Origin of the sequence: Pseudomonas sp. IT-P44 (genome assembly GCF_949768225.1) — a bacterium.
Lineage (GTDB): Bacteria > Pseudomonadota > Gammaproteobacteria > Pseudomonadales > Pseudomonadaceae > Aquipseudomonas > Aquipseudomonas migulae.
In genome coordinates, this window is sequence record NZ_CATKQM010000090.1 from 1 (window position 1) to 111,683 (window position 111,683).

Consider the following 111,683-nt stretch of genomic DNA (forward strand, 5'->3'; position numbering starts at 1 on the left):
GTAGGTGATGGCGCTGACCATCGGCAGGTGCTGGGGCGTGTGGCTCAGACGCAAATCCACGGCGCGCAACTGACCGGCCACGGTCTGGCTGAAGCGTTGTTCGTTGCCTTGGGCATCGGTTCGGGAGAGCAGGTCACCCGGTGGGTTGAAGCGTGAGTGCGTTAAAAAAGACTGCGCGATGTCATCGAGACGCCGCTGTTGCTCGAGTAGCGTACCGGTCAATCCGTAGTCGTTGAACAGCAGAACACCGGCAAGGTCTGTGTGGCTGATCAGTTGGCCGCACTGGTTGTGATCGGCGAAAGCCGGAGCGTTGGCCGCATAACTCAGATGCTCTGCGCAAGCCGCTTCGCCCTCCAACGCCTGCTCGAACAGCGCCGTCAATCGCAGCTGATTGTCGTAGTGCATCCAACGTTGCGAACCCCGGCCATCCCAGGATTGAACCGGTTGCCCCGCCTCGCCGAACAAACTCACGCGCAGTCCGGCATCGACACTGAGGGTGCACAAGGCCGTGCCGGAGAGCCCATGAGTCGTAACCAGATTGGCCGGCGCCGAGGCATCCTGAAACAGGCGCGGATCGCACTGCACAACTGCCCTTCCCGCTGGGTCATGGGTCGTGTAATCGCCCCGCGTCTCTGCCATATCGCCCGAATAGGCACGGTAATAATCCACCGAGCGAACGGCCAGACTGCGGGGATCGATGGCAGTCAGCTTTGGGGTATGGCGGTGCATGGCCGTTACTTGGGTATCCATGACAATTCATCTCGAAGAATGACGATCAGCTAATGCTTAAAACCCATACTTGGCTACTGTCAAAAGTTACAGCCGCGACTGTCGGCGCGATAAAAAGTCGATTTGCATTACAACAGATTCGCCTCCCCACATGCGTAATTTCACCTAAACCCCAGTTTACTCACCAATATATTTATGATCGAAATCTGTTTTATTCATTACCATTTTTTTGGGAACAGCAAATTGCGGCCTATAGAATGTATTAAGAACTTCACCCAGCTCACCCCCCTCCCTTAATGACATGACTTTCTCCTGAGTGGCAGGACTTAGCAGTCTCACGTCGCGAATGATTCTACGCCCCAGCAATTCGATGGCATGCTCCGGACTAGACATCATTTCGGTAGGATCTTTGGCCACCTCTTGTTTTTTAAGTATTTCAACGTCAGCTTCAGAGAAATAGTCCGGATAATGATTTGTCTGACGTGATTCATAACCATGAATGTCGTTCAACTGCACATGAGCATACTGAACGTAGTGTGATTTATTTGCGTCAACCAGCTTCATTTGATATCGATGCCCTCCAAATCTACTTTTAACCTTTGCATCAGGAGCAACATCAAGTGAAAAATATACAAAATCGACACCACCCACATCATCAATATCACTCGGCTTGCTGTTGCCCTGATTAAATTTAATTCCTTTTTTCTGCAAGCTTTTACGCGACCTTAATACAACATTCCCCTTCTTATCCTGAGGGATTTCGTTTCCCGTAAAGTGAACTATGCAGCTATCCTTACCTGCTTCCACAAAATTATTAAGGAATGCCCTCTCGCTAGGTTCCAAGGGAATGTTTCTAGCTTCTATCAAATTATCCGCACTGATTTTCTGCATCATTTCCAATCCCCCCAACTCACGGCCTCGTCTCTCCACCTTGCCCAGCCACGCCCCCCAAAACTCGCCTTGCTGCATATCCAAATAAGCCTGGTCCGCGCGACGTCGGGTTAGTCCGGAATGATCAATGAAGTTCAACGGATTGTTTCCGACAAAACAAAATTGATTAAGCCCATCGATAATTCCCGCCGGATCCGGACTCAACCACCGCTGCAACCACGCCACGTAATACCGCAACCCATAATAATAAAGCCCCGTCGCATCCCGCTCTTTCCCCGAATACCGAACCGTTTTACGACTCGCCTCAACCTCCCACCTCCCGGCAAACCAGGCGGTAGTCCCGAACGGGTGATAACGCTCCTGGCTGACCACTTCACCGTCACTGTCGAGTTCCAGGGTGCAGGACCCCAAATGATCATTCAGGCAAAACCGATATTGATCATTGGCGCTGTCCTTCGGCGGCGCCGTTTCCCAATGCAACACCCGCACGCTGCTGCGCCCGGCCTGGACGTTGATCACATGCAGCACTTCGCCGGTGCCGCTGTGGGTACGCATTTCCAGGTTTGGCAAATAACGCACTTCAACCAAAACCGTTCGAGCATTGGTCTGCGTCGAGCGAACTTTGCGCACGCGCATGCCGTCGGCTCCGTAGCTGTAACCCTCACTGTCGTTCTGGGCGCCGTTTCGTTTTACCAGTTGCACTTCGCACAACTGGTTACGCAGGTCCCAACTCAAGGTTTGTCCCGGTTGCAGCGTCAGCAGATTGCCGTTGGCGTCGAAGTCCCGGCGAAAATCCTCTTCGCCGGGTTCCACGTCCTCGACCACTGGCAGGCAACGGTTGCTGAAGGGCGCGGCGACCAAACTATGTCCATGGTCTTGCGGCCCCTCGTGGATAAGTTCCAACAGGTTGCCGCCCCGATCGTAGTAATAGCTCTGGCAGTAATTGCCCCGTGGCGCGGGATCGTCGAAGGCCGAAAACTGTGGGCCTCTGTTCGCGCCGCCGCCCTCCCAGCCCGTCGCACGGATCAACTGTTTGAGGCTGTCATAGACAAATCGGTAGACCGGGTCGATACGCTGGTTGGCGAAGTAGCGAATCGGTATGGCGGCGTCTTCAATGCGCAGCACGTTGCCCGTTGGGTTGTATTCATAATGGGAATCTTGCAGGACGTCGTTGCCGCGCCTGGCGTGCAAGCGAATCAGGCGAGCGTCTTCCGGGGCGTATTCGAGCGTGGTGATCACGCCGTTGCCCGCCACTTCCCGTTCGGTCTGGCCATGGGCGTTGTACTGGATGGTGCTGACCAGCGTTTTTGGCGTGGTGTCGCTGCGCAGTTGCAGGCGCACCTCGCGCAACTGGCCGGCGACGGTGTGGCTGAAAAGCTGACGGTTGCCTTGGGCGTCGGTCTGTTCAACAGCCTCGCCCAGTGGGTTGAAGCGTGAGCGAGTGGTCGCGCCAGATCCCGGTTCCAGCCAGGTATCGCGCTCGTCCACGGACTCGGGCCAATCGGGGGATGCCAACGCATGTAGAAAGCGTCGAGTCTGCTCAAGCAACCCGCCGGTCAATCCAAACGTCGGGAACAGCTGCGTGCCTGCCCGGTCGTCATGCCGGATCAATTGGCCGCACTGGTTGTGATCGACGGAAACGGGATCGTTCGCGGCATAAGTCAGACGCTCTGCGCAAACCGCTTCGCCCCCCGCGGTTTGCTCGAACAGCGCGGTCAGGCGCAGTTGATTGTCATAGTGCATCCAACGTTGCGAACCCCGGCCGTCCCAGGATTGAACCGGTTGATCTGCCTCGCCGAAAAGATTCACGCACAAGCCGGCATCGACACTGACGGTACTCAACGCAGTGTCGGACAGTGACAGGATGCTGCTGAGGTTGGCCGGTGCCGAAGCCTCTAACAACCGCGGATCCCATTGCGCAATCGCCCGCCCCGCCGGGTCATGAACCGTACGATGGACCCGAGCTTCGGCGACTTCACCCTGCGCGGCACGGTAATAATCCACCGAACGCACAGCCAGCCCCCGCGGTTCAACGACCGTCATGCTTGGGGTGTCGCGGTGCAGGAAAGCCAGCTGAGGCTGCATCAGGCGTCTTCATGTCGATTTGCACCAGCTAATGCTGAAAACCCATGCATGGCTACTGTCACAAATTACAGGCTCGACAAACGGTCGCCCTCACCACGCCCATCGCCAAGCACACCCGCCCTTAGGTAGGATGAGCCTCTCTCCTGCGAGGTTGTGCGACATGTTCATCGGCGTCCTGTTGGTCATCACCTGGCTGATCCTGTTGCTGCGCTACCCGTCCAAGGCCCTGCCCGTTTCAGTGGCGGCCGCCATCGGACTGGGGCTGGTGGCCACCTGGGTGGTCTGGCTGGACAATCGCGAGGTCAAGCAATTGGCGCGCCTTGAGTTGCGCATCACTTACGCGCCGGAGCACTGCCCGGCGGATCGCCCGTTGTTATTGAAGATGAACAACGGCAACGACGTGCCGCTGACCGAACTGCGCTGGCGCGTCGCTGCCTACGCGCCGGGCGATACGGTCAACCTCGCCGACAATCAATACGCCGCACCGCGTTATCGCGGCCCAGGCGAACTGCAGGCCGGGGCGAACTGGGAAGATTGCCTGCCCATGCCACCGCTGCGTCCCGGTTATCGCCCGCAAACCCTGGAGTTTCGTGCCGAGCGTTTGCAGGGTAGTTTCTCCGACTGACCCCCACTCTTCCCTTTGCACAAGGACCGCGCCATGCCCGTTGCGTTGATTACCGGTTGTTCCAGCGGCATTGGCCGCGCTCTGGCGGATGCCTTTAAAGGTGCCGGTTATAAAGTCTGGGCCAGCGCCCGCAAGGCTGAAGACGTTGCCGCGTTGACGGCGGCCGGTTTCACCGCCGTGCAACTGGACGTCAACGATGGCGTGGCACTTGAAGCGTTGGCCGGACAGATCAACCAGCAACATGGCGGCCTCGATGTGTTGATCAACAACGCCGGTTATGGCGCCATGGGGCCGCTGCTGGACGGCGGTGTGCCGGCCATGCAGCGGCAGTTCGAAACCAATGTGTTTGCGATTGTCGGTGTGACGCGCGCACTCTTCCCGGTGCTGCGCCGGGCCAAAGGGATAGTGGTGAATATCGGCAGCGTTTCCGGGGTTCTGGTCACGCCATTTGCCGGTGCTTACTGCGCCTCGAAAGCCGCAGTGCACGCCTTGAGCGATGCGTTGCGCATGGAGCTGGCGCCGTTCGGTGTGCGAGTGATGGAGGTGCAACCGGGCGCCATCGCGTCCAGTTTTGCCAAGAATGCCGGGGCCGAGGCGGAGCAGTTGATCAGCGAACAGTCACCGTGGTTTCCGCTGCGCGAAGGCATTCGTGCACGGGCCAAGGCGTCCCAGGACAACCCGACGCCGGCCAGTGAGTTTGCCGCCGGTTTGCTCAAGGCTGTGCAGCAGGACAAACCGCCGCGCCTGATTCGTTTGGGCAATGGCAGCCGGGCGTTGCCGTTGTTGGCGGGGCTGTTGCCCAAAGGGTTGCTGGAGTCGGGGTTGATGAAGCGGTTCGGGTTGAGTGGGCAGCTTTGAGACCGCGTTATCGTTCTTCGCGGGCGAGCCTCGCTCCTACAGGTTTTGCGCGAGCCTTGTAGGAGCGAGGCTTGCCCGCGAAAGCGTCAGATCAGACTCTGCAAAATTTTCAGGAAGTAACATGACCGACTACACCGAATACTTTGACGAAGTGATCCAGGCCCACGTCGCCATCGAGCAATGGCTGGCCGAAGAACGTAACGTCACCGAACTTGAACAATTGCTCGCCCGTTTTTCACCGCAGTTTTCCATGGTCTCGCCGTTGGGCCGCGTGCTGGATTTCGACGCGCTTGGCGAGTTGTTCCGGATGGCGGGCGGGAAGAAGCTCGGGTTCAGGATTGAGCTCAGCGAGTTGCGTGGCATTGCGCTGTCCGACAACGGTGCGACCGTGAGTTATCGCGAGCAGCAGACCGATGCGACCGGCCAGCAGACGGACCGGCGTTCGACGGTGGTGTTTGAGAAGCAGGCCGGTGGAAAGGTGGTTTGGCGGCATTTGCATGAGACGTTTTGCAAGGAGTGAGCTGTAAGACCGAGGCGCCTGAATCGCCAGCAAGCCGGCTCCTACAGGTTTGCGCCGAACACAAAAATGTGTGTACGACACCTATTTGTAGGAGCCGGCTTGCTGGCGATTCAGGCAACTCGGTCTAACTATTGGTTAACCACCACCGTGCACGTAATCCCCGCCGCCAACAACACCCCTTCCGGCACTTCATCAATGTGAATCCGCACCGGCACCCGCTGCGCCAGGCGCACCCAGTTGAAGGTCGGGTTCACGTCCGCAATCAGCTCGCGGCTTTCCGGGTTATCGCGGTCGTAGATCCCGCGAGAAATACTTTCCACATGCCCCTTGAGCACTTCGCCGCTCATCAGTTGCATGTCGGCCTTATCGCCCACCCGCACGTGCGGCAGTTTGGTTTCTTCGAAGAAGCCATAGACCCAGAACGAGTTCATATCGACCACGGCCATTTTCGCTTCGCCGATGCGTGCGTAGTCGCCGCGATGCACGTTGAGGTTGGTCACGTAACCGTCCACCGCCGCGCGCACTTCGGTGCGTTTGAGGTTCAGTTCGGCGGCTTCCAGTTGCGCTTGCGCGTGCTGGTAATCGGCGAGGGCCGAGTCTGCGATATTGCTGGCGTCGTCGCGGTTTTCCCTGGAGATCACCAAGGCATCCATGTCGGCGCGGCGATGGGCGTTGACCTTGCGCATCTCCCACGTCGACTTGCGTGAAGCCACCAGTGCCTGCGCCTGCTTGACCGCGATGCGGTAGTGCTCGGGGTCGATGCGCATCAGCAGATCGCCCTTCTTCACCTGTTGGTTGTCGCGCACCGGCACTTCCACCACTTCACCGGTGACGTCGGCGGCGACGTTGATGATGTCGGCGCGCACCCGGCCGTCGCGGGTCCACGGCGTGTTCATGTAATGCACCCACAGGGTTCGGCCAATCCATAGCGCGAGGGCCAGCACCAGCAGAGTGGCGAGCAGGCTGAAAAGCTTTTTCATCAGAGCCTTCTTCAGAGATAGAGAGTCAGTGGTAGACAGTCAGCGCCAAAGCACCAAACAGACAGGTAAACAAACTCAGGCGCAGCAACGCCGGGTGCCAGAAAAAACGGTACAGATCGAACCCGGACAGGAACCTGTCCAGCGCCCAGGCCAGCACCGCGGCGATGAAAAACATCAGCGTCATGGTCGGCATGTACACGCCGTGGAAGGCGATTTCACGAGGCATGTTCAAGTCCTTGGGGCGTGGTCATTGCGTAGGCGGCAAGCGGTGATTGCGGGTCGAGCAATGAGGTGCGGATGAAATGCAGGTAGCTCTTCACCCGGCGCAACGCCGAGGTGTCGAAGTGCGGCGCGAAGGGCTCGTCGGTGGCTTGCACACGGCTGATCGCATGGTCCACCGCGATCAGGCAGCGCTGTAGATTGCTCTGGCCCGGTTGCAGAAACAGCCGCACCAGCGAACGGCCCATCACGCGGATAGCCTGGCGCCACGGCTGCGATTCGGCGTACGCCGGGTGCACCGGCAGAATCGCCTGTTCCTTGCGCAACTCGATGATCGCGTGACCGACTTCCAGCACCACGAACATCCAGCGCAGCAAGTCCCGTTGCACCTGCGGCTGACCGGCGGCGAGGCCATAAGCCTGATGCAGCAAGTCCCGCGTGCGGCTTTCGAAACTCGACGCCAGGCCCTTCAGTTTGCCGCTGATCGCATACACCACTTGCCCGCGCAGATCCTGCTCCAACCGGCGCCATAACCAACGGCTGTTCGGCGGCAGGATGATCGCCCCCGCAGCGGCGCACACCAGCATGCCGAGCACCATGGCGATGTAGTCGTTGATGAAGGTGTAAGGGTTGTAGATGGTGAGGTTGTCCGGCACCGAACCGGTGCTGAAAAAGATCAGCAAACCGAGGCCGACACCGGCGTATTGCGGGCGCGAGGTCAGGAACGAACCGAGCACGATCACCGGCGCGAGCATCACGCACAGCAACGGAAAACCATCGATCCACGGGAAGATGAAAAACATCTCGACGAAGCCGATCAGCGCACCCAGGAATGTGCCGCAGGCCATCTGGAACGCCATGCGTTTCGGGTTCGGCGTGGCCGCCGAAAGGCCCACGGTGGCGGCGGCAATCAGGGTCATCATCGCCCCGCTCGGCCACGCGGTGGCGACCCAATAACTGCCCAACACCACGAGAATGAACGCCGCGCGAATCCCCGAAGCGGCGGACGCCATCCAGTTGGTTTGCGGGGTGAAAGGCTCGTCCCACTGCTCCCGTTCATGACTGTGATCAGCCAGGGACGCGTGGGTTTGTGCATAACCGTGCAGGTCGTCGACGAAGCGATAGAGCAACTCATACGCGGTATGAAAATCGAGTTGCTCGGCGTCGCTTGGCTCGCTCTCCTGAAACGTCGCGCGCAGGCTGCGTACACGCGCCGGCAGCGCTTCCTTGTAGGCGCTCAGCGCAATCACCAAGCGTGCGGCGTCAGGGCTGGTCAACGCGCGACCACTGAAACCGTCGAGCACTTCCGCGAGGTCCTGCAAGCCCGGCTTGATTGCCGCGACCACATGATCGGCGTCACTGCTGCGCAAGCGTTCGAGCAGTTGGTGCAGGGCATTGAACCGTGTGGTGATGCCCATGAACTCGCTGTTCAAGCGACTGAGTCGACCGTTGCGCCGACGCATGTGCGGGTCTTCGAACACGGTGACGCTGCGCAGCCCTTCCAGGCCGACCGCCTCGGCGATGAAGCGCACGTTGCTCGCTTCAAAAGCATCCCGTTTGCTGCGCCCGCGCAAGCCATCGGTGACGAACAAGGCGAACACACCAAAGCGTTGATACAAGGCGTTGCGCATCGCCGCGCTGGCGGTTTGCGGCAGGATCGCAGCGCTGACCAGCGTGGCGCAGAGAATCCCCAGCGAGATTTCCAGCACGCGCCAGACCGCCGCCATGAACGCGCCCTCCGGGTGCGCCAGGGCCGGTAAGCCGACCATCGCGGCGGTGTACCCGGCCAGCACAAATCCGTAGGCGCGGAAGTTGCGAGAACGCGCCGCACCGGCCGAGCAGATGCCGACCCAGATCGCCAGCGAACCGAGGAACAACTCGGTGTTCTGTGCGAACAAGGCAATCAGCGCGACCATCACCGCCGACCCGGTCAGCGTGCCAAGGAAGCGATAAAAACTCTTGGCGAACACCTGGCCGCTTTGCGGCTGCATGACGATGAACACGGTGATCATCGCCGTGCGCGGTTGCGGCAATTCCAGACGCATGGCCAGCCACAGGGTCAGGAACGCGGCGAACAACACCTTGAAAATGTAGACCCAGGTCACGCCGTCGCTGCGTGCCCAGTCGAAAAAACCCCGGCGCCATTCAAGGGAATACAGCCAGCGCAGCGGTGCGGGCAAGGGAGTCATGAAATCCTGCTTATTGGTCGAAGATTGTGCGGCGAAGACTCGGTCCCTGTGGGAGCGGGCTTGCTCGCGAATGCGGTGTGTCAGTCAATGCTGATGTCGCCTGACACACCGCTTTCGCGAGCAAGCCCGCTCCCACAGGGTTTTGTGTTCAACGCAATAGAACCGGGGTTTTCGGGGGTTGGGTTTTCTCAGCATTCGGCACGTCGTTACCCGCACCAAGCCCGCCTCCGAGCGCCGTCACCAACTCGGCGTGCGCACTGAGCCGCGCAGCCTGAACCTGTTGCTGAACCTGCTGCTGTTTGAACAGCAAGGTCTGGGCATTGAGCACGTTGAGGTAATCGGTGAGCCCGCGTTGATAAGCGATCATCGCGATGTCGTAAGTCTTCTGCGCGGTGGCCACGGATTCGGCGGCGAAGGTTTGCTGCTTGTCCATGGACTCGCGGCGGATCAACTGGTCGGAGATGTTTTTCAGCGCATTGACCAGCGTCTGGTTGTACTTGGCCACGGCGATGTCGTAACCGGCCGAGGCTTCCCCCAACTCGGCGCGCAATCGGCCACCGTCAAAGATCGGCAACGAGATCGCCGGGCCGACGCTGTAGTTGAGTTTCTTGCCGGTCAAGAACTCCAGCGCACCGCCGCCGGTGGCCATGTAGCCGAGGCTGCCGACCAGATCGACGTTGGGATAGAAACCCGCGTGAGCCACATCGATGCCCCGCGCCTGAGCCGCCACTTGCCAGCGGCTGGCGACCACATCGGGACGCTGGCCGAGCAATTGCGCCGGCAGCGACGATGGCAGTTTCAGCGCAGTGCCCAATGCCAGCGTGGGTCGCTGCAACTGCGCGCCGTCGCCCGGGCCTTTGCCTGCGAGTGCGGCAAGCTGATTGCGGCTGAGGGCGATTTCTTCGTCCAGCGCGTCGAGCTGGCGGTGGGTTTCCGGCAGCGGCGTTTCGGCCTGGCTGACTTCGAAGTGGGTGCCGATACCGCCGCTCAGGCGTTTCTGGGCGAGGTCGAGAATTTGCTGCTGTTGTTGCAGGGTCGCGGCGACGATGTCCCGTTGCGCGTAATGCAGCGACAGTTCGATGTAGGCGCGAACGATGTTGTTCTGCAGTTCGAGCTGGGCCAGACGCGCTTCGGCGGCGCTCATGTGCGCCATGTCGACGGCGCGCTCGGTGGCGTTGCTTTCACGGCCCCAGAGGTCGAGGGCGTAGCTGAAGCCCAGCGCGGCGTTGTTGTCCCACGTCGTCGCATTGGCCAGCTCGCCCGGCCCGTAGAACTGATCGGTGGGCCAGTTGTGGCGCTTGAGGGTGGACCCGCCATTGATCTGCAGCGACTCGGCAGACTCGGCGATGCCCGCCATGGATTTGGCCTGACGCACCCGCGCTGCCGCCATGGCCATGGTCGGGCTGCCTTGCAGCGCAAGGTCGATCCAGCGGTTCAGTTGCGGATCACCGTAGGCTTGCCACCATTGCGCGGTGGGCCAGTGAGCGTCCTGCGCGGCGCTCTGGATGGCGTCGTCGGTGGCCAGTGAATTGGCCTCCAGTGCCTTGCCCTGCGGGGCAATACCTGCGGTTCCGATGCAGCCGCTGATTGCCAGGGTTAAAGCCAAAACACTGAGCGACTGAAGCGCTCTGCTGATGCGACGCGGCACTGCGGCGATTTCCTGAGAAAGTGGACTGGATCCCGTAGGAGCGAAGCTTGCTCGCGAAGAACGATAACGCGGTCCATCTGTTAAACCGCGTTATCGTTCTTCGCGAGCAAGCTTCGCTCCTACAAGGAACGGCGCAATTCTAGGGGGCGGGTTTGATGGCGATAAGCTGGGATTCCTGTGAATCTTTGTTACCGTTAACGCGATAATCCCTTGGTCGGGGTCTCAGACTCTGAAACTTCGTGTCACAATTTGCCATCGCACCCGAGAGCACCCCATGGACACTTTGCAAAACATGCGCGCCTTCAGCTACGTGGCCGAGGCCGGCAGCTTCACCGCCGCCGCCGTGCAACTCGACACCACCACGGCCAACGTCTCGCGCGCGGTCTCCAACCTGGAAGCCCACCTGCAAACCCGCCTGCTCAACCGCACCACTCGTCGCATCGCCCTGACCGAGGCCGGCAAGCGCTATCTGTTGCGCTGCGAGCAGATCCTGGCGTACGTCGAAGAGGCCGAAGCCGAGGCCAGCGATGCCCACGCGCGCCCGGCCGGGCAACTCAAGGTGCACACCATGACCGGCATCGGTCAGCACTTCGTGATCGACGCCATTGCCCGCTATCGCAAGACCCATCCCGACGTGACCTTCGACCTGACCATGGCCAACCGCGTGCCGGACTTGCTCGACGAGGGCTACGACGTGTCCATCGTCCTTGCCAGCGAACTGCCGGACTCGGGCTTCGTCTCCCAGCGCCTGGGCATCACCTACAGCATCGTTTGCGCCTCCCCGGCCTACGTGAAAGCCAACGGCTGCGCACACAAGCCCAGCGACTTGCTGAACCATGCGTGCCTGCGCCTGGTGAGCCCGGTGATTCCGCTGGAGAAATGGAATTTCGACGGTCCGGAAGGCCAGGAAATGGTCACCATCAACAGCTCGCCGTTTCTGGTGAACTCCGCCGATGCGATGAAAACCGCGATCATCAGCGGCATGGGCGTCGGCGTGTTGCCGGTGTATGCGGCGATCGAAGGCTTGCGCAACGGCACGCTGGTGCGGGTGATGCCGAACTACCGCTCGCAGGAACTGAATCTGTATGCGATCTATCCGTCGCGGCAGTATCTGGATGCGAAGATCAAAACCTGGGTCGAGTATTTGCGCGGGTCGTTGCCGGAGATATTGGCAGCGCATCAGGCGGAACTGGCGGCGTATGAGTTGAGCGGGAGCCTGGGTGGGGCAAGATTGGCAAACTGATCCCCCTTGTGGGAGCGGGCTTGCTCGCGAAGGCGATGTGTCAGCCAACATCTGAGCTGAATGACACGCCGCCTTCGCGAGCAAGCCCGCTCCCACAAAGGGCGTGGTGTCCTAGGATGTTTCCGACGTGTTCTGTCGGTTGTCGGGTGGGAAGCGAGATGGGTAGGCTTTGGGCGTCGCTGACGAATCAGCGACCGGGCCTGGAAACCTGACGAATTAGAGCTAATCAGTACTCCCCATGACATACTGCGGCGCTTTTTTGCCTGCAGTTCTGCGTTATGGCGGCTGTGCGTGGGAGACCTTCGGGTCTGCCAAGGGTTTAGCTCCTTACCTTGCGTTTCCAGCCCACGCTCAGCTGCCACCCATTCGCCTGGAAACCGAGAAAGTGGCAGTTCCATAACATAAGGAGCTTGACCATGATCAAACCAACACCCAATCCGCCAGATGCGGAAATCACCGCCCCCCAAAACTCATTCACCCTGAAAGCCTTGATCCCGCCCCACACCCCCAGCCATCTATTCACCGTCGTCCCCGACATCAACACCGAAACCCTCTTGGTCCACGCCAGCGAATCCCTCGCCTCGGCCAGCGTCATGGCCAGCGACCTCGCCGGATTTCTGGACGGTCCCCACCGCAACACCCTGCTGGGCATTCAACAAGTCATCATGCTGGGCGAACTGGCCGTCAACCGCGCGCTGGATAACATCGACCCGCAGGATTAGGCACCCCCAATCTGTAGGAGCCGGCTTGCTGGCGATCCATACGACGCGGTGCATCAGACAGACCGAGGTGCCTGGATCGCCAGCAAGCCGGCTCCTACAAATTTGCGTACGAAGCACCTTTTGCGCATCACCCATCACCTGTAGGAGCCGGCTTGCTGGCGATCCATGCGACGCGGTGCATCAGGCAGACCGAGGTGCCTGGATCGCCAGCGAGCCGGCTCCTACAAATTCGTGTACGAAGTACCTTTTGCGCATCACCCATCCAACAGGGGGGAATGCGTGCATCCGAACCATCCGGGCACTCGCACAAAAGCGCGGAAGAATGTTAGCGTGCTTGGCATTCTCCATGCCCGACGAGCCCGCCTCCCATGAAAAAGACCGTCCTCGCTTTCAGCCGCGTCACTCCCGCCATGATCGAACGCCTCCAGCAGGATTTCGACGTCATCGTGCCTGACCCGAAAAAAGGCGACATCAACGCCCAATTCAACGAGGCCCTGCCCCATGCCCACGGTTTGATTGGCGTGGGTCGCAAGCTCGGTCGCGCACAACTGGAGAACGCGAGCAGCCTGGAGGTGGTGTCCAGCGTCTCGGTGGGCTACGACAACTACGACGTCGCGTACTTCAACGAACGCGGGATCATGCTGACCAACACGCCGGATGTGCTGACCGAAAGCACCGCCGACCTGGCCTTCTCTCTGATCATGAGCAGCGCCCGCCGCGTCGCCGAACTCGATGCCTGGACCAAGGCCGGTCAATGGCAAGCCACCGTCGGCGCCCCGCTGTTCGGCACCGATGTCTATGGCAAGACCCTGGGCATCGTCGGCATGGGTAACATCGGCGCCGCCATCGCCCGGCGCGGTCGGCTCGGTTTCAACATGCCGATTATCTACAGTGGCAACAGCCGCAAAACTGCACTTGAGCAAGAGCTCGGTGCGCAGTTCCGCAGCCTCGATGAGTTGCTGGCTGAAGCCGATTTCGTTTGCCTGGTGGTGCCGCTCAGCGAAAAGACCAAACACCTGATCAGCCGCCGTGAACTGGCGCTGATGAAGTCGGACGCGATTCTGATCAACATCGCCCGCGGCCCGGTGGTGGACGAGCCCGCGCTGATCGAAGCGCTGCAAAACAACCAGATCCGTGGCGCCGGGCTGGATGTCTACGAGAAAGAACCGCTGGCCGAATCGCCACTGTTCCAACTGAAAAACGCAGTGACTTTGCCACACATCGGCTCCGCCACCCATGAAACCCGTGAAGCGATGGCCAATCGCGCCTTGGCCAACCTGCGCAGCGCCTTATTGGGTGAACGACCGCAGGACCTGGTGAACCCGCAAGTCTGGAAAGGCTGAAAAAAACGGGCAGGCGATTAAAGCGCCTGCCCGTTTACAACTAAGTTTCACAAACCACAAAACAACCAATACACAATTTGCAATTTAGTCCACCCCTCAACAAATACACTTCGCTATAGACTCTCCTTACTTACCCGCCCTGACGGGAACCCGTTCTGGAGAACTATTACCTTGAACCACTTGACGACCGAGCAAACAATTAGAATCAGCAAAGCCACATTGATGCTATTTATAAGCTTCTTTGGTTTTTTAATGTTGTTTAGCAACTTCACCGACTACCCTTCCAACTACGAATACATCGCCCACATCCTCAGTATGGACACCACGCGCGAGGGCGAGAAGTACAGTTATCGCGCCATTACCTCCCCCATGGCCCATCACAGGGTTTACTGGCTGATCATTACACTTGAAGTCCTCTTCACCGCCTTTTGCATGATGGGCACTTACCAACTATTCAAGAATATAAACACCAGCGCCAAAAAGTTTCACGAGGCAAAGAAATATGCACTGGTTGGCTTACTGATTGCCGTATTTATCTACTACGTGTGTTTTCAGGTGGTGGGTGTCGAATGGTTCAATATGGATGAATCACAACAGTGGAACTATAAAGACTGGGCTCGACATATTGTTGATTTCATCATGCCGCTAATGATCTATGTGGCCATCCGGATCGAGCGCTGAGTGCACACGCACCCGATCCGCAACATCTTCAAGCCAGCTTGCCGCTCCCCTGCACCATCGGTGCCTTGGGTTTGCGGAACACCAGCACGTTGCCCAACATCACCAACACCAGGCCCATCAGCGCCGGCGCGGTCCATTGGTAGCCTTCGGCAAACGCCGAGACGTTGAGCGCCACCACCGGGAACAGCACCGTGCAATAGGCTGCGCGCTCCGGGCCCATGCGCCCGACCAGCGTCAGGTAGGCGGTGAAGCCGATCACCGAACCCGGAATGACCAGGTACAGCAGCGAGCCGATGTAACGCGCATTCCATTCCATCTCGAACGGAATGCCTTTGACCAGGCACCACACCGACAGCATCGCCGCGCCATAAGCCATGCCCCAGGCATTGGTTGTCAGCGGCTTGAGCCCGGCCTTCTGTTGCAGGCTAGACAGCATGTTGCCCGCCGAGAAGCACAGCGTGCCCAACAAGGCCAGGCCCAGGCCCAGCAAGGTTTCCGGGCTGGCCGTGTGGCCGGCCAGCTCCGGCCAGAACAGCAAACCCAGCCCGAACAAGCCGAGCGCGCCACCCAACAGGACATTGCGGGCGATTCTCTGGCCGAAGAACACCCGCGCATTCAGGGCATTCCACAACGTGGCAGTGGAAAACACCACGGCAACCAGGCCACTGGGGATCCATTGGCTGGCCGTCAGGAAGCACATGAAGTTGATGCAAAACAGGCACAGGCCCTGCGCCAGGCAGATCAGGTGTCCGCGACGGTTCATCACTTGCAGCTTGCGGCTGAGCAACAGCATCACGAACAGCACCAGCGCGGCGAGGCCGAAGCGGTAGACGATCGACACCGGAATGGCCACCACGCCCAGTTGCCATTTCAAGGCAATCCAGGTGGTGCCCCAGATCAGCACGGTCAGCAAATACAGCGAAAGGTTCATGGCGAAGGCTCCTCAATAGGTGCCCAGTGTCCTGCGCCAAACTTTTTCGCACTTGCATAAACTTGCGCTTTTGTCGGTGCAGAGGCTGGCAGGCCAACGTCTACGGAGTAGGATGCAAGGCGTTGGAGAGAACCGCTCATGCCCGCACTGGAATCACTGCAAGTCTTTCAAGCCCTCAACCGCTCGCCCAATGCTCGCCTCGAGCACAGCGCCGAGCTCGGTGACGGCATGGCTGCAGCCTTGTGGAGCAACCATCACGACGCCCAGGACTACGAAGCGCCGAGCCATCACACCTTGTCCTGTTACATCGCGGGCGGCACCGGCACTTTTCGCCGCGATCAGCCCGGCACCAAGGGCGGTCCGGACAAACTGTGCATTCTGCCGGCCGACCATCAGTCAGGCTGGGTGATCAATGGCGACATTCGCCTGGCCCATCTGTATTTCAGCCCGGAACAGTTCGCCCTCGGTTGCGTCACGCTGCTGGACCGCGAACCTCGCGAATTGCAGTTGCGCGAAGGGACTTTTCTCGACGACCCGCAGCAAGCCCGGCGCTTTCGCCAGATGCTCACGCTCAACTGGAATGAACCCGGCGAACGCCTGCTGACCAGCAGCCTGGCCCATGAAATGCTCAGCCACGTGTTGCTCGGCCAGGTCGGCATGCGCGACGGCTTGCGGCTCAAGGGCGGATTGGCGGCGCACCAGCGGCGGCAGCTGGTCGAGTTCATCGACAATCAGTTGGCCGAAGCCATCAGCCTCGGGCAGTTGGCGGGGTTGTGTGCGCTGTCGGAGTATCACTTTGCGCGGATGTTCCGGGAGAGCTTTGGCTTGCCGCCGCATCAGTATGTGTTGGCAAGGCGACTGAGCCGGGCGCGGGAGTTGTTGCGTTCGACATCGCAGCCGTTGGGGGAGATTGCATTGGCGTGCGGGTTTGCCAGTGCGAGTCATTTCACCAATCGGTTTCGGCAGGTTCTCGGTGGGACGCCTGGCGAGTATCGGCAGGCGTTTTTGCGCTGACCCGGAAGCCGCCTTCGCGGGCAAGCCTCGCTCCTACAAGAACGGCGCCGAACCTGTAGGAGCGAGGCTTGCCCGCGAAGAACGATAACGCGGTCTGTGATCAGAATTCCAAGGTGCTGGACAACGAAACCTGCCGCGAATCCCCCATCGACACAAAGAACCGGCTCGCCGCCGAGGTGTAGTAAGTGCGGTCAAACAGGTTTTTCACGTTGAGCTGGAACTTGACCTTCTGCCCCTCGACCTTGGTGTCGTAGGTGGCGAATGCATCGGCCACGGTGTAGCTCGGCAGATCAAAATCGTTCACCGCGTTACCCGCCCGCTCACCGACATACCGCGCGCCCGCGCCGACCCGCAATTGATCGCCACCAACAATGGTGCCGAAGTCATAGACCGCCGACAGCGAGCCGGTGTTCTTCGCCACGTTTTGCAGTTTTTTGCCTTTGTAGTCCGGGTCTTCGGTGACTTCGGCATCGGTGTAGGCATAGCTGCCGATCATGCTCCAGCGATCGCTGAGCTGACCGCTCAGGTCCACTTCCAGACCACGGGAACGCACTTCGCCGGCGGCGCTGTAAAGGGTCACCGGACCTTCGGCATTGGCCACCAGCACGTTGCGTTTCTTGATGTCGAACAGGGCAACGTTACCCGTCACACGCCCCGGAATATCCAGCTTCGCGCCGACTTCCCAGGACTTGGCTTCTTCCGGCGCGATGCTGCCGTCGAGCACGGTGCTGCTGCCGCTCAAAGGAGCGATGGTCGAGTTGGGCTTGAACGATTCGGTGTAGCTGCCGTAGAACGACAACGCGTCGGTGTACTTGTAGACAAGGCCGGCACGCGGCACCCATTTTTGCCCGTTGCTGTCGGTGTTGGCCTTGAACGGCACGCCTTTGCCGGCGTACTGGTCGTACTCCTGGAAACGGCCGCCGGCCACCAGAATCCACTGGTCAGTGAGGTGGATCGAGTCCTGCAGAAACAGCGAATCGCTGCGCAGCAGATCGGTCTGCGCGCTGTCCGCCGGGCTGACGGTGGTGCCGGCGACTTCACGGCCATAGACCGGGTTGAGGTAACTGAAGGTGGTCAGGCTTTTCTGGCGGATCAGGTCTTCGCGGTAGATCTTGCGGTACTCGTCATCGACGCCGAACACCAGGTCATGTTGCATGCCCAGCGCATTCACTTTGCCTTCGAGGCTGGCCGTGGTGAAGCGGTCGGTGCTGATCGCGTTTTGCGTGCCGTCCATGCTGCGGGTCAGCGTGCCTTTCTTGGTGTCGATGGCGGTAACGCGCACTTGGCTGGCGTCGTAGGTTTCACGGTTCCAGCTGTAGCCAAAGTGCGCTTTCCAGTTGTCGTTGAGTTCGTGGTCGGCCTCGAAGTGATAGAGGTCCGAGCGCCCTTCCATGTTGTTGAACGGCTCGTCCAGACGACGCTCGCGGGAGATGTCCAGCGGATGGTTGTCGCGTGGGTCGATCAGCGTGCCACGGTCGAACGGCGTCAGGAATTCACGGTGTTCGTAGGCGAACAACAGCTTGGTGCTTTCACCGAACCAAGCCAGGGACGGCGCCACCAGAGTTTCGCGGTGGGTGCCGAAGTTGCGCCAGTAATCTTCGTCTTCGTGGTCGAGCACCATGCGGTAGGCCAGCCCGGAATCACCGAGCGCGCCAGTGCTGTCGAAGCTGCCGCCGCTGCCGTTTTTGCCGTCGCCGTACGTCGAGCCACGCACGGTCAACGCGTTGTACTGTTCCAGTTCAGGTTTCTTGCTGACCATGTTGACCACGCCGCCCGGGTCCTGGATGCCGTAGAGCAATGAGGCCGGACCCTTGAGCACTTCGACCCGATCGACCGTGGCGTTGAGGCCACGGCCCTGCACCACCGGCATGCCGTCGCGCATGATCGAACCGTTGCGGTTGTCGCCAAAGCCGCGGGTCATCACCGAATCCTGGGTGCTGCCCAGCGTGTTGCCCTGGGTGATGCCGCTGACGTTGGCCAGCGCGTCGTCGAGGTTGCGCGGCGCCTGATCGCGAATGACCTGGGCCGGGATGACGTTGACGGTCTGGGGGATTTCCTGGAGCAAGGCCGAAGAGCGCATCACCGAACTGGTCGGCGGCGGCTGGTAGCTCATGGATTGATCCATCACCGAGGTGATGGTGGTGGCGCCGAGGTTCAAGGCGCCTTCGGTGGGCTGCGGTTCCAGCGCCATGGTGTGCGCATCGGTACGACGGAAGGTCAAACCCGAACCGCTGAGCAAACGCTGGATCGCCTGTTCGGCGCTCATCTGCCCGCTGACCGCTGGCGCGGTCATGCCGTATGGCGCTTCATCGGTGTAGACCACGCTGATGCCGGTGATCCGGCTGAAGTCGCTCAGGGCCTGGGGCAGCGGTTTGGCGGCCATCGCGAAGCTGAACTGCGTGCGCTGCTGCGTCGTGCCCGCTTCAGCGGCCAATGCCACGCTCAACGGCAGCAATGCCAATGCCGAAATGCCTGATGCCGAAACAACGAGCGCCGAAGCACCCAACCACTGTTTGACCGAACCCGATTTTGCCCTGGACTTCATTGCTCATGACCTGTGTAGAACCACTACGGATGCGAATGACTCGCAGTTTCAGTCACTACACGGATGGGGCTTGGGTTTACCTCACCATCATTTTGAAAATATTTTAATTTGAGTGATGGGGTGTTTGATTTGACGCCTTCGCGGGCAAGCCTCGCTCCTACAGGGATCGTGAAACCTGTAGGAGCCGGCTTGCCGGCGATGAGGCCGGACGCCTCAACGCAAAATAATCAAATGCCCCACAGCCTGCTGCTCAAACCCCATCACCCCCTGCAACGAACTCAACACCGCCTGCGGATCCTTGCTCGGGAAACTGCCACTGACCCGCCGCGCCGCCAGCTCATCGTTGAGCAGCACAATCCGCCCCGGGTAGTAACGCCGCAGATCCTGCACCACGTCGGCCAGTGGCGCCTTGTAGTAATTGAGCCAACCCTGACGCCACGCCAGCTGCGCTTCGCTGTCCACGGCATGCAGTTTTTCCGCCGTGCCTTCGCCGTAAGCCACTTGCTGGCCGGCGGTCAGAATCTGCTGCTCGGCATGCTTGTCCGCCGTCACGCCAACCCGGCCGGACAACACCGTCACTTGCGCGCCGTGAGGTTGCAAACGCACTTCAAACTGCGTCCCCAGCACCCGCGCCTGGCCCTTTTCAGCCTCAACCACAAACGGCTCGCCGGTGTGCGTCACGCTGAAAAAACCAGCGCCGCGACGCAACTGCACGTGACGCTCACCGCGACTGAAATCCACCGCGATGGCGCTGTCGGCATCCAGCGTGACCTGCGATTGATCCGCCAGCGTGACGGTGCGAACTTCCCCCGGCGCCGACACATAGTCAGCACCCAGATCATCCACCCAGCGCATCGGCTGCCAGCCTGAACCGAGGCTGACCATCAACAACAGGCACGCAGCCATTGCCAGCGCTCCGGACCAGCGCCGAACGCTGCTGCGCCGCGAGCGATTCATCGCGTTGAGGTAACCCTGCAAGGCAAACGCGTCTTCGTTGGCCAGCGTCCGCGCCGGGCCTTCGCTCAATTCCCACACCACTTGCGCCTGGGCATAGGCCTCGGCATGCGCGGGATCGGCCTGCAGCCAATGGCTGAAAGTAGCCTGATCACCGCTGCTCGGCTGGTCATGCAGCAGACTCAGCCAGGCGAAAGCGGCCTGTTCCTGAGCGGGCGTCGGGGTGACGCGTTCGATGTGATTCACGGTGCTTTCCCTGGCGTGCGCGGTTCGGGGTCCCGCAGGCTGGCCTTGCAGGCTTCGAGGGCGCGCATCATATGTTTTTCCACGGCGCTTTGGGACAAACCCATGGCCTTGGCGATCTCGGCGTATTTGCGGCCATGGATGCGATTGAGCAAAAAGATCTGCCGCGTGCGCTCGGGCAACGCACGCAACGCCGCTTCGACATGGCGCAAATCGTTGCCGGCCTCCAGCGCCGCTTGCGGCTCGCTGCCGTGGCTGTCCGGTTGATCCGGTTGCCAGCCTTCAGTGACCCGCACCCGCGTGCCTTCGCTGCGCAAGTGGTCGATGGCAATGTTGCCGGCGCAACGCAACAGGTAGGTGCTGAGCTCTTCGACCTGCACCAGCGGCCGGCGCCAGAAGCGCAAAAACAAATCCTGCACCAGGTCCGCCGCCGTTGCCCGACAGCCGACGCGACGGTTCACCAGCGCTTCCATCTGCGAACGCTGGGACAGGAACACTTGCAGGAAATGCGCACGTGCTCCGCGAGGTTCGTCGTCATGGGAATCCGGAGGGCTAGTCATCATCGGGTCAGTACTGCGCAAACGCGGCAACGGGGCTGACGAGCAGGCTCAAAGCAGCCATCGACAGCGCCAGGCGCGGGCGATACGGCATCAACAGCACCAGCAGCAACGCGCTGAGCATCAACACCGCACACCATTCCACCAGGCCAAGCCCCCAGCCGGTCGAAGACACCGCCGCCCACAGAGACAAGATCAGTAACAGCCAGCCACCCAGTTTCAACAACCGGCGACGATGGGCCGTCGGTTTACCGCCCAACAGCTCGGCGTGATGTCGGTCCATCGATAAACACAGTGCGGTGAAACCGCCGTAACAGAGCAACAGCGACAGCAACATTCAGTTCGCCTCTCGCTCAAGGGTAATCGGTTGTGCACGCTGCCGGATGACGATCCTGGCCTGTCCCGAACGCTGCATTTTCCACGCAGCCCAGGCGAAAAACACACCGCTGCCCAGGCACGTCAGATCGAAACCGGCCATCGCCCAATCGCCCTGCGCCAGCGTCACGCCCAAGTGATACGGCGTGGTCATGGCGTTCAGCAGCGGCATCGCGCCAAACAGCAATGCCACCAGTGCCAATTGCTCGATCCACGCCGGGCGGCCCCGGCGGACCATGGCATGCAGCACACTCAAACCCCAGACGATGAAGAAGCTGTTCACCTCCCAATCCGCACGTCCGGCCATGTCGACCGGCAACACCCGATTGGCCCAAAAGAACGCCGCCACCGCCACCATCAAACCGGACATGCTGGCAATGTTCAGCACTTCCACCAGTCGCAATTCGAACGGCATCACAGCGCTTTTCGCGTGTTTGAGCTGACGCTTGCCGAGCCAGATCACCAGCCCGGTGCCGATCATCGCCGTGCCGGCCAACCCGCAAATGAAGTACAACCAGCGCAGCACCGGGCCGGCGAAATGGCCCATGTGCAAACCATAGAAACTGCCGGCAATTGCCCTCGGCAGCGATTGCTCCGGGGTCGTGCCGAGCAGTTGCCCGGTCACGCCGTTGAAGGTCACCGCGCTGCCGAAGTCGTGAACTACACGGTCCGCGCCATCACGCACGAGCACCACCGAGGCATTCGCGTCGCCCGGATTGTTCACCGTCAGCCGCCCGACGCGCCCTCCCGACCACTGCTCGCGCGCCTTTTCCAGCAGCGGTGCCAGCGGCGCCAACTGCGCCGGTTTGTCCGCACGCTCCGGAGCCGTGGAAGCCGGGAACACCTCATCGTAAAACGCCCGCGCATCACCGTTGTACGCGGCAAGAATGCTCGCCGGCATCACCATCGACATGAAAATCACCAGGCTGCTGTAGGTGATCATCAGGTGAAACGGCAGCACCAGCACACCCACCGCATTGTGCCCGTCGAGCCAGGAACGCTGGCCCTTGCGCGGGCGGAAGGTGAAGAAGTCCTTGAAGATTTTCTTGTGGGTGATGATCCCGCTGATCAGCGCGACGAACATCACCATGGCGGCGATGGTCGACAACCAGCGGCCCCACGGATACGGCATTTGCAGCTGAAAGTGGAAACGGTAGAAAAACTCGCCGCCGGTGGTTGCCCGGCCCTGCACTTCGGCGCCGGTTTGCGGGTCGAGGAGTTTTTCTGTGAACTGGCCGCGTTCGCCACGTTTGGCCGGGGTCTGCTGCCAGCGCATCGACAGGCCGGGTTCGCGGGCATCGGGCAGGTCGATGAGCCAGCGCGAGGCTCCCGGGGCGTGTTGCTGAAGGTAGTTTTGCGCCACGGTCAGGCTGGCTTCGGAGGTCACCGAACGCGCAGGGATTTCCGGCTGCATCCAGTGGCTGATCTCGTCCTTGAAATACGCGAGTGTGCCGGTGAGAAAAATCGCAAACAGCAACCAGCCGAAGATCAACCCGGACCAGGTGTGCAACCAGGCCATGGCCTGACGAAAGCCCTCTTTCATGAGCGGCCCATCCAGTACGCGAGGCCCGAAATCGCCGCCAACACCAGGCTTGGCACGATCAACCCGAGCCAGGCCCGCCATGCGCTGCGGCAGGCGAAGCACCAGATCACTGCGCCGAGGTAGGCCAGAAACGAGGTCATCATCCCGGTCACCACGGCATCAGCGCGGGCCATGGGCACCCACAGCGTCAGGCTGACACTGGCCAGCGCCGCAACGATGTAGCCGCCCAGCACGGCGGCCAGCACCCGGGAAGTGACGGCCAATCGGTAGGACACGGGGATTACTTTCATGTTTCGACCTTGAAACCGGTGAGGCCAGGGGAAAATCACGAGGCCAGGGTCGCAATATTAATGATAAATATTCTCATACGCAAAAGAGATACGATCAGCGCCGATTGCCGGAGCGGGTTTGCGCCCCTACAATGCGAACAATTCTTGTTCTCTAACGCATTAAACCGCGCTCGGAGTTACCGTTGCAGTCAGCCCACACCGTCGAAGTCCTTTATCACGCCCATCACAACTGGCTCAACGGTTGGTTGCGGCGCAAGCTCGGCTGCCCGGACAGCGCGGCGGACCTGGCCCAGGACACGTTCATGCGGGTGCTGACCGCGCGAGACACGCCGCAGATCATCGAGCCGCGAGCGTTCCTTACCACCCTCGCCAAACGCGTGCTGTTCAATCATTACCGCCGTCAGGATCTGGAGCGCGCCTACCTCGACGCCCTGGCGCAGATGCCGGAAAGGTTCGCGCCGTCGGAAGAAGAACGGGCGATCATCCTGCAAACCCTGATGGAACTGGACCAGTTGCTCGACGGTTTGCCGCGCCTGGTCAAGCGCGCATTTCTGCTGGCCCAGGTCGATGGCCTGACGTACCCACAGATCGCCGCCGAGCTGGGGATTTCCATCGCCACGGTCAAGCGGCACCTGAATAAAGCGGCGATGCGCTGCTACTTCGCCCTATGAACGGCACCCCGGATTTTTCACCGCAAGTCGCCGAGCAGGCGGTGCAGTGGTTGATGAAAATGCAGCAAGGGCCGTTGAGCCCGCGCCAGCAAAACGCCTGGCAGCAATGGCTCGATGCGCACAGCGAGCATCAACGGGCGTGGGAGCATATTCAGCGGGTCAACCAGCGCCTGCGTGGTTTGTCTTCGCCGCTGGCGCATGCGGCCCTGAATGCACCGACGTCCAGCAGCCGGCGTCAGGCGCTGAAGTTGTTGCTGATTCTTGGTGCCGGTTCGGCCGCCACCTGGGGCATGCGCGAGCGCAACTTGCTGCCACCGTTGCTGGCTGACTACCGCAGCCCCATTGGCCAGCGGCGCAAGATCGCGCTCGCAGACGGCAGCCAATTGCAACTCAACACCGCGAGTTCGGCGGATGTGCAGGTCGAGGGTCAGCAACGGCTGATCCGTTTGCTTGAAGGCGAGATGCTGCTGACGACGTCCAATGCGTTTCAAGTGCGCACGGCGCAAGGCTTGTTGAAAACAGAAGGGGCGCGCCTGAACGTTCGGCAGTTTGCGGATCGCACTCAGGTCGCGGTGTTTGAAGGCCATGTCGAATTGACGCCAGATGGAGGTTCACCCTGGGTACTGCAAAGCGCCCGGCAGTTGAGTTTTGATGCTCGCGGAATCGGCAACCCTGTGCCTCTGGACGCCAACAGCGGCGCCTGGGCCGACGGCATGCTGGTGGCTGCGCACATGCGCCTCGGGGATTTCCTTGAGGAACTTGGCCGCTATCGTCGCGGGCAGTTGAACTGCGATGCGAAAGTTGCGGACTTGTTGATCTCCGGGACTTATCCACTGGACGACAGCGAGCGGATTCTGGATCTGCTGGAAATCAGCTTGCCGGTGAAGGTGAAGCGCTTTACGCGGTATTGGGTAACCGTCGAGGCGCGCGCCTGACTCTTGTAGGAGCCGGCTTGCTGCGGGCGGCGTTCCGACGATCGGCACGCCGCGGTCTGTCTGATACACCGCCTTCGCCGGCAAGCCTGGCTCCTACAGTTACGGTGTTTGTTCAGAAATTCTGTGGCAGCGGGGTTGCTTGCGAAAGCCCCAAAAAATATTCACACAACCGTGAGCCGTTTTTCAGATCTGGCGTGACAGAGAAGGAAAGCCACCTTGATTCCACCTTCTCAGGATCGTCCTCCATGCACCCCACCCGCCTTACCCCGCTGGCCCGCACCTTGCGCCAACTCTTGCTGGGCGCCAGCCTGAGCTTCGGCGCGCTGCCACTCGTCCACGCAGACGATGCCAAGCCGTACCACATCGCGCCATCGTCGCTGGAAAACGCCCTCAACCAGTTCGGCCGTGAAGCCGGCGTGTTGATTTCGTTTGGCTCGCAAGTCACCAGCGGTGTGCAGAGTCGTGGCCTGGAGGGCAACTACACCGCCGAACAGGGCTTGAACGCCTTGCTCGAAGGCACCGGCCTGCAGGCCCGCGCCGAAGGCAACAATGCGTTCAGCCTGCAACCGGTGGGCAATGCTGCGCTGGAGCTGGACACGTCCAAAGTGGTCGGCGACTGGCTCGGTGATGCGCAACAAATCAACGTCTTCGAACATCCCGGCGCGCGTGACGTGATCCGTCGCGAGGAATTCGAACGCCAGGGCGCAACCCAGGCCAGGGACGTGCTCAACCGCATCCCCGGCGTCAACGCGCCGGACAACAATGGCACCGGCAGCCATGACATGGCACTGAACTTCGGGATTCGTGGTCTCAATCCGCGCCTGGCGTCGCGCTCGACGGTGTTGATGGATGGCATCCCGGTGCCCTTCGCGCCTTACGGTCAGCCACAGTTGTCGTTCGCGCCGATCAGCATGGGCAACATGGACGCGGTCGACGTGGTGCGCGGCGGCGGCGCGGTGCGTTATGGCCCGCAAAACGTCGGCGGCGTGGTCAACTTCGTGACCCGCGCGATTCCCGACGAGCCCACGGTGAAAGGCGGTTTCCAGACCGAAACCAGCCCCTCCTCCAGCCACGACGGTTTCAAGACCACCGGCAACCTGCTGGCCGGCGGCACTGCCGACAATGGCCTGGGCGGCGCGTTGTTGTATTCCGGCACACGCGGTGGCGACTGGCGTGAACATAGCGACACCGAGATCGATGACCTGATTCTCAAAGGCAAATACCAGCTCGACGACGCCAACAGCTTCAATGCCATGGCCCAGTATTACGAAGGCAAGGCCGACATGCCCGGTGGCCTGAACGTTGCCGATTACGATGCCGATCCGTACCAGTCGACCCGCCCGAAAGATCAGTTCTGGGGCCGCCGGACAATGTTCAACTTCGGCTATCGCTATCAGGAAGATCGCCGCGAATTCACCGCCAACACCTTCTTCACCAAAACCCTGCGCAGCGGCTATCTGGATCAGGGCACGTTCCTGTCGCTGTCGCCACGCGAGTACTGGGTACGTGGCCTGGAAACCCGCTTCGCCCAAGGCTTTGATGTTGGCCCCACCAGCCATGAAGTCGGTGTCGGCTATCGCTACATCAACGAGGCCGGCCACGAACTGCGCTATCGCACGCCGATTGCCAGTAACGAGTATCCGACCACCAACAGCCGCAACGACCGCGATACGCGCGGCGGCACCGAGGCCAATGCGTTTTTCGTCGATGACCGGATCGACATCGGCAAATGGACAGTGACGCCGGGCATCCGCTACGAAATGATCGAATCGCAACAGACCAACAACCTGACGAACGAGAAATACAAGGGCGACTACAACACCGCCCTGCCGGCGCTGAACGTGCTCTATCACCTGACCGACAGCTGGAACCTCTACGCCAACACCGAAGGCTCGTTCGGCAGCGTGCAATACAGCCAGATGCCAAACCGCGTGACCAGCGGCGAAGTCAAACCGGAAAAAGCGCGCACCTGGGAACTGGGCACCCGCTACGACAACGGTGCGTTACGCGCGGAAATCGGCACGTTCCTGATCAACTTCGACAATCAGTACGAAAGTAATCAGACCAACGATTCGGTGATCGCTCGGGGCGAGACTCGCCATCAGGGCATCGAAACCAGCGTCAACTACGCACTCGATGATGTGAGCCCGGCACTGGCCGGTTTCGATGTCTACGCCACTTATGCCTATGTGGACGCGACCATCCGCGAAGACGGGCCGAACAAGGGCAATCGTGTGCCGTTCTCCTCGAAACACAAGGGCACCGTGGGCGTCGGTTACACCGAAGGCGCGTGGAAGTTGAACCTGGACAGCAGCTATCAGAGCGACCAGTTTGCCGACAACGCCAACACGTCGAAAGAAAGCGCCGACGGCAGCACGGGCACGATTCCTGGCTACATGCTGTTCAGCAGCCGCGCGGCGTATGACTTCGGGCCGAAGTTGTCGGATTTGAATGTGGCGGTGGGGGTGAAAAACATCTTCAACCACCAGTACTTCACACGCTCGTTCGATGACAACAACAAGGGCAAGTACGTCGGGGAACCGCGGACGGTGTATGTGCAGACGTCGGTGGCGTTCTGATCTGAAACTGAACAGCCTCGCTGCAATTCACCCCTGTAGGAGCGAGGCTTGCCCGCGAAGGCGATTTAACGAGCGACATATGCGCTGGACTTTCCGGGCCTCTTCGCGGGCAAGCCACGCTCCTACAAGGAACCGCGGCGCCGCGATAATCGGCACAAACAACAACGGGCCTGCAATGCAGGCCCGTTTTTCGTTGGGACGTTAAATCAGGCGTCAGCCGTTTTGTGCAGCCTGTTCATTCTCGAGAAACTCGTCTTCCAGCAGCGCATCGGCTGCACGTCTCTCGAACGGCACCACAGCGGCACGTGGTTTGCCCCGCAGTTTGCCAAACAGATGTTCCAGTGCATGTTCGAGTTTTTCAGCCGCACCGTCGATCGCCAGTTCCAGGTTTTCGGCTTTATGGGTGACAGAAATCGGTTGGTGGCCTTTTGGCCGCGCTTCCAGCTGGCAGCGCAAATCATGGGGACCGGGCTTGTCGCCGTTCTCGTCCCGCAGATGGACCTCGACGCGTGTCAGGTCCTCTTCATAACGTTCGAGCGTGCTCTCAATGGTAGTACGTACCCACTCCTCCAGTCGGATGCTGCTTTGAATATGGTTATCGCTGTTGACTTGGATTTGCATAGTTCATCCCTTATTTCAGCTAGCTCGCGAGAGGCCCCTCGGCTGGCCCTTGGGCGTCATCACCGTGACCTCTTGGTTACACAATCGGTCTGTACGCTGAACAATTCAACCCCTGAAAAAAGATAAATTTTCATACGCAAAAAAAGCCGGACAAGGAGCAAAAGCGCTGTTAAGGTCGGGAGTTGGGTCGCTTCACTTCTTTGTCATAATTACTCACATCTGCCGCTCCGCCAGCGGGTGCAGGCTGCGAAAAACTCCCGCCTCCTCTACCAGCCAGTCATGTACCGCGCGCACGCCCGGATGGCTCAGCGCCCCCGGCGCGTAAAGCAGCACATAACGTTTGTGATTGGGCACCGCCAACCCGAACGGCACAATCAACGTCCCGCGCTCCAGCTCATCGTTCAACAGCGTTCGCCGCGCAATCGCCACGCCCATGCCGGCAATCGCCGCTTCGATAGTCAGGTGATTGCGATTGAACGTGTGCCCGCGCCGCACGTCAGCGCCTTCGAAGCCGATGGCGTTGAGATAGAACTCCCACTCCGCGTACTCGTAACTGCCGCGCCAGGCCGTAATGTCGTGCAACAGCGGAAAGTGCGACAGGTCTGCCGGGCCATGCAAAGGCGGCCGTCCGCGCAACAGACTCGGCGCACAGACCGGGAAAATCTGTTCGTCGAGCAAGGTTGTGGATAACAAGCCAGGGTAGCTGCCGTCGTTCAGGTCGATGGCCAGGTCAAAGTCGCCCTCATGCAACGGCACGCTGCTGTCCTCGGCCACCAGGCGCAGCTGAATGTCCGGAAAACGCTGCTGCAAGCGCGGCAGACGCGGGGTCAGCCATTTGCTCAGGAACGATGGAATCGACCGTACCCGCAGAATTCCGCTGATCATTCCCGCGTCCAGTCGTCGCAATTCCGCGTCGATGCTGCCGTAAGCCTCGTTGACCGTAATGGCCAGTCGCTGGCCTTGCGCGCTCAACTCCACGCCCCGGGCACGCCGGTGGAACAGTCGAAACCCCAGCCGCTCTTCCAGTTGTCGGATCTGCTGACTGACCGCCCCCGGCGTGATGTGCAGTTCTTCGGCGCAGCGGGTGAATGACAAGTGCCGTGCGGCACAGGAAAACACGTGCAGCCAGACGTAAGTCTGGGCGTGCAATTGGCGACTCATTGTTTAGTCCTGCTAAAGGCTGTCTTAGGAAGTTTCGTTGGTCACGTAGGACCGAGGTAGGCAGTATCGCCGACATTGCGCTTGTCCTACAAAAATGGCAGCGATTTCTCTTCCATTGCTTGTATAGGCTTTAGCATGGCTATCAGTGTTTTTGATCTTTTCAAAGTCGGCATCGGTCCGTCCAGTTCTCACACCGTCGGCCCGATGCGCGCCGCCGCGACCTTTGCCCAGGCACTGATTGACCAGCATTTGCTGGACGCCGTACGCCGAGTGGAAATCCGCCTGTATGGCTCCCTTTCCGCCACCGGCGTCGGCCACGCCACCGACCGCGCCTGCGTCATGGGCCTGATGGGCGAATGGCCGGACAGCATCGACCCGACCTGCATCGACAGCCGCATCAAAACCCTGCTCGAGACCGGCGAACTGAATCTCGCCGGCAAAAAAACAATCGCCTTCAACTGGCAACATGATCTCCTGCTGCTCGACGAGAGCCTGCCCTACCACCCCAACGCCATGTCGCTGACAGCTTTCGGCGACACCGGTGAGCTGTCGGAGCAAACGTACTACTCGATCGGCGGCGGTTTCATCATTGAAGCGGCCGAAGCCGAGTCCGGCATCGCGCCGACCAGCGACGTGGTGCTGCCGTATGATTTTTCCAGCGCCGCCGAATTGCTCAAGCTCTGCAATCAGCATGGCCTGCGGGTTTCCGAGTTGATGATGGCCAACGAGCGGGCCTGGCGCAGCGAAGCCGAAATCCGTCAGGGCTTGCTGCACATCTGGTCGGTGATGCGCGAGTGCGTCGAGCAGGGTTTGCGCCACGAAGGCATCCTGCCCGGCGGTCTGAATGTTCCGCGCCGCGCAGCGAAATTGCACCGCAGCCTGCTGGAAATCGGCAAGCCGAATGTCATCACTTCGACACTGTCGGCGATGGAATGGGTGAACCTGTTTGCCCTCGCCGTGAACGAAGAAAACGCCGCCGGCGGACGGATGGTCACCGCGCCTACCAACGGCGCGGCCGGGATCATTCCCGCCGTCCTGCACTACTACATGAAATTCAACCCGGACGCGTCGGACGATGACGTCGTTGCGTTCTTTTTGGGCGCCGCGGCCGTAGGCATTCTCTGTAAGAAAAACGCCTCGATCTCCGGCGCCGAAGTCGGCTGTCAGGGCGAAGTCGGTTCGGCGTGCGCCATGGCCGCCGCCGGTCTGGCCGACGTACTGGGCGCCACGCCCGAGCAACTGGAAAACGCCGCCGAAATCGGCCTGGAACACAACCTGGGCCTGACCTGCGACCCGGTCGGCGGCCTGGTGCAAGTGCCGTGTATCGAGCGCAACGCCATCGCGGCCGTGAAGGCGATCAACGCCACGCAAATGGCCCTGCGCGGCGACGGCAAACACTTCATTTCCCTGGACCGGGTGATCCGCACCATGCGCGATACCGGCGCCGACATGCACGACAAATACAAAGAGACTTCACGGGGCGGCCTGGCTGTCAGCTGGGTGGAGTGCTGAGGAGCATTCCCGACCGTCCGCAACACGTGAGCCCGAGCAAGAATAATAACGAGGCCAATAACGATGACCGATGTACGTACACCTGCTGCCGATAATCCTGCTGTAGACCTGACACGCAATACAGAAACAGCCCACAAGGGCTGGAGCAAACACGACACCACCTGGATGCTGGGCCTCTACGGCACGGCGATTGGCGCCGGCACGCTGTTCCTGCCGATCAACGCTGGCGTGGGTGGCTTCTGGCCGCTGCTGATCCTGGCGGTGCTGGCGTTTCCGATGACCTTCTTTGCCCACCGCGGCCTGACTCGCTTCGTGCTGTCGGGACGCTCCGGGGACATCACCGAAGTGGTGGAAGAACACTTCGGCATCGGTGCCGGCAAGCTGATCACGCTGCTGTATTTTTTCGCGATCTTCCCGATTCTGCTGGTGTACAGCGTGGCGCTGACCAACACCCTCAGCAGTTTCATGGAGCACCAGTTGCACATCGCCCCGCCACCTCGGGCGGTGCTGTCGCTGGGGCTGATCCTTGGTCTGATGGCGATTGTGCGCTGCGGCCAGGGTGTCATCGTCAAATGCATGAGCGTGCTGGTTTACCCGTTCGTCGCGGCGTTGCTACTGCTCGGTATCAGTCTGATTCCGAACTGGAACGGCGCGTTCTTCGCCACTGCCGGTGACGGCATGCCGATGCCGCTGTTCTTCAAAACGCTGTGGCTGGCGATCCCGGTGATGGTGTTTTCGTTCAACCATTCGCCGATCATCTCCGCCTTCGCAGTCGATCAGAAGCAGCGGTACGGCGAGCAGGCCGAGCGCAAGAGCAGCGGCATCCTCGCCATTGCCCACGGGATGATGGTGGTGACCGTGATGTTCTTCTGTTTCAGCTGCGTGCTGGCCCTGTCCCCGGCTGATCTGGCGGCGGCGAAGGCACAGAACATCTCGATCCTGTCGTACCTGGCCAACCACTTCCAGACCCCGGTCATTGCCTACGCCGCGCCGCTGATTGCGCTGGTGGCGATCACCAAATCCTTCCTCGGCCATTACATCGGCGCCAGCGAAGGCTTTCAGGGCCTGATCGTGAAAAGCCTGCGTGGTCGTGGCCGGGTGATGTCGGCGAGCTGGCTGAACCGCATCACTGCACTGTTCATGATCCTCAGCTGCTGGGCCGTGGCCACTTTCAACCCGAGCATCCTTGGCATGATCGAAACCCTCGGCGGGCCGATCATTGCGTGCCTGTTGTTCCTGATGCCGATGTACGCCATCCGCCGCGTGCCGGCTTTGCGCCAGTATTCGGGCCAGGCGTCGAACGTGTTTGTGGTGTTGATCGGTCTGATTGCACTGTCTGCGATCATCTACTCATTCATGCCCTGAAACGGGCAAAGTTCTTGTAGGAGCGAGCCTGCTCGCGATGGTCTCGAGAGCGCCACGTTTACCCGGTAAACACGCGTTATCGTTGACGAACATCGCGAGCAAGCTCGCTCCTACATTGTTCGACAATCTTTCCGGCATGCCCCTTGCTATATCCCTGACGAGGCAAAAAGGATGTTTGAATACCTCCGCGAGCGACAGGCCGATGGTCCGGTGTTGCGAACCAACCCGATCATGGCCGGTCAACTACTGCACGTTCAATCAGGCGGTGACGCATCATGGACAACCCTTTTCAGCTCATCACCGATGCCTTTGCACCGGATTACCAGATCAACCTGAGCATTCAGGGGCTGGACGGCAGCATCATGCTGACCCTCTCCAACAGCGGCCGCGTCGTGGCCAAGCGAATGATCAGCGCCGAACAACGCAATGACCCCAAGCGCCTCAAACGCCTGGTGCAAAGTATTCAATTCGGCATCGCCATCGAGCAGGGTCACAGCGCAATGACCATCCTCGAAGCCATGACCGACAGCGACAATCGCACCCCGCCGCCGCCATCGACCAAAGCCCACCCACGCCCCGCCATGCGGTTTTAAATCTCGCCCTTCTCCACTTCGGGATGCTCACCGGAACCCGCACCGGTCTTGCGTTGCGGGTGTTCGATCTTCACCGAAGGGAATTGCGACGAGGCGTAACGCACCACCAGAATCGCAAACGCCAGCAGCAGAATCCCGCCGCACAGGTAAATGATGCCCAGGTCCGGCGGATTGTGGTGCGAGACGTTGGAGATCAACAACCGCGTCAGCGCGGTGATCGCCACGTAGATCAGGAAACGCACCGGCATGTGATTGGTCTTGAAGTAAATCCCGACCATTGCGCCCAGTTCGAGGTAGATGAACAGCAGCAAGATGTCGTCGATCTTGATGTGCCCCGCTTCGATCATCCCCAGAAACTCCATCACCGCCGCCCACGCGGTCACCGCACCGATGGCGAACAACGCCAGGTAGTGGAAGGTCTCGACGAACAGATTGCCCAGGGATTCGGCCAGTTGGTGCACGTTCTGCCGCAGGTTCTCGGCCCAGTTGATTTTCACGATGATTCTTCCTTAGCTCGGTTCGAGCGGATGATGCGGGTTGGACGTGACGGTTGTTCTGCATGCAGAAAAAAGGCCAGAGGTTGATGGTGAGATGGCGATAGGCTGCCAGTGGACACTTTTGTGGTGTCTGGACGGGCGCGTTCGCGGGCAAGCCTCGCTCCTACGTAGCGGTATTGCCCTGTAGGAGCGAGGCTTGCCCGCGAATGGAGCAACGCGGTCTACCTGACAAACGCTGATTTCGGTCTACATTAAAAAGCCACTACCCAAAGCGCAGGGATTCGCTTATCCTTTTCGCTGTATAAAAACACAGTGGTCGAAACAGACAACTATCGTGAAGGCATGTGAGGTGGTGAATGGCCGTCGAAGTGGTATACCGCAGCAGCCGAGATCTGGAGCGCTTGTTCATGGATAAAGCCGAAGCTGACCGTCATGACAAAATGCTCGAACTGGCCGAATTGCTGGCTGAAGTGTTGCAAAAAGCCGTTCCGTCCCTGACCGAGCAGCAAGTGGAAGAAGCCGGGATCTACATGGCGAAGAACCGCGATGTGTTCGCCAAGGCGTTCAAGAGTCAGCCGGACGCGTTGTCCGAGCTGTTGAGCGCGCCTGTTGAAGTCGCGGAACAGGTTGAAGTGACAGAAACAGCTGAGCCGACCAAGCCAGCCAAAGCCGCTAAAACGCCGAAGTAAGCAACACCCGAATTGAACAGGCCCTGAGTCGAATGACTCAGGGCCTTTTTCATGCCTGCGAAAAACGCGGCTCAAACCGTTCGCGGCGTTCGCTCGTCTGCAGCTGTCGAGCTTCCACGTACTGACGCACCCCATGGCGACTGCGGAGAAAGTCCCTGGATGACGTAGAGATACGTTTCTTGCGCAGCGTAGTCGAGCACGCTGATCAAACCGCCGACATAGCTACCGTTGTAAAGGAAACCATCAAAGTTATAGGTCACCGTGAAGGTGATCTGTGCCTCGGCACTTTTGCCCGAGGCCTCGATGATCGTGCCCGCCAACGTTGCTGGCGATACGGTGCTTCCCTCGTACGGGATCGGATCCTGGTAGAAATCCGGTAGCGCCAATGCGCCCGTCACCGAATCGGTGTCGAACGTCAACGTGCCGCTCTGCCAAACCTGCAACCCGTTCGGGTTGGCGCTCGCGTCAAACAGGCTGACGGAGAAGGTGTAAGAAGTGCTCATGATTTCACCCATGGCCGTTCAACGACGTTCAACAGGTAGACCTCTTCACTGTCAGGCGTCAGTGAAAACAGGTAGCCATTGTTGAGGAAGTCCTCGTGATCGCTGACATCGATGGGCCAACCGGGGTACTGATTACCGTCGGCGTCCAGCACCCACATGAACTTGACGTTGTAGTCTGTCGGGGTGGCCGATTTGTAGACACCGCCGGCGACCTGCGTCCCGTCGTCAAACCGCGCCCATGCCATGACGACCGGCGAGCCAACACTGATTTCGTCGGGCACCGGTGTATTGCCCTGCATGATCAGCGTCCACGCCTCTTTACCGCCTGCAGGAAGCGTCATTCGCGCAACGTATTGCGGCGTCGGCGATCCTGCTGCCTGTCCCGTAACGGCACCCTGACCAACGCCCGTGCCCTGCGCGACATTGAGGGTATAACCAAACGTGTTTTCACCGGGCTGCTGCACCGGGCCGGTGATGGTGCAGATCAGGCCATTTTGCTGGGCGACCTCCACGTAGGGGTCCCAGGAACCGGGCGTCGATCCCGAATTGATAACGCAGTTGATGGCCGGGTTTTCAGACTGGTAGAGGGTGAAGAAGACGTTGCCGTCGTTGTCCCATAAACCGGTGCTCACCGGACCTGCGGTGCCGGGGGTGAAAATAGTGATCTGCCCGCCGTAATTGGCGCCGTTATCGTCGCTGACAAACGACACGCCAATATCAAGGCTGGAGTTGATCGTGAAATTGCAGGTGAGAGAAGAACTGGAAGACATGATTCGCTCCTTGAAATCACGAAAAAGCAGTGCGCCAGTCATGATTGCCCCAGACGCTGGCAGGCCCTCATCAACCGGGCGGGTGGCGTTGCGCCATCCCGCTTGCAGCGTAGTCAGGTCTTTAGAATTTGCCAGCGAAGTGAAGGGCGCGGCGAGCCTTCACCGGTACAAGACTTTCTCCGCCAACTCGTCCGCCACTCGGGCGGGGGAACGTTTCTCAGCCTGGGCATGGGCGAACACTTCGGTCAGCCGTGAGCTGATTTTCGACAAGTGCGCGGTGATGGTCGTCAGCTCTTCGCCACGGTGTTTGAGCGACACGTAAATCAGCCCGCCGGCATTGATCACATAATCCGGCGCATAAAGAATGCCTCGCCGTTCCAGTTGATCCGCGACATCCAGATGAGTCAGTTGGTTATTCGCCGAACCGGCCACTGCCGAGCATCGCAGTTGCGTAACGGTGTTGCTGTTGAGCACGCCGCCGAGGCCGCACGGCGCGAGAATGTCGCAGGGCGTGCTGAGCAACGCCTCGTTGGCAATCGGGTGAGCGCCGAGTTGCTCCATCGCCAGTTGCACCTTGCCGTGATCGATGTCGCTGACCAGCAGTTCGGCACCGGCAGCGTGTAACTGCTCGGCCAAGGCATAACCGACATTGCCCAGGCCTTGAATGGCCACGCGCAGGCCTTCGAGGTTGTCGCTGCCCAGGCGGGCCATGGCGGTGGCACGAATGCCGGTGAATACGCCCATCGCCGCGTGAGGCGCCGGATCGCCCGCCGAAGTGGTGCTGGTGACGTGCTGGGTCTGTTGGGCGATGCAATCCATGTCCGCCACTGAGGTACCGCTGTCGATGGCCGTGATGTAGCGCCCGTCGAGCTGATTGATGCAGCGCCCGAACGCTTCGAACAGCGCGGCTCGGTTTTCCACATGGACCGGTCGAACAATCACCGCCACGCCGCCACCCTGAGCCAGGCCGGCCAGTGCCGCCTTGTAACTCATGCCTTGAGCCAGGCGAATGGCATCCTCGACCGCGGACTCGTCGCTTGGATAGGCAAGGTAGCGACACCCGCCCAGGGCAGGCCCCAGACGGCTGTTATGAATAGCAATGACCGCCTTCAACCCGGTAACCGAGTCGACGCTCAGATGCAGCGATTCAAGGCGAGTGCTTTGCATGAGAGCGAACATCGTAGGGGCTCCCGAATCACTTCTTGTAGTCGCCAGTATAGGCTTGCGCCCAAAATTTGCAGAAGCGCACCGGAATAAGCGGCGCCGCCATTCAGGCTTTCGGACATAACCTGCGCGGCACTGGACGAATGCCGCAGGGGAGGCTAAAACGAGGCATGTCCCGGAGATTTTGATGACGCCCCGCCAACGTTTTTTCGACTGCCTGCAACGATCACCGCCCGCGCTGTTCGAAGCGGCGCTGTGGATTGCCGTCGAGCACGATAAAGAGGTGGATCCGCAGGCGGTACTGGCAAATTTCAAGGAGCTGCAACAGCGCGTCAGTTACGGCTTGCCGATGTTGCCGGTGAGCGAGCTGGCCCAGCCGCTGTTGCGACGCCTGAATGATCTGGGATACGCCCAGGACGATTTCACGCCATTGCGACCGCAAGTGGCCTTGCTCGACAAAGTGCTGGAGCGCCGACGTGGCCAGCCATTGGCCCTGGGCCTGATTGCGCTGGAACTGGCCAGAGGCCTGGAAATCCCCCTGGTCGGGGTCAACTTCCCAGGGCATTTCCTGCTGCGGGTTCCGGGGGCCGATCACCTGCTGGACCCTTGCGGCGGTCGACGGTTGTACCCCAACGATTGCCGGGAACTGCTGCAACGCCAGTACGGCCCGAACATGAAACTCAGCGCCGAACATTTGCTGACGGCCGAGCCGGTGCAAATGCTCCAGCGGTTGTCACGCAACCTGCGCCAGTTGCACCTTTCCCACGATGACTACATTGGCGCGTTGATCGACGCCGAACGCGTACTGGAACTGGGCAACGCCAGCGCCTCCGATTACCTGGCCCGGGCCAGCCTTTACCAGCGGCTGGACTGCCCGAACGCCGAGCGTTTCGATCTGGAGCATGCGCTGCTGCTCAGCGACGACCCTATCCAGCGGATCCGCCTGACCGAACGACTCGGCCACCTGCCCCCCAACTCAATCGTCCACTGAACCTGCAGGCGCCGGCTTGCTGGCGATTCAGACGCCGCGGTCAGTCAGGAACACCGCGTTATCGTTCATCGCGAGCAAGCTTCGCTCCTACAGGGAATTGTGCGGTATTTGACCCTGTAGGAGCCGGCTTGCTGGCGATTCAGACGCCGCGGTCAGTCAGGAACACCGCGTTATCGTTCATCGCGAGCAAGCTTCGCTCCTACAGGGAATTGTGCGGTATTTGAACCTGTAGGAGCCGGCTTGCTGGCGATTCAGACGCCGCGGTCCGTCAGGAACACCGCGTTATCGTTCATCGCGAGTAAGCTTCGCTCCTACAGGGAATTGTGCGGTATTTGAACCTGTAGGAGCCGGCTTGCTGGCGATTGATACGCCGCGGTCCATCAGGAACAACGCGTTATCGTTCTTCGCGAGCAAGCTTCGCTCCTACAGGGAATTGTGCGGTATTTGAACCTGTAGGAGCCGGCTTGCTGGCGATTCAGACGCCGCGGTCCGTCAAGAACACCGCGTTATCGTTCTTCGCAAGCAAGCTTCGCTCCTACAGGGGGCGGTGTGATGTTTTCAAGGAGTGTCTGGCTGATTGGCCGGGTGCGCTTTCATGAACGCTGGATGCGTCGCCGCCAGCGTCGCCACTCGACGAATCCGTGGGTATGCCTCCAGCGAAATGTTGAAACGTTCAGCCGCGTACAGCTGCGGAATCAGGTACACATCCGCCAGCCCCGGCTCAGCGCCGAAGCAATAACCTTCATCACCAATCAACTGTTCCACCGTCGCCAGCCCTTGGCTGATCCAGTGCCCGATCCACTCGACCACCTGCGCTTCATCGTGGCCCAACTGCCGCAGCCTGTTGAGCACGCTGACGTTGTGCAGCGGATGCACGTCGCAGCCAATCACCGCCGCCACACCGCGCTCATGCGCGCGAGCGGCGAGGTCTTTGGACAGCAGCGGCACCTGTGGATAACGTTCCTCCAGGTACTCGATGATCGCCGGTGACTGAATCAGCAACTCGCCTTCGTCGGTGCGCAAGGCCGGCACCCGGCCTTGCGGATTGATCGCCAGGTACGGTGGCTGGCGATGCTCACCGCCCGGCGGCGCGATCAGGTTGATCGGCAACGCCTTGTAATCCAGGCCCTTCAACGCCAATGCGATACGCACCCGGTAAGACGAGGTCGAACGGTAGTAGGTATAGAGTTCCATGACCCGTTCCTCTTAACGCGCCGGCAGCACTTTGCCACGGCATTCGCCGAAACCGATGGAGGCAAAACCGTCGCGGCTGCAACGGGCACGCAGGATGATTTCGTCGCCGTCCTCAAGGAATTTACGCACTTCGCCGGAGGCCAGTTCGATCGGCTTTTTACCGCCCTCGGTGATTTCCAGCAGGCTGCCGAACTGACCGCTTTCCGGCCCCGACAAAGTGCCCGAGCCGAACAGATCGCCGGCCTGCAACTGGCAGCCGTTGACGCTGTGGTGCGCAACCATTTGCGCCACGGTCCAGTACATGTGTCGGGTGTTGCTCAGGGTCAGGCGATGGGCCGGCAGGTTCTGCTCGCGCATGCCTTCGGTCAGCAGCAGCACTTCCAGTTCGATGTCGAAGGCACCCGCGGCCTGGTCACGTTTGTCGAACAGGTAAGGCAGCGGCTGCGGATCGCCTTCCGGACGCGCCGGTTGCGCACGACGGAACGGCTCCAGCGCTTCGGCCGTCACCACCCATGGCGAGATGCTGGTAATGAAACTCTTCGACAGGAACGGCCCCAGAGGCTGGTATTCCCACGCCTGGATATCCCGCGCCGACCAGTCGTTGAGCAGGCAGAAACCGGCGATGTGATCGGCGGCGTCGCCGATGGCAATCGAGTCGCCCATGTCGTTGCCCTGGCCGATCCAGATGCCCAGTTCCAGTTCGTAATCCAGCCGTGCACACGGGCCGAAGGTCGGTTCGGTCTGACCGGCCGGCAGGGTCTGGCCTTTCGGACGGCGAACGTCGGTGCCGGACGGGCGAATGGTCGATGCGCGGCCGTGGTAACCGATCGGCACGTACTTGTAGTTCGGCAGCAGCGGGTTGTCGGGACGGAACAGTTTGCCGACGTTTTGCGCGTGCTCGATGCCGACGTAGAAGTCGGTGTAATCGTTGATTTTTGCTGGCAGGTGCATCTCGCAGTTCGCCGCCAGCGGCAGCAGTTTTGCACCTTGGGCTTCGATCTTGCCGTGCAGGGTGCTGCCTTCCTTGAACAGTTCAATCAAGCGCTCACGCAGGGCAACACGAGCCTCGCGGCCGAGTTCGAAAAACGCATTGAGCTGACCGCCACGGGTGGCTTCGACCGCCGCTTTTGCAGCGCCGTCGAACAGGCCGGCGTCGAGTGCCGCTTGCAGATCGAAGATGTGTTCGCCAATCGCCACGCCACTGCGCGGCGCAGAACCCTTCACGCTGAACACGCCCAGCGGCAGGTTTTGCAGCGGGAAGTCGACATGGCCGTTGGCGGAGGCAACCCAGCTACGAGTAATGGAAGTCTGAGTCATGGGTTATCTCCGGGTCGGGTCGAAAGTAGCGGGCAGCGTGGCCCAGCAGGCGTCGTAATGGGGTTGCAGCTGTGGGCAGTCGAGGGCGAAGCGACTCGGGCGCAGCACCTGACTGGTCTCGAACATGAAGGCCATGGTGTTGTCGATTTTCGCTGGTGCGAGTTCTGCGTTGATCGCTTTGGTACAGGTTTCCCCGTCCGGGCCGTGGGCGCTCATGCAACTGTGCAGCGACGCACCGCCGGGCACAAAGCCTTCGGCCTTGGCGTCGTACTCGCCCTTGATCAGGCCCATGAATTCGTTCATCAGGTTGCGGTGGAACCACGGTGGACGGAAGGTTTTTTCGGCGACCATCCAGCGTGGCGGGAAGATCACGAAGTCGAGATTGGCCAGGCCATGGACGCTGGTCGGCGAAGTCAGGACGGTGAAAATCGAAGGATCCGGATGATCGAAGCTGACCGTGCCAATGGTGTTGAAACGGCGCAGGTCATATTTGTACGGCACGTTATTACCGTGCCAGGCGACCACGTTCAGCGGCGAATGATCGAGCTCGCAACCCCACAACTGGCCGAGGAATTTCTGCACCAGGGTGGTCGGCTGCTTGAGATTTTCGTAATGAGCGACCGGGGTCAGGAAGTCCCGTGGATTGGCCAGACCGTTGCTGCCAATCGGTCCGAGGTCCGGCAGGCGCAATGGCGCGCCGTGGTTTTCCGCCATGTAGCCGCGCGCCTGCGGGTCGAGCAGTTCGACGCGAAATTTCAGACCACGCGGCAGCACGGCGATTTCCAGCGGCTCGAGTTCCAGCACGCCCAGTTCAGTGGTAATGCGCAGGCGGCCCAGTTCCGGCACCAGCAGCAGTTCGCCATCCGCATTGAAGAACACGCGCTCCATGGAGCGGTTGGCACGGTAATGGTAAATGCTGATTCCGGCCGGTTTTTCCGCCGCCGAATTGGCGGCCATGCTCACCAGCCCGTCAATGAAATCGGTTGGCTCGGTCGGGATGTCCAACGGGTTCCAGCGCAGGCGATTGGGGGTCACTTCACCCAACGGTCCGCCGGCCAGTTGCCGATCCAGTTTGACGAACGCCGGGTGATTGGCCGATGGCTGAATGCGGTACATCCAGGTCCGCCGCGCTTCGGCGCGAACCATGGTGAACGCGGTGCCGGAGAACAGTTCGGTGTAGAGGCCGTACGGGGCTTTTTGCGGGGAGTTCTGGCCGACGGGCAGTGCGCCGGGCAACGCTTCACTGCTGAATTCATTGCCGAAGCCGGACTGATAAGCCAGCGCGGGCGCCGTTGAATCGAGGTTCATGGAGCCTCCTGAACAGGGAGTGGGCAATGGCCTGTCACTCTGTTGCAGAGGTCTCGGCACGCCTGGGTTATTTTTATCGTAATTCAATTACGAATAACGTAATTTGATTGGTATTGACCGTCAAGCTATAAAGACGCCCATTCGTCCCGGGATCAGACTGCCTCCATGGAAACGCCGCGCAACAACGACAAACAGAAAGTCCGCTCGGCCGAGGTCGGCACCGACATCCTCAAGGCACTGGCCGAGTTGTCGCCATCGACTTCACTGTCGCGCCTGGCCGAGCATGTGCAGATGCCGGCAAGCAAGGTTCACCGCTATCTACAGGCGTTGATCGCCAGCGGTTTTGCCGAACAGAACACCGCCACCAACCATTACGGCCTGGGCCGCGAAGCCCTGCGCGTGGGGTTGGCCGCACTTAACAGTATGGACGTGCTGAAAGTCGCCGCCCTGCCCTTGGCCGAACTGCGCGATGAATTGAATGAAACGTGTTTTTTGGCGGTGTGGGGCAATCAGGGCGCAACCGTGGTGCATATCGAACCGGCGGTGCGCGCGGTGACCGTGGTGACGCAATTGGGCTCTGTGTTGCCGTTGCTCAGTTCATCCACGGGATTGGTGTTTGGCGCTTATCTGCCCAAGCGTGAAACGGTGGATTTGCGCGAGCAGGAAGTGCTGGCAAGCAATTCCCATACGCTGGCGGACGATCAGGCTTATGTGACCTTGTGTGAGCAGATCCGCGAGCGCGGCCTGCACCATGTGCATGGTTTGTTGATGCCCGGCGTCGATGCGTTGTCGGCCCCGGTGTTCAACGCGGTGGGAAATGTGGTGGCCGTCATGACCATCGTTGGCCCGGCGTCACTGTTTCACGCCGACGAAAACGGCCCGGCGGCGCAGCGATTGCTGGCGGCGACGCGGGCCGTGAGTTGGCGAATGGGCTATGAGCCATCCGCATTCACTGGCTAACTAAGTTGTCAGCCTACTGCAGTGATTACTTGCTTCGGTAGGACTCGACCACAACACGACCTGCATTATTAAAATCGTTGACATCCAAACCGGCAACTCGATCAGCCTTATCAAAAGTCCACCGTTCGGAAAAGATACCTGCGTAAACATCATTGAAAGCCGGCAACTCATCCGCCTGCACTTTTTCCATGATAGCCCAACTCAAACTCTCGGAGTAATCAACTACCTGTTTGCCCTCATCGTTGACCACTACCGAATTCAGGTAGGTCTCATCGACATGAATGGCATACCCCATATGACAGAACACCTCAGCCAATTTCTTACTTACTTCTTCCAGCAATTTATTACTCACAAATAGCATCCTTACTAATAATGGAAGTCGGCCAAAACACATTCAAAAAATATAAACACTGATTGACGGGCCGACGCCAACTTTATAAACAAACCAATTAACTTAGTACACCCCGCAACTTGTATGCAGACGTAAACATACCGAACACTTCAAATAACAATCCCCAGAACTTTGGCTTTGGCCACAGCCTGAGTCCTTCGCTCTACACCCAACTTTCCATTGATCCGCCGCGCGTGGGTTTTAACGGTATGTAACGATATGAACAATTGATCAGCTATCTGTTGATTGGAGTTACCCAGAGCGACTAACTCAAGCACTTCTATTTCACGCTGACTCAAGCGGTTCTGGACCGAAGCCAGCGGTTCAGCAGGGTTACCCGACTCGGTACGCCCGATCGCCTCCGGCAAGCGTGGCTGACGCAATTGCAGATCGCGCAGGGCCTGTTGAAGATTGCAGCGCTCGACCAGCGCCAAACCTTCCTGCATCGCCTCGCGAGCGGCAGGCGTGTCGCCTGTCAGCCAGGCCACTTCTGCCAGCGCCAGGTGCAATTGCGCTTGCAGCCCCGCCATTCCCCGTTGACGCGCCCAGTGCAACTGAGCCTCGAGCTGCACCAGAGGGTTTGGCGCCTGCCCTCGATACACTTCGGTCAGCACCAGCAGGTATTCAAGGCCGGGAATCAGCTCCAGCGTCGCCGGCGGCGCCTGACGAGCATGGGCGCCGTGATAGTGGCGCAGCACCCGGGTCAGGGCTTCATGGGCCAAATCCGGACGGCCCTGCTGTAGCCAGAAATGGCAGCTGTATTGCAGCAAAACACTGCGGTAGACCGTGTCTGGTATCCGCCGCTGTTGCATCAATCGTTCGGCGTCACGCAGCAGGACAAAGGCCTGGGCGTAGTCCTGGCGATTGGCAGCCAATTGCGCGAGGCCGAGGAAACCGTACAGCACGCGTTTGTCCTGGCTGCGCAGGCAGATTTGCAGGCCGCTCTCGAAGTACGCGGCCGCCTGCGTCTCTCGTCCCTGACACAGGCTCAAGCGTCCGCGCTGCAAGGCAATCCGCCCCAGCAGCGGTTGGGCCAGCGGTTGCTGCTGAACGAGCAAGCCATGCATGTTGGCCAGCAGGGTTTCAGCCCGACCGGACGCACCACGCTGCTCGAGCAATTGCGCATGATCGAGTTCCAGCAGCCCCTCGAACACCAGCGAACCTTGCGCACGCGCCAGGCACAACGCCTCACGGTTGGTCGACTGTGCCACGTCGAGCTCGCCCCTGAGCAAGGCTTGCTGGGTCAGCGCTGACAGGCACATCAGCCGAGCCGTCCAGAGCGAGGGGTCGAGCTCGTCGAGTGCCTCAAGCAAATGCGCGCGCGAAGGCTCCATGCGCCCCTGCAAATGCAACAGCCAACCCTGCATCGCCTGCCAACGCGCCATCAGCTGCCGTTGATGCAACGCCGACGGCTGAGGGGCGAAGCGTGACAAATGCCCGATGCACTCGCCCGCCTGCTCGAACCGCCCGGCAAACAGCAACGCCGCGGTGATCAGCCCCACCAGTTGCGGCGAGCCAAGCATCAGCTCGTCGCCTTTGTGTTCATGCAGACGCAACAACAGCACCACGGTCTGCTCTTCGAACAGGTGCTCGAAACTGAAATGCTGCAACAGGCTGACCGCGACCTCGAACTCTTCGGCCAGCAAGGCTTGTTCAAACGCAGCTTTCCAGTCCAGTTCGGCGGCGAACCACTGACAAGCGCGGCGATGCCAGGAACGCCCCGCCGGCCATTGCTCTTCGCGCATCAATTGCGTGAGGGGGGTGAAAATCTGCAGCCAGTCGGTCGAGTCCTGCCAGGGCTCGATGAAGCAGCCCAACGCCTGCAACGTGCTCAGGCATTGGGCGCCCTCGCCTGCACCGAACAGGTGGTCGCACAACCGTGCATTGAATCGCTGCAAATGGGCCAACACCCGCCAGGCTTCTGCCAGCTCCGGGGTCAGCATGCCGAACAATTCGTGTTCGAGGTAATCGTGCAGGGTGTCCGGCCGACCGTGCAGCGACTCGTTGCGCGACCAGTCGCATTTTTGCAGCAGCGCTATCCGCACACCTGCGCACCAGCCACCGCTGAGTTCGATGATCCTGCCGGCACGTTTCGCCGCCTGCTCCGGCTCCAGGTGATGCAGCAGTCGGGCAATTTCCGTTTGAGTGAAGGCCAGCGTGGCGCGCTCGCAGTCGTACAGCTCATCAGCGAGCAACAAGCGTGGCCAATTGCATTGCGGGCGGCGGCGACCACTGAGCCACCAGGTAATCATCGGGCTGCTGATGGCCAGCAACCGGTCGAGCAGCAGGTCCAGCTCCGGGTTGGGCGTGCGGCAATAGTCATCGAGGCATAGCCAGGTCGGCGTCTGCCATTGAGCCAGCGATGCCAGCAATGCGGATTCGTCCGCCGCGGCCAATCCCAACGCGTGGGCCAGCCGCTGCCGAAAACCGACAGCCTCCATCGGCTCCCCCGCCAACGGCAACCAACAGACCCGGCACTGCTCCGGTGCCTGCAACAGGCATTCGATCAGCAGCGCACTCTTGCCACTGCCAGCCGGCGCACAGAGCAATTTCACGCGTGCGGTCGAGGCCAGTAACGGCTCGATCAGCCGCTCGCGTGACTGGTGATGGGAAGACAAACGGGGCAGAAGTCCAGGACGGTCCAGACACGGGGTCATGGCGGTCATAGTGGTGCGCCTTTTTATAATTGTGGCGCCACCCTAGCCCTCTCTACACGGCTTGTTGAAGAAGTATTCAACACACTTATCGACACCTATAAAAAAGGTGACCGCGAAGTCACCTTTTTCTGTAGAGCCTGTAGGAATGATTACCTCACCCCTGTACTCCGCAGCGCTGCTGGCGTGTAGTCACCTGCTTTGGCATCGATGCCGAATTCGAAGCTGTGCTTCTCCTCGTTCTTCATCCCCAGCGCGATGTAACGACCGGCGATCAAGTCGTACAGCGCTTCAACGGTGTAGGCCGGCACCTGGTGATCGTAGTAGAACTGGGCATGACCTTCGGCCACACGCCACAGCTGACCGCGACCGTCATAGTGATCGGCCAGTGCCACCTGCCAGCTGTCTTCGTCGATGTACATGTGACGCTTGGCGTACACGTGCCGTTCGTTGGGCTTGACCGTGGCGACCACCTCCCAGACCCGGTGCAGCTCGTAGCGTGTGAGGTCCTGATTGATATGCCCGGCCTTGATCACATCGGTGTACTTGAGGTTGGGCGAGTCGAGCTTGTAGCTGTTGTAAGGGATGTACATTTCCTTCTTGCCGATCAGCTTCCAGTCATAGCGATCCGGTGCGCCGGAAAACATGTCGAAGTTGTCGGTGGTGCGCAACCCGTCGGACGAGGTGCCGACGCCGTCATAGGCCACCTGCGGTGCACGTCGCACGCGACGCTGGCCGGCGTTGTAGATCCAGGCCTTGCGCGGTTCCTTGACCTGGTCGAGGGTCTCGTGAACCAGCAACACGTTGCCCGCCAACCGCGCCGGCGCCGTGACTTCCTGCTTGAAGTAGCTGAGCACGTTGTCGTCGCTGCCGGGTTTCAAGTCCCCCAGCAGCGAAGGCACTGCGACTTCATCCTTGAAGCGGATCACCGTGAAGTCGCCATTGGACTGCGGCGTGGCCTGGGTGATGGTGCGACGCAAATTGCCGCCGTGATAACGGGTGACGTGGTTCCAGATCACTTCGACGCCGTTCTTCGGAATCGGAAACGCGTAGTAGCGATTGCCGGTGAAATTGGCCAGGCCATTGCCGTCGTTGATCGGCGTTACATTCAGCGCACTGCGCTTGGCCGACTCGTAGATGTCCGGTGGCACAGCCACTGTACGGTGGGTCGGATAGACCGGGATCTTGTAGGTCTCCGGGTAGCGTTTGAACATCGCGATCTGGCCGTCGGAGAGCTTGTCCTTGTATTTGTCGACGGTTGCCGCCGTGATGGTAAACAGCGGTTTTTCATTGGCGAACGGGTCGGCAAGGAACCCTTTGCTGTCCACCGCGCCGGCGTTTTTCGGGATGCCGCCGGTCCAGGCCGGAATCGAGCCATCGGCATTACCCGCCTTCTCGGCGCCCAACGGCGTCAGGCTGGTACCGAGTTTGTTGGCTTCGTCCGGCGATACCGCGGCCATTACATCGACGGCCAACAGGCTCAGGGCCAGAACGCTGCATTGCAGAATCATTTTGCGCATTGAAATCATCCTTCTCAGCCAGATCAGAAGTTCACGCCAAAGCTCAGCGCCAGGAAGTCGCGATCTTCCAGGGTGTTGTAGTCACCGCCGAAGAAATCGGTGTAACTCAAGCTCGCGGTATAGGTGTTGCGATAGTCCGCATCGACGCCGACGCTGATGGCCTTGGCGCCTTCGTTGAACAGCCCGTTGGGGCCGTAACCGGCGACGTCATGGGACCACGACAGGTTGGGTTTGAAATTGATCCCGGCGATGACGTTGTTGTAATCAAGGATCGCGCGGGCGCGGTAGCCCCAGGACGTCGAGGTGACGAAACCGTCGGTATCACCGCGGAAACCGTACTGTCCGTAGACCGAATCGCGGCCGTAACGCAGCTTGCTTTTGTCTTCCAGCCCGCCGACGTGAACAACGGCCGCCTCACCCACCAGGGTCAGACGGTCCGCACCGGCGATCTGATCGATGAAGTGCGTCAGGGTGCTCTGGATCTGCGTCACTTCCTTGCGGCGATAGCCTTTGTTGTCCGCGCCTGGCCGGGTGGCGATTGGCGAAGCAGCGCCGCCGGCAATCGGGTTGAGCAAGGCCAGTGTCAGGTCGGTGCTGTTGACCTGTACCGGTGCGTTGGGGCGATAGCTGATCTCGCCGGTCCATGCGGTGCCGGTCGGCAAGGTGGTGGAGAAACTCGCACCGTAGAGGCGGATGTCTTCCGGGTATTCGAGGTAGTACTGGCCGCGACCGAGCATCACGCTCTGGGCCAGTGCCGAACCGGTGCCGGGTGCAACGGCATTGGCGGTAGCAACGATGGCCGGTATCCGCGCCAGCGTCCCCGCCCCGGCAGTGGTGGTGCCGACATTCGGCGTGCGGCTGTGGTAGTTCATGAAGTACAGACCGTACTCGGTGTCGTCGCCCAACCAGCGCAACGCCGTGCCCCACTGCCCGGAGTCGCGGGCGTCGCGGTCGCCGCCACGGGGAACGATCACCCCTTCCTTGCCGACCTGGAAGCCTTGGCCAAAAGCGGCAGCGATCGGTTGCAACGGTGCAATCGCCGGGCTGGCGACTGTGTATCCCGTGTTGCAGCCATCTGCCGCCACGTCCCCGCCGAAGAAGGTGCCGCAGTTGTCGAGAACGGTCTGGTCCCACTCCAGTTGATAGAAACCTTCCACGGTAAGTTTGTCGGTCAGGCCCTGAGAGGCGAACAGCATGTTCACCGGAATCAGGCCTTCCTTGATTTCCGCGCCAGGACGACGGAACGCTGAAACGTCGACCGGGTTGATGCTGTTGATCGAGTTGCCGATGAAGGTACTTTCGCCCCAACTGACCACCTGTTTACCCGCGCGCAGGGTGCCCGGCAGATCGGCGATGGAGTAGTTGTGATAGACGAACGCATCGAGGATCTGCGCGCCGGCAGACTTGGAACCTTCTTTGCGATTGTGATCGCTGATCGGCTTGAACTCGCGGTCTTCGTCCTTCAGTTCGAAGTCGTACCAATACTTGCCACGGACGAACACGCCGGTGTCGCCGTACTTCAGTTCGAGGTCGTGAATACCCTTGAAGATCTTGGAGTAGGTTTCGCCCTTCTTGAAGTTCAGACGCCCGTCGTCACCGGTCGACGCCTGGCCGGTCCCGCCGTTGACGATACCCACCAGCGATTTATCGGCATCGCGCATGCCCCAACTCGCGCCGACGGACAGCGAGGAGTCGAATGTTCCCTCGATTTCGCCAATGTTGAATGAAACGGCCTGCGCCTGGGCACAGCAACCCAAGGCAACCGCAGCGGCCAGCGCCTGCGGCGTGAAGATGGCGCGCATTGTTGTTTTTGTCATGCGTCTTCCCCGGTGAGTGACAGAAGGCCACACCCTACTGCCGCAGGTCGGGAGCGATAAGCGCACCAAGGAGGTATTCGTTGTGTCGCTCTAAAGGATGAATGGCCTTGCGGCGCGGGGAGTTGCGCGAGGTATAGATGAAGTGGATGGAGGTTCATCAGCCGGATGCATGAGCGCAAGACTGTTGCCCAGGCTGCAATACTGCATGTCTGGAATCGCTATTTTTCCTTTGGACTCAAGCGCTTATTCTTGTCGGGCTTTCACGGCAAACGGCCTGACAGCACACAGCGATGGCGTGCGATCAGTTCGCGCCATTGGCGACAGATTTCAGATGTGTCGAAGGTTTCGACTCATCGCCCCGTGTTCACTGACGTTGATTTGTAGCTCCTTGATCCAACGTCTTACCTTGGCCGCTGCGTTTGCAGCGGCCTTTTTTATGGGCGATGGTTTTGCGCGGAGGCAGGACTCAGGCGAGCCCTGCGCGAGGCGAAGGAATCAGAGGGAATACTTCTGCAAGTTGCCCATCATTTCCTTCAGCGCCTCGATGTTGTCCTTTGGATGCGCTGCGCCTTCGAAGTCGCAGATCTGCTGCCAGTGCGCCGCCACATCTTCCGGTGAAAACCCGACCCGTGGATCGAACCCGGCGCCGAGGCTGCGCTCCCAACGCACCTTGCCCATCCAGCCGCCACCGACCTCAAACAGCCCCGAGGTTTCCTGGCAGTTTTCGCTGGCGAGGTACACCACCAGCGGGCTGACCAGTTCCGGCTTGAGTTGTTCGAACACTTGCGGCGGGATCAGGCCTTCGGTCATGCGGGTGCCGCCGGTTGGGGCGATGGCGTTGACCAGGATGTTGTTCTTGCGGCCTTCGATGGCCAGGGTGCGGGTCAGGCCGTAGAGCCCGAGCTTGGCCATGCCGTAGTTGGACTGGCCAAAGTTGCCGTAGATGCCCGAGGTCGATGCGGTGAAGATGACCCGACCGTAATTTTGCTCGCGCATATGAGGCCAGGCGGCGCGAGTAACTTTGTAGGCGCCTTCGACGTGGACGCGATAGACCAGGTCCCAATCGGCATCGTCCATTTTGTGGAAAGTCTTGTCCCGCAGAATTCCGGCGTTGTTGACCACTACGTCGACCCGGCCGAAAACGTCGAGGGCGTTCTGGACGATTTTGTCGCCGTCGGTGACGGAGTCATGGTTGGCCTCGGCAGTGCCGCCGGCCTCACGGATTTCCGCGACTACGCGGTCTGCTGCCGAAGCGTTTGCACCTTCACCTTGCGCCGAGCCACCGAGATCGTTGACCAGCACCCTGGCGCCCTGTTTCGCGAACAACAGCGCATGAGCGCGGCCCAGGCCACCACCGGCTCCGGTGATGATCACGACTTTATCTTCGAAGCGCACAGGCTCATTCATTAGGGGGACTCCAGCAGGCCGAGGGACAATAAGTCCGAGTCTCAGGCAAGGCGCTGCGGGTCACAATGAACACGGGGTAGGCTGAATGGTGCTCGATAAGGCGGGGGGATGATGAGCGCAAGGACCGAGTCACGGCCCATCGCCAGCAAGCCGGCTCCTACAGGACCGAGGTGTCCGCCAACTCATCAAACACCACAAAAACACTGTAGGAGCCGGCTTGCCGGCGAAGGCAATCCGACAGGCACCACAACCCTCAAGGACGCATTCGCCGGCAAGGATTGGGGTGAACACCACCTCACCAAACACCACAAAACCTGTAGGAGCCGGCTTGCTGGCGATGGCAATCCGACAAGCACCACAACCCTCAAGGACGCATTAGCCGGCAAGGTTGCGGTGATGCCTACGAACAGGCCACTTTCAGCGGCGTTGAAATCAGCCGGTCGCGAAACGCCAGATAATGCTTGAGCACCTGAGCCGGTGCTTCGGTTTGCGGGTAATGGCCGATGCCGGGCAGCAGGACCGTGTCCGGGTTCGGGATCAGCTCCCGATAGCGCTCGACCATGTGCCCGCCGGAGATCGGATCGACCTCGCCATCGATCACCCGCAACGGCACTTCGCCGCGCTGCATGGCACTCACCCAACGCTCGCGCTGAACCCTGCGCTCGGGGATGTAGGCAATCAGCTTGTGCATGATCCGTGGCCCGTGATTGCTGTCGATCAGGCTCCAGAAATCATCCATCTCACTCTCGGTCGGACGGCTCTGCGGTCCGAAAATCTGGCGGAAACTCTTCACCAGCGCATCACGGGAAAACGCGCGGCCGATCATCCAGCCCACCGGGCTGAGCAACAGTTTTTGCATCAGTACCGGGCGATGGGTTTCAGGAAACAGCCCCCCATTGAGGAACACGCAACTGGCGAGATGAATGCGCGCCTCGTAATGCCGGGCCAACAGTTCCTGAGCCACGCTGTCGCCATAATCGTGGGCAAGCACGTGCACCGGTTGCTCGACGTTCAAATGCTCCAGCAATGCCTGTTGCAGATCGGCCTGCTCCAAGAGGCTGTATTCATGATCCACCGGTTTGGCTGAATCGCCGAAACCGAGCATGTCGCAGGCAATCACTCGATAACGCTGGGCCAGCGGCTGCCACAGGTAGTGCCAGTCCCAACTGGCGGTCGGGAAGCCGTGAATGAGCAACAGCGGCTCACCCTGCCCTGCCGTCCAGTAACGCACCGTCTGATCACGAAAGTCGAACGTCTGGCTGCGCTTGCGCCAGACACACAGGGGGATCTCGGCGAGAGGCATCAGAGTTTATATCCCGCGTCTTGTTTATCGAGTTTGCGCAGCAGCGCCGGCCAGGCCAGCGCGCCGCCCATCCCTTGTGCACTTTTGGTGACGCCGGCGATCATCGCCTTGGCGCCCGCCAGAATCTGCGGTTCGATGGCGATGAGTTCCGCACCACCGTTCTGTGCCAGCACCTGGATTTCGCAGGCGCGCTGGAAGGTGAACATCATCAGGAACGTGTCAGCGATGGTGCCGCCGCAGGTCAGCAACCCGTGGTTGTGCAGCATCAGGAAATTGTTTTCACCGAGGTCGGCCTGCAGCCGCGCCTTCTCTTCGTGGTTCAGCGCAACGCCTTCATAGGCGTGATACGCCAGGCTCGACAGAACAAACAGCGACTGTTGGCTGATCGGCAAAACGCCTTGCTTCTGCGCCGACACCGCAACGCCGGCCGCCGTGTGCGTGTGCAACACGCAGACGACATCGTGCCGCACTTCGTGCACGGCGCTGTGAATGGTGTAGCCCGCCGGGTTGATCTCGTAAGGGCTGTCCATCAGCTTGTTGCCGGCCTGATCGACCTTGACCAGGCTCGACGCGGTAATCTCGTGGAACATCAACCCGAACGGGTTGATCAGGAAATCTTCAGTGCCTGGCACCTTGGCGGAAATGTGCGTGAAGATCAGATCATCCCAGCCATGCAGGGCGACCAGACGATAACAGGCGGCCAGATCGACGCGGGTCTGCCACTCGGCGGCACTGACCTGGTCTTTGACACTGTGGGGCGATTGGACGGGGGCTACGCTCACGACAAGGAACTCCTGTTCTTATTGTTTTGCTCACGTTTAGCAGTCTAGTCAGCCCCCGGGGTTCATGTAGTTGCATTGGCAGCCAGCTTGATGACCTAGCGAGTCACTGCGCCAGACAGCTTGGATCCATGTCAAAGTACCGCCGCCAACAAGGGGTCAGCGAACCGGTTCTGCAGCCCCGAAGCGGCACAATCCTGGCTCGCCTTGCTTCGCGAATGGCCAGTCAGCCGCGCAGAGCGGTGACGAGTTCCGCCAGCCAGGGTTCGGCATCGGTTTCCGGGGTGACGCTTTCGCTGGCATCCAGGCGCAGCATCGGCAGCACTTCGCGGATGCCCAGTTCGCCGAACAGCTCGCGCATCAGCTCACCGCCGCCGCAGAACGTATCGCCGTAGCTCGCATCGCCCAGGCCGATCACCGCGCCCGGCAAACCACGCCAGGCGGCCGGCAATTGGTCACGAATGGCGAAATACAACGGTTGCAGGTTGTCCGGCAGTTCGCCCATGCCAGTGGTCGAAGTCACTGCCAGAAAGGCTTGCGGGCCAAACGCCTGAACATCGGCAAGGCTTGCGCGCGGGTTGTGAAAGGTTTCGAAGCCCGCGGTTTTCAAAATATTCGCAGCGTGGCGAGCGACTTCTTCAGCCGTGCCGTACACCGAGCCCGAAAAGATGGCGACTTTCATCAATCTGATCCTGAAGCTGAGTAAAAAGATGAGGGATATTAACAGCCGCAGCAAAAAAGCTGCGATTAGCTCTCATTAAGCATTGAAGGCCGCTAGAGTTCTTTTAGAATGCTGCGCTCAATCAATCTGGAAAGGATTCTCCGATGATCAACGCACAACTGCTGCAAATGGTGATTGACGCGTCCAACGACGGCATCGTGATTGCCGAAAAAGAAGGTGAACACGACAACATCCTGATTTACGTCAACCCGGCTTTCGAACGACTGACCGGTTACACCAGCGAAGAAATCCTCTACCAGGATTGCCGCTTTCTGCAATCAGGTGACCGCGACCAGGAAGCGCTGCCCTTGATTCGCGATGCGTTGAGCAATGGCGGCTCCTGCCGGGAAATCCTGCGAAACTACCGCAAGGACGGCACACCGTTCTGGAACGAGCTGTCGCTTTCTACGGTGAAAAACCCGAGTGACGGTCAGACGTATTTTGTCGGCGTGCAAAAGGACGTCACCGTGCAGGTCAAGGCGCAGCAGCGGGTAGCGCAGCTTGAAGCGCAAGTGGCAGAGCTTCAGGCCGAGCTCGCCGCGCTCAAACCGACGAACGGCGCAAACAAAACCGAGAATTGATTGTCATTAACTACAATCACCGATGACTTTGTTACTTTTCCTTTCGAGCCGATCATGCAGCGCGACGCACTCCTGACCCAGGATGAGCTGGATTTTATCCAGACCATGCAACACAACCCGCAACTCAATGTGCGGGATGCGACGTCGAGTCTGCTTGTAAATGGTGGTTCGCAAATCCGTGACTTGCTCACGCGCCTTGCTGCTCATGAGCAAGTCACGATCCAGGCCAACTTCGAAAATCAGCAAATGACCTTCCCGCTGCATCTGGTGGAAGACGAATTTCACGCGCTGCATTTACGCCTCGGCGTCCCCAGCATTTATGAAGACGGACCGCTGGTCCGGCCATGGCGCCTGGTCCTCGAAGAACCGGTCGCCCTGGAAAATGCCGCCGGCCATGCCGGCACGATGTGGGTGCATGAAGTGTCGTTCAAAGGGGTTTTGCTGGAAGTACGCAACAAGACCAAACCGCCCAAGCATTTCGCGTTGTGGTTCAGCCCGTCAGGCTACGAACGTATCGCGTTGCGCGGCACCTTCGAGAGAGAAACCGAGAACGGCTTCTATGCCTATCAGTTGAGTCAGAGCGACAAGGATGAAACCGAGCGCCTTCGCCAGTACATCCTTCAGCAGCATCGACTGACCCACCCGACCCTGCATCTGTGATTCAGGTATCCAGGTTTCCGGCCAGGAACTGTTTCAGGCGCTGACGCATCACCACTCCTTCGTTACCCAGGCAGCCAATGGACGATCCTTCCAGGCTCTCCTGCGACAGTTCCGACGCGTCACCGGCCAGCATCAACTGGCAATCCAGGCTCATCGCCAGACGATTCAAACGTCGCGGCAAATCGCTAGTGGGCGCGTGATTGGAAAACAGCACCAACGCCTGGGGCTTGACCCTTTCGCAGACCAGCGCCAGTTCATCAAAGGGCTGACCGACCGCCAGCAATTGAATGGCCGAATCGACACTGCTCAAAAACAACGCCGTGACCAACAGTTCGAGTTCGCGACATTGATCGTTCAGGGGACAGACAATCACGCGCCGTGGCTGCATGACGCGCACCAGCAGCAGCCGCTGTAACACCCGTGAACGCAAAAAACCGTCCAGGAATAGCCACTCGCTGGCCTGGCCGAACACTTCCTGACGTTGCAGCAATTGCTTCCAGAGTGGCATCAGAATGTCCTGAAACGCCACGGTCAGGGGGTAACTGGAAAAGATCTGCCCATAGACCTGCTCCAGTTGCACCTCATCGAACACGTTCACCGCCGCTTTGACTTGTTCCTGCCACTGCGCGTAGTCAGCCTGCACCAGTTCGTTGGGGATGATGTGCGACAACGCTTGAAGCGGGGCAGTCTTGGCCAGTATCTTGCCGACCTTGCTGACGGCGACGCCACGTTCGATCCAGCCCAGGATGCTGCGGACCCGCTCGATATCGGTCATTGCGTACAAGCGATGCCCGCTTTCGGTGCGCATTGGCTGAATCAGACCATAACGTCGCTCCCACGCCCGCAAGGTGACCGGATTGACGCCCGTCAGCCGTGACACTTCACGGATCGGAAACAGTTCTTCCTTTTCTATGGAAAGAGCACGCGGCAAACCAGCGACATCTTCAGTCAAGACAGGCATAGGGCAGTCAACGTCCGCGTATAAATTGGATCCCATTCTACCTCTCTTGCCCCATCACCATTCAATACATTGATGAACGACGATTGTCGCTGCCATAACCTGTAGAATCCGGACCAATCCTTGCTTGTTCCGAGACGCAGCCCATCACCCCGGCGCTGCGCCTGGCGAAACTCCTATCCGGAGTAACGCAATTGTCATACGGAGATACATAATGTCTACCTCCCCCGTCACGCTGATGGTTGCGCGCCGCGTCGCCGATGGGCGTTATCAGGACCTGATGGCCTGGTTGCGCGAAGGCGAACAACTGGCCACCGACTTCCAGGGTTATCTCGGCTCAGGCGTGCTCGCCCCGCCGCCCGACGATGACGAATTCCAGATCATTTTCCGCTTCGCCAACGCGCAGACCATGCACGCCTGGGAGCATTCGGCCTCGCGTACCGCCTGGCTCGCGCGCGGCAGCGACTTGTTTGCGCATAAGACGGAACATCGCGTGAGCGGCATCGAAGGCTGGTTCGGTGCTGCCGGCGCACGTCCGCCTCGCTGGAAACAGGCCGTGGCAATCTGGTTGGCGTTCTTCCCGGTATCGTTGTTGTTCAACTTCGTACTGGGGCCGTTGCTCGGCGAAATGAGCCTGTTGCCTCGGGTGTTCATCAGCACGCTGTGTCTGACGCCGTTGATGGTCTATTTCTTTATTCCGCTGTCGACCCGTTTGTTGGCAGGTTGGTTGAACAGCGCGCCGACACGGCGATTGCCCGCTGAACCCACCACCCAGAATCACTGACCGCCACCTGTAGGAGCAAGGCTTGCCCGCGAAGAACGATGACGCGGTTGAATGCCTGGACCGCGTCATCGTTCTTCGCGGGCAAGTCGGATCGCCGCATCGCTCGCTCCTACAAAAGCCACCTCACGGCTCGTCGCTGGTATAGTTTTGCTCTTACCGCGACGCGAGCCGTTCATGACCTCTTCATCCGCCCCGATCCTCATCACCGGTGCCGGCCAGCGTGTCGGCCTGCACTGTGCGCAGCGGTTGCTCGAAGACGGCCATGCGCTGATCTTCAGCTATCGCACTGAACGCCCCGGCGTACAGGCATTGCGTGATCTGGGGGCGACGGCAATCCTCGCCGACTTTTCCAGCGAGGGCGGGATTCTCGCCTTCATCAGCGAACTGAAAACCCACACCGACTGCCTGCGGGCGATCATCCACAACGCATCCGAATGGCTGGCCGAAACGCCGGACACCGACGCCGCAGCGTTTACCCGCATGTTCAGCGTGCACATGCTGGCGCCCTACCTGATCAACCTGCACTGTGCCGACTTGTTGCAACGCTCGACCCCGGCGGACATCGTGCACATCAGCGATGACGTCACGCGCAAGGGCAGCAGCAAGCACATCGGCTACTGCGCCAGCAAAGCCGGGCTCGACAGCCTGACCCTGTCCTTCGCGGCGAAGTACGCGCCTGACATCAAGGTCAACGGCATCGCTCCTGCCCTGCTACTGTTCAACCCTGACGACGACGCGGCGTACCGCGCCAAGGCTCTGGCCAAATCCGCATTGGGTATCGAACCCGGTAGCGACGTGATCTACCAAAGCCTGCGTTATTTGCTCGACAACCCTTATGTCACCGGCACGACCCTGACCGTCAACGGCGGACGGCACCTCAAGTAAGTTGCCCCGCGAGGATATTTCATGACGTTATCCCGGCCCCAGAACGCCCTGTCCCAGAACTACCGCGAGATCCTCATCGGCCTCGGTGAAAATCCCGAGCGCGAAGGCCTGCTCGATACCCCGGCGCGCGCAGCCAAAGCCATGCAGTACCTGTGTCATGGTTACGAGCAATGTGTCGAAGAAATCGTCAACGGCGCGTTGTTCGCCTCCGACAACGATGAAATGATCATTGTCGACAACATCGAGCTGTATTCACTCTGTGAACATCACCTGCTGCCCTTCATCGGCAAGGCGCATGTGGCTTATATTCCAACGGGTAAAGTGCTGGGCCTGTCGAAGATTGCGCGGCTGGTGGACATGTTTGCCCGTCGCCTGCAAATCCAGGAAAACCTCACCCGGCAGATCGCCGACGCGGTGCAACAAGTGACCGGTGCCGCCGGTGTCGCGGTGGTCATCGAGGCACAGCACATGTGCATGATGATGCGCGGCGTCGAGAAACAGAATTCGACCATGAACACCTCGGTGATGCTCGGCGCCTTCCGCGAGTCGAGCAACACCCGTCAGGAGTTCCTGCAATTGATTGGACGGAGCAAGTAGCAATGCCACAACTTCAACCAGGAATGGCACGCATCCGGGTCAAGGACCTGTGCCTGCGGACGTTCATCGGGATCAACGAGGATGAAATCCTCAACAAGCAGGACGTGCTGATCAACCTGACGATCCTGTATGCAGCCCAGGAAGCAGTGCGTGACAACGACATCGATCACGCGCTGAATTACCGGACCATCACCAAAGCGATCATCGCTCACGTGGAAGGCAATCGCTTTGCCCTGCTCGAACGCCTGACCCAGGAAATTCTCGATCTGGTCATGGCCAATGAGTCGGTGCTGTACGCCGAAGTCGAAGTCGACAAGCCCCACGCCCTGCGTTTCGCCGAGTCGGTGTCGATCACCCTGGCCGCGAGCCGCTGACCGCGTCTGGCGCATTGCTCGCCAGACTTTTATTATCTCGCGCACGACTGAACAGCACAGAGCCCATCATGACTGACCAACAACGCCTCGAACTTGAAGCCGCCGCCTTCCGCCGGCTGGTCGCGCACCTGGACAGCCGCAAGGATGTGCAGAACATCGACCTGATGAACCTCTCGGGTTTCTGCCGCAACTGCCTGTCCAAATGGTACAAGGCCGCGGCTGACGAACGTCAGATCGAGGTCAGCCTCGACGACGCCCGTGAAGTCGTCTACGGCATGCCGTACGCCGAGTGGAAAGCCCAATATCAGCAAGAAGCCAGCGCCGAGCAACAAGCAGCGTTCGCCAAAGGAAAACCCAATGAGTGATTTGAACACCCTGCGCGCCAGCCTCAAGAGCGGCGAACACGTTTTTGCCGACACCCTGGCCTTCATCGCCGCCGGTTATGACTACCAGCCACAGGCGTTCAACAACGGCGGCGTGGAGAACGCCGCCGGGCAAAACGAAGGTTCGTGCAAGACCCTGGGCCTGGCGCTGCTGGAAGGGTTGAGCGATGAAGAAGCGCTGTTGGCATTCGGCGAGCATTACCGCTCCGTCGTGGCCACCCCCGAAGGCAGCGATCACGGCAACATCCGCGCGTTGATTGTCCATGGATTGGCCGGTGTGAAGTTCACCCAGCAACCGCTGACTCGCCGCTGATTTCTGATTGAACCCCCTCCCTGTAGGAGCCGGCTTGCTGCGGGCGGCGTTCCGACGATGGGTCCCTTGAGGCTTGCATCGCCCTTGAGGACGCCTTCGCTGGCAAGCCATGCTCCTACAGGTTTTGCGTTGTTTCGAAAAAATTTGCACAACGCTCAAACCACATCCCGACTTTTAAGATTGACCCGGCAACTTTATTTCGTTTGCCCGGCACCACTGCTCGCGGCTTAGATAAAAGAAGAGCCTCCCTTCTTCAGAGTCGGTCATCCATGAGCAGCGAAACCATCAGCCGGTCGATCAACATCGTGCACCCTGTCACGCTCAGCCACGGCAAAAACGCCGAGGTCTGGGACACCGAGGGCAAACGCTACATCGACTTTGTCGGCGGCATCGGCGTGTTGAACCTCGGCCATTGCCACCCGCGCATCGTCGAAGCCATTCGCGAACAAGCCACCCGGTTGACGCACTACGCGTTCAACGCCGCCCCGCACGTGCCTTACCTCGAACTCATGGAGCGTCTGGCCGCGTTCATCCCGGTGGATTACCCGGTCAGCGGCATGCTCACCAACAGCGGCGCGGAAGCGGCGGAAAACGCCCTGAAGATCGTCCGGGGCGCGACCGGTCGCACAGCCGTCATCGCTTTCGACGGCGCCTTCCACGGGCGCACCCTCGCCACTCTCAACCTCAATGGCAAAGTCGCGCCCTACAAACAGAAGGTCGGCGTGTTGCCCGGTCCGGTGTTCCATTTGCCCTACCCGAGCAAGGACAACGGCGTGACCTGCGCCGAAGCGTTGAAGGCGATGGATCGGCTGTTCAGCGTCGAGATCGATGTCGACGACGTGGCGTGCTTTATCGTCGAGCCTGTGCAGGGTGAAGCCGGTTTCCTGGCGATGGATGTCGAGTTCGCTCAGGCCTTGCGCAAGTTCTGTGATGAAAAGAACATCCTGCTGATCGCCGATGAAATTCAGTCCGGCTTCGGCCGCACAGGCCAGCGGTTTGCGTTCTCGCGACTGGGCATCGAGCCGGACCTGATCCTGCTGGCCAAAAGCATTGCCGGCGGCGTGCCGCTGGGGGCGGTGGTCGGGCGCAAGTCGCTGCTCGACACCTTGCCCAAGGGCGGTCTGGGCGGCACTTACTCGGGCAATCCGATCGCCTGCGCCGCTGCGTTGGCGACGCTGGATGAAATGACCGATGCCAACCTGCATGCCTGGGGTTCGCAGCAGGAAGAAGCGATCGTCAGCCGCTACGAAGCCTGGCGAGCCAACAAGGTTTCCCCTTATCTCGGACGCCTGACCGGTGTCGGCGCCATGCGCGGCATCGAACTGGCGAACGCCGACGGCACACCCGCCCCGGCGCAGCTGACACAGCTGTTGGCCCTGGCCCGTGAAGCAGGGTTGCTGCTGATGCCTAGCGGCAAGTCGCGGCACATCATCCGGCTGCTGGCGCCGTTGACCACCGAGCCCGCCGTGCTGGAAGAAGGCCTCGACATCCTGGAAGCGTGCCTGAAAAAGCTGACCTGATCCCTGTAGGAGCCGGCTTGCTGGCGATCCAGTCGACTCGGTATGACAGGAGCACCGCGCCGCCTGCATCGCCAGCAAGCCGGCTCCTACAGGACAAGCAAAATGAGCGACACAAAAAAACCGGCCGAAGCCGGTTTTTCATTTCAACAGAATCAGAACGAAGCGTTCTGCAGACCGTCGAGGTAACGCTCGGTGTCCAGTGCCGCCATGCAGCCGGCGCCGGCCGAGGTGATCGCTTGACGGTAAACGTGGTCAGCCACGTCACCGGCAGCAAAGATGCCTTCAACGTTGGTCGCGGTCGCATTGCCTTCACGGCCGCCGTGCACCACCAGGTAACCGTCTTTCAATGTCAGCTGGCCTTCGAACAGCGAGGTGTTCGGGGTGTGGCCGATGGCGATGAACACGCCGTCGACTTTCAGCTCGTCGAAGCTGCCGTCGTTGTTCTTCAGGCGAGCACCGGTCACGCCCATGTTGTCGCCCAGGACTTCGTCCAGGTTCGAGTTCAACTTCAGGATGATCTTGCCTTCGGCAACGCGAGCATTGAGCTTGTCGATCAGGATCTTCTCGGCGCGGAAGGTTTCGCGACGGTGGATCAGGGTCACGGTGCTGGCGATGTTGGCCAGGTACAAGGCTTCTTCGACAGCGGTGTTACCGCCACCGACCACGGCCACTGGCTTGTTGCGGTAGAAGAAACCGTCGCACGTCGCGCAGGCCGAAACGCCTTTGCCCATGAACGCTTCTTCCGATGGCAGGCCCAGGTAGCGAGCGCTGGCGCCGGTGGCGATGATCAGGGCGTCGCAGGTGTAAGTCGCGCTGTCGCCGGTCAGGGTGTAAGGCTTGGCGGCGAAGTCCACGGCATTGATGTGATCGAAAACGATCTCGGTTTCAAAGCGCTCGGCGTGCTCACGCATCCGCTCCATCAACGCCGGGCCGGTCAGACCGTGGACATCGCCCGGCCAGTTGTCGACTTCGGTGGTGGTGGTCAGTTGACCGCCGGCTTGCATACCGGTGATCAGCAGTGGCTTGAGGTTGGCACGGGCGGCATAGACCGCGGCGCTGTAACCGGCAGGGCCGGAACCGAGAATAATCACTCGCGAATGACGGACTTCAGACATGACCTGCTCCTGTTGACCGGCCCGGAATACCTGGCGCGGAACGCCGGGTTGCCGGCGGGAATAAAAAAGGACCGTTGAAAGCACTTGGGGAAGGCTTGAACTCGACAGTCCTGTAAAAAGATTGGGTGCAGCGTATCGAGGGGGCGAAGATTAAGGAAATACGGTTTAACAATCCAGCTCATAGGCGGTCTCTATCCCGTCACGGCCAATATATAGACGCCTTTGTTACTGTTGATGTCGATGCTGCGACCGCGCTTTCGCCCGTAAGGCAAAGCCGGTAAGGTCGGCGCGTTTCCCTTCTGCTCGGAGCTCGATATGCCCGCCCCTGTTCTGTCCGGCCCGCAATACCTGCGCGAAGGCCTCAAGCTGGTCCTCAGCCCCAGCCTGCGTTTATTCGTGTTGCTGCCGCTGGCAATCAATCTGGTGCTGTTCGTCGGATTGATCTATCTGGCCGGCCATCAATTCAGTCTGTGGGTCGATACGCTGATGCCGTCCCTGCCCGACTGGCTTAGTTTTCTCAGCTACATCCTCTGGCCGATTTTCGTGGTGCTGGTGGTGTTGATGGTGTTCTTCACCTTCACCATGCTCGCCAACGTCATCGCTGCGCCGTTCAACGGTTTTCTCGCGGAGAAAGTCGAAGTGGTGGTGCGCGGCACCGACGACTTCCCGGCTTTCAGCTGGAGTGAACTGATCGCCATGATCCCGCGCACCCTCGCCCGGGAAATGCGCAAACTCGGCTACTTCCTGCCGCGGGCGATCGGGCTGTTCATCCTCTCGTTCATCCCGGTGGTGAACATCATCGCCGCGCCGCTGTGGCTACTGTTCGGCGTATGGATGATGGCGATCCAGTACATCGACTACCCGGCGGACAACCACAAGCTGGGCTGGAACGAGATGCTCGCCTGGCTGCGTGAGAAGCGCTGGCAGAGCATGAGCTTCGGCGGGAGTGTTTACCTGGTGCTGCTGATTCCGGTGGTCAATATCCTGATGATGCCGGCGGCAGTGGCCGGCGCGACATTATTCTGGGTGCGAGAGCGTGGAGTAGAAAACCTCACCGCCAAACTTCGTTAGGTACTTGCTTTTCGTTGTTATCCACGCGCGGCAATAACTGTGCCCAGAATAATCAGGCCAACGCCCATTGATTTCTGGAGTGTCATTGGCTCACTTAGAATCCAACCACTTAAAAGCAAAACGACAACGAAGTTCAAGCTCATAAATGGATAGGCGTGACTAAGATCAAACTTGGTCATCGCCGCCATCCAGGCTAACGATGCTAAAAACCCCGCTGCGAACCCTGAAACAATCGCCGGATCCAAAAACAGCAAAAAAAGAAATTTGATTTTTTGAGTTGTGTCAGAGGGGAATGCACCGTAGTGAGAGATTCGCCATTTAAGAATAAGTTGCCCATAGACGGTCAGCAGGATGGTTGCAAATATATACACATAATCGAATATACGAGCCATCAGCCTCTCTCCAGCACAGCCAGGCCGAAGCCGGTTTTACCATAGCCATTACCGTTATAAAGCATGTACCGACTTCCCTTATGATCAAACACAAACGGGTATTCGATCATCTCGCTATCCCAGCCTTCCGATGAAACATCGATAGCGGCTTCCTCCAGCGCCAATCGCCATTGCTTGCCTTCGTCAGTGGTTGCGTAGCCGATACGATAGGTTTCCCCGGCTCCGCTGCGATAGGAGAACCACATCTCCAATCCACCCAGATGGTTTTTTGCGACGGTTGGGCGCGAAAACGCCTGAGCGACTCCAAGTTCGAAGGGGATTGCCAAGCCGTTACGCTTCCAGTTTTCGCCATCAAGGGAATGCGCCGAGTTGATCACATGAATCATTTCTCCGTTACCCGAATCCCAAGTACGGGTCGATCCATACCACATGTCATATCCGCCGTTTCCGTCTTCACGCACCCACGGGTAAGAAAGGCTTATAGGATCGTCTTTATCAGCGCTCATGAACGGATTTTTGCTATCAAGCGTCAGCGTAGTATCCGCATTGACAACTAACCTGCCGACATCCCCCCTCCAATGCTGATCAATTGGCGCCTGCCACCCCATGAAAAGCATGTATTGCACGCCATCCACCGTGTAGCAGTTACCAATGCTTATACCATCAGCGTAAAAACTGCCTTTCGGTCCGTGTTCCATGAAAGGTGAAGGGTGTTCTTTGATGATTTTTCGTTTTTCAATATCGATATCCACAGCCCCAACGGAGGAGCGGTTATCAGAATCCCGACCACTGAAAAATACCCGAAAGACATCATCGTGCAGATGTACCGGTAACGGGTTGGCGGCATGAGATAGTAACTTGGGATGACGCGAATCACCCTCGACAAAAAATAATTGCCCGAGCTTTTTCCATGTCGACTTCATAGTTTTCTCAGCTTGCTGCTGGGAACTTTAGAGCGCTCAGTCGCCGTGCCGATAAAGACACCCTCCTGTTCAGCGTTTGCTAACAGCAGCGCACCTGCACCAACGACGCACTTGTCCTCGACCGTTATATGATCGCGAAGAGTCGCATTGACCCCGATAAAACACTGCTCGCCGATATGCACACCACCAGAAATCACTACATGGGATGCGATAAACGTATGATCCTGAATCGTAGAGTGGTGACCAATATGGTTACCGCTCCACAAAGTAATATTATTGCCAATATTAACGAATGGCTGAATGGTATTGTCTTCAAGAATAAAACAATTGTCGCCAATCCGGCCTTCATTGAGCACCGTGGCATGACTGCTTATGTAACTGGCAAGCGTGTAGCCGAGCGCCTTGGCTGCAAGATATTTTTCTTTGCGCACTGCATTGAGCTTCGAGTAGCTCAGGGCAATAAACAGCTCATGACTGTGCGTTGGATAGTGCTCGGCTACGTCTTCGAATGCAACGACTGGCAGACCACAGAAAGTAGGCGCCTCGATATAACTACCGTCCACAGTGAAAGCAACAATCTCATAAGCGGAGTCTGTACTAAAATAAAAGTGGGCCAGCTGCGCAATATCGCCAGAGCCGAAAATCACTAATTTTTTTTTCATCACATTTTCCTTACAAGAATAGTGAATTCGTACAACCCATAATCGTGCAGAAGGGCTACATGACGAGAGTAACGCCGTTTGCATATATCAAATAACAGGCAAGGATCGGCGTAGTACAGATCATCTCGCTTCTTATCTTCGTCAGAGTAGGAGGTGAGGCAATTAAAAGAGAACCCCAGACGACTTGTTCGATCCAGAACATCCAGTGTTTTTTCAAGATAGCTCAGCCACTCGTCGTCTGAACGACCCAGGCGAACATTAAAAATACCACTGGCAACGCCATAGTCAGCGACAGAGTCGGGCTCGGACCCGGCAATGAATCGAACACCGGACAGTTTTGCGTAACGCTGTTCGGCGGCCTGAATCATCTCTTTTGAAACATCTATACCAAGATATGAAAATTTCTGAGGCTTGTTATTTAAGTAGTCAACCAGCGCACCGTAGCCACATCCCAGATCATTGACAGTACAGTCCTGCGGGCCATCGATTACTTTGCAGAGTTGCTCGAAACGCAGCGCCTGGCCCTGTTCACCATTCCAGTCCACCCCATTCGGTGTCTCGCCATGCAGTGCAAGCTTGCTCGAGTAATAGCTCGCTACTTCATCAAGGAGCTCAGTTTTGTCGCTGTGCATAAATCTGCCTCACGATAGTGTAGGGGCGCTGTTTTGACTCGGAAAATATCTTGGAAAGATAGATCCCCACGACACCGATAAACGAAATTATCATGCCGCCAAGTAGCCAGATAGAGGCCATGACCGACGTCCAGCCGCTCATTGGCTTTGCGAGAAACATCCAGTGCGCTGTCAAATATAGAATATAAAGTAGTGCGAAAAACGAAATAGACACACCTATATAAAAAATACCAATCAATGGCGCATTGCTGAACGATGTTACCGAATTCACCAATATAGACATTTTTCTTCTGAGTGTATAAGTCGTCTGACTGGTATTGCTCTTTTTGACCGTCTGCGGCTGCTGTTCAAACCCGGTAATATGCCAAAGACCGGCAATAAATACCTCTCGTTCCTTATGGCGCAGTAAAGCGTCCACGTAGCGACGAGTCATTAATCTTGCAGTGACAATATTCTCTGGCAGGGCGAGTCCAGTCAGGGCTTGAAAGAAACGATAGAACCACCGGCCGCTCCATCGCTCAAACCAGCCGCCTTTGCGCTGCTCCTGCACTCCGTAAACAACATCACAGGCGGTCTGATTGATTTGCTGGTCAAAGCTGAGCAAACACTCCGGCTCTTCTTCCAGATCGCTGTCAATCAGGAATATTTTTTCGCCTTTTGCGTGGGAGAGCCCCGTCATCATGGCCTTATGATGGCCGAAATTACGGGAGAGATCGATAAGTACGACATGATGGTCTCGTTCAGTGAGCGAGATGGCGATATCAAGACTGTTATCGGGAGATCCATCATTCACCAACAGGATCTCATAATCATCCCCTGCAAGCGTCATCGCGACAGCACTCACGCGCGAATGAAACTCCTCTATGTAAGAGGCTGACTGATAAAGAGTGGCTACGATTGAGAGCTTCATGGAGCAACATGCCTCATTTGGCGATGAGCGTCTTTTCCACAATTAAAAAGCAGGTCAAGGACCGTGACGCCATGGGTAAACTCGCCCCATAACTGCGAATACTCCGGATAACCTGAGTAATCGAACCAGGTTAACTTTATATTCATCGCTTCAAATACAGCTTCATCAACGTAGTCCTTGGCAGAAGGCCCGGAGACGTACTCGCTCCCCCCAGCCTGTGCACAAAGATTGGCAAGGCGTTCCGTCTTACCGTCGACCAACTCATAATCCGATGAACGACTAATAACTGTCTTGATTTCCAAGTAATCGCAAATAGCCTGAATAAATCGCTGATTAAGCTCTGAAATATGAGTATAACTTTCATTCAGATAAAGCGGCTCAAGCCATTCTGCAATTTCATTGAAGTGCGGAGCACGACTGTAATTTTGAACCAGAGATTTCCAATGTGAAGCGGCCCAGTCAACACCATCTATCTCAGTTTCCCTGATCTTCTGATGATATTTTCCTTTCACTAAAACTGGCACGGTCAACCATTGCACACCTTGCGGGGTTTTAATCTGATTACGATTTCGCCAATCACGCCGGGTATATTGCATGTCATCATAGAGAATGAACTCATCCACTGATGCGATCATGTCAAAATACCCTTTCCAAGGGATGTAGTTGGATTGAAGTATCGCGACTTTTTTCAACGCACTGTTCCCTGGCGACGGTGAATCTTCATTGAGAAATGTAATTGTGAAGTAGAACGAGCACTTAGACGCACAGCAATATCACTACACAATTTTTAAGGCTGTCATATTAATCTGCAATGGGGGGAAGCGTCACCCTTTTCATGGTTTTTTGCCTCAGCAAACGCTCGAACGAGTTAACGTTTTGTGGACGCGACGCTAGCCCACGCCCATCCTCAGTCGCCCGGCCAAATGACATTCAATGCTCGCGCGGTCACAAATCCATCATCAAAACGCCACAACGACGACATGGCCTCAGCCGACACTGAGGTCATGACGACAGCTCTGCATATCACCCTGATCACCGAAACCTTCCCTCCCGAAATCAACGGCGTGGCCAATACCCTTGGCCGCTTGTGCGACGGTTTGCGCGCGCGCGGGCATCAGGTTGAACTGGTGCGGCCACGCCAGGGTTGCGATCAGCAGCTGGGCAGCGACGATGAATTGCTGCTGTGCCGGGGCTGGCCGCTGCCGGGGTATCCGGGTTTGCAATGGGGTCAGTCGTCGATGCACAAGCTGCTGCGACGCTGGAAGCGCCAGCGCCCGGACGTGCTGTACATCGCCACGGAAGGACCGCTGGGCTTGTCCGCGTTGCGCGCGGCACGGCGCCTGGGGATTTCGGTGGTCAGCGGTTTTCACACCAACTTCCAGCAGTACTCCAATCAGTACGGGCTCGGATTGCTCACGCGCCTGCTGACCCACTACCTGCGCTGGTTTCACAATCGCTCGACCCTGACGCTGGTGCCGAGTGTCAGCCAGCGACTGGAGCTGGAGCGCCGGCATTTCGAGCGGCTGGCATTGCTGTCCCGTGGGGTCGACAGTCAGTTGTTCCACCCGACCAAACGGCTGCAATCGTTGCGTGAGCAATGGGGCCTGGGCGAGAAGGACATCGCAGTCATCCACGTAGGACGCCTGGCACCGGAGAAGAACCTTGGGTTGCTCAAGCGTTGTTTCGACACGTTGAAAGCGACTTATCCACAGCGAATCCTAAAGCTGATCATCGTCGGTGACGGTCCGCAACGAGTGGCCCTGGAACAGGAACTGCCCGAAGCGATTTTCTGCGGCACTCAGCGCGGCGAGGCCCTGGCCAGCCACTATGCGTCAGGGGATGTGTTTTTGTTTCCGAGCATGACCGAAACCTTCGGCAATGTGGTGCTTGAGGCACTCGCGTCAGGGTTGGGCGTGGTGGCCTACGATCAGGCTGCGGCGGCGCAGCATATTCGCCATGGCTACAACGGCGTGCTGGCGATGCCGGGGGATGAGGAAGCGTTCAGCGATGCCGCGGTGTGGTTGCTGGAGAAGCGCGAAACCTTGCGATGCGTAAGGCTGAATGCGCGCCAGCATGCGAGTCGGCAGGGTTGGGCAGCGATTATCGAGCAGTTCGAGGGGCAGTTGCGGGGGGCTTGTTCGCAGGAACAGGTTTTGCCTGATGTGGCTTTGTTGCCTTAAAAGCTTCGCGGGCAAGCCTCGCTCCTACAGGATTTGAGTCGATCCGAATTATTGTGTACGACTCAAATCCTGTAGGAGCGAGGCTTGCCCGCGAAGAGGCCTTTCCAGTCGCCGCTTAAACCAGCGTCATCAACGCCTCACGACTGAACGGCAGGATATCTCCCTCACGACCGTCACGCACTTTCTGCGCCCAGTCCGGGTCCACCAGCAGCGCACGCCCCACCGCCACCAGATCGAACTCGTCGTTGTTCAAACGCTCCAGCAGTTTTTCCAGGCTGGCCGGCTGCGCGATCTTGTCGGTGTTGACCATGAATTGCAGGAACTCGCCATCCAGGCCGACGCTACCCACGGTGATGGTCGGCTTGCCGGTCAGTTTGCGCGTCCAGCCTGCCAGGTTCAGCTCGGAACCGTCGAACTCCGGCTCCCAGAAACGGCGCGTCGAGCAGTGGAAAATGTCCACGCCAGCGTCGGACAAAGGCTTGAGGAACTCGCCCAAGGCCTCCGGTGTTTGCACCAGACGCGCGGTGTAATCCTGCTGCTTCCACTGAGAGAAACGGAAAATGATCGGGAAGCCTTCACCAACTGCCGCACGCACCGCCTGAATCAGTTCGATGGCGAAACGCGAACGGTTCGCCAGGTCGCCACCGTATTCATCGGTGCGCTGATTGCTGCCTTCCCAGAAGAACTGGTCCACCAGGTAGCCATGGGCGCCGTGGATTTCCACGCCGTCCATGCCGATGCTTTGCGCGTCTTTGGCGGCTTGAGCGAACGCGGCGATCACGTCCTGGATATCCTGTTTAGTCATGCCGTGAACCACGACCTGACCGTCCTTCAGCTTTTCCGACGGACCGTAACCCGGCACGCTGGCGTCAGGCTCGGTGCCGATGCGACGCACGCTGCCGACATGCCAAAGCTGCGGAACGATCTTGCCGCCTTCGGCATGCACCGCATCGACGACTTTCTTCCAGCCAGCCAGCGCGGCTTCACCATAGAAATGCGGCACGTTCGGGTAGCCGTTGGAGGCCTTGTGGCCGACGGTGGTGCCTTCGGTGATGATCAAGCCCACGCCGGCGGCGGCGCGACGACGGTAGTACTCGATCACTTTGGAGTTGGGTACGCCACCCGGCGAAAACGAGCGGGTCATCGGCGCCATGACGACACGGGTCGGCAGTTCGAGGGTGCCGAGGTGGAACGGTTTGAACAGGGCTTTGACAGGCATGGGACGCTCCACGGGAATAGACTTTATGACGGCGATAATATGGAGTTGGGAACGCCTTGAATAGCACTATTGATTTTGGTGATTAAGGAATAAAAGGTGGAAAGCATCGTAGGAGCGAGCGGGCGGCGCTCCGACTTGCCCGCGAAGGCGGTCGGTCAGTCGACATCATTACTGACTGACCTGACGCCTTCGCGGGCAAGCCTCGCTCCTACAGGGGGAATCAGCTCAGGGCTTTTTCGATTGCCTGAATGACAGTGGGATCATCCGGCGCCGTACGCGGTGAGAACCGTGCCAGTACGCGACCGTCCTTGCCGAGCAGGAATTTTTCGAAATTCCAGGTGATATCACCCGGGAATTCAGCCCCCTCGCCCGCCAGCAGGCGGTACAACTGATGACGCTCATGACCGTTGACTTCCAGCTTGCTGGACAACGGAAAGGTCACGCCATAGTTGAGGCTGCAGAACTCCTGGATCTCTTTCTCGGTACCCGGTTCCTGCCCGGCAAACTGGTTGCACGGCAAGCCCAGCACGCTGAAGCCTTTACCTTTGTATTGCTGGTAAAGGTTTTCCAGCGCCGCGTATTGTGGGGTCAAGCCACATTTGGAGGCGACGTTGACCACCAGCACGACATGCCCCTTGAAGGGCGCCAGAGGTAGCTCCTGACCATCCAGGCCTGTCAAATTAAGGTCGTGAAAAGCACTCATGACGTACTCCAGATTCCCGTGTTCTTCTCGAAACAGCCTCTTGGTGAGGCCACCAAGGACAGCCGCGGACTAAAAAGGCGCCCTCGGGCGCCTCTCCAGTTCTCTGAGCTTAGCGCAGAAAATCAGTGGTGATGGCCACCTTCGCCATGGACGTGACCATGAGCGATTTCTTCCTGGCTGGCGTCACGGATGGCGATGATCTTGACCTGGAAGTTCAGGCGCTGACCGGCCAACGGGTGGTTGCCGTCGACGGTGACATCGTCGCCGTCCAGATCGCGAATGGTCACGATCTGCATTTGGCCGTCCGGTGCGGAAGCGTGGAACTGCATGCCCACTTCCAGCTCGTCGACGCCTTCGAACATGCTGCGGCTCAGCGTGCTGACCAGTTCGGCAGCGTATTCGCCGTAAGCGTCTTCAGGTTCAACGGCCACGGTCAGCTCGTCGCCGACTGCTTTGCCTTCCAGAGCCTTTTCCAGGCCCGGAATGATGTTGCCTGCGCCTTGCAGGTAGACCAGCGGCGCGCCGCCGGCGGAGCTGTCGATGACCTCACCAGCGTCGTTGGTCAGGGTATAGTCGATGGAGACAGCCTTATTGGCGGCGATCAGCATGGGGCGAGACCTTTTGCATAAGAATTTAGAAAGGCCAAGTTTAGCGAAGCAATCGTCCGAAAGCGAACACAACCCGGACAGACGGAATGCGGCGCCAGGCTCGACGGTCACAGGTTTTCATCAGGACGAGGACGGGCATTGGGTGGCCGAGCTGTCCTGTGGCCACACGCAGCACCTGCGCCACCAGCCGCCGTGGCAATCGCGCGCCTGGGTCATGGACCCGGCGCAACGTATTGAAAAAATAGGCCAGCCCTTTGAATGCGGTTGGTGCGCACAAGGCTCGGTTAGCGATAACCTTGGCGACTGAATTTCGGTAGATCGTCAGCTATAGATGATCACCTTTGTCATGCTCCCTTAGAGAATCCGCATGCAAACTTTTTTTATCGCGCCCACCGATTTTGGTGTGGGTCTGACCTCCATCAGCCTCGGGCTGGTGCGCACCCTCGAGCGGGCCGGCCTCAAGGTCGGCTTTTTCAAACCGATTGCCCAACCGCATCCTGGTGATACCGGGCCGGAGCGCTCCACCGAACTGGTGGCGCGAACCCACGGTTTGAAACCGCCGCAACCGCTGGGCCTGGCGCACGTCGAGCGCATGCTCGGCGACGGCCAGCTCGATGAGCTGCTCGAAGAAATCATCACGCTCTATCAGCAAGCGGCCATCGGCAAGGACGTGCTGATCGTCGAAGGCATGGTCCCGACCCGCAGCGCCAGTTACGCCGCGCGGGTCAATCTGCATTTGGCCAAGAGTCTGGATGCCGACGTGATTCTGGTTTCGGCACCGGAAAACGAAGTGCTGACCGAGCTCTCCGGTCGCGTGGAGTTGCAGGCGCAATTGTTCGGCGGGCCGAAAGACCCGAAAGTCCTCGGCGTGATCCTCAACAAGGTCAAGACCGACGAGAGCATGGAGGCCTTCGCCTCGCGCCTCAAGGAGCATTCGCCGTTGCTGCGCAGCGGTGATTTCCGCTTGCTCGGTTGCATCCCGTACCAGCCGGAACTGAACGCGCCGCGCACCCGCGACGTGGCCGATCTGATGGGCGCGCAAATCCTCAATGCCGGCGACTACGAAACCCGGCGCATGACCAAAATCATCATTTGTGCGCGCACCATGCGCAACACCGTGGAGCTGCTCAAGCCCGGCGTGCTGGTGGTGACGCCCGGAGATCGCGACGACATCATCCTCGCCGTCAGCCTCGCCGCCATGAACGGCGTGCCGCTGGCCGGCCTGCTGCTGACCAGCGACACCCTGCCCGACCCGCGCATCATGGACCTGTGTCGTGGCGCCTTGCAGGCCGGTTTGCCGGTGTTGTCGGTGAGCACCGGCTCCTACGACACCGCGAACCAGCTGAACGGTTTGAACAAGGAAATCCCGATCGACGACCGCGAGCGTGCGGAGATCATCACCGACTTCGTCGCCAGCCACCTCGACGCCAACTGGCTGCACCAGCGTTGCGGCACGCCACGGGAGATGCGCCTGTCGCCTGCGGTGTTCCGTTATCAATTGATCCAGCGCGCCCAGGCCGCCAACAAACGCATCGTGTTGCCCGAAGGCAGCGAGCCGCTGACCGTGCAAGCCGCGGCAATCTGTCAGGCGCGCGGCATTGCCCGTTGCGTGTTGCTGGCGAAACCGGCGGATGTCGAAGCCGTGGCGCGTGCCCACGATATCGAGCTGCCGCCAGGCCTGGAGATTCTCGATCCGGACCTGATTCGCGAACGTTACGTCGAGCCGATGGTTGCGCTGCGCAAGACCAAAAGCCTCAACGCGCCGATGGCCGAGCAGCAACTGGAAGACACCGTGGTGATCGGCACCATGATGCTGGCGCTGGATGAAGTCGACGGCCTGGTGTCCGGTGTCATTCACTCCACCGCCAACACCATCCGCCCGGCCTTGCAGTTGATCAAGACCGCGCCGGGCTGCACCCTGGTGTCGTCGGTGTTCTTCATGCTGTTTCCCGAAGAGGTGCTGGTCTACGGCGACTGCGTGATGAACCCGCACCCGAGCGCCACGGAACTGGCCGAGATCGCCCTGCAAAGTGCGGACTCGGCAGCAGCGTTCGGCATTACGCCGCGCGTGGCGATGATCAGCTACTCCAGCGGTGAATCGGCCAGCGGCGAAGAGGTCGAGAAGGTCCGCGAGGCGACGTTGCTCGCCCACGAACAACAACATTCGCTGCTGATCGACGGCCCGTTGCAGTACGACGCCGCCGCCAACGAAACCGTTGCCCGGCAACTGGCGCCGAACAGTCAGGTCGCCGGCCGCGCCACGGTGTTCGTGTTCCCCGACCTGAATACCGGCAACACCACGCACAAAGCCGTGCAGCGCAGCGCCGACTGCGTCAGCCTCGGCCCGATGCTGCAAGGCCTGCGCAAACCGGTGAACGACCTGCCGCGTGGCGCGCAAGTCGACGACATCGTGTACACCATCGCGTTGACCGCGATTCAAGCTGCCAACCGACCTCTGGATGTTTAAATGCTGGATTTCCTGCCTGCCGCCGCACGCGGCGTGATTGCATCGTTGTTGCTGGCACTGAATACGATTCTGCTCTGCTCGTTTCTGTTCTGCGTAGCGATTTTCAAGGTGTTGCCGTTCGCCCTCACCCAGCGTTTCACACGCTGGCTGATGAACCATACCCATGAAGCCTGGATCAGCAACAACAAGGCCTGGATGAACCTGGTCCGCCGCACCCGCTGGCACCTCAGCGGCCTTGAAGGGCTGGACTATCAGCACTCGTACCTGATCACCAGCAACCACCAGAGCTGGGTCGACATCATGGTGTTGCAGTACGTGCTCAACCGTCGTATCCAGCCGCTGAAATTCTTTCTCAAGCAAGAGCTGATCTGGGTGCCGGTGATTGGCCTGGCCTGGTGGACGCTGGGCTTTCCGTTCATGAAGCGCTATTCCAAGGCTTACCTGGAAAAGCACCCGGAGAAGAAAGGCAAAGACCTGGAAACCACGCGCAAGACCTGTGCGAAGTTTCGTGATAACCCGGTGGGGATTTTCAATTTCGTCGAAGGCACGCGCTTCACCGAAGGCAAGCATGCGCAGCAGAAATCCCCGTTCAAGTACCTGCTCAAACCCAAGGCCGGTGGCATTGCGTTTGTGCTGGACGCCATGGGTGAGCAGCTGGAGTCGATCGTCAACGTGACCATCCACTATCCGGGCGGGCGTCCGGGGTATTGGGATCTGTTATGCGGGAACGTTGCGGACGTGGTGGTGCACTTTCAGGAGTTGAAGATTCCGCCGCAGTTTATTGGCAAGAACTACGACCAGGATGGGGAGTATCGGTTGCAGTTTCAGGGGTGGATCAATCAGCTTTGGTTAGACAAGGATGCGTTGTTGACGCAGATGCATCGCGAGTATCCCGCCCAGTAATCAGGTGCCTGTTCCGGCCCCTTCGCGGGCAAGCCTCGCTCCTACGGATTTACGTCGTTCCCGATGTCGCGGTCACACCCATCCCGTAGGAGCGAGGCTTGCCCGCGAAGGCGATTTCAGGGGCACAAAAAAACCCGCCGATGATCACTCATCGGCGGGTTTTTCATTAGCAGCTAACGCTTAGATCGCGCCGTGCTTGCGCAGCAGATCCAGCACTTGCTTGACGCTTTCTTCCAGCGACAGCGACTGGGTGTCGACCACGAGGTCGGCGTCCAGCGGCACGTCGTACGGGAAGGAATCGCCCGGAATGTTATCCCCGGCCGCGGCGTACAAGCCTTGCGGATCACGCTCGGCACAAACAGTCGGCGAGGCCTGGACGTAGACCGTCAGCAGACGCTCCTTGCCGATCAGGTCCTTGGCCTGCTCACGCCCTTCTGCACTCGGCGCAACAAACGCAGCAAGGGTCAGCAGACCGGCTTCGTTGAACTGACGCGCAACGTGCGCGGCACGACGCCAGTTCTCGGTACGCCCGGCGCGATCCTGTGGCAGACCTTTGTTCAGGTCGTGACGCAGGTTCTGGCCATCGAGCACAAACACCGCACGGCCCAGGTCGAACAACTTGCGTTCAACCGCATACGCCAGAGTGCTTTTGCCCGCGCCCGACAAGCCGCTGAACAACACGGTGGCCGGCTGTTGGCCGAAACGCTGAGCGCGTTCTTCGGTGGCAACGTGCGCCAGTTTGCCGTGGTGCGTGCTGCTGCCATGCGCCAACGGCTGAGCGATGATCATGCCGGCGGCGACGGTGCCGTTGGTCAAACGGTCGATGACGATGAACGAACCGGTGGTGCGGTTGCTCGCGTAACCGTCCAGCGCGATGGCGGCGTCGAGGCTGATCTTGACGCGACCGATCTCGTTCAACTGCAACGCGCTGGCAGGACCTTCTTCCAGGGTGTTCACGTCAACGCGGTTGACGATGCTGGTGATCGAACCCGGCACGTACGTCGTGGCCCGCTTGATGTCGTATTTCTTGCCCGGCAGCATCGGTTCTTCGGCCATCCATACCAGCATGGCGTCGAAGGCGTCAGTCACTTGCGGCAGGTTGTCGGCGTGCACCAGCAAGTCGCCGCGAGAGATATCGATCTCGTCTTCCATGGTCAGCGTCACAGCCTGACCCGGACCGGCATGCTCCAGCTCACCTTCGAAGGTGACGATGGATTTCACGCGGCTGCTCTTGCCCGACGGCAGCACAACGACTTCATCGCCCTTGTGCACGACGCCGCTGGCCAGGGTGCCGGCGAAACCACGGAAGTTCAGGTTCGGACGGTTGACGTACTGCACCGGGAAACGCAGGTCGGTGTAGTTGCGGTCGCTGGCGATTTCGACGGTTTCGAGAATTTCCATCAGCGACTGGCCGGTGTACCACGGCGAGCGCTCGGACTTGTTCACCACGTTGTCGCCCTTCAGCGCCGACATCGGCACGAAGGCCATGGTGGTCGGCTTGAACGCGATGCCTTCGGCGAACTTCAGGTAATCGGCCTTGATCGACTCGAACACGCTTTCGTCGAAGCCATTGAGGTCCATCTTGTTGATGGCGACCACGATGTGCTTGATGCCCAGCAACGAGGCGATGAAGCTGTGGCGACGGGTCTGGGTCTGCACGCCGTAGCGCGCGTCGACCAGGATGATCGCCAGGTCACAGGTGGATGCACCGGTGGCCATGTTGCGGGTGTACTGCTCATGGCCAGGGGTGTCGGCGATGATGAATTTGCGCTTGGCGGTGGAGAAGTAGCGGTAAGCGACATCGATGGTGATGCCCTGCTCACGCTCGGCCTGCAGGCCGTCGACCAGCAATGCCAGGTCGATGTCTTCGCCGGTGGTGCCGACTTTTTTCGAGTCGCGGGTAATGGCTTCCAGGTGATCTTCGTAGATCATCTTGGAGTCGTGCAGCAGGCGCCCGATCAGGGTGCTCTTGCCGTCGTCGACGTTGCCACAGGTCAGAAAGCGCAGCATTTCCTTGCGTTCGTGCTGGCCCAGGTAGGCGAGGATGTCCTCGCTGATCAAATCAGATGCGTGCGACATGACAACCCCTTAGAAATAACCCTGACGTTTCTTTTCTTCCATCGAGCCTGCGCCATCGTGATCGATGACCCGGCCCTGGCGTTCGGAAGTTCGCGTCAGGAGCATTTCCTGAATGATGTCGGTCAGGCTGGTGGCCTCGGACTCGACCGCACCGGTCAGCGGGTAGTCACCCAATGTACGGAAACGGACTTTCTTCTTGACGATGCGCGCCTTGTCTTCGTCGCTCAGGTGATTGAGCAGGCGTTCGTCGTCGATCATGATCCAGGTGCCATTCATCTCGATGACGTCGCGCTCGGCGGCGAAATACAGCGGCACAATCGGGATGCCTTCGAGGTAGATGTACTGCCAGATGTCCAGTTCGGTCCAGTTCGACAATGGGAAAACGCGGATCGATTCGCCCTTGTTGACGTTGCCGTTGTAGACGTTCCACAGCTCTGGACGCTGGTTTTTCGGGTCCCAGCGGTGCTTGGTGTCGCGGAAGGAATACACGCGCTCTTTGGCGCGGGACTTCTCTTCGTCGCGGCGAGCGCCACCGAAAGCGGCGTCGAAACCGTACTTGTCGAGCGCCTGTTTCAGGCCCTCGGTTTTCATGATGTCGGTATGCTTGGCGCTACCGTGGGTCAGCGGGTTGATGCCCTGGGCCACGCCATCGGGGTTCACGTGCACCAGCAGGTCCAGGCCGAGTTCTTCGACCATGCGGTCGCGGAATTCGTACATTTCCTTGAACTTCCACCGGGTGTCGACGTGCATCACCGGGAACGGCAATTTGCCCGGGAAGAATGCCTTGCGCGCAAGGTGCAGCATCACGGCGGAATCTTTACCGACGGAGTACAGCATCACCGGGTTATCGAACTCGGCGGCGACCTCGCGGATGATGTGGATGCTTTCGGCCTCCAGCTGTTTCAGATGCGTCAGTTTGTCGACCATGGCTACTCACGAAAACGATCTTATGGACGGCCAGCGGGCCGTGTTCGAGCGGGGAATCCTAGCACAGCGACCTCTTCTAATCAGGCCGCGAGCTAGATCGAAAGGGTATATGAATATACCCCCTCGTTTGGGCCCAGGGACCTTGTAGGAGCGAGGCTTGCCCGCGAAGAACGATAACGCGGTGTGCCTGATGTACTGCGTTATCGTTTTTCGCGGGCAAGCCTCGCTCCTACATGAAACTAGATCGGATTCGGGCAATCGATGAAGATGTGCTCCAGCGCAAACCGTCGCGCCAGGTAATCCCCCAGCGCCTGCACACCATAACGCTCGGTGGCGTGGTGACCGGCGGCGATGAAACTGATGTCGTTTTCCCGGGCGCTGTGGAAGGTTTGCTCGGACGCCTCGCCGCTGAGGTACAGATCGACGCCCGCCAAAACCGCCTGATCGATATACCCCTGGCCGCCACCGGTGCACCAGCCGACCCGACGAATCATCTCGCTGCCTTCAATCAGCAGCGGCTCGCGCCCCATGACTTCCTGCACGCGGCGAGCGAAATCACGCGGCGTCATCGGTTCGTTCAACGAGCCGACCAGACCGACAATCTTCAGGTTATCCGGATCCAACGGCCCTTCGACGGTGATGTCCAACTGAAGGGCGAGCTGCACGTTGTTACCGACTTCCGGGTGGAGGTCCAGCGGCAAGTGATAGGACAGCAGGCTGATGTCGTGCTTGAGCAGAGTTTTCAACCGACGCTGCTTCATGCCGGTGATGCACGGGTTCTCGCCCTTCCAGAAGTAACCGTGATGCACCAGCACCAGATCGGCCTGCGCTTCGACGGCCGCATCCAGCAACGCCTGACTGGCCGTGACGCCACTGACGATGCGCATCACCTGCGGCCGGCCTTCGACCTGTAACCCGTTGGGGCAATAATCGGCAATCTTTGCACTGTTCAGATAACGGTCGGCTTCTTCGACCAGGGTGCTCAGGGCGACGGCCATAAAAGACTCCTAAATATCCCGTTCAGAGGCGCGCGCGGCCTCGTATAATGCGCGACATTATGGGCGGTCTCTAACCGCCTGCAACCTCTCAGGACGTGCTTAATGCTCAAGGCGCTGCGTTTTTCCGGCTGGCCGCTGTTGGCCGGCGTGCTTATCGCTCTATTGATCATCCAGCGTTACCCGCAGTGGGTCGGGCTTCCAAGCCTCGACGTCAACCTGCAGCAAGCCCCGCAAACCACCACCATGCAACAGGGGCCGGTGTCCTATGCCGACGCAGTCACCACCGCTGCGCCGTCGGTGGTGAACCTGTACACCACCAAAGTCATCAACAAACCGAACCATCCGCTGTTCGAAGACCCGCAGTTCCGTCGCTTCTTCGGCGACAACGCGCCCAAGCAGAAACGCATGGAATCGAGCCTCGGCTCCGGCGTGATCATGAGCCCGGAAGGCTACCTGCTGACCAATAACCACGTGACCAGCGGCGCCGACCAGATTGTCGTCGCGCTGAAGGACGGGCGTGAAACCCTGGCCCGCGTCATCGGCAGCGACCCGGAAACCGACCTCGCGGTCCTGAAGATCGATCTGAAAAACCTGCCGTCGATCACCGTCGGCCGCTCGGACAACATCCGCATCGGCGACGTCGCGCTGGCCATCGGCAACCCGTTCGGCGTCGGCCAGACCGTGACCATGGGCATCATCAGCGCCACCGGCCGTAACCAGCTGGGCCTGAACAACTACGAAGATTTCATCCAGACCGACGCCGCGATCAACCCCGGCAACTCCGGCGGTGCGCTGGTGGATGCCAATGGCAACCTGACCGGGATCAACACGGCGATCTTCTCCAAGTCCGGCGGTTCGCAAGGCATCGGTTTCGCGATCCCGGTCAAACTGGCGATGGAAGTGATGAAGTCGATCATCGAACACGGCCAGGTGATTCGCGGCTGGCTCGGTATCGAAGTGCAGCCGTTGAGCCAGGAGCTGGCGGAGTCGTATGGCCTATCGGGACGTCCGGGCATTGTGGTCGCGGGGATTTTCCGTGACGGCCCTGCGCAGAAGGCTGGCCTGCAATTGGGTGACGTGATTCTCACCATCGACGGCGAACCGGCCGGTGATGGTCGCCGCTCGATGAACCAGGTCGCGCGGATCAAACCGACCGACAAAGTCACGGTTCAGGTGATGCGCAACGGCAAGGAGCTGAAGCTGACCGCTGAAATCGGCTTGCGCCCGCCACCGGCGCCGGTCAAAGAGAAAGAAGAACAGTAAGCACTCCCCACACGATCCCTGTAGGAGCGAGCGGTGCGGCGATCCGACTTGCCCGCGAAGAACAATGACGCGGTGTACTTGATACACCGTGTCATCGTTCTTCGCGGGCAAGCCTTGCTCCTACAGGGGTTGTGGGGTGTTTAGAGGTCGCCGAGGCCGTCGATCAGTGCCTGATTCTGTTCAGGTGTGCCAATCGAAATCCGCAGGAACTGCGCAATGCGCTCCTGCTTGAAGTGCCGGACGATCACGCCTTGCTCGCGCAACTTCGCCGCCAGCCCCGCTGCATCGTGCTGCGGATGCCGGGCGAAGATGAAGTTCGCCGCTGACGGCAGCACTTCAAAGCCCTTGGCTTGCAGTTGCGCGACGACCTTCTCGCGATTCTCGATCACCAACCCGCAGGTCTTGTCGAAGTACTCGCGGTCTTCGAACGCGGCGGCTGCACCGACGTTCGCCAGGCGGTCCAGCGGATAAGAGTTGAAGCTGTTCTTGATCCGCTCCAGCGCCTCGATCAGGTCCGGATGCCCCACCGCCAGACCGACCCGCAGGCCGGCCAGGGAACGGGACTTGGACAACGTCTGAGTCACCAGCAAATTCGGATAGCGGCCCACCAGACTGATCGCCGTCTCGCCACCGAAGTCGATGTAAGCCTCATCCACCACGACCACCGAATCCGGGCTGGCCTTGAGGATTTGCTCAACCGCGTCCAGCGCCAGCAGGCAACCGGTCGGGGCGTTCGGGTTCGGGAAGATGATCCCGCCGTTCGGCTTGGCGTAATCCGCCGGGTTGATCTGGAACTGCTCGTCCAGCGGCACCGCGTCGAACGTGATGCCGTACAACCCGCAGTAGACCGGGTAGAAGCTGTAGCTGATGTCCGGGAACAGCACCGGCTGATCGTGTTGCAGCAAACCGTGAAAGATGTGCGCCAGGACTTCATCGGAACCGTTGCCGAGGAACACCTGATTGCTTTGCACGCCGTAGTACTTGGCGACAGCGTTCTTCAACAGGTCGCTGTTCGGGTCCGGGTACAAACGCAGGTTGTCGTTGAGCTCGGTCTGCATCGCCGCCAGGGCTTTTGGCGATGGGCCGTACGGGTTTTCGTTGGTGTTGAGCTTCACCAGTTTCGCCAGTTTCGGTTGCTCGCCCGGCACGTAAGGCACCAGGTTCTTGACGAACGGGCTCCAGAATTTACTCATCTCAGTTCCCCTGCTTGTCGTCAATGATGCGGTATTCGGCGCTGCGGGCGTGGGCGGTCAGCGACTCGCCACGGGCCAGCACGGAAGCGGTCTTGCCCAATTCCGACGCACCCTGCTCGGAGCAGAAGATGATCGACGAGCGTTTCTGGAAGTCGTACACGCCCAGCGGCGAGGAGAACCGTGCGGTGCCGGAAGTCGGCAGCACGTGGTTCGGGCCGGCGCAGTAGTCGCCCAAGGCCTCGGAGGTGTGACGGCCCATGAAGATTGCGCCGGCGTGACGGATCTGCGGCAACCACGCTTGTGGATCGGCGACCGACAACTCCAGGTGCTCCGGTGCGATGCGGTTGGCCACTTCGATGGCTTGCTCCATATCACGAACCTGGATCAGCGCCCCACGGCCATTGATCGAGGTTTCGATGATCTCGGCGCGTTCCATGGTCGGCAGCAGTTTGGCGATGCTGGCGGCAACCTGGTCGAGGAACCCGGCGTCCGGGCTGACCAGAATTGCCTGTGCGTCTTCGTCGTGCTCGGCCTGGGAGAACAGGTCCATGGCAATCCAGTCCGGATCGGTCTGGCCGTCGCACACAACGAGGATTTCCGACGGACCGGCGATCATGTCGATGCCGACCTGGCCGAACACGTGACGCTTGGCGGTGGCGACATAGATGTTGCCCGGGCCGACCACCTTGTCGACCTTCGGCACGCTTTCGGTGCCATAAGCCAACGCGGCAACCGCTTGGGCGCCACCGATGGTGAACACACGATCGACGCCAGCGATGCACGCTGCGGCCAATACCAGCTCGTTGATTTCACCGCGCGGGGTCGGTACCACCATGACCACTTCGGTCACGCCCGCCACTTTGGCCGGGATCGCATTCATCAGTACGGACGACGGGTACGACGCTTTGCCGCCCGGGACATAAAGACCGGCGCGATCCAGCGGCGTGACCTTCTGGCCCAGCACCGTGCCATCGGCCTCGGTGTAGCTCCAGGAATCCTGTTTCTGCTTTTCGTGGTAGCTGCGCACACGGGCCGCGGCTTTTTCCAGCGCTTCACGCTGCGGCACGGTGATGCGGGTCAGGGCCAGTTCCAGGCGCTCGCGCGGCAGGATCAGGTCGGCCATCGAGGCGACTTCCAGGCCGTCGAACTTCTGGGTGAATTCCACCAGCGCCGCATCGCCACGCTCGCGCACGGCATTGATGATGTCCAGCACCCGCTGATTGACCGAGTCGTCAGACACACTTTCCCAGCTCAGCAGATGATCCAGATGATGTGCGAAATCCGGGTCAGCAGCGTTGAGTCGGCGAATTGCAGTCGGTGCGGTCATAGCGAGAGCCTCATAGGAATGGCAAAAACTCAGGCGCCCTAACTTAGCAGTCGTTTCCGCTTGGGCACCTGAGATTCTGGCTATGAGGCGGATAGACGGGCGCGACTCAAGGTCGCGCAGGTGAATCAGCCGCGGTGTCGAGACTCCACTGCCTTGCGCAGGGTGTCGATCAACGCCTGGATACGGGCGTGCTGCATTTTCATCGAAGCTTTGTTGACGATCAGCCGGGAGCTGATGTCGGCAATGAAATCCTGGGGTTCCAGGCCATTGGCGCGCAGGGTGTTGCCGGTGTCGACCACGTCGATGATCTTGTCCGCCAGACCGATCAGCGGCGCCAGTTCCATCGAGCCGTACAGCTTGATGATGTCGACCTGACGCCCCTGTTCGGCGTAGTAACGCTTGGCAACGTTGACGAACTTGGTCGCCACCCGCAAACGGCCCTTGGGCTCGACGTCGCCGACACGGCCAGCGGTCATCAGCTTGCAGAGGGCAATGCGCAAGTCCAGTGGCTCGTACAAGCCCTGGCCGCCGTATTCCATCAGCACATCTTTACCGGCGACGCCCAGGTCAGCGGCACCATGCTCGACATAGGTCGGCACATCGGTGGCGCGCACGATCAGCAGGCGTACATCTTCCTGGGTCGTGGGGATGATCAGCTTGCGGCTCTTGTCCGGATTCTCGGTCGGCACGATGCCCGCTTCAGCCAGAAGCGGCAGGGTGTCGTCAAGGATGCGGCCCTTGGACAGTGCGATGGTCAACATGGGAAACGTCAGTCCTTATCAAGGTACGTGCCCGGTCACAAACGGCGCCGGACACACATCGTGGGTGAAGTACCCTCGACTTGAAACGAATTCAACGGGCACATCCTTATGCCCATGCAGCAAAAAACTAGCCCGGTACGCGGCGGATCTTGGCGCCGAGCATCTGCAGTTTCTCTTCGATGCACTCGTAACCACGGTCGATGTGGTAGATGCGGTCGATCAGGGTGTCGCCTTCAGCGATCAGCGCCGAGATCACCAGGCTGGCCGAAGCACGCAGGTCGGTGGCCATGACTGGCGCGCCTTTCAGCTTCTCGGTACCGGTGACAATGGCGGTGTTGCCTTCGACCTGGATCTTGGCGCCCATGCGGTGCAGTTCGTAAACGTGCATGAAGCGGTTTTCGAAGATCGTCTCGATCACGGCACCGGTGCCTTCGGCAATGGCGTTGAGCGAGATGAACTGCGCCTGCATGTCAGTCGGGAACGCCGGGTATGGAGCAGTGCGCACGTTGACGGCTTTTGGCCGCTTGCCGTGCATGTTCAGCTCGATCCAGTCTTCGCCGCAGTTGATTTCGGCACCCGACTCACGGAGTTTTTCCAGGACGGCTTCGAGGATGGTCGGATCGGTGTCCTTGACCTTCACACGACCGCCGGTCACGGCGGCGGCAACCAGGTAGGTACCGGTTTCGATACGGTCCGGCATCACTTTGTAAGTGGTGGTGTGCAGACGCTCGACGCCATCGATGGTGATGGTGTCGGTGCCGGCGCCAGAGATCTTGGCGCCCATGGCGATCAGGAAGTTCGCCAGGTCGACCACTTCAGGCTCGCGCGCGGCGTTGGCCAGCACGCTGCGGCCCTTGGCCAGGGCAGCGGCCATCATGATGTTTTCGGTACCGGTCACACTGACGGTGTCGAAGAAGAAGTGCGCGCCACGCAGGCCGCCTTCAGGCGCCTTGGCCTTGATGTAGCCGCCTTCGACGTCGATGACCGCGCCCATGGCTTCAAGACCACGGATGTGCAGGTCCACCGGACGCGAACCGATGGCGCAGCCGCCAGGCAGTGCGACTTCGGCTTCACCGAAACGGGCAACCATCGGGCCCAGCACCAGGATCGACGCACGCATGGTTTTTACCAGTTCGTACGGAGCGATCAGGGTCTTGATGGTGCGCGGGTCGATTTCGACGCTGAGTTTCTCGTCGATCACCGGCTCGATGCCCATGCGACCGAACAGCTCGATCATGGTGGTGATGTCGTGCAGGTGCGGCAGGTTGGCAACGGTAACCGGGCCATCGCACAGCAAAGTTGCAGCCAGGATCGGCAGGGCAGAGTTCTTTGCCCCGGAAATGCGGATCTCGCCATCAAGACGAGCGCCACCGGTAATAATCAATTTATCCATAAGAATCTCGACGCCCTTGGGCTCAGGTGCGCTCGGCCCAGGCCGCGCTGCTGAAAAATTTCATAGTGACCGCATGGATGCTGCCATCGGTGATCCATGGGTTCAAATGGGCATAGACCTGCTGCTGACGCTTCACCGGGCTCAACGCCGCCAGTTCATCGCTAATCACATTCAGCTGGAAATTGCAGCCTTCGCCTTCAACTTCCACCTTGGTGTTTGGCAGCTTTCCTTCAAGGAAGCTCTTCACTTCTACGGCCTGCATGCTCAACCTCAATCGGCGCCCTGTGCGCGCGGGTCGGACATCATACAAAAAAGCCCCGCGCCTGCGAACCCCGCGAAGCAGGACTCTGACGGGGGGCTTCTCTGTCGATGCGGTTAGGGATGCGCCAACAGCTCGGTCATTTCGCTGACCTGAGCGATTTCGCGCATGTCTTCGGGCATCGCGCGGATGCTCAGCGTCTTGCCGGCCTCGTGCGCATCCCGCATGAAACACAGCAGTAACGACAAGCCGACGCTGCTGGATTTCAACACCGCCGAACAGTCCACCACTAGTGCTGGGGCCTTGCTGGCCTTGATCAGCGCCTGGCCCTGCTTGCGCAGGCCCGGGCCAGTGAGGTAGTCCAGCATGCCGCTAAGCATCAGCTCACCGGATTCATTCATGCGAATGGCCGATACACTCATTGGGTCTGCTGCTCGGTGGATTGCTTCTGGCTGGCTTCCTTGGCCTTGGCGACTTCACCGGCCCAACCATTGATGGTCTTGTCCAGGTCGTTGCCATTGCGCTGCATCGCATCGGCGAATTGGTCGCGGAACAGCTTGCCAATATTGATGCCGTTGATGATCACGTTACGCAGCTTCCACTCGCCGTTGATCTTCTCGAGCGTGTAGGACACAGGATAGATCGCGCCGTTGCTGCCTTTGACCGTCATGCCAACGCTGGTGCGGTCTCCCGACTCATCCTTGGCAGGGTCGACGACGATGCCCTGGTTGTTGTACTCGAGCAAGGCGTTGCCATAGAACTGGAACAGGCCTTTCTTGAAGTTTTCTTCAAAGGTCTTCATTTGCGCCGGCGTGGCCTTGCGCGAATATTTGACCGTCATGATGCTCTTGGAGATGCCCTCGGCATCCACCACAGGCCCGACGATGGTGTTCAGCGCCGTGTAAAAGTCCTGCGGGTCCTGCTTGTATTTCTCTTTGTTGGCCGACAGATCCGCCAGCAACCGGGTCGTGGTGTCTTGCACCAGTTCGTGCGCGGAAGGCGCCGCCACGGCGTTAGCCATCAACGGCAGGGCCGCGAGTAATACCAACAGGCCACGTCGCAAGGTAGAGATCATTCAAAAGCTCCTCATTTGGCGTCTTTGCTAACGGTATTGAGCAGGAATTTACCGATCAGGTCCTCGAGCACCAGCGACGACTGGGTGTCATGGATGGTTCCACCATCCTTGAGCAGGGCTTCTTCGCCGCCCACGCTGATACCGATGTACTTCTCGCCCAACAGGCCAGCAGTCAGGATAGATGCAGTGGAGTCATTCGGCAGGTTATCTACGCGCTTTTCCAGCTGCATCGTCACTCGACCGGTGAAACTGTCGCGGTCCAGATCGATCGCCGTGACCTTGCCGATGGTCACACCGGCCATGGTCACTTTAGCTCTGACCGTCAAACCGGCGATATTGTCGAAATACGCATAAAGTTTATAAGTATCGTTGGTTGCGCTCGGGGACAGGCCACTCACCCGCAACGCCAGCAACAGCAAAGCCAGGATGCCAGCCAGCAAGAAAAGGCCGACACCGATTTCCAGGGTGCGGTTTTGCATCAGAAATCTCCAAACATCAAGGCGGTCAGAATAAAGTCCAGGCCGAGTACCGCCAACGAGGCGTATACAACGGTCTTGGTAGTGGCACGACTGATCCCCTCGGATGTGGGCTCGCAGTCATAGCCTTGGAATACGGCGATCCAGGTCACGACAAAAGCGAAGACAATGCTTTTGATGATGCCGTTCAGCACATCGTCGGCAAAGGTCACGCTGTTTTGCATGTTCGACCAGTAGGAACCTTCATAGACACCCAGCCAGTCGACGGCCACCCACGAACCGCCCCAGATACCCACCACGCTGAAAATCATCGCCAGCACCGGCAGGGAAATGAAGCCGGCCCACAGGCGCGGGGCAATGATGTACTTGAGCGGGTCGACACCAATCATTTCCAGACTGGACAACTGCTCGGTGGACTTCATGTTGCCGATTTCAGCCGTCAGGGCCGAACCGGCGCGCCCGGCGAACAACAACGCCGTGACCACGGGGCCCAGTTCACGCAGCAACGTCAGCGCAACCATCTGCCCGACCGCCTGCTCCGAACCATAGCTGGACAGGATGTTGAACCCCTGCAGTGCCAGCACCATGCCGATGAACACCCCGGAGACCACGATGATCACCAGGGACATTACGCCCACCGAATGCAATTGCTTGATCAGCAGCCCGAACCCGCCGCCGATACCGCCACGGCCGAGCAAGGCATGAAACAGGAAGATCGTCGAACGACCGAACACTGCCAGCACATCGATGCCGGAGTGGCCGAACCGGCGCACGCGCTCCAATAGTGAAATCTTGCGCATCAACGCTTCCCCAGAAGATCTGCGCGGTAATCCGTCGCTGGAAAGTGGTACGCCACCGGGCCGTCGGGTTCGCCGGTCATGAATTGGCGAATTCGCGGCTCCTGCGAGTTCATCAGCTCCTCGGGCGTGCCCTGCCCCAACACCTGGCCTTCGCCGACCACATAGATGTAGTCGGCGATGCTCGCCGTCTCGGCCAGATCGTGGGAGACCACGATGCTGGTGATGCCCAGCGCGTCGTTGAGCAGGCGGATCAGGCGCACCAGGACGCCCATGGCGATCGGGTCCTGACCGACGAAGGGTTCGTCATACATGAGAATCTGCGGATCGAGAGCAATTGCCCGGGCCAGCGCCACACGACGCTTCATGCCGCCGGACAGTTCCTCGGGCATCAGGTCGATGGCGCCACGCAGGCCCACGGCCTGTAATTTGAGCAGGACGATGTCCCGGATCATTTCTTCCGGAAGCTCGGTATGAACGCGAAGCGGAAAGGCGACGTTCTCGAACACATCGAGATCGGTAAACAGTGCGCCGCTCTGGAACAGCACACCCATGTGCTTGCGCGCGTCGAACAAATCGCTGCGCGACAGCTTCGGCAGGTTTTGACCGTTGACCCAGACTTCGCCCTTGGTGGGACGCAGCTGTGCGCCCATCAAACGCAGCAATGTGGTCTTGCCACACCCGGAAGGCCCCATGATGCCGGTGACCTTGCCGCGTGGAATACGGATATCGACGTTATTGAAAATGCTGCGCGAACCGCGCTTGAAGGTCAGTCCCTTCAGCTCGACCGCGTAGGCGTTATCGGCACTCATCTAAACTCCTTGCGATGCAGCCTCTCACTCGGACGCCTGACTTTCTGACGAAAGCACATACCTCCCGGGCAGGCCGAACTGGCGGCGAACTATATCACTGCAAAGGCCAAGCGCCCAAGCGCCAAGCCGGGCCATGTTCAGCAACATGACAGGCAAAAAGCTTTCACTCGGAGGGTTTCGGTAACAGGGAATGACAAAGCGCGACGAACTTGCGTGAGGGTTTCGATCATTACCGCTATAATCGCCGCCTTTTCATCAGGCTATACGATTTCTGACATGAGCCAATCCAGCGACCTGATTCAATCAGCACAACGCACCATCCGCCTCGAACTGGAAGCCGTAGAAGGCTTGCTGCCCCACATCGACGCAGATTTCGTACGCGCTTGCGAGATGATTCTGGCCAGCAAAGGCCGCGTAGTCGTGGTCGGCATGGGCAAATCAGGGCACATCGGCAACAAGATCGCGGCCACCCTGGCCAGCACCGGCACCACGGCGTTTTTCGTGCACCCGGCCGAAGCCAGTCACGGCGACATGGGCATGATCACCCGCGACGACATCATCCTGGCCCTGTCGAACTCCGGCTCCACCAACGAAATCGTGACCCTGCTGCCGCTGATCAAGCGCCTGGGCATCAAACTGATCAGCGTGACCGGCAACCCCGACTCACCGCTGGCCAAGGCCGCCGAGGTCAACCTCAACGTGCACGTCGAGCATGAAGCCTGCCCGCTGAACCTGGCACCGACATCGTCGACCACCGCGGCGCTGGTCATGGGCGACGCCCTGGCCGTTGCGCTGCTGGAAGCCCGCGGCTTTACTGCTGAAGACTTCGCCTTTTCCCACCCGGGTGGCGCACTGGGCCGACGCCTGCTGTTGAAAGTGGAAAACGTCATGCACGCCGGGCAGGAGCTGCCGCAAGTCCAGCGCGGCACCTTGCTCAAGGACGCGCTGATGGAAATGACCCGCAAGGGTCTGGGCATGACCGTGATCCTGGAAGCCGACGGCAAACTCGCCGGGATCTTCACCGACGGCGATTTGCGCCGCACCCTGGATCGCAGCATCGACATCCACAGCGCGACGATCGACCAGGTCATGACCGCTCACGGCAAGACCGCCCGCGCCGAGATGCTCGCGGCCGAGGCCCTGAAAATCATGGAAGACCATAAAATCAACGCGCTGGTCGTGGTCGATAGCGAAGACCGCCCGGTCGGCGCCTTGAACATGCACGATTTGCTGCGTGCGGGAGTAATGTAATGAGCACGGACCTGCTGCAACGCGGCAAACAGATCAAACTGGCGGTATTCGACGTCGACGGCGTCCTGACTGACGGACGCCTGTACTTCCTTGAAGACGGCAGCGAATTCAAGACATTCAATACTCTCGACGGCCAGGGCATCAAGATGTTGATGGCAGCGGGCGTGCAGACGGCTATCATCAGCGGCCGCAAGACCCCGGTGGTCGAGCGACGGGCGAAGAACCTCGGTATTCCCCACCTTTATCAGGGCCGTGAAGATAAACTGGTGGTGCTTGACGAGCTTCTCGCACAGCTCAATCTAAGCTATGAACAAGTCGCCTACCTCGGCGACGACCTGCCAGACCTGCCGGTGATCCGCCGCGTTGGCCTGGGCATGGCGGTGGCCAATGCCGCCAGCTTCGTGCGTGAACACGCCCACGGCATCACCCAGGCCCGTGGTGGCGAGGGTGCCGCTCGCGAATTCTGCGAATTGATCCTGCGCGCCCAGGGCCGCCTCGATGCGGCCAACGCCGCGTACCTGTGAGCCAACTATGCTGAGCAAGAAATTTCGCAACATCCTGATGTTCGGTTGCATCGCAGCGATATTTGCTGCGGTCGGCTACTGGAACATCAGCCCGGAGCGCTTCCTCGACAAGCCTGTGGCAAAGGTCGATGAAAGCGAAATCGACTACTACGCGATCAACGCGCACAGCGTCCAGTTCCTGCCGGATGGCAAACTGCAATACGAAATGACGTCCGACAAGGTTGAACACCTGAAGGCGACCGAAGTGACGCTGCTGACCAACCCGGACCTGAACCTGTTCCGCGGCACCCAGTTCCCTTGGCACGTCCAGAGCGAACACGGCGAGGTCAACCCGGACGGCACCCAGGTCGAACTGATCGACTCGGTGCGCATCACGCGTTTCGACGAGAAAAACCGCAAGACCCTGATTACTACCACCCGTATGACCGTGTTCCCGCAACAGCAATATGCGCAGACCGAGCAACCCGTTAGAATCGACGGCGCTGGCGGTGTATCGACTGGCAAGGGAATGAAAGCGTATTTGAAAGAAAGCAGGATACACCTGCTATCGAACGTAAGAGGACAGTATGAGGCTCGTTAAAACTCTCCCTATTTTGCTCGGTCTGAGCGCAGCACTGGGAAGCGTGAGCGCCTGGGCTCTGCCGAACGATCAACAGCAGCCGATCCGCATCCAGGCCGACGACGCCCAACTGGACGACAAGAACGGTATTGCCACCTATAAAGGTGACGTGATCATCACCCAAGGTTCGATGATCGTTAAAGGCAATACTGTGACCATGACCCGCACCCCTGCGGGCGACATCGACGTGGTGACTTCGGTGGGCAACCTTGCCTATTTCGAACAACTGCAAACGGCGGGCGACACCAAGCCGGTTCAGGGCTGGGGCGTCACCATCCAGTACCACGCCTCGCAAGACCGCGTCGTGCTGATCGATCGCGCCAAAGTTGTCGATAAGGACGGTAACGTCACCCAAGGCGAGAAAATCGTCTACGACACCAACAAAAAGCTTGCCAGCGCAGGCCGTGCCACGGGCACCAACGTGACCGAGTCGCGTCCGCGTATCGACATGGTTATCCAGCCGAAAAAGAAAACCGACGAGCAAAAGGCCCCGTAATGGCAACTCTGAAAGCTCAGCATTTGGCCAAGAGCTACAAGAGCCGTCAGGTCGTGCGCGACGTCAGCCTGTCCATCGACAGCGGTCAGATCGTCGGCCTGCTTGGCCCTAACGGCGCCGGTAAAACCACCTGCTTCTACATGATTGTCGGCCTGGTTCAGGCCGATCAGGGTCGCGTACTGATCGATGATCTGGACGTCAGCCACCAGCCGATGCACGGTCGTGCAAAGGCAGGTATCGGCTATCTTCCGCAAGAAGCGTCGATCTTCCGCAAACTCTCGGTCGCCGACAACATCATGGCGATCCTCGAGACCCGCAAGGAACTCGACAAGGCCGATCGCCGCAAGGAACTGGAAAGCCTGCTGCAGGAATTCCACATCAGCCACATCCGCGACAGCCTCGGCATGAGCCTGTCCGGTGGCGAGCGCCGCCGCGTGGAAATCGCCCGGGCACTGGCCACCAACCCGAAATTCATCCTCCTCGACGAACCGTTCGCCGGCGTGGACCCGATTTCGGTGGGCGACATCAAACAGATCATCTACCACCTCAAGGCCAAGGGCATTGGCGTGCTGATCACCGACCACAACGTCCGTGAGACGCTGGATATCTGCGAAACCGCCTACATCGTCAACGATGGCCAACTGATCGCCGAAGGTGATTCGGCCACCATCCTGGCCAACGACCTCGTGAAAGAAGTCTATCTGGGCCATGAGTTCCGCCTGTAAGCACTAAGGTGTCTGGCTGGCTGCCCGAGCGCTTGTCTCGATAAAAAATCAATACTTTTTTATTGTTACAGCGCTCTAGGCAAACGCTACGGTTTCGGGCATATAATTTGCTTATGTTTGGCGCTTCGGCGCCCTGTAGTGGATGGCGCATGTGCGCCGGCGAATAAGGTGTTTAGCCCCTGCCATGAAACCATCGCTAGTCTTGAGAATGGGCCAGCAGCTGACGATGACACCGCAGCTGCAACAGGCCATCCGCCTGCTCCAATTGTCGACCCTGGACCTGCAACAGGAAATCCAGGAGGCCCTGGAGTCCAATCCGATGCTCGAACGCCAGGAAGAAGGCGACGACTTCGATAACGCCGACCCCTTGGCCGACAAAGCCGAACAGCAACCCAACGCCGACGTTTCAGAACCCTCCTATCAGGAAACCGCCCCGACGGTGGACAACCTCGAGGAAGGTGACTGGAACGAGCGCATTCCCAACGAACTGCCCGTAGACACCGCCTGGGAAGACGTCTACCAGACCAGCGCCAGCAGCCTGCCGAGCAACGATGACGACGAGTGGGATTTCACCACCCGTACATCAGCCGGTGAGAGCCTGCAAAGCCACCTGTTGTGGCAACTGAACCTGGCGCCGATGTCCGACACCGATCGCCTGATCGCCGTGACCCTGATCGACTGCATCAACAATCAGGGTTACCTGGACGAAACCCTCGAGGAAATCCTCGAAGCCTTCGATCCGGAACTCGACATCGAACTGGACGAGATCGAAGCCGTCCTGCATCGCATCCAGCAATTCGAACCCGCCGGCATCGGCGCCCGCAACCTGGGTGAATGCCTGCTGCTGCAATTGCGCCAACTCCCTGCCAAGACACCTTGGCTGGCCGAGGCCAAGCGCCTGGTCACCGATTACATCGACCTGCTCGGCAGCCGCGACTACAGCCAGCTGATGCGCCGCATGAAGCTCAAGGAAGATGAACTGCGCCAGGTGATCGAACTGGTTCAGAGCCTCAACCCGCGCCCTGGCTCGCAGATCGAATCCAGCGAAGCCGAGTACGTCGTCCCCGACGTGATCGTGCGCAAGGACAACGAGCGCTGGCTGGTCGAGCTGAACCAGGAATCGGTGCCACGGCTGCGGGTCAACGCCCAATACGCCGGTTTTGTGCGCCGCGCCGACACCAGTGCCGACAACACCTTCATGCGCAATCAGTTGCAAGAGGCCCGCTGGTTCATCAAGAGCCTGCAAAGCCGCAACGAAACCCTGATGAAAGTTGCCACCCAGATCGTCGAGCATCAGCGTGGTTTTCTGGAATACGGCGACGAAGCGATGAAACCGCTGGTGCTGCATGACATCGCCGAAGCGGTGGGCATGCACGAGTCGACGATTTCCCGCGTAACCACACAAAAATTCATGCATACCCCCCGGGGCATATATGAGCTGAAATACTTTTTCTCCAGCCACGTCAGCACCTCCGAAGGCGGTGAATGCTCGTCCACGGCGATCCGCGCGATCATCAAAAAACTGGTTGCCGCGGAAAATCAGAAAAAGCCGTTGAGTGACAGCAAGATCGCTGGTTTACTGGAGGCACAAGGCATTCAGGTGGCTCGCCGCACCGTCGCCAAGTACCGCGAATCCCTCGGGATCGCGCCTTCGAGCGAACGCAAGCGGTTGATGTAGAGCCACGCCACAGCGTTCCAGTGGTAGATCATCTGGTCTACCGCTTTATGCACTGGCAACGAAGGAGAAGCTGTATGCAAGTCAACATCAGTGGACACCAACTGGAAGTGACCGAACCTCTTCGCACCTACATCGGCGAAAAACTCGAACGGTTAGAGAGGCATTTCGACAAGATCACCAACGTGCAGGTCACGATGACGGTCGAAAAGCTGAAGCAGAAAATCGAAGCCACGCTGCATATTCCCGGCAATGAAGTGGTCGCCAACGCGGAACATACCGATATGTACGCGGCGATCGACGCATTGACCGACAAGCTGGATAAACAACTCAAAAAGCATAAGGAAAAGACCCAGAGCCTCCTCCAGGGCGCGACCGGTCGTTAACACTCCCAACCCATGATCCGACTTGAAAGCATCCTGACCCCCGGCCGTTCCCTCGTGAACGTGCCGGGCGGCAGCAAAAAGAAAGCCCTCGAGCAAATTGCCAACCTGATCGCCCGGGAAGTGCCGGATCTGGAGATGCAAGATGTCTTCGAGGCGTTGATTGCCCGTGAAAAACTCGGCTCGACCGGTTTTGGCAACGGCATCGCTATCCCTCACTGCCGGCTGAAAGGTTGCACCTCGCCTATCAGCGCCTTGATGCACCTGGACGCCCCCATCGATTTCGACGCCATCGACGGTGCTCCGGTTGACCTGCTGTTCGTCTTGCTGGTCCCCGAAGCCGCTACCGATGCGCACCTTGAATTGCTCCGCCAGATCGCCAGCATGCTCGATCGCAAGGAAGTCCGCGATCGCCTGCGTAGCGCCCCGAGCAATGAAGCCTTGTATCAGGTTGTCCTGGACGAGCAAAACGGGCACTAATCATGCGCTTGATCATCGTCAGTGGCCGTTCCGGCTCAGGTAAAAGTACCGCGCTCGATGTTCTCGAGGACAACGGCTATTACTGCATCGACAACCTGCCCGCCGGGTTGTTGCCGGAACTGGCCGAACGCGCGCTGGTCCACACCGAACTGCCACAGCCGCTGGTTGCCGTCTCTATTGATGCGCGCAACCTGCCGAGCCACCTGAGCCGGTTTCCGGAACTGCTCGAAGAAGTTCGCAGCCGGCATATCCAGTGCGACGTCCTGTACCTGGACGCCGACGAAGAAACCTTGCTGAAGCGTTTTTCGGAAACTCGCCGTCGTCACCCGCTGAGCAGCGCCAACCGCTCGCTGGCCGAGGCGATCAACGACGAAACCAGCCTGCTCGGGCCGATTGCCGACCTCGCCGATCTCAAGGTCATCACCACCAACCTGAACCTGTATCAGTTGCGCGATACCATCAAGTTGCGCCTGCTGAACCAGCCGGAACCCGGTACTGCGTTTTTGGTGGAGTCGTTCGGATTCAAGCGCGGCATGCCGGTGGACGCCGATCTGGTGTTCGACGTGCGCTGCCTGCCGAACCCCTATTGGAAGCCCGAGCTACGCGATCAGTCCGGGCTTGATGAACCGGTTGCCACGTACCTGGCCGCCCAGCCGGACGTCGAAGAGATGTTCCAGGACATTTCCACGTACCTGCTCAAATGGCTGCCGCGCTTTGCCGCCAGCAACCGCGCTTATGTCACCATTGCCATCGGCTGCACCGGCGGGCATCACCGCTCCGTCTATCTGACCGAACGTCTGGGTCAGGCCCTGCAAAAAACCCTGAAGAACGTCCAGGTCCGCCACCGCGACCTCAGCTAAAGGATTCACATCGCGATGCCTGCTCTGGAAATCGAAATCATCAACAAGCTGGGTCTGCATGCCCGTGCTTCCGCCAAATTCGTTGGTGTCGCCGGCGAGTTCAAAGACTGCACGATCAGAGTCGGACGAACGCCGGAATCAACGGTCGACGGCAAAAGCATCATGGCAATGATGATGCTCGCTGCGGGCAAAGGCACCAAAATCTACATCAGCACCGAAGGCGAAGACGAGCAAAGAGCGCTGGATGCGCTGACAGACTTGATCAACCGCTACTTCGACGAAGGCGAATAACGCTCGCCTAGGCGAGCGCTGTATCCATCACCATCATCAAACAAAACCCGATCAGCAGCCCAAGGCTGGCCAGCTTGTCGTGACCATGGCGTCGCGACTCGGGAATGACTTCGTGCGTGACGACCAGCAACATGGCCCCGGCCGCGAGCGCCAGGCCCAACGGCAACAGCAATTCGGCCAGGCTCACCAGCCAGGCGCACAACAGTGCGAAGACCGGCTCGACCAAGCCTGATGCCGCCCCGATCAGGAACGCCTTGACCCGCGACATCCCTGCCCCGGCCAACACCAACGCAATGACCAATCCTTCCGGCACATCCTGCAAGGCGATGCCCATGGCCAGGCTGTCGGCGTCGGGCATGCCGCCCCCCGCCGAGACACCGACCGCCATGCCTTCGGGAATGTTGTGGGCAATAATGGCAAACACGAACAACCAGATCCGTGGCGCAATGACCGGCCGCTCCAGCGTGCCGACGAGCATTTCCGGTGAAGCGCCGGAAACCTTTCGATCCACCAGATACAGCCCGAACGCGCCAAGCATGATGCCGAAACTGATCAGACCGCTGGCCACCCAAGGTGTCAGCCCCAGGCTTTCAGCGGCGGCAATACCTGGCACGATCAGCGAAAACGCCGTCGCCGCGAGCATCACCCCGGCACCGAAGCCGAGCAGCGTATCGCTGACCGCCTGGGGCATGCGTCGAATCACCAGCACCGGCACCGCGCCCAAGGCCGTGCCCAAGGCGCAAATGGCCCCGCCCTGCAACGCACGCAGCAGTTTCGGCTCAAGATCCAGCCACGCGAGCCCATGCGCAACCAACAGGCTCATGCCCGCCAGTAGTAACAGCGACCCAAACGCGTAACGAAACATTCGTCCACTTCCGATCGCCAGTGTTTCAGTGCCCATAGCCCGCCCAGGATTGTTTTTATAGAAGACTTAAACCAGTGCAGCCTGATAGCGCGCAGCGACTTCGGGCCAATTGATCACGTTGTAAAAAGCGTTGATGTATTCCGGCCGGCGGTTTTGATACTGCAGGTAATAGGCATGTTCCCAGACATCCAGCCCCAGAATCGGCGTATTGCCGTTCATCAAGGGACTGTCCTGGTTGCCGCTGCTTTCAACGACCAGCGTCTTTTGCGGCGTCACACTCAGCCAGGCCCAGCCACTGCCGAAACGGGTCAGCGCGGCTTTGGTGAAGGCCTCCTTGAAACGGTCGAGGCCGCCCAACTGGTCTTCGATGGCCTTGGCCAGTTCACCGTCCGGTTGACCGCCGCCGTTGGGCACCATCACTTCCCAGAACAGCGAGTGGTTGGCATGACCGCCGCCCTGATTGATCACCGCTGCGCGGAGCTTTTCCGGCAGTTGCTGGACTGCTGCCACCAGTTTTTCCACCGGCCACTCGGCGAACTCGGTGCCTTCGACAGCCGCGTTGAGGTTGTTGATGTAAGTCTGGTGATGCTTGGTGTAGTGGATTTCCATGGTCTGCGCATCGATGTGCGGTTCCAGGGCATCGTAGGCGTACGGCAAGGCAGGCAAGCTAAAAGCCATTTCAGTGGACTCCATGATGTAGAGGCGCAGGGGGCGACGCGGCATCGACATGCAGCAAACGATGAGTGCGTGGGTATTCGCCATGCTCGCTGATGAAATTCAGCAGTTCGACGTAGGTTTTGCTGCTCTGACGCAGTGCGGCTTCACGCAATGCCGGCGCCAGTCGCGGGTCCTGCATGGTCTTCAACAAGCGCTGGTGGATGGCGCACAGGTATTCGGCGCTCTCCTCCGGCTGGTTCAGACGCAAATGCAGGTCCGCGAGGTTGTGATGGGAAATGACGCAGGCCGCCACCGCTTCGTCGGCATCCGCCCAGCGCTCGAACAACACCTGGGCCAGGGCCAATGCCTGCAAGTAAGCCTCGCGGGCATCGACGTATTCGCCCAGCATGAAACAACGGTTTGCCCTTTCGATCGTGCGTTTCCAGTGCTCCATGGAGAGCCTCCAAAGCGGTTGCGGTGATTACACGCCGCCTGCGGTGAGCTTTTCCGGATTGAGCAACTCTTCCAGTTGGCTGCGCGACAGTTCGGTGTGCTCCAGAGCGACATCGATCACCGGCCGGCCTTGCTGATAAGCCTTCTTGGCGATCTCCGCAGCTTTTTGGTAACCAATGATCGGGTTGAGTGCCGTGACCAGAATCGGGTTGCGCGACAGCGCTTCCTTGAGCCTGGCTTCGTTGACCTTGAAACTGGCGATAGCCTTTTCACCCAAGAGGTGGCTGGAGTTGGCCAGCAATTCGATGCTGCTCAGCAGGTTCTGGGCGATGATCGGCAGCATCACGTTCAGCTCGAAATTGCCCGACTGCCCGGCGATGGTGATTACCGTGTCATTGCCGATCACCTGAGCGGCGACCATCGCGGTGGCTTCCGGGATCACCGGGTTGACCTTGCCGGGCATGATCGACGAGCCCGGCTGCAAGGCTTCGAGTTCAATTTCACCAAGGCCGGCCAGCGGGCCGGAGTTCATCCAGCGCAGGTCGTTGGCGATTTTCATCAGCGAGACAGCGGTGGTTTTCAGCTGCCCGGAGACCGCAACGGCGGTGTCCTGAGAGCCGATCAGTGCAAACAGATCGGTGCCCGGCGTGAATTGCACCTGAGTCAACTTGCTCAACTGCTGGCTGAAAAGCCCGGCAAATTCAGGGTGCGCATTGATACCGGTGCCCACCGCCGTGCCACCCTGAGCCAGAGATTGCAGGCTCGGCAGCAGATCCTGCAGATGGCCGATGTTGGCTTTGAGCTGTTGCGCCCAACCGTTGAGCACCTGGCTCATGCGCACCGGCATCGCATCCATCAAGTGAGTGCGACCGGTTTTGACGTGGTGGTGAACCTCTTCAGCCTTTTGCTCGATCACCTGCACCAAGCGCACCAATGCCGGCAGCAATTGCTCATGCAATGCCAGCGCAGCGCTGACGTGGATGGTGGTCGGGATGATGTCGTTGCTGCTCTGCCCGCAATTGACGTGATCGTTGGGGTTCACCGGCTCGCCAAGCAGTCGGCTCGCCAGCGTGGCAATCACTTCGTTGGCGTTCATGTTGGAACTGGTGCCGGAACCGGTCTGGAAGATATCCACCGGGAAGTGCTGCATGAAGTCGTCCTTGAGCAAACCCAACGCCGCTTCGACGATGGCATTGCCCTGGGATTCGCTGATCTGCTTGAGTTCGACGTTGGCGCGGGCGGCGGCGGCCTTGGCCAGGATCAGCGCGCGAATGAACTGCACGGGCATCGGCTTGCCGCTGATCGGGAAGTTGTTCACCGCACGCTGGGTCTGTGCGCCGTAGAGGGCATCCACCGGGACCTGAAGCTCGCCCATGCTGTCGCGCTCAATACGTGTCTTGGTCATCAGAAAATCCTTGCACCAGTTCTATGAGAGGAATCGAAGGCTGCAACTCGCAGGTCGCCAGTTGCCAGGTGTAGCTTTGCCAGCGCTTGAGGCGGCACTTGCACAGAGAGAGGCGTTCGAGTTCGCGTAGCGGGCGCCATGCCTGGTCCAGGCAATAGGTTCGCCAGTGCCAGGGCAGCGCGACGTCGGCAGCGGTGTCGAGCAATAAACGGAAAGAGGTTTCAGCGATGGTCCAGGGTGAAGTCGCCGTGCAACACGCCAGATACCGGCCTTCGGCCAGGTAGTGGTCGATCAGGCGCGGCTCGTCAGGGTCCATCCCGCAACGGATCTGGCGACTCATCCAGCGCCAGCTTTCGAGGTAAGGCTGCTCGTGCAAGGCAGAACTCATGATCCGGGGCTCATTCGGTAATGAGATTTATTATTAGATGATAATGAGAACCAACACAAGCCCGAGCATGGTCCCTTGTAGGAGCCGGCTTGCTGGCGATTGCGATCTGGCATTCAACATCGATGTCGACTGATTGACCGCAATCGCCAGCAAGCCGGCTCCTACAGGTGTGTTATGCGGGCACAAAAAAAGGCGCGCCACCCGATGGGTGGCGCACCTTTTGTGTAACGGTCGCGAGTTAGCTGCCTGCGACTGTCATCCGCTCGATCAGCACCGAACCTGTGCGAATGTTGCTGCGCAATTCCAGGTCGTTACCCACCGCAACGATCTGCTTGAACATGTCGCGCATGTTGCCGGCGATGGTCACTTCCTGGACGGCGAACTGGATTTCGCCATTCTCGACCCAGTAACCCGCCGCGCCACGGGAGTAATCGCCCGTGACCATGTTCAGGCCCTGGCCCATCAGCTCGGTGACCAGCAAGCCACGGCCCATGCGGCGCAGCAACGCCGCCTGATCTTCATCGCCATGGGTGACGAACAGGTTGTGCACGCCGCCGGCGTTGGCCGTGCTCGGCATGCCGAGTTTGCGACCGGAATAGGTGCCGAGGATGTAGGACACCAACTCGCCTTTTTCGACGAACGGTTTGGCGTAGGTCGCCAGGCCATCGCCGTCAAACGCCGAACTGCCCATCGCGCGCATCAAATGCGGACGCTCATCGATGGTCAGCCATTCCGGGAACAACTTCTGACCCAGCGTGCCTTCAAGGAACGACGATTTGCGATACAGACTGCCGCCGGAAATCGCCGAAAGGAAACTGCCGAACAAGCCACCGGCCAGCTCAGCGGAAAACAATACCGGTACTTCACAGGTCGGCACCGGACGCGCGCCCAGTCGGCTCGCCGCCCGCTGCGCGGCACGCTGGCCGATGCTCGCCGGGTCGGCCAGCAAGTTGCCCTGGCGATTGACGTCGTACCAGTAATCACGCTGCATCTGGCCGTCGGCTTCGGCGATCATGACGCAGCTCAAGCTATGACGAGTCGATGCATAGCCGCCGATAAAACCGTGGCTGTTGCCGTAAACGCGGCAGCCCTGATGCGTGCTGAGGGTGGTGCCGTCGGCGTTCTTGATCCGGCTGTCGGTGGCAAATGCCGCAGCTTCACAGCTCAGGGCCATCTCGATGGCTTGTTCCGGTGTGATGTCCCACTGATGGAACAGGTCGAAATCCTGCAGATCCTTGGCCATCAGCGCGGCATCCGCCAGGCCGGCAGCTTCGTCTTCGGAGGTGTGTTTAGCGATGGCCAACGCCGCAGCGACGGTTTCACGAATCGCTTCAGGACCGCTGGCCGACGTGCTGGCCGAGCCCTTGCGCTGCCCGACGTACAAGGTGATGCCAAAGCCCTGATCGCGGTTGAATTCGACGGTTTCGACCTCGCGCTGACGCACCGATGTGGACAGGCCCTGCTCCAGGGACACCGCCACTTCACAGGCACTGGCGCCCTGACGCTTGGCTTCAGCGATGATCTGCTCGACTTGTTCTTGCAGTGCCGGCAACGCTTGTGGGCCGACGCTTTCAACTGCACTCATGCTGTTCTCCACTCAAATTCTGCTTTCGGTAAAGGCCTTCGAGCGACCGGGCCGGACAAGCGGCCCCCGACTGGTTATCATGGCGGCGTTTCTTTGCGGACGGCCACCATGGTTGATTCTTACGACGACTCCCTCGATACGGGAGAAAAAAGCAAATCCCAGGTTAAACGCGAGCTGCATGCTCTGGTTGACCTCGGCGAACGCCTTACAACGCTCAAGCCTGACTTGCTGGCAAAACTCCCGTTGACCGACGCTCTGCGCCGGGCTCTGGGCGATGCGCCCAAGCACACCGCGAATATCGCGCGTAAACGGCACCTTATGTTCATCGGCAAACTGATGCGCGATCAGGACACTGACGCCATTCTGACTTTGCTCGATCAACTCGATGCCTCCACCCGGCAGTACAACGAACGTTTCCATGGCCTGGAACGCTGGCGCGATCGCTTGATCGCGGGCGACGATGCAGTCCTGGAGAAGTTCGTGTTCGACTACCCGGAGGCTGATCGTCAGCAGTTGCGCTCCCTGATCCGTCAGGCCCAGCACGAACTGGCGACCAACAAGCCACCGGCATCGAGCCGTAAAATCTTCAAGTACATCCGTGAGCTGGACGAGACTCAACGCGGTCTGCGCTGAATCTCTTCTTGGGTGAGTCGCCACGCGGCTCACCCGAAGCTCCATCCCTTACGATCCTGTACCACCCACAGTGATCGCATCGATTTTCAGCGTTGGCTGGCCGACACCCACCGGCACCGACTGCCCATCCTTGCCGCACGTGCCCACGCCGCTGTCCAGCGCCAGGTCATTACCGACCATCGACACCTTGCTCATCGCTTCAGGCCCGTTGCCGATCAACGTTGCGCCTTTGACCGGCGCCGTAATCTTGCCGTCTTCGATCAGGTACGCCTCGCTGGTGGAGAACACGAACTTGCCGCTGGTGATGTCCACCTGACCGCCACCCAGGTTGGCGCAGTAGATGCCGCGCTTCACTGACGCGATGATTTCCGCCGGATCGCTTTCGCCCGCCAGCATGTAGGTATTGGTCATGCGTGGCATTGGCAGGTGCGCGTAGGACTCACGGCGACCGTTGCCGGTGCGGGCGACGCCCATCAGGCGCGCGTTGAGCTTGTCCTGCATGTAGCCTTTGAGTACGCCGTTTTCGATCAGCGTGGTGCATTCGGTCGGGGTGCCTTCATCGTCGACGCTCAACGAACCGCGACGACCGGCCAGCGTGCCGTCATCGACGATGGTGCAGAGCTTGGACGCAACCATCTCGCCCATACGACCACTGTAAGCGGAGCTGCCCTTGCGGTTGAAATCGCCTTCCAGACCGTGACCGACCGCTTCGTGCAGCAACACGCCGGACCAGCCCGAACCCAACACCACCGGCAACGTACCGGCCGGCGCCGGAATGGCTTCAAGATTGACCAGCGCCTGACGCAACGCTTCACGGGCGTAGCCCATGGCGCGGTCGTCGCTGAGGAAATAACGGTAATCGGTACGCCCGCCGCCGCCATGGCCGCCGCGCTCGCGACGACCGTTCTGCTCGACGATGACGCTGACGTTGAAGCGCACCAGCGGCCGCACATCCGCCGCCAGGCTGCCGTCGGTGGAGGCCACCAGAATGCGCTCCCAGACGCCGGCCATGCTCACGGTCACTTGCTGGATACGCGGGTCGAGAGCGCGGGTGGCGACGTCGATGCGTTTGAGCAGTTCGACTTTCTCGGCGCGGGTCATCACTTCCAGCGGATTGTCGGGCCCGTACAACTGGGCGACGTCCTGAGTGGTGAAGGCCTGCACCGTGCCGTTCTGCCCGGCCCGGGAGATCGAGCGCGCAGCACGGGCCGCAGCGCCAAGGGCTTCGAGGGTAATGGCATTGCTGTAGGCAAAGCCGGTTTTCTCACCCGATTGCGCGCGCACGCCAACGCCCTGGTCAAGGTTGAAACTGCCTTCCTTGACGATGCCGTCTTCCAGGGCCCAGGACTCGGAAATCTGCCCCTGGAAATACAGGTCGGCGGCATCGATGCCCGGGCCGGCCAGATCGCCGAGCACACCTTGCAGGCTTTCGATGGTAACGCCGCCGGGCGCCAGGAGGTGTTCACTGACTGAGGACAACAACTCGCTCATATGCTTTACGCCTTAAATTCATCGTTCTGAGGCAGGTCGCCGGGCGCCCTGCGAGAAAAAGCGCCGGTGACTGGACACCGGCATCCGCGCCCGGATGGACGCCTGTTCGCTGCTATCGCGTTCGGCCAGCAGCACGGCCTCGCCTTGATCCTGTTGCGCCAGCACTCGACCCCACGGGTCGACAATTGCGGCATGCCCCCAGGTTTCTCGCGGCCCCGGATGCGTTCCACCCTGGGCAGCCGCGAGCACATAACACTGGGTCTCAATGGCCCGCGCGCGAATCAGTACATCCCAATGCGCCGCACCGGTCACCGCAGTAAAGGCCGACGGCGCGGTAATCAACTCCGCCCCGGCAGCGCGTAATTCGCTGTACAGCTCCGGGAAGCGCAGGTCGTAACAGACCGTCAGGCCCACTCGACCGACGGGCGTGTCCGCGACCACCACGCCACTGCCATAAGCATAGTCATCGGACTCACGATAACGCCCACGGTTGTCCGCCACGTCCACGTCGAACAAATGCAGCTTGTCGTAGCGTGCCACCGTTTCGCCCTGATCATTGACCAGCAGCGAGCAGGCATGCACTTTCGCCGTCGGCTGATCCGCCGGCGGCAACGGCAATGTGCCGGCCACAATCCATAACTTGAGGTCGCGGGCGGTCTGTTTCAACCAGGGCAGGATCGGACCTTCGCCCAACGCCTCGGCGCGGCCGATGTCAGCGATGTCGCGTCGGCCCATGGCGGCGAAGTTTTCCGGCAGCACGGCAAGCTTTGCGCCCCCGACGGCCGCTTGTTCGAGCAGCCGACGGGCCTGGGCCAGATTGGCCAGCACGTCGCTCTGGCTGACCATTTGAATCACCGCTACAGACATGGCCTTCCCTTTACCTGGAAATCAATAGATACCCCGTAGGAGCGAGCGATGCGGCGATCCGACTTGCCCGCGAAAGCGTCGTTCCTGACACACCTCGGTGGGTCGGTTCGCGGGCAAGTCGGGTCGCCGCATCGCTCGCTCCTACAGAGATTAGCGTCGGAGCATTAGAGCCTAGGGCCATGCTACTCCATAGGCTTGGGGAGTGGCTTTTCAAAAAGGTTTGTCGAAGGTGATTTTCGGCTCTTTCCACGGGCCTTTGACGGTGTATTTCACGCTGGCGAAACGTGCCACGCGGTCACCGATCAGCTTGTCTATCAGGAACAGCGCTCCACCGATGGCCGGTGCACCGACAATCAGCGCGGCAATCGGCAAGTTGTTGGTAACCGGCAAGGTCACCAGCAGTTTCGCATCGATCTGATCACCCACCAGGTCCAGCGTGCCATTGAGCTCGACATTGCTCGACGGACCGGTCAGCAGAATCGGCTCACGGGTCACGTAAACGCCGTTGGTCCCGACCAGCAGGCCTTTGACCCGGTCGTAACTCAAGCCTTTGCCAAACAGATCGGAGAAGTCCAGCCGCAAGCGCCGGCCGATGGAGTTGAAGTTGAGCAGGCCAAACACCCGCAACGCCTGAGCGCCACCCTCGACCTCCACGAACTGGCCTTTATTCAACGACGCATCAAGCGTCCCGGAGAAACGCTTGGTGGCCAGCCAGGCCGGTGAACCGGGCCAGCGACCGTCGACATCCATATGAAACTCTTCGCTGGTGACACTGGGCGCAAAGCCCCAGCCTTTCAGCACATCCGCCAGATTCTTGCCGCTGACCCGGCCCTTGTACCAACTGGTGGAAGCACCAGGCACGCCTTCCCAACCGCCGCTGCCCTGCAACAGAAGGCCCTTGAGGCCCAGATCCAACGTATTGAGCGCGATGCCTTTGGCGGTCGGACGCACTTTCAGCGACCAGCCCCCTACCAGATCCTGCCCCTGGAACAGTTGATTGATGGTGATATCCAGCGCCGGGATCTTCGTCGGATCCACGGAGGCCAATGGATCCGGCGAATTTTCATCGGCCAAAACCGTTGGGTCCGGTGCCGGCAAACGCACGTATTGCAGATTGATCGCAATCGGTGCGCCTTTCGCATCGGGGATACCGGCGGTGCCCTTGACCTGTTGGCTGTCGAGTTGCAGGGCCCATGCACTCGGCTTTCGGTTCAACTGCACCGAGGCCTGATCAAGCGTGGTACCGATGCCACTGAGCTTGCCAACCTTGAAATCCGCGCCGCTGAGCAACTGCTTGGCGCTGCCGCCCGGATCCTGGCCGGCATACTTGTCCACCAGATCCTTCCACGGGCCGACATCCAGCTCCGACAGCACGCCGCGCACCCGCAGGCCTTTGCCGCCTGGCAATACGGCATCGCCACCACCGAGGAACAGTTCACCGCGACCGTCGGCAAAACTGCCGGCCGGCGCTGCAAACGTGAAGCTGGCCAATTCGCCGTACTTGACCCAGTAACGCCGTTCCGGCCCTTGCAGGGTCATGCGGAACGTCGTGTCGCGCCCCACATCGGCCGCCATGCCGAACGGCGCCGGCAAATCGACGGCCACGCCTTTGAGGCTGGAATTGACCATCAACTGGCTGTCTGCGCCATCCAGGTTCAGTTGCAACTGATACAGGATCAAACCAGAGACCGGCAACGGCTGCGTGACACTCAGCCAGTCAGTCAGCTTTTTGACCTCGACCTGGCCGGAAGCAGTGACGCGCGTCTTGATGTCGCCTGGACTGCCATCGGCGAAAATCTGTGCGGTGACGGGTTTGTCAAAGGCACGAGCGGTGATGTTCTGCCCACTCAAGCCTTTGGTGCTGTCAAAGCGGAAATCGCCCTTCAACTGAGTCAGTTCAAGGACTGGCTCGGCCAGTTTCAAGCGCGCCTTGGCTGTCTTGAAGTCGACGAGGATATTCGGCTGTTCGCCTTTGGCCAGCGGAATATCCAGTTTCAGCTTGCCCTTCAGCTCGCCCTCGCCTTCCCATCCGGCGAAGGTGGCGGCGGTGCCGATCGGCGCTTCCTGGAGAATTTTCAGGCCATCGCCCAACCCGCCAGCGAAAGCGCCATCGAGCAACAGGTGAGGGTTTTGCCCGGCGGGCGCATGGGGAATGTTGACGTAAATATCGCTGACTTGTGTGTCGAGCAACTGACCTTTGCTGGCCAGAATCCGCACGCCACTGTCTTCGATGAACACGTCGCCAGTGACCTTGCTGACATGCGGCCAACCCGGCTGGAACGCCAGCTCGGCATCGTGCACTTTGAAGAACAGGCTGATGCTGCGCGCGGTGTCGGCGGCGCCATGGTTCAGCGAGCCTTGATACTGGAAGAAGCCCTGGTCCACCGCGCCCTTGAGAATCGCCGTACGCAACCATTCGTCCAGCGCCGGGCTGAGCACTTCGGGCAGGTACTTGGCGGTGTACTTGCCATCGCCCTCCACCAGGCCGACCCGCAGGTCCATGTAGTCTTCCTGGGTGTGATCGAAATGCAGGCGGATCAGGAAGTCGCCGGCAATCTTGCCCTCTTCGCCCAGCACCTTCAGGTACGGCGCGATCAGGGTGAAACCTTCTTTGTCGAGCTTCCAGGTCAAACGGGCGTTGGCCTGAATGTATTGCCATGGCTTGGCGAAAATCGGGTCCAGGTGCAGGGAAAAATCCTTGCTGTCCATGCGCAGTTCGCCGTGACCCAGATCACCGCTGATGCTGCCGCTGACATTCCGTGCTGCCGGGGCACCGTGATAGGCATCAAAGCCGACCCGGTCGAGGTTGGCGGCAAAACTGACCTTGCTGTCGTCGGTGGCGTTGGGCCGGATGTCGACCAGCACGTTACGCAAACCACCCGTCACCTTGAGCCGCTCGACGGCGGTGGCGAGGCCTTCGGGCAATGGCCCCAAGGCATTCAGCAGCGGAGTCAGCGGGGTGAGGTCGAGGCGGTCGGCTTGCAGATGCCAGAGCTCTTCGGTCGTGTCGGTGGCCAGGCTCTGTTTGAGTTGCAGGTGCGACTCCCAGCGGGTCTCACCGAAGTTCATGGACAGCGAGTCCACCGTCACCAGAAAGCCTTCGGCACTGCGCTGGAAATAACTGTTGAGCGCCAGGTTGTTGATCTGGATCGGCTTGCGCTCGGCGTAGGCGCCCTTGAGTTGCGGCGCGTTCAAGCGGATCGCGGCGCTTTGCAGAGCGCCCTTATCCCAGTTGACCCAGAGTTCGCCACCGGCCTTGATCTCGGAAAAATTCCATTGCTGGGTCACACGCTCGGGCAGCCATTTCGACCAGTCGCTTTGCGGCAGGCTCAGGTACGCATCCGCTGCACCGTCCTGCCACTGACTGGCGCTAATGCGGGTGCGCACGCTCATGGCGACCGGCTGGCCGTCGGGCAGGGTCAGCCGTGCGTCGAGTCGCTGCCGGGAGACGCCGGTTTTCAGATTCAGGCCAACGTAGGTCAAGGTCAGCGGCGGGTGATCCAGTGGCTGCAAGGTCACTTGGCTGTCGAGCACCGACAACTGCTGGACCATCTGCATGCGATTGAGCAGTTGTTCCGGATCCAGCGGCTGATCCTGCTGCACCGGCAAGCCTTCCAGCGCCCAATGACCGTCCTCGCCTTCCTTGAGGCTGATCTTCAGACCGTTGAGTTCCAGATGAGCGATGCGCAGTTCACGGGCCGCCAGGCTGGCCCAGAGGTCCGGCACCGCGCGCACCTGATCCAGACGCAGGGCATTGGCGCCCTCGCCGACCATCACGTCGTGAGCCAGCAGAATCGGCGCGAAGCCACTCCAGTTGCCTTCCAGCTCACCGATATGCAGCGGCATGCCCAGGGCTGCGCTGGCTTTGGTTTCGACTTCGGCCCGATATTCGGCCACCAGCGGCGCCAGCTCGCGACCGAGGCTGACGTAAAGCGCCATCATCACCAAAGCCAACGCGCACAGGCCCAGACCCCAGCGGGTCAGTGCGGCCAAAATGCGTGTCAGACGGTCCATGTCAGTTGGCTCCCATGGCAAAATTACTGCAAAAAGCTGAGGCCAGCTGTTCTAGTCGGGTTGAAACACAGCGATTCAGAGCAGCACCACGTCGTATTGTTCCTGGGAATACATGGTTTCCACCTGGAACCGAATGGTGCGTCCGATAAATCCTTCCAGCTCGGCGACGTTGCCCGACTCTTCATCGAGCAAGCGGTCGACGACTTTCTGATTCGCCAATACACGATAGCCTTCCGCTTGATAGGCGCGAGCCTCACGGAGGATTTCGCGGAAAATTTCGTAGCAGACCGTTTCCGGTGTCTTGAGCTTGCCGCGCCCCTGGCAACTGTTGCACGGCTCGCACAGTACTTGTTCGAGACTTTCGCGAGTGCGCTTGCGGGTCATCTGCACCAGGCCCAACTCGGTGATGCCGATAATGTTGGTCTTGGCGTGGTCGCGCTCCAGTTGTTTCTCCAGCGTGCGCAGCACCTGACGCTGATGCTCTTCGTCTTCCATGTCGATGAAGTCGATGATGATGATCCCGCCCAGATTGCGCAGGCGCAGTTGGCGAGCGATGGCGGTCGCGGCTTCGAGGTTGGTCTTGAAGATGGTTTCTTCAAGGTTGCGATGACCGACGAACGCCCCGGTATTGACGTCGATGGTGCTCATGGCTTCCGCCGGGTCCACCACCAGGTAACCGCCGGACTTCAGCGGAACCTTGCGTTCGAGGGCTTTCTGGATTTCGTCTTCGACGCCGTACAGGTCGAAGATCGGCCGCTCGCCCGGATAATGCTCCAGGCGATCCGCGATTTCCGGCATCAGTTCGGCCACGAACTGCGTGGTTTTCTGGAAGGTTTCCCGGGAGTCGATGCGGATCTTCTCGATCTTCGGGCTGACCAGGTCGCGCAAGGTGCGTAGTGCCAGGCCGAGGTCTTCGTAGATCACACTCGGCGCGCTGATGGTTTTGATCTGCTCGTTGATCTGATCCCAGAGCCGGCGCAGGTAGCGGATGTCCATGAGGATCTCATCGGCCCCGGCGCCTTCGGCGGCGGTACGCAGGATGAAACCACCGGCTTCCTTGATACCTTCCGTGGCCACGCAATCGGTGACCACTTGCTTGAGGCGCTCGCGCTCGGCTTCGTCTTCGATCTTCAGGGAAATGCCGACATGCGCGGTACGCGGCATGTACACCAGATAACGCGAAGGTATTGATAGTTGTGTGGTCAGGCGTGCGCCTTTGGAACCGATCGGGTCCTTGGTGACTTGCACGACCAGGCTTTGGCCTTCATGGACCAGGGAGCTGATGCTTTCGACCGCAGGGCCTTCGCGCAGGGAAATTTCCGAGGCATGAATGAACGCAGCGCGGTCCAGACCGATGTCGACGAACGCCGCCTGCATGCCCGGCAACACCCGCACGACTTTGCCTTTATAGATGTTGCCGACGATACCGCGTTTTTGCGTGCGTTCGACGTGGACCTCTTGCAGGACACCGTTTTCAACCACCGCCACGCGCGATTCCATCGGCGTGATGTTGATCAGGATCTCTTCACTCATGGCAGGGTCTCGTTCAGGCATGTTCACGATAATGGCCGCATCTTGTCAGTACGACGCTCAGCGCGCGTTAAGGGTTTGCCAACAGGGTATGCCGAAATGGCCAAGCAGCTCAGCGGTTTCGCACAGCGGCAGTCCGACCACCGCCGAGTAGCTGCCATTGAGCCCGGCGACAAACACCGCGCCCAGTCCTTGAATGCCATAGCCACCCGCCTTGTCCCGCGGTTCGCCGCTGGCCCAGTAGGCCGCCGCTTCATCGAGATCGATGGGGCGAAAACGCACCAGGCTGCGCACAACACGAGACTCGCAGCGCTCACCGTCAAGCACGGCAATGGCGGTCAGCACTTCATGTTCTTGTCCTGCCAACATCATAAGCATGGCGCACGCGTCGGCTTCGTCCACCGGTTTGCCGAGAATTTTGCTGTTGAGCACTACGGCGGTATCAGCGCCCAGCACGCAAAAATCGGCGTCGGACACGACCGCGCCACGCCCGGCTTCAGCCTTGCCGCGCGCAAGGCGCTCGACATAGGCCGACGGCGATTCATGGTTCAAAGGGGTTTCATCGATGTCCGCGCTGATGGCGGAAAACGGCACGCCGATCTGCGTGAGCAGTTCACGCCGACGCGGCGAGCCTGAGGCGAGGAATAGCTGTTTCATCAAGACATCTCCCTTGTCATGGTGTGGGCAAATGCCTGACCGAATCAGTTAATTTTGTAACGTCGACGCAGACCGCGCAAACCGAAGCTGATCCACGGCCAGAGCAACGCGCTGACCAGTGCCGGCAAGACCAGCGCCAGCGTTGGCTGACGATTGCCGGTCAGGGCGCTGAGCCACAGCTGAACAAGCTGCGCGAGGCCGAAGATCACCAGGATCACCAGGCTCTGTTGCCACATCGGGAACATCCGCAGCCGCTGTTGCAGCGACAGCACCAGGAACGTGATGAGCGTCAGGATCAACGCGTTCTGGCCCAGCAGCGTGCCGTAAAGCACATCTTCGGCCAGGCCCAGGCACCACGCGGTGACCATGCCGACTTTCTGCGGCAGGGCCAACGCCCAGAACGCCAGCAGCAAGGCGAGCCATAGCGGGCGAAGGATTTCCATGAATTGCGGCAGCGGCGAAACGCTGAGCAACATGCCGATGGCGAACGTCAGCCAGATCATCCAGCCGTTTCGGGAGGCGGTAGCACCGACCATTATTCTCTTCCCCCAGTGGTAGCCGGTGCAGAGACAGGCGGTTTGGCAGCGGGCTTCACGACAGCGGGTTGTGTCGCCGGTGGTTTGGCGGCGGGTGCAGTCGCGGGCGGCTTGGCGGCGGCAGGGTGTGCGGCAGCGGGTTTGACCGGGGTTGTGGCAGCAGGCTTGGCCGGGGTCGCAGCAGGTGCAGTCGCTGGAACGGCGGCGGCAGCAGCAGGAGCAATCACCGCAGCAGGTTTCGGCACGGTGGCGGGAATGATTGGCCCGCCGCCTTGCGCATCGAGGTTTTCCTGGGCCTGAGCGGCGTCGTTTGCACGCTCTTCCGGTGTACGCGTATCGCTGAACACCAGCAACAGGTAACGGCTACGGTTCAAGGCAGCGGTCGGCACGGCGCGGACAATGGCAAATGGCTGGCCGGAATCGTGAATCACTTCCTTGACCGTCGCCACCGGGTAACCCGCCGGGAATCGCTGGCCGAGACCGGAGCTGACCAGCAAGTCGCCTTCCTTGATGTCCGCCGTGTCGGCCACGTGACGCAGTTCCAGACGTTCCGGGTTGCCGGTGCCGCTGGCAATCGCTCGCAGTCCGTTACGGTTCACTTGCACCGGGATGCTGTGGGTGGTGTCGGTGAGCAACAGCACACGGGAGGTGTACGGCATCAACTCGACCACCTGGCCCATCAGGCCACGGGCATCGAGCACCGGCTGACCGAGGACCACACCGTCGCGCTCACCTTTATTGATGATGATGCGATGGGTGAAGGGATTGGGGTCCATGCCGATCAACTCGGCCACTTCGACCTTCTCGTTGACCAGCGCGGAGGAATTGAGCAACTCGCGCAGCCGAACGTTCTGCTCGGTGAGGGCGGCAAGCTTTTGCATGCGACCCTGCAGCAGCAGGTTTTCGGTCTTGAGTTTTTCGTTTTCGGCGACCAGCTCGGTACGGCTGCCAAACTGGCTGGCCACACCTTGCCATAGCCGCTGCGGCAGGTCGGTGATCCAGTAAGACTGCATCAGCACCAGCGACATCTGGCTACGCACTGGCTTGAGCAGTGTGAAGCGGGCATCGACCACCATCAGCGCGACCGATAGCACGACCAGCACCAACAAGCGCACGCCCAGTGAAGGCCCTTTGGTGAAAAGCGGTTTAATAAGCCGCTCCTCCCAGGCAAATGTTTTCTTTATTCATACGGCAGACCGGCCTGGATACAGACTGACAGAAGGTAAACGCAAACAGGCAGCACTGCAAAGTGCCGCCTGCGCGCTCAACAGCATAGTTGCATCGGGCGATCACTCGCTCGACAGCAGATCCATGGTGTGTTTATCCATCATTTCCAATGCGCGGCCACCGCCGCGAGCAACGCAGGTCAGCGGGTCTTCGGCAACGATCACCGGCAGACCGGTTTCCTGGGCCAGCAACTTGTCGAGGTCACGCAGCAAGGCGCCACCACCGGTCAGTACCAGGCCACGCTCGGCGATGTCGGAAGCCAGCTCCGGAGGCGATTGCTCCAGTGCGCTTTTAACAGCCTGAACGATAGTAGCCAGGGACTCTTGCAGAGCTTCCAGCACTTCATTGGAGTTCAGGGTGAATGCGCGTGGAACGCCTTCGGCCAGGTTACGGCCGCGAACGTCGACTTCGCGAACTTCGCCGCCCGGGTAGGCAGTACCGATTTCCTGTTTGATGCGCTCGGCGGTGGATTCGCCGATCAGGCTGCCGTAGTTGCGACGCACGTAGGTGATGATCGCTTCGTCGAAGCGGTCGCCGCCAACCCGTACGGATTCGGCGTAAACCACACCGTTCAGGGAGATCAGTGCGATTTCAGTGGTACCACCACCGATATCCACCACCATCGAACCGCGTGCTTCTTCAACCGGCAGGCCGGCACCGATCGCAGCCGCCATCGGCTCTTCGATCAGGAACACTTCACGTGCGCCGGCACCAAGGGCCGACTCACGGATGGCACGACGCTCAACCTGAGTGGATTTGCACGGAACGCAGATCAGCACACGAGGGCTAGGCTGCAGGAAGCTGTTTTCGTGAACCTTGTTGATAAAGTATTGCAGCATCTTTTCGCAGACGCTGAAGTCGGCAATGACGCCATCCTTCATCGGACGAATGGCGGCAATGTTGCCCGGCGTACGGCCGAGCATGCGCTTGGCCTCGGTGCCGACAGCAACGACACTTTTCTGGTTACCGTGTGTCCGAATAGCCACAACCGATGGCTCATTCAGGACGATTCCGCGCTCGCGCACGTAAATAAGGGTGTTGGCAGTGCCCAGGTCAATGGAAAGATCGCTGGAAAACATGCCACGCAGTTTCTTGAACATGGGAAAGGGACCCTAGGCAACGCGTGGGTAAAAAAGTGCGGCAAACTCTAACAACGACAGGGATTTTGGGCAAGGCGCCAATATGTTAAATTGGCCGCTTTTCTGTGCACCAACCCCCACAATCGCGGCCTTATGACCGTAGAAATGCGGTAGTGTTCCGACAA

109 protein-coding genes and 2 pseudogenes are annotated in these 111,683 nt (G+C 59.7%); 43 read left to right on the forward strand and 68 right to left on the reverse strand.

Annotated elements, in window-relative coordinates; genetic code table 11:
- Positions 1-750, reverse strand: a pseudogene (locus ACM6IO_RS27945) (toxin); the annotation flags it as partial.
- A gap of 156 nt (positions 751-906) precedes the next feature.
- On the reverse strand, positions 907-3,705 hold the full coding sequence (locus ACM6IO_RS27950) for an RHS repeat domain-containing protein (RefSeq protein ID WP_414912619.1): 2,799 nt from the start codon (positions 3,703-3,705) through the stop codon (positions 907-909).
- Positions 3,706-3,865: 160 nt separating this feature from the next.
- On the opposite strand from ACM6IO_RS27950, the gene ACM6IO_RS27955 reads away from it, so the two are divergent.
- The 3 genes from ACM6IO_RS27955 to ACM6IO_RS27965 all read left to right on the forward strand — a co-directional run bounded on the left by ACM6IO_RS27955 (position 3,866) and on the right by ACM6IO_RS27965 (position 5,708).
- Positions 3,866-4,330, forward strand: coding sequence for a hypothetical protein (locus ACM6IO_RS27955; protein ID WP_008044486.1), 465 nt, complete (start codon positions 3,866-3,868; stop codon positions 4,328-4,330).
- 33 nt (positions 4,331-4,363) lie between these two features.
- The gene (locus ACM6IO_RS27960) at positions 4,364-5,188 is read left to right on the forward strand and encodes an SDR family oxidoreductase (protein WP_008044485.1); all 825 of its coding nucleotides are present in this window, start codon (positions 4,364-4,366) and stop codon (positions 5,186-5,188) included.
- A 121-nt stretch (positions 5,189-5,309) separates the two neighbouring features.
- A complete protein-coding gene (locus ACM6IO_RS27965; RefSeq protein ID WP_207285239.1) occupies positions 5,310-5,708 on the forward strand; it encodes a DUF4440 domain-containing protein in 399 nt (132 codons plus the stop codon).
- Positions 5,709-5,836: 128 nt separating this feature from the next.
- On the opposite strand, the gene ACM6IO_RS27970 is transcribed toward ACM6IO_RS27965, so the two are convergent.
- From ACM6IO_RS27970 to ACM6IO_RS27985, 4 genes are all read right to left on the reverse strand, one after another.
- The gene (locus ACM6IO_RS27970; protein WP_253401803.1) at positions 5,837-6,688 is read right to left on the reverse strand and encodes an HlyD family secretion protein; all 852 of its coding nucleotides are present in this window, start codon (positions 6,686-6,688) and stop codon (positions 5,837-5,839) included.
- Between the two features lie 25 nt (positions 6,689-6,713).
- Positions 6,714-6,914, reverse strand: coding sequence for a DUF1656 domain-containing protein (locus tag ACM6IO_RS27975; RefSeq protein WP_008025348.1), 201 nt, complete (start codon positions 6,912-6,914; stop codon positions 6,714-6,716).
- Positions 6,904-9,096 carry an FUSC family protein gene (locus ACM6IO_RS27980; protein ID WP_008025346.1) on the reverse strand — a complete coding sequence of 731 codons (2,193 nt, stop codon included), beginning with the start codon at positions 9,094-9,096 and terminating at the stop codon, positions 6,904-6,906. The genes ACM6IO_RS27975 and ACM6IO_RS27980 overlap by 11 nt, the downstream gene beginning before the upstream one ends.
- Before the next feature lie 148 nt (positions 9,097-9,244).
- Positions 9,245-10,744, reverse strand: coding sequence for an efflux transporter outer membrane subunit (locus tag ACM6IO_RS27985; RefSeq protein WP_414912620.1), 1,500 nt, complete (start codon positions 10,742-10,744; stop codon positions 9,245-9,247).
- 274 nt (positions 10,745-11,018) lie between these two features.
- Here ACM6IO_RS27985 and ACM6IO_RS27990 point away from each other — a divergent pair, with 274 nt between their 5' ends.
- From ACM6IO_RS27990 to ACM6IO_RS28005, 4 genes are all read left to right on the forward strand, one after another.
- A complete protein-coding gene (locus ACM6IO_RS27990) occupies positions 11,019-11,987 on the forward strand; it encodes a LysR family transcriptional regulator (RefSeq protein ID WP_008025343.1) in 969 nt (322 codons plus the stop codon).
- A gap of 416 nt (positions 11,988-12,403) precedes the next feature.
- Positions 12,404-12,709 (forward strand): DUF6124 family protein, encoded by a 306-nt coding sequence (locus tag ACM6IO_RS27995; RefSeq protein ID WP_414912621.1) that lies wholly within the window; start codon positions 12,404-12,406, stop codon positions 12,707-12,709.
- Positions 12,710-13,077: 368 nt separating this feature from the next.
- The gene (locus ACM6IO_RS28000; protein WP_008041788.1) at positions 13,078-14,052 is read left to right on the forward strand and encodes a 2-hydroxyacid dehydrogenase; all 975 of its coding nucleotides are present in this window, start codon (positions 13,078-13,080) and stop codon (positions 14,050-14,052) included.
- Positions 14,053-14,223: 171 nt separating this feature from the next.
- Complete coding sequence (locus ACM6IO_RS28005) at positions 14,224-14,733, forward strand: DUF2165 family protein (protein ID WP_008041790.1); 510 nt, start codon at positions 14,224-14,226, stop codon at positions 14,731-14,733.
- Positions 14,734-14,761: 28 nt separating this feature from the next.
- Here the strand turns inward: ACM6IO_RS28005 and ACM6IO_RS28010 are convergent, their stop codons facing one another.
- Positions 14,762-15,664 (reverse strand): DMT family transporter, encoded by a 903-nt coding sequence (locus ACM6IO_RS28010; protein WP_223434757.1) that lies wholly within the window; start codon positions 15,662-15,664, stop codon positions 14,762-14,764.
- A 138-nt stretch (positions 15,665-15,802) separates the two neighbouring features.
- Between ACM6IO_RS28010 and ACM6IO_RS28015 the strand changes: the two genes are divergently transcribed.
- Positions 15,803-16,678: a helix-turn-helix domain-containing protein gene (locus ACM6IO_RS28015; RefSeq protein WP_207285247.1), complete on the forward strand. Its 876-nt coding sequence runs from the start codon at positions 15,803-15,805 to the stop codon at positions 16,676-16,678.
- A gap of 100 nt (positions 16,679-16,778) precedes the next feature.
- Here the strand turns inward: ACM6IO_RS28015 and ACM6IO_RS28020 are convergent, their stop codons facing one another.
- The 6 genes from ACM6IO_RS28020 to ACM6IO_RS28045 form a co-directional block, all read right to left on the reverse strand.
- Entirely contained in the window at positions 16,779-19,223 is a 2,445-nt protein-coding gene (locus ACM6IO_RS28020) for a TonB-dependent siderophore receptor (protein WP_414912622.1), read from the reverse strand.
- A gap of 213 nt (positions 19,224-19,436) precedes the next feature.
- The gene (locus ACM6IO_RS28025; protein ID WP_414912623.1) at positions 19,437-20,423 is read right to left on the reverse strand and encodes a FecR family protein; all 987 of its coding nucleotides are present in this window, start codon (positions 20,421-20,423) and stop codon (positions 19,437-19,439) included.
- On the reverse strand, positions 20,420-20,983 hold the full coding sequence (locus ACM6IO_RS28030; protein WP_008041802.1) for an RNA polymerase sigma factor: 564 nt from the start codon (positions 20,981-20,983) through the stop codon (positions 20,420-20,422). Before ACM6IO_RS28030 ends, ACM6IO_RS28025 begins: the two co-directional genes overlap by 4 nt.
- A gap of 4 nt (positions 20,984-20,987) precedes the next feature.
- On the reverse strand, positions 20,988-21,314 hold the full coding sequence (locus ACM6IO_RS28035) for a DUF3325 domain-containing protein (RefSeq protein WP_008041804.1): 327 nt from the start codon (positions 21,312-21,314) through the stop codon (positions 20,988-20,990).
- On the reverse strand, positions 21,315-22,895 hold the full coding sequence (locus tag ACM6IO_RS28040) for a PepSY-associated TM helix domain-containing protein (RefSeq protein ID WP_414912624.1): 1,581 nt from the start codon (positions 22,893-22,895) through the stop codon (positions 21,315-21,317).
- Complete coding sequence (locus tag ACM6IO_RS28045) at positions 22,892-23,185, reverse strand: DUF3649 domain-containing protein (protein WP_192227765.1); 294 nt, start codon at positions 23,183-23,185, stop codon at positions 22,892-22,894. Before ACM6IO_RS28045 ends, ACM6IO_RS28040 begins: the two co-directional genes overlap by 4 nt.
- A gap of 182 nt (positions 23,186-23,367) precedes the next feature.
- Between ACM6IO_RS28045 and ACM6IO_RS28050 the strand changes: the two genes are divergently transcribed.
- From ACM6IO_RS28050 to fecA, 3 genes are all read left to right on the forward strand, one after another.
- Complete coding sequence (locus tag ACM6IO_RS28050; RefSeq protein WP_414912625.1) at positions 23,368-23,856, forward strand: sigma-70 family RNA polymerase sigma factor; 489 nt, start codon at positions 23,368-23,370, stop codon at positions 23,854-23,856.
- Positions 23,853-24,791, forward strand: a complete 939-nt coding sequence (locus tag ACM6IO_RS28055) for a FecR domain-containing protein (RefSeq protein WP_414912626.1) — start codon at positions 23,853-23,855, stop codon at positions 24,789-24,791. The genes ACM6IO_RS28050 and ACM6IO_RS28055 overlap by 4 nt, the downstream gene beginning before the upstream one ends.
- Positions 24,792-25,036: 245 nt before the next feature.
- On the forward strand, positions 25,037-27,370 hold the full coding sequence (gene fecA, locus ACM6IO_RS28060; protein ID WP_414912627.1) for a TonB-dependent Fe(3+) dicitrate receptor FecA: 2,334 nt from the start codon (positions 25,037-25,039) through the stop codon (positions 27,368-27,370).
- Between the two features lie 213 nt (positions 27,371-27,583).
- On the opposite strand, the gene ACM6IO_RS28065 is transcribed toward fecA, so the two are convergent.
- Together ACM6IO_RS28065 and ACM6IO_RS28070 are read right to left on the reverse strand one after the other, a co-directional pair.
- Positions 27,584-27,991 carry an HPF/RaiA family ribosome-associated protein gene (locus tag ACM6IO_RS28065; protein WP_008025327.1) on the reverse strand — a complete coding sequence of 136 codons (408 nt, stop codon included), beginning with the start codon at positions 27,989-27,991 and terminating at the stop codon, positions 27,584-27,586.
- 213 nt (positions 27,992-28,204) lie between these two features.
- Positions 28,205-29,152 (reverse strand): LysR substrate-binding domain-containing protein, encoded by a 948-nt coding sequence (locus ACM6IO_RS28070; RefSeq protein ID WP_008025326.1) that lies wholly within the window; start codon positions 29,150-29,152, stop codon positions 28,205-28,207.
- Positions 29,153-29,287: 135 nt separating this feature from the next.
- Here ACM6IO_RS28070 and ACM6IO_RS28075 point away from each other — a divergent pair, with 135 nt between their 5' ends.
- From ACM6IO_RS28075 to ACM6IO_RS28085, 3 genes are all read left to right on the forward strand, one after another.
- A complete protein-coding gene (locus tag ACM6IO_RS28075; protein ID WP_414912628.1) occupies positions 29,288-30,664 on the forward strand; it encodes an L-serine ammonia-lyase in 1,377 nt (458 codons plus the stop codon).
- 63 nt (positions 30,665-30,727) lie between these two features.
- On the forward strand, positions 30,728-32,029 hold the full coding sequence (locus ACM6IO_RS28080) for an HAAAP family serine/threonine permease (RefSeq protein ID WP_223434764.1): 1,302 nt from the start codon (positions 30,728-30,730) through the stop codon (positions 32,027-32,029).
- A gap of 275 nt (positions 32,030-32,304) precedes the next feature.
- Positions 32,305-32,622, forward strand: a complete 318-nt coding sequence (locus tag ACM6IO_RS28085; protein WP_008025323.1) for a DUF3509 domain-containing protein — start codon at positions 32,305-32,307, stop codon at positions 32,620-32,622.
- Here ACM6IO_RS28085 and ACM6IO_RS28090 read toward each other — a convergent pair.
- Complete coding sequence (locus ACM6IO_RS28090) at positions 32,619-33,119, reverse strand: phosphate-starvation-inducible protein PsiE (protein WP_192417342.1); 501 nt, start codon at positions 33,117-33,119, stop codon at positions 32,619-32,621. The two genes, ACM6IO_RS28085 and ACM6IO_RS28090, sit on opposite strands and share 4 nt — an antisense overlap.
- Before the next feature lie 356 nt (positions 33,120-33,475).
- On the opposite strand from ACM6IO_RS28090, the pseudogene ACM6IO_RS28095 reads away from it, so the two are divergent.
- A pseudogene (locus ACM6IO_RS28095) lies at positions 33,476-33,715 on the forward strand (YebG family protein); the annotation flags it as partial.
- A 164-nt stretch (positions 33,716-33,879) separates the two neighbouring features.
- Here the strand turns inward: ACM6IO_RS28095 and ACM6IO_RS28100 are convergent.
- The 3 genes from ACM6IO_RS28100 to ACM6IO_RS28110 all read right to left on the reverse strand — a co-directional run bounded on the left by ACM6IO_RS28100 (position 33,880) and on the right by ACM6IO_RS28110 (position 36,260).
- Positions 33,880-34,311 carry a hypothetical protein gene (locus tag ACM6IO_RS28100; protein ID WP_008041821.1) on the reverse strand — a complete coding sequence of 144 codons (432 nt, stop codon included), beginning with the start codon at positions 34,309-34,311 and terminating at the stop codon, positions 33,880-33,882.
- On the reverse strand, positions 34,308-35,123 hold the full coding sequence (locus ACM6IO_RS28105) for a hypothetical protein (RefSeq protein WP_414912629.1): 816 nt from the start codon (positions 35,121-35,123) through the stop codon (positions 34,308-34,310). Before ACM6IO_RS28105 ends, ACM6IO_RS28100 begins: the two co-directional genes overlap by 4 nt.
- Before the next feature lie 117 nt (positions 35,124-35,240).
- Positions 35,241-36,260, reverse strand: coding sequence for a Glu/Leu/Phe/Val dehydrogenase family protein (locus ACM6IO_RS28110; protein WP_008025318.1), 1,020 nt, complete (start codon positions 36,258-36,260; stop codon positions 35,241-35,243).
- 172 nt (positions 36,261-36,432) lie between these two features.
- On the opposite strand from ACM6IO_RS28110, the gene ACM6IO_RS28115 reads away from it, so the two are divergent.
- Positions 36,433-37,236, forward strand: a complete 804-nt coding sequence (locus tag ACM6IO_RS28115; RefSeq protein WP_192227757.1) for a SirB1 family protein — start codon at positions 36,433-36,435, stop codon at positions 37,234-37,236.
- A gap of 558 nt (positions 37,237-37,794) precedes the next feature.
- Here the strand turns inward: ACM6IO_RS28115 and maiA are convergent.
- From maiA to hmgA, 3 genes are read right to left on the reverse strand one after another with little or no spacing between them, the layout of a single operon-like run.
- Positions 37,795-38,430, reverse strand: a complete 636-nt coding sequence (maiA, locus tag ACM6IO_RS28120) for a maleylacetoacetate isomerase (RefSeq protein ID WP_414912630.1) — start codon at positions 38,428-38,430, stop codon at positions 37,795-37,797.
- A gap of 12 nt (positions 38,431-38,442) precedes the next feature.
- Positions 38,443-39,747, reverse strand: a complete 1,305-nt coding sequence (gene fahA, locus ACM6IO_RS28125) for a fumarylacetoacetase (protein ID WP_414912631.1) — start codon at positions 39,745-39,747, stop codon at positions 38,443-38,445.
- A 3-nt stretch (positions 39,748-39,750) separates the two neighbouring features.
- Complete coding sequence (gene hmgA / locus ACM6IO_RS28130) at positions 39,751-41,055, reverse strand: homogentisate 1,2-dioxygenase (RefSeq protein WP_414912632.1); 1,305 nt, start codon at positions 41,053-41,055, stop codon at positions 39,751-39,753.
- 165 nt (positions 41,056-41,220) lie between these two features.
- Here hmgA and ACM6IO_RS28135 point away from each other — a divergent pair, with 165 nt between their 5' ends.
- Positions 41,221-42,015, forward strand: coding sequence for an IclR family transcriptional regulator (locus ACM6IO_RS28135; RefSeq protein WP_008026998.1), 795 nt, complete (start codon positions 41,221-41,223; stop codon positions 42,013-42,015).
- A gap of 25 nt (positions 42,016-42,040) precedes the next feature.
- On the opposite strand, the gene ACM6IO_RS28140 is transcribed toward ACM6IO_RS28135, so the two are convergent.
- From ACM6IO_RS28140 to ACM6IO_RS28175, 8 genes are all read right to left on the reverse strand, one after another.
- Positions 42,041-42,376, reverse strand: a complete 336-nt coding sequence (locus tag ACM6IO_RS28140; RefSeq protein ID WP_225609874.1) for a hypothetical protein — start codon at positions 42,374-42,376, stop codon at positions 42,041-42,043.
- Positions 42,377-42,516: 140 nt separating this feature from the next.
- Positions 42,517-45,072 carry a LuxR C-terminal-related transcriptional regulator gene (locus tag ACM6IO_RS28145; RefSeq protein WP_414912633.1) on the reverse strand — a complete coding sequence of 852 codons (2,556 nt, stop codon included), beginning with the start codon at positions 45,070-45,072 and terminating at the stop codon, positions 42,517-42,519.
- A gap of 140 nt (positions 45,073-45,212) precedes the next feature.
- Entirely contained in the window at positions 45,213-46,580 is a 1,368-nt protein-coding gene (locus ACM6IO_RS28150; protein WP_414912634.1) for a DUF1329 domain-containing protein, read from the reverse strand.
- A 23-nt stretch (positions 46,581-46,603) separates the two neighbouring features.
- Positions 46,604-48,397 carry a DUF1302 domain-containing protein gene (locus ACM6IO_RS28155; protein ID WP_192227751.1) on the reverse strand — a complete coding sequence of 598 codons (1,794 nt, stop codon included), beginning with the start codon at positions 48,395-48,397 and terminating at the stop codon, positions 46,604-46,606.
- A gap of 495 nt (positions 48,398-48,892) precedes the next feature.
- Positions 48,893-49,804, reverse strand: a complete 912-nt coding sequence (locus ACM6IO_RS28160) for an SDR family oxidoreductase (RefSeq protein ID WP_008026988.1) — start codon at positions 49,802-49,804, stop codon at positions 48,893-48,895.
- 400 nt (positions 49,805-50,204) lie between these two features.
- Positions 50,205-51,107, reverse strand: coding sequence for an alpha/beta fold hydrolase (locus tag ACM6IO_RS28165; RefSeq protein WP_008037329.1), 903 nt, complete (start codon positions 51,105-51,107; stop codon positions 50,205-50,207).
- Positions 51,107-51,889, reverse strand: a complete 783-nt coding sequence (locus tag ACM6IO_RS28170; RefSeq protein ID WP_008026984.1) for a class II aldolase/adducin family protein — start codon at positions 51,887-51,889, stop codon at positions 51,107-51,109. The genes ACM6IO_RS28165 and ACM6IO_RS28170 overlap by 1 nt, the downstream gene beginning before the upstream one ends.
- 223 nt (positions 51,890-52,112) lie before the next feature.
- Positions 52,113-52,568, reverse strand: coding sequence for a flavodoxin (locus ACM6IO_RS28175; RefSeq protein ID WP_008026983.1), 456 nt, complete (start codon positions 52,566-52,568; stop codon positions 52,113-52,115).
- A gap of 143 nt (positions 52,569-52,711) precedes the next feature.
- On the opposite strand from ACM6IO_RS28175, the gene ACM6IO_RS28180 reads away from it, so the two are divergent.
- Both ACM6IO_RS28180 and ACM6IO_RS28185 read left to right on the forward strand, forming a co-directional pair.
- Positions 52,712-53,188: a PAS domain-containing protein gene (locus ACM6IO_RS28180; protein ID WP_414912635.1), complete on the forward strand. Its 477-nt coding sequence runs from the start codon at positions 52,712-52,714 to the stop codon at positions 53,186-53,188.
- Between the two features lie 54 nt (positions 53,189-53,242).
- A complete protein-coding gene (locus ACM6IO_RS28185; RefSeq protein ID WP_414912636.1) occupies positions 53,243-53,848 on the forward strand; it encodes a hypothetical protein in 606 nt (201 codons plus the stop codon).
- Position 53,849: 1 nt separating this feature from the next.
- Here ACM6IO_RS28185 and ACM6IO_RS28190 read toward each other — a convergent pair whose 3' ends face one another.
- Positions 53,850-54,845: a MerR family transcriptional regulator gene (locus ACM6IO_RS28190; RefSeq protein WP_192227747.1), complete on the reverse strand. Its 996-nt coding sequence runs from the start codon at positions 54,843-54,845 to the stop codon at positions 53,850-53,852.
- A 175-nt stretch (positions 54,846-55,020) separates the two neighbouring features.
- Between ACM6IO_RS28190 and ACM6IO_RS28195 the strand changes: the two genes are divergently transcribed.
- The 7 genes from ACM6IO_RS28195 to ACM6IO_RS28225 all read left to right on the forward strand — a co-directional run bounded on the left by ACM6IO_RS28195 (position 55,021) and on the right by ACM6IO_RS28225 (position 59,662).
- Positions 55,021-55,590, forward strand: coding sequence for an antibiotic biosynthesis monooxygenase (locus ACM6IO_RS28195; RefSeq protein ID WP_414912637.1), 570 nt, complete (start codon positions 55,021-55,023; stop codon positions 55,588-55,590).
- Between the two features lie 174 nt (positions 55,591-55,764).
- Positions 55,765-56,475, forward strand: a complete 711-nt coding sequence (folM, locus tag ACM6IO_RS28200) for a dihydromonapterin reductase (RefSeq protein WP_008037344.1) — start codon at positions 55,765-55,767, stop codon at positions 56,473-56,475.
- A gap of 21 nt (positions 56,476-56,496) precedes the next feature.
- Positions 56,497-57,072, forward strand: a complete 576-nt coding sequence (folE, locus tag ACM6IO_RS28205; protein WP_223450712.1) for a GTP cyclohydrolase I FolE — start codon at positions 56,497-56,499, stop codon at positions 57,070-57,072.
- 2 nt (positions 57,073-57,074) lie between these two features.
- Entirely contained in the window at positions 57,075-57,446 is a 372-nt protein-coding gene (gene folX / locus ACM6IO_RS28210; protein ID WP_008026970.1) for a dihydroneopterin triphosphate 2'-epimerase, read from the forward strand.
- 68 nt (positions 57,447-57,514) lie between these two features.
- Positions 57,515-57,811, forward strand: a complete 297-nt coding sequence (locus ACM6IO_RS28215) for a DUF1244 domain-containing protein (RefSeq protein ID WP_008026968.1) — start codon at positions 57,515-57,517, stop codon at positions 57,809-57,811.
- On the forward strand, positions 57,804-58,142 hold the full coding sequence (locus tag ACM6IO_RS28220) for a HopJ type III effector protein (RefSeq protein ID WP_414912638.1): 339 nt from the start codon (positions 57,804-57,806) through the stop codon (positions 58,140-58,142). Before ACM6IO_RS28215 ends, ACM6IO_RS28220 begins: the two co-directional genes overlap by 8 nt.
- Positions 58,143-58,411: 269 nt before the next feature.
- The gene (locus ACM6IO_RS28225; protein ID WP_414912639.1) at positions 58,412-59,662 is read left to right on the forward strand and encodes an aspartate aminotransferase family protein; all 1,251 of its coding nucleotides are present in this window, start codon (positions 58,412-58,414) and stop codon (positions 59,660-59,662) included.
- A 152-nt stretch (positions 59,663-59,814) separates the two neighbouring features.
- Here ACM6IO_RS28225 and trxB read toward each other — a convergent pair whose 3' ends face one another.
- Positions 59,815-60,777 (reverse strand): thioredoxin-disulfide reductase, encoded by a 963-nt coding sequence (trxB, locus tag ACM6IO_RS28230; RefSeq protein WP_008026963.1) that lies wholly within the window; start codon positions 60,775-60,777, stop codon positions 59,815-59,817.
- A gap of 315 nt (positions 60,778-61,092) precedes the next feature.
- On the opposite strand from trxB, the gene cysZ reads away from it, so the two are divergent.
- Positions 61,093-61,848, forward strand: coding sequence for a sulfate transporter CysZ (cysZ, locus tag ACM6IO_RS28235; protein WP_192227744.1), 756 nt, complete (start codon positions 61,093-61,095; stop codon positions 61,846-61,848).
- Positions 61,849-61,865: 17 nt separating this feature from the next.
- Here the strand turns inward: cysZ and ACM6IO_RS28240 are convergent, their stop codons facing one another.
- Genes ACM6IO_RS28240 through ACM6IO_RS28265 form a run of 6 tightly spaced genes read right to left on the reverse strand, consistent with a single transcriptional unit; the run spans position 61,866 to position 66,059 of the window.
- On the reverse strand, positions 61,866-62,240 hold the full coding sequence (locus ACM6IO_RS28240) for an EamA family transporter (RefSeq protein WP_192227743.1): 375 nt from the start codon (positions 62,238-62,240) through the stop codon (positions 61,866-61,868).
- Positions 62,240-63,163, reverse strand: coding sequence for a hypothetical protein (locus ACM6IO_RS28245; RefSeq protein WP_192227742.1), 924 nt, complete (start codon positions 63,161-63,163; stop codon positions 62,240-62,242). Before ACM6IO_RS28245 ends, ACM6IO_RS28240 begins: the two co-directional genes overlap by 1 nt.
- Positions 63,160-63,825: an acetyltransferase gene (locus tag ACM6IO_RS28250; protein ID WP_008037353.1), complete on the reverse strand. Its 666-nt coding sequence runs from the start codon at positions 63,823-63,825 to the stop codon at positions 63,160-63,162. The genes ACM6IO_RS28245 and ACM6IO_RS28250 overlap by 4 nt, the downstream gene beginning before the upstream one ends.
- Complete coding sequence (locus ACM6IO_RS28255) at positions 63,825-64,457, reverse strand: class I SAM-dependent methyltransferase (RefSeq protein WP_008037355.1); 633 nt, start codon at positions 64,455-64,457, stop codon at positions 63,825-63,827. The genes ACM6IO_RS28250 and ACM6IO_RS28255 overlap by 1 nt, the downstream gene beginning before the upstream one ends.
- On the reverse strand, positions 64,438-65,367 hold the full coding sequence (locus ACM6IO_RS28260) for a glycosyltransferase family 2 protein (RefSeq protein WP_008037356.1): 930 nt from the start codon (positions 65,365-65,367) through the stop codon (positions 64,438-64,440). The genes ACM6IO_RS28255 and ACM6IO_RS28260 overlap by 20 nt, the downstream gene beginning before the upstream one ends.
- Positions 65,364-66,059: a WbqC family protein gene (locus ACM6IO_RS28265; RefSeq protein ID WP_223481719.1), complete on the reverse strand. Its 696-nt coding sequence runs from the start codon at positions 66,057-66,059 to the stop codon at positions 65,364-65,366. Before ACM6IO_RS28265 ends, ACM6IO_RS28260 begins: the two co-directional genes overlap by 4 nt.
- 288 nt (positions 66,060-66,347) lie before the next feature.
- On the opposite strand from ACM6IO_RS28265, the gene ACM6IO_RS28270 reads away from it, so the two are divergent.
- The gene (locus ACM6IO_RS28270; RefSeq protein WP_414912640.1) at positions 66,348-67,547 is read left to right on the forward strand and encodes a glycosyltransferase family 4 protein; all 1,200 of its coding nucleotides are present in this window, start codon (positions 66,348-66,350) and stop codon (positions 67,545-67,547) included.
- A gap of 115 nt (positions 67,548-67,662) precedes the next feature.
- Here the strand turns inward: ACM6IO_RS28270 and ACM6IO_RS28275 are convergent, their stop codons facing one another.
- From ACM6IO_RS28275 to ACM6IO_RS28285, 3 genes are all read right to left on the reverse strand, one after another.
- Positions 67,663-68,766: an NADH:flavin oxidoreductase gene (locus tag ACM6IO_RS28275; RefSeq protein ID WP_008026958.1), complete on the reverse strand. Its 1,104-nt coding sequence runs from the start codon at positions 68,764-68,766 to the stop codon at positions 67,663-67,665.
- A 220-nt stretch (positions 68,767-68,986) separates the two neighbouring features.
- Complete coding sequence (locus ACM6IO_RS28280; protein WP_008037360.1) at positions 68,987-69,469, reverse strand: glutathione peroxidase; 483 nt, start codon at positions 69,467-69,469, stop codon at positions 68,987-68,989.
- A 122-nt stretch (positions 69,470-69,591) separates the two neighbouring features.
- Positions 69,592-70,077 carry an FKBP-type peptidyl-prolyl cis-trans isomerase gene (locus ACM6IO_RS28285; RefSeq protein WP_008026954.1) on the reverse strand — a complete coding sequence of 162 codons (486 nt, stop codon included), beginning with the start codon at positions 70,075-70,077 and terminating at the stop codon, positions 69,592-69,594.
- On the opposite strand from ACM6IO_RS28285, the gene ACM6IO_RS28290 reads away from it, so the two are divergent.
- The 3 genes from ACM6IO_RS28290 to ACM6IO_RS28300 are packed head-to-tail and all read left to right on the forward strand — an operon-like array spanning position 70,046 to position 73,447.
- Positions 70,046-70,384: a DUF3565 domain-containing protein gene (locus tag ACM6IO_RS28290; protein WP_081500182.1), complete on the forward strand. Its 339-nt coding sequence runs from the start codon at positions 70,046-70,048 to the stop codon at positions 70,382-70,384. The two genes, ACM6IO_RS28285 and ACM6IO_RS28290, sit on opposite strands and share 32 nt — an antisense overlap.
- Before the next feature lie 60 nt (positions 70,385-70,444).
- On the forward strand, positions 70,445-72,544 hold the full coding sequence (gene pta / locus ACM6IO_RS28295) for a phosphate acetyltransferase (protein WP_008026952.1): 2,100 nt from the start codon (positions 70,445-70,447) through the stop codon (positions 72,542-72,544).
- Positions 72,545-73,447 carry an acyltransferase gene (locus ACM6IO_RS28300; protein ID WP_223450707.1) on the forward strand — a complete coding sequence of 301 codons (903 nt, stop codon included), beginning with the start codon at positions 72,545-72,547 and terminating at the stop codon, positions 73,445-73,447.
- Between the two features lie 180 nt (positions 73,448-73,627).
- Here the strand turns inward: ACM6IO_RS28300 and cysN are convergent, their stop codons facing one another.
- The 3 genes from cysN to ACM6IO_RS28315 form a co-directional block, all read right to left on the reverse strand.
- On the reverse strand, positions 73,628-75,526 hold the full coding sequence (gene cysN, locus ACM6IO_RS28305) for a sulfate adenylyltransferase subunit CysN (RefSeq protein ID WP_192417369.1): 1,899 nt from the start codon (positions 75,524-75,526) through the stop codon (positions 73,628-73,630).
- A gap of 9 nt (positions 75,527-75,535) precedes the next feature.
- Positions 75,536-76,453 carry a sulfate adenylyltransferase subunit CysD gene (gene cysD, locus ACM6IO_RS28310; protein WP_008026947.1) on the reverse strand — a complete coding sequence of 306 codons (918 nt, stop codon included), beginning with the start codon at positions 76,451-76,453 and terminating at the stop codon, positions 75,536-75,538.
- A gap of 239 nt (positions 76,454-76,692) precedes the next feature.
- Complete coding sequence (locus ACM6IO_RS28315) at positions 76,693-77,451, reverse strand: Nif3-like dinuclear metal center hexameric protein (protein WP_414912641.1); 759 nt, start codon at positions 77,449-77,451, stop codon at positions 76,693-76,695.
- 102 nt (positions 77,452-77,553) lie between these two features.
- On the opposite strand from ACM6IO_RS28315, the gene algW reads away from it, so the two are divergent.
- A complete protein-coding gene (gene algW, locus ACM6IO_RS28320) occupies positions 77,554-78,714 on the forward strand; it encodes a Do family serine endopeptidase AlgW (protein ID WP_008026944.1) in 1,161 nt (386 codons plus the stop codon).
- A 140-nt stretch (positions 78,715-78,854) separates the two neighbouring features.
- Here the strand turns inward: algW and hisC are convergent, their stop codons facing one another.
- The 10 genes from hisC to ACM6IO_RS28370 form a co-directional block, all read right to left on the reverse strand.
- Positions 78,855-79,907: a histidinol-phosphate transaminase gene (hisC, locus tag ACM6IO_RS28325; protein ID WP_192227735.1), complete on the reverse strand. Its 1,053-nt coding sequence runs from the start codon at positions 79,905-79,907 to the stop codon at positions 78,855-78,857.
- Position 79,908: 1 nt separating this feature from the next.
- Entirely contained in the window at positions 79,909-81,234 is a 1,326-nt protein-coding gene (hisD, locus tag ACM6IO_RS28330; RefSeq protein WP_414912642.1) for a histidinol dehydrogenase, read from the reverse strand.
- Between the two features lie 125 nt (positions 81,235-81,359).
- On the reverse strand, positions 81,360-81,995 hold the full coding sequence (gene hisG, locus ACM6IO_RS28335) for an ATP phosphoribosyltransferase (protein WP_008026940.1): 636 nt from the start codon (positions 81,993-81,995) through the stop codon (positions 81,360-81,362).
- Positions 81,996-82,122: 127 nt separating this feature from the next.
- On the reverse strand, positions 82,123-83,388 hold the full coding sequence (gene murA / locus ACM6IO_RS28340) for a UDP-N-acetylglucosamine 1-carboxyvinyltransferase (protein ID WP_008026938.1): 1,266 nt from the start codon (positions 83,386-83,388) through the stop codon (positions 82,123-82,125).
- Positions 83,389-83,410: 22 nt separating this feature from the next.
- A complete protein-coding gene (locus tag ACM6IO_RS28345; protein WP_007901566.1) occupies positions 83,411-83,650 on the reverse strand; it encodes a BolA family protein in 240 nt (79 codons plus the stop codon).
- Positions 83,651-83,763: 113 nt separating this feature from the next.
- Positions 83,764-84,069 carry a lipid asymmetry maintenance protein MlaB gene (locus ACM6IO_RS28350; RefSeq protein WP_192227733.1) on the reverse strand — a complete coding sequence of 102 codons (306 nt, stop codon included), beginning with the start codon at positions 84,067-84,069 and terminating at the stop codon, positions 83,764-83,766.
- Positions 84,066-84,722: a phospholipid-binding protein MlaC gene (locus ACM6IO_RS28355; protein ID WP_192417373.1), complete on the reverse strand. Its 657-nt coding sequence runs from the start codon at positions 84,720-84,722 to the stop codon at positions 84,066-84,068. Before ACM6IO_RS28355 ends, ACM6IO_RS28350 begins: the two co-directional genes overlap by 4 nt.
- Before the next feature lie 11 nt (positions 84,723-84,733).
- Positions 84,734-85,201, reverse strand: a complete 468-nt coding sequence (gene mlaD, locus ACM6IO_RS28360; protein WP_008026930.1) for an outer membrane lipid asymmetry maintenance protein MlaD — start codon at positions 85,199-85,201, stop codon at positions 84,734-84,736.
- The gene (mlaE, locus tag ACM6IO_RS28365; RefSeq protein ID WP_008026928.1) at positions 85,201-85,998 is read right to left on the reverse strand and encodes a lipid asymmetry maintenance ABC transporter permease subunit MlaE; all 798 of its coding nucleotides are present in this window, start codon (positions 85,996-85,998) and stop codon (positions 85,201-85,203) included. Before mlaE ends, mlaD begins: the two co-directional genes overlap by 1 nt.
- Positions 85,998-86,807 carry an ATP-binding cassette domain-containing protein gene (locus ACM6IO_RS28370; RefSeq protein WP_008026926.1) on the reverse strand — a complete coding sequence of 270 codons (810 nt, stop codon included), beginning with the start codon at positions 86,805-86,807 and terminating at the stop codon, positions 85,998-86,000. Before ACM6IO_RS28370 ends, mlaE begins: the two co-directional genes overlap by 1 nt.
- 276 nt (positions 86,808-87,083) lie before the next feature.
- On the opposite strand from ACM6IO_RS28370, the gene ACM6IO_RS28375 reads away from it, so the two are divergent.
- The 10 genes from ACM6IO_RS28375 (at position 87,084) to ACM6IO_RS28420 (ending at position 94,111) form a co-directional block, all read left to right on the forward strand.
- Entirely contained in the window at positions 87,084-88,058 is a 975-nt protein-coding gene (locus ACM6IO_RS28375) for a KpsF/GutQ family sugar-phosphate isomerase (protein WP_008026924.1), read from the forward strand.
- The gene (locus ACM6IO_RS28380; protein WP_008037377.1) at positions 88,058-88,582 is read left to right on the forward strand and encodes a KdsC family phosphatase; all 525 of its coding nucleotides are present in this window, start codon (positions 88,058-88,060) and stop codon (positions 88,580-88,582) included. Before ACM6IO_RS28375 ends, ACM6IO_RS28380 begins: the two co-directional genes overlap by 1 nt.
- A gap of 7 nt (positions 88,583-88,589) precedes the next feature.
- Entirely contained in the window at positions 88,590-89,162 is a 573-nt protein-coding gene (gene lptC / locus ACM6IO_RS28385; RefSeq protein WP_008026921.1) for an LPS export ABC transporter periplasmic protein LptC, read from the forward strand.
- Positions 89,149-89,697: a lipopolysaccharide transport periplasmic protein LptA gene (gene lptA, locus ACM6IO_RS28390; RefSeq protein WP_008026920.1), complete on the forward strand. Its 549-nt coding sequence runs from the start codon at positions 89,149-89,151 to the stop codon at positions 89,695-89,697. Before lptC ends, lptA begins: the two co-directional genes overlap by 14 nt.
- Entirely contained in the window at positions 89,697-90,422 is a 726-nt protein-coding gene (lptB, locus tag ACM6IO_RS28395; RefSeq protein WP_008026918.1) for an LPS export ABC transporter ATP-binding protein, read from the forward strand. Before lptA ends, lptB begins: the two co-directional genes overlap by 1 nt.
- 184 nt (positions 90,423-90,606) lie before the next feature.
- Positions 90,607-92,100: an RNA polymerase factor sigma-54 gene (locus ACM6IO_RS28400; protein WP_032828652.1), complete on the forward strand. Its 1,494-nt coding sequence runs from the start codon at positions 90,607-90,609 to the stop codon at positions 92,098-92,100.
- Positions 92,101-92,174: 74 nt separating this feature from the next.
- The gene (hpf, locus tag ACM6IO_RS28405; protein ID WP_007941242.1) at positions 92,175-92,483 is read left to right on the forward strand and encodes a ribosome hibernation-promoting factor, HPF/YfiA family; all 309 of its coding nucleotides are present in this window, start codon (positions 92,175-92,177) and stop codon (positions 92,481-92,483) included.
- Between the two features lie 12 nt (positions 92,484-92,495).
- A complete protein-coding gene (gene ptsN / locus ACM6IO_RS28410; protein ID WP_008026914.1) occupies positions 92,496-92,960 on the forward strand; it encodes a PTS IIA-like nitrogen regulatory protein PtsN in 465 nt (154 codons plus the stop codon).
- Between the two features lie 2 nt (positions 92,961-92,962).
- Positions 92,963-93,820, forward strand: coding sequence for an RNase adapter RapZ (rapZ, locus tag ACM6IO_RS28415; protein ID WP_008037390.1), 858 nt, complete (start codon positions 92,963-92,965; stop codon positions 93,818-93,820).
- A gap of 15 nt (positions 93,821-93,835) precedes the next feature.
- The gene (locus tag ACM6IO_RS28420) at positions 93,836-94,111 is read left to right on the forward strand and encodes an HPr family phosphocarrier protein (RefSeq protein WP_008037392.1); all 276 of its coding nucleotides are present in this window, start codon (positions 93,836-93,838) and stop codon (positions 94,109-94,111) included.
- Between the two features lie 7 nt (positions 94,112-94,118).
- On the opposite strand, the gene ACM6IO_RS28425 is transcribed toward ACM6IO_RS28420, so the two are convergent.
- The 6 genes from ACM6IO_RS28425 to pmbA form a co-directional block, all read right to left on the reverse strand.
- Positions 94,119-95,012, reverse strand: coding sequence for a ZIP family metal transporter (locus tag ACM6IO_RS28425; RefSeq protein WP_414912643.1), 894 nt, complete (start codon positions 95,010-95,012; stop codon positions 94,119-94,121).
- A gap of 30 nt (positions 95,013-95,042) precedes the next feature.
- Positions 95,043-95,654 (reverse strand): superoxide dismutase, encoded by a 612-nt coding sequence (locus ACM6IO_RS28430; protein WP_008026904.1) that lies wholly within the window; start codon positions 95,652-95,654, stop codon positions 95,043-95,045.
- A 1-nt stretch (position 95,655) separates the two neighbouring features.
- Entirely contained in the window at positions 95,656-96,087 is a 432-nt protein-coding gene (locus ACM6IO_RS28435) for a hypothetical protein (protein ID WP_008026901.1), read from the reverse strand.
- Between the two features lie 27 nt (positions 96,088-96,114).
- Positions 96,115-97,491 carry a class II fumarate hydratase gene (locus tag ACM6IO_RS28440; protein WP_192227730.1) on the reverse strand — a complete coding sequence of 459 codons (1,377 nt, stop codon included), beginning with the start codon at positions 97,489-97,491 and terminating at the stop codon, positions 96,115-96,117.
- Positions 97,472-97,879, reverse strand: coding sequence for a hypothetical protein (locus ACM6IO_RS28445; protein ID WP_008026896.1), 408 nt, complete (start codon positions 97,877-97,879; stop codon positions 97,472-97,474). Before ACM6IO_RS28445 ends, ACM6IO_RS28440 begins: the two co-directional genes overlap by 20 nt.
- Positions 97,880-98,117: 238 nt before the next feature.
- Positions 98,118-99,464 (reverse strand): metalloprotease PmbA, encoded by a 1,347-nt coding sequence (pmbA, locus tag ACM6IO_RS28450; RefSeq protein WP_008026894.1) that lies wholly within the window; start codon positions 99,462-99,464, stop codon positions 98,118-98,120.
- Between the two features lie 108 nt (positions 99,465-99,572).
- Here pmbA and yjgA point away from each other — a divergent pair, with 108 nt between their 5' ends.
- Positions 99,573-100,097, forward strand: a complete 525-nt coding sequence (gene yjgA, locus ACM6IO_RS28455) for a ribosome biogenesis factor YjgA (RefSeq protein ID WP_192227729.1) — start codon at positions 99,573-99,575, stop codon at positions 100,095-100,097.
- 48 nt (positions 100,098-100,145) lie between these two features.
- Here the strand turns inward: yjgA and tldD are convergent, their stop codons facing one another.
- The 8 genes from tldD to mreB all read right to left on the reverse strand — a co-directional run bounded on the left by tldD (position 100,146) and on the right by mreB (position 111,519).
- On the reverse strand, positions 100,146-101,588 hold the full coding sequence (tldD, locus tag ACM6IO_RS28460; RefSeq protein ID WP_008037402.1) for a metalloprotease TldD: 1,443 nt from the start codon (positions 101,586-101,588) through the stop codon (positions 100,146-100,148).
- Between the two features lie 18 nt (positions 101,589-101,606).
- Positions 101,607-102,455 carry a carbon-nitrogen hydrolase family protein gene (locus ACM6IO_RS28465; RefSeq protein ID WP_414912644.1) on the reverse strand — a complete coding sequence of 283 codons (849 nt, stop codon included), beginning with the start codon at positions 102,453-102,455 and terminating at the stop codon, positions 101,607-101,609.
- 210 nt (positions 102,456-102,665) lie between these two features.
- Positions 102,666-106,469 carry a YhdP family protein gene (locus ACM6IO_RS28470; protein WP_414912645.1) on the reverse strand — a complete coding sequence of 1,268 codons (3,804 nt, stop codon included), beginning with the start codon at positions 106,467-106,469 and terminating at the stop codon, positions 102,666-102,668.
- A 75-nt stretch (positions 106,470-106,544) separates the two neighbouring features.
- A complete protein-coding gene (gene rng / locus ACM6IO_RS28475; RefSeq protein ID WP_008026884.1) occupies positions 106,545-108,002 on the reverse strand; it encodes a ribonuclease G in 1,458 nt (485 codons plus the stop codon).
- A 57-nt stretch (positions 108,003-108,059) separates the two neighbouring features.
- Positions 108,060-108,656, reverse strand: a complete 597-nt coding sequence (locus ACM6IO_RS28480) for a Maf family protein (protein ID WP_414912646.1) — start codon at positions 108,654-108,656, stop codon at positions 108,060-108,062.
- Positions 108,657-108,700: 44 nt separating this feature from the next.
- On the reverse strand, positions 108,701-109,192 hold the full coding sequence (gene mreD / locus ACM6IO_RS28485) for a rod shape-determining protein MreD (protein WP_008037410.1): 492 nt from the start codon (positions 109,190-109,192) through the stop codon (positions 108,701-108,703).
- Positions 109,192-110,343 (reverse strand): rod shape-determining protein MreC, encoded by a 1,152-nt coding sequence (gene mreC, locus ACM6IO_RS28490; protein ID WP_081500181.1) that lies wholly within the window; start codon positions 110,341-110,343, stop codon positions 109,192-109,194. The genes mreD and mreC overlap by 1 nt, the downstream gene beginning before the upstream one ends.
- A 138-nt stretch (positions 110,344-110,481) precedes the next feature.
- Positions 110,482-111,519, reverse strand: coding sequence for a rod shape-determining protein MreB (gene mreB, locus ACM6IO_RS28495; RefSeq protein ID WP_002555108.1), 1,038 nt, complete (start codon positions 111,517-111,519; stop codon positions 110,482-110,484).
- Positions 111,520-111,683: the final 164 nt, after the last annotated feature.

What these genes read in the sequence shown, in the direction of transcription:
- ACM6IO_RS28150 (WP_414912634.1), bottom strand. Translation starts at nt 46,580, where the DNA reads ATGCGCAAAATGATTCTGCAATGCAGCGTTCTGGCCCTGAGCCTGTTG.
- ACM6IO_RS28435 (WP_008026901.1), bottom strand. Translation starts at nt 96,087, where the DNA reads ATGGAGCACTGGAAACGCACGATCGAAAGGGCAAACCGTTGTTTCATG.
- ACM6IO_RS28425 (WP_414912643.1), bottom strand. Translation starts at nt 95,012, where the DNA reads ATGGGCACTGAAACACTGGCGATCGGAAGTGGACGAATGTTTCGTTAC.
- ACM6IO_RS28355 (WP_192417373.1), bottom strand. Translation starts at nt 84,722, where the DNA reads ATGATCTCTACCTTGCGACGTGGCCTGTTGGTATTACTCGCGGCCCTG.
- ACM6IO_RS28000 (WP_008041788.1), top strand. Translation starts at nt 13,078, where the DNA reads ATGAAAAAGACCGTCCTCGCTTTCAGCCGCGTCACTCCCGCCATGATC.
- ACM6IO_RS28480 (WP_414912646.1), bottom strand. Translation starts at nt 108,656, where the DNA reads ATGAAACAGCTATTCCTCGCCTCAGGCTCGCCGCGTCGGCGTGAACTG.
- ACM6IO_RS27975 (WP_008025348.1), bottom strand. Translation starts at nt 6,914, where the DNA reads ATGCCTCGTGAAATCGCCTTCCACGGCGTGTACATGCCGACCATGACG.
- ACM6IO_RS28270 (WP_414912640.1), top strand. Translation starts at nt 66,348, where the DNA reads ATGGCCTCAGCCGACACTGAGGTCATGACGACAGCTCTGCATATCACC.
- mreB (WP_002555108.1), bottom strand. Translation starts at nt 111,519, where the DNA reads ATGTTCAAGAAACTGCGTGGCATGTTTTCCAGCGATCTTTCCATTGAC.
- tldD (WP_008037402.1), bottom strand. Translation starts at nt 101,588, where the DNA reads ATGAGCGAGTTGTTGTCCTCAGTCAGTGAACACCTCCTGGCGCCCGGC.
- ACM6IO_RS28105 (WP_414912629.1), bottom strand. Translation starts at nt 35,123, where the DNA reads ATGACTGGCGCACTGCTTTTTCGTGATTTCAAGGAGCGAATCATGTCT.
- ACM6IO_RS28030 (WP_008041802.1), bottom strand. Translation starts at nt 20,983, where the DNA reads ATGATGACTAGCCCTCCGGATTCCCATGACGACGAACCTCGCGGAGCA.
- ACM6IO_RS28190 (WP_192227747.1), bottom strand. Translation starts at nt 54,845, where the DNA reads ATGGGATCCAATTTATACGCGGACGTTGACTGCCCTATGCCTGTCTTG.
- ACM6IO_RS28280 (WP_008037360.1), bottom strand. Translation starts at nt 69,469, where the DNA reads ATGAGTGCTTTTCACGACCTTAATTTGACAGGCCTGGATGGTCAGGAG.
- ACM6IO_RS27980 (WP_008025346.1), bottom strand. Translation starts at nt 9,096, where the DNA reads ATGACTCCCTTGCCCGCACCGCTGCGCTGGCTGTATTCCCTTGAATGG.
- ACM6IO_RS28240 (WP_192227743.1), bottom strand. Translation starts at nt 62,240, where the DNA reads ATGGCTCGTATATTCGATTATGTGTATATATTTGCAACCATCCTGCTG.
- ACM6IO_RS28085 (WP_008025323.1), top strand. Translation starts at nt 32,305, where the DNA reads ATGGACAACCCTTTTCAGCTCATCACCGATGCCTTTGCACCGGATTAC.
- ACM6IO_RS28045 (WP_192227765.1), bottom strand. Translation starts at nt 23,185, where the DNA reads ATGAAAGTAATCCCCGTGTCCTACCGATTGGCCGTCACTTCCCGGGTG.
- pmbA (WP_008026894.1), bottom strand. Translation starts at nt 99,464, where the DNA reads ATGAGTGCAGTTGAAAGCGTCGGCCCACAAGCGTTGCCGGCACTGCAA.
- ACM6IO_RS28055 (WP_414912626.1), top strand. Translation starts at nt 23,853, where the DNA reads ATGAACGGCACCCCGGATTTTTCACCGCAAGTCGCCGAGCAGGCGGTG.
- ACM6IO_RS27965 (WP_207285239.1), top strand. Translation starts at nt 5,310, where the DNA reads ATGACCGACTACACCGAATACTTTGACGAAGTGATCCAGGCCCACGTC.
- ACM6IO_RS28300 (WP_223450707.1), top strand. Translation starts at nt 72,545, where the DNA reads ATGCTGGATTTCCTGCCTGCCGCCGCACGCGGCGTGATTGCATCGTTG.
- hmgA (WP_414912632.1), bottom strand. Translation starts at nt 41,055, where the DNA reads ATGAACCTCGATTCAACGGCGCCCGCGCTGGCTTATCAGTCCGGCTTC.
- lptB (WP_008026918.1), top strand. Translation starts at nt 89,697, where the DNA reads ATGGCAACTCTGAAAGCTCAGCATTTGGCCAAGAGCTACAAGAGCCGT.
- ACM6IO_RS28070 (WP_008025326.1), bottom strand. Translation starts at nt 29,152, where the DNA reads ATGAGTCGCCAATTGCACGCCCAGACTTACGTCTGGCTGCACGTGTTT.
- ACM6IO_RS28250 (WP_008037353.1), bottom strand. Translation starts at nt 63,825, where the DNA reads ATGAAAAAAAAATTAGTGATTTTCGGCTCTGGCGATATTGCGCAGCTG.
- ACM6IO_RS28145 (WP_414912633.1), bottom strand. Translation starts at nt 45,072, where the DNA reads ATGACCGCCATGACCCCGTGTCTGGACCGTCCTGGACTTCTGCCCCGT.
- ACM6IO_RS28160 (WP_008026988.1), bottom strand. Translation starts at nt 49,804, where the DNA reads ATGAATGAGCCTGTGCGCTTCGAAGATAAAGTCGTGATCATCACCGGA.
- cysN (WP_192417369.1), bottom strand. Translation starts at nt 75,526, where the DNA reads ATGTCGCACGCATCTGATTTGATCAGCGAGGACATCCTCGCCTACCTG.
- yjgA (WP_192227729.1), top strand. Translation starts at nt 99,573, where the DNA reads ATGGTTGATTCTTACGACGACTCCCTCGATACGGGAGAAAAAAGCAAA.
- ACM6IO_RS28345 (WP_007901566.1), bottom strand. Translation starts at nt 83,650, where the DNA reads ATGCAGGCCGTAGAAGTGAAGAGCTTCCTTGAAGGAAAGCTGCCAAAC.
- pta (WP_008026952.1), top strand. Translation starts at nt 70,445, where the DNA reads ATGCAAACTTTTTTTATCGCGCCCACCGATTTTGGTGTGGGTCTGACC.
- lptC (WP_008026921.1), top strand. Translation starts at nt 88,590, where the DNA reads ATGCTGAGCAAGAAATTTCGCAACATCCTGATGTTCGGTTGCATCGCA.
- ACM6IO_RS28275 (WP_008026958.1), bottom strand. Translation starts at nt 68,766, where the DNA reads ATGCCTGTCAAAGCCCTGTTCAAACCGTTCCACCTCGGCACCCTCGAA.
- ACM6IO_RS28215 (WP_008026968.1), top strand. Translation starts at nt 57,515, where the DNA reads ATGACTGACCAACAACGCCTCGAACTTGAAGCCGCCGCCTTCCGCCGG.
- ACM6IO_RS28440 (WP_192227730.1), bottom strand. Translation starts at nt 97,491, where the DNA reads ATGACCAAGACACGTATTGAGCGCGACAGCATGGGCGAGCTTCAGGTC.
- ptsN (WP_008026914.1), top strand. Translation starts at nt 92,496, where the DNA reads ATGATCCGACTTGAAAGCATCCTGACCCCCGGCCGTTCCCTCGTGAAC.
- ACM6IO_RS27990 (WP_008025343.1), top strand. Translation starts at nt 11,019, where the DNA reads ATGGACACTTTGCAAAACATGCGCGCCTTCAGCTACGTGGCCGAGGCC.
- hisD (WP_414912642.1), bottom strand. Translation starts at nt 81,234, where the DNA reads ATGACCGCACCGACTGCAATTCGCCGACTCAACGCTGCTGACCCGGAT.
- hisC (WP_192227735.1), bottom strand. Translation starts at nt 79,907, where the DNA reads ATGAGTAAATTCTGGAGCCCGTTCGTCAAGAACCTGGTGCCTTACGTG.
- ACM6IO_RS27950 (WP_414912619.1), bottom strand. Translation starts at nt 3,705, where the DNA reads ATGCAGCCTCAGCTGGCTTTCCTGCACCGCGACACCCCAAGCATGACG.
- cysD (WP_008026947.1), bottom strand. Translation starts at nt 76,453, where the DNA reads ATGGTCGACAAACTGACGCATCTGAAACAGCTGGAGGCCGAAAGCATC.
- mreD (WP_008037410.1), bottom strand. Translation starts at nt 109,192, where the DNA reads ATGGTCGGTGCTACCGCCTCCCGAAACGGCTGGATGATCTGGCTGACG.
- ACM6IO_RS28100 (WP_008041821.1), bottom strand. Translation starts at nt 34,311, where the DNA reads ATGAGCACTTCTTACACCTTCTCCGTCAGCCTGTTTGACGCGAGCGCC.
- ACM6IO_RS28370 (WP_008026926.1), bottom strand. Translation starts at nt 86,807, where the DNA reads ATGAGTGCCGATAACGCCTACGCGGTCGAGCTGAAGGGACTGACCTTC.
- hisG (WP_008026940.1), bottom strand. Translation starts at nt 81,995, where the DNA reads ATGTTGACCATCGCACTGTCCAAGGGCCGCATCCTTGACGACACCCTG.
- ACM6IO_RS28010 (WP_223434757.1), bottom strand. Translation starts at nt 15,664, where the DNA reads ATGAACCTTTCGCTGTATTTGCTGACCGTGCTGATCTGGGGCACCACC.
- ACM6IO_RS28065 (WP_008025327.1), bottom strand. Translation starts at nt 27,991, where the DNA reads ATGCAAATCCAAGTCAACAGCGATAACCATATTCAAAGCAGCATCCGA.
- ACM6IO_RS28175 (WP_008026983.1), bottom strand. Translation starts at nt 52,568, where the DNA reads ATGAAAGTCGCCATCTTTTCGGGCTCGGTGTACGGCACGGCTGAAGAA.
- ACM6IO_RS28015 (WP_207285247.1), top strand. Translation starts at nt 15,803, where the DNA reads ATGCCCGCACTGGAATCACTGCAAGTCTTTCAAGCCCTCAACCGCTCG.
- rng (WP_008026884.1), bottom strand. Translation starts at nt 108,002, where the DNA reads ATGAGTGAAGAGATCCTGATCAACATCACGCCGATGGAATCGCGCGTG.
- ACM6IO_RS28035 (WP_008041804.1), bottom strand. Translation starts at nt 21,314, where the DNA reads ATGTTGCTGTCGCTGTTGCTCTGTTACGGCGGTTTCACCGCACTGTGT.
- ACM6IO_RS28020 (WP_414912622.1), bottom strand. Translation starts at nt 19,223, where the DNA reads ATGAAGTCCAGGGCAAAATCGGGTTCGGTCAAACAGTGGTTGGGTGCT.
- ACM6IO_RS28115 (WP_192227757.1), top strand. Translation starts at nt 36,433, where the DNA reads ATGACGCCCCGCCAACGTTTTTTCGACTGCCTGCAACGATCACCGCCC.
- ACM6IO_RS28155 (WP_192227751.1), bottom strand. Translation starts at nt 48,397, where the DNA reads ATGACAAAAACAACAATGCGCGCCATCTTCACGCCGCAGGCGCTGGCC.
- algW (WP_008026944.1), top strand. Translation starts at nt 77,554, where the DNA reads ATGCTCAAGGCGCTGCGTTTTTCCGGCTGGCCGCTGTTGGCCGGCGTG.
- murA (WP_008026938.1), bottom strand. Translation starts at nt 83,388, where the DNA reads ATGGATAAATTGATTATTACCGGTGGCGCTCGTCTTGATGGCGAGATC.
- ACM6IO_RS28195 (WP_414912637.1), top strand. Translation starts at nt 55,021, where the DNA reads ATGTCTACCTCCCCCGTCACGCTGATGGTTGCGCGCCGCGTCGCCGAT.
- ACM6IO_RS27955 (WP_008044486.1), top strand. Translation starts at nt 3,866, where the DNA reads ATGTTCATCGGCGTCCTGTTGGTCATCACCTGGCTGATCCTGTTGCTG.
- ACM6IO_RS28400 (WP_032828652.1), top strand. Translation starts at nt 90,607, where the DNA reads ATGAAACCATCGCTAGTCTTGAGAATGGGCCAGCAGCTGACGATGACA.
- ACM6IO_RS28285 (WP_008026954.1), bottom strand. Translation starts at nt 70,077, where the DNA reads ATGCTGATCGCCGCCAATAAGGCTGTCTCCATCGACTATACCCTGACC.
- ACM6IO_RS28245 (WP_192227742.1), bottom strand. Translation starts at nt 63,163, where the DNA reads ATGAAGTCGACATGGAAAAAGCTCGGGCAATTATTTTTTGTCGAGGGT.
- ACM6IO_RS28350 (WP_192227733.1), bottom strand. Translation starts at nt 84,069, where the DNA reads ATGAGTGTATCGGCCATTCGCATGAATGAATCCGGTGAGCTGATGCTT.
- ACM6IO_RS28220 (WP_414912638.1), top strand. Translation starts at nt 57,804, where the DNA reads ATGAGTGATTTGAACACCCTGCGCGCCAGCCTCAAGAGCGGCGAACAC.
- hpf (WP_007941242.1), top strand. Translation starts at nt 92,175, where the DNA reads ATGCAAGTCAACATCAGTGGACACCAACTGGAAGTGACCGAACCTCTT.
- ACM6IO_RS28430 (WP_008026904.1), bottom strand. Translation starts at nt 95,654, where the DNA reads ATGGCTTTTAGCTTGCCTGCCTTGCCGTACGCCTACGATGCCCTGGAA.
- mlaD (WP_008026930.1), bottom strand. Translation starts at nt 85,201, where the DNA reads ATGCAAAACCGCACCCTGGAAATCGGTGTCGGCCTTTTCTTGCTGGCT.
- fecA (WP_414912627.1), top strand. Translation starts at nt 25,037, where the DNA reads ATGCACCCCACCCGCCTTACCCCGCTGGCCCGCACCTTGCGCCAACTC.
- ACM6IO_RS28420 (WP_008037392.1), top strand. Translation starts at nt 93,836, where the DNA reads ATGCCTGCTCTGGAAATCGAAATCATCAACAAGCTGGGTCTGCATGCC.
- ACM6IO_RS28140 (WP_225609874.1), bottom strand. Translation starts at nt 42,376, where the DNA reads ATGCTATTTGTGAGTAATAAATTGCTGGAAGAAGTAAGTAAGAAATTG.
- ACM6IO_RS28255 (WP_008037355.1), bottom strand. Translation starts at nt 64,457, where the DNA reads ATGCACAGCGACAAAACTGAGCTCCTTGATGAAGTAGCGAGCTATTAC.
- fahA (WP_414912631.1), bottom strand. Translation starts at nt 39,747, where the DNA reads ATGACTCAGACTTCCATTACTCGTAGCTGGGTTGCCTCCGCCAACGGC.
- folM (WP_008037344.1), top strand. Translation starts at nt 55,765, where the DNA reads ATGACCTCTTCATCCGCCCCGATCCTCATCACCGGTGCCGGCCAGCGT.
- folE (WP_223450712.1), top strand. Translation starts at nt 56,497, where the DNA reads ATGACGTTATCCCGGCCCCAGAACGCCCTGTCCCAGAACTACCGCGAG.
- ACM6IO_RS28110 (WP_008025318.1), bottom strand. Translation starts at nt 36,260, where the DNA reads ATGTTCGCTCTCATGCAAAGCACTCGCCTTGAATCGCTGCATCTGAGC.
- ACM6IO_RS28185 (WP_414912636.1), top strand. Translation starts at nt 53,243, where the DNA reads ATGCAGCGCGACGCACTCCTGACCCAGGATGAGCTGGATTTTATCCAG.
- ACM6IO_RS28260 (WP_008037356.1), bottom strand. Translation starts at nt 65,367, where the DNA reads ATGAAGCTCTCAATCGTAGCCACTCTTTATCAGTCAGCCTCTTACATA.
- ACM6IO_RS28465 (WP_414912644.1), bottom strand. Translation starts at nt 102,455, where the DNA reads ATGTCTGTAGCGGTGATTCAAATGGTCAGCCAGAGCGACGTGCTGGCC.
- ACM6IO_RS28315 (WP_414912641.1), bottom strand. Translation starts at nt 77,451, where the DNA reads ATGGCCGTCGCCCTGAGCACCCTGGTCGAAGAAGCCGACCGTTATCTG.
- ACM6IO_RS28165 (WP_008037329.1), bottom strand. Translation starts at nt 51,107, where the DNA reads ATGCCTCTCGCCGAGATCCCCCTGTGTGTCTGGCGCAAGCGCAGCCAG.
- ACM6IO_RS28080 (WP_223434764.1), top strand. Translation starts at nt 30,728, where the DNA reads ATGACCGATGTACGTACACCTGCTGCCGATAATCCTGCTGTAGACCTG.
- cysZ (WP_192227744.1), top strand. Translation starts at nt 61,093, where the DNA reads ATGCCCGCCCCTGTTCTGTCCGGCCCGCAATACCTGCGCGAAGGCCTC.
- ACM6IO_RS28445 (WP_008026896.1), bottom strand. Translation starts at nt 97,879, where the DNA reads ATGAGTTCTGCCTTGCACGAGCAGCCTTACCTCGAAAGCTGGCGCTGG.
- ACM6IO_RS28375 (WP_008026924.1), top strand. Translation starts at nt 87,084, where the DNA reads ATGAGCCAATCCAGCGACCTGATTCAATCAGCACAACGCACCATCCGC.
- ACM6IO_RS27970 (WP_253401803.1), bottom strand. Translation starts at nt 6,688, where the DNA reads ATGAAAAAGCTTTTCAGCCTGCTCGCCACTCTGCTGGTGCTGGCCCTC.
- ACM6IO_RS28290 (WP_081500182.1), top strand. Translation starts at nt 70,046, where the DNA reads ATGGAGACAGCCTTATTGGCGGCGATCAGCATGGGGCGAGACCTTTTG.
- ACM6IO_RS28380 (WP_008037377.1), top strand. Translation starts at nt 88,058, where the DNA reads ATGAGCACGGACCTGCTGCAACGCGGCAAACAGATCAAACTGGCGGTA.
- rapZ (WP_008037390.1), top strand. Translation starts at nt 92,963, where the DNA reads ATGCGCTTGATCATCGTCAGTGGCCGTTCCGGCTCAGGTAAAAGTACC.
- ACM6IO_RS27995 (WP_414912621.1), top strand. Translation starts at nt 12,404, where the DNA reads ATGATCAAACCAACACCCAATCCGCCAGATGCGGAAATCACCGCCCCC.
- mlaE (WP_008026928.1), bottom strand. Translation starts at nt 85,998, where the DNA reads ATGCGCAAGATTTCACTATTGGAGCGCGTGCGCCGGTTCGGCCACTCC.
- ACM6IO_RS27960 (WP_008044485.1), top strand. Translation starts at nt 4,364, where the DNA reads ATGCCCGTTGCGTTGATTACCGGTTGTTCCAGCGGCATTGGCCGCGCT.
- lptA (WP_008026920.1), top strand. Translation starts at nt 89,149, where the DNA reads ATGAGGCTCGTTAAAACTCTCCCTATTTTGCTCGGTCTGAGCGCAGCA.
- folX (WP_008026970.1), top strand. Translation starts at nt 57,075, where the DNA reads ATGCCACAACTTCAACCAGGAATGGCACGCATCCGGGTCAAGGACCTG.
- ACM6IO_RS28180 (WP_414912635.1), top strand. Translation starts at nt 52,712, where the DNA reads ATGATCAACGCACAACTGCTGCAAATGGTGATTGACGCGTCCAACGAC.
- maiA (WP_414912630.1), bottom strand. Translation starts at nt 38,430, where the DNA reads ATGGAACTCTATACCTACTACCGTTCGACCTCGTCTTACCGGGTGCGT.
- trxB (WP_008026963.1), bottom strand. Translation starts at nt 60,777, where the DNA reads ATGTCTGAAGTCCGTCATTCGCGAGTGATTATTCTCGGTTCCGGCCCT.
- ACM6IO_RS28470 (WP_414912645.1), bottom strand. Translation starts at nt 106,469, where the DNA reads ATGGACCGTCTGACACGCATTTTGGCCGCACTGACCCGCTGGGGTCTG.
- ACM6IO_RS28225 (WP_414912639.1), top strand. Translation starts at nt 58,412, where the DNA reads ATGAGCAGCGAAACCATCAGCCGGTCGATCAACATCGTGCACCCTGTC.
- ACM6IO_RS28135 (WP_008026998.1), top strand. Translation starts at nt 41,221, where the DNA reads ATGGAAACGCCGCGCAACAACGACAAACAGAAAGTCCGCTCGGCCGAG.
- ACM6IO_RS28075 (WP_414912628.1), top strand. Translation starts at nt 29,288, where the DNA reads ATGGCTATCAGTGTTTTTGATCTTTTCAAAGTCGGCATCGGTCCGTCC.
- ACM6IO_RS28040 (WP_414912624.1), bottom strand. Translation starts at nt 22,895, where the DNA reads ATGAAAGAGGGCTTTCGTCAGGCCATGGCCTGGTTGCACACCTGGTCC.